Here is a 115,343-nt window from a genome sequence, read left to right as displayed (position 1 = left end):
CGCTCAACAGGGCCTTTACTGGTCGCGGGATCACCGATCTGCTCACAGATTGCAACAGACTCACCAAGCTGAACAAGTTTGGCCAAATAGCCTTCTACGGCATGAAATGGCACACCCGCCATAGGAATAGGCTCTCCTGCAGATGCACCACGTTTAGTCAATGAGATATCAAGCAGTTGAGAGGCTCGCTTAGCATCATCATAGAAGAGCTCGTAGAAATCGCCCATGCGGTAAAACAGCAAAATATCAGGGTTCTCAGCCTTTAGCTTGAGGTATTGCTGCATCATCGGAGTGTGTTTTTGTTCAGCTTTCACAGGTAAGTTCTTTAGTTTATTTCCGGAGCGGCTTAGGATACGTGAATCCCTATCAAGTAAAAAGAGACAAAGGGCATTTTGGCTATGGAAAGAACAACAAAATTAAGCGCAGATTTAGGTGTGTTACTCGAGCAGCATGGACATGTGATGACGACCGCGGAATCCTGCACCGGAGGTGGTGTTGCTGCCGCCATTACTGACATTGCTGGCAGTTCAGGCTGGCTGGATCGTGCATTTGTGACTTACAGCAATGAAGCGAAAATGGAGATGCTCGGTGTTAAGCAAAAGACACTGGAAATGCACGGCGCCGTCAGTGAACCCGTTGTGGTTGAAATGGTTCAAGGAGCGCTTGAGCATTCGAATGCAACGATAGGCGTCTCGATCAGTGGTATTGCCGGACCAGGTGGTGGCAGCGAAGAAAAGCCCGTTGGGACTGTATGTTTTGCATTTGCAGATAATCAACAATGGCTTTTGGTTGAAACCATGCATTTTGACGGTGATCGTGCAGCCGTTCGTGAACAAGCCGTGTTTCATGCACTGACTCGAATCTATCAGCATTTGGATGAGAAAATTTAAAAGTACGTTAGCCCAGACGTGATAAGCTCTGCGGCAAAGTTATACGTAGATCAGCTAAAGTTTTTTCTATACAGGTATAGACACTGTATGAATCAACAGTATAATAACTTTCATTGCTGAGCGATTAACTGCTCAAGAAAAGTTTAATGACTATTCGTCGCCCAAAAAGATGAATAAATCGGAGAAAGTAATGGACGAGAACAAACAGAAAGCGCTCGCCGCTGCGCTAGGTCAAATTGAAAAACAATTCGGTAAAGGCTCAATTATGCGCCTTGGCGATAACCGCGCAATGGACGTAGAAACCATCTCAACGGGTTCTCTTTCTCTTGATATCGCTTTGGGTGCTGGTGGCTTACCGATGGGTCGTATTGTCGAAGTATACGGTCCGGAATCTTCTGGTAAAACGACACTAACTCTTGAGCTTATTGCTGCAGCACAGCGTGAAGGCAAAACTTGTGCGTTTATCGATGCGGAGCACGCTCTGGATCCTGTATACGCGAAGAAGCTTGGCGTAGATATCGATGCACTTTTAGTTTCTCAGCCTGATACGGGTGAGCAAGCGCTAGAAATCTGTGATGCATTAGCGCGCTCTGGTGCTATCGACGTAATGGTTGTTGACTCTGTTGCAGCACTGACTCCAAAAGCAGAAATCGAAGGCGAAATGGGCGACAGCCACATGGGTCTCCAAGCTCGTATGCTTTCTCAAGCGATGCGTAAGCTAACAGGTAACCTGAAGCAGTCTAACTGTATGTGTATCTTCATCAACCAAATCCGTATGAAGATTGGTGTGATGTTCGGTAACCCAGAAACAACAACTGGCGGTAACGCACTTAAATTCTATGCATCGGTTCGTCTTGATATCCGTCGTACTGGCGCAATCAAAGAAGGCGACGAAGTTGTAGGTAACGAAACTCGCATCAAAGTCGTTAAGAACAAGATTGCAGCACCATTTAAAGAAGCAAACACGCAGATCATGTATGGTCAAGGCTTTAACCGCGAAGGTGAGCTGGTAGACTTAGGCGTGAAGCACAAACTGGTTGAAAAAGCAGGTGCTTGGTACAGCTACAATGGCGACAAGATCGGTCAGGGCAAGGCAAATGCTTGTAATTACCTGCGTGAACATACAGAAGTTGCTCAGACTATCGACAAGAAACTTCGTGAGATGCTTTTGTCTCCAGCTGTAGCTGAGGGACCTGAAGCCGGTGAAATGCCAGAGAAGAAAGAAGAAGAGTTTTAACTTCGACTTTAAATAAAAGATATAAAAGCCCTGCGACGCGGGGCTTTGTTGTATTTGCTATATCTAAAGTGCTGAGCAACAAATCTGTACAGGAAAAATAGGTTTAGGATCATCATGTACCAAAAGCGTCAAGCGCCAACTCTTTCAAGTAAAGAAGCTGCGATTCAGTTACTGAGCCGTCGTGACCACGGACAGTACGAGCTATATCAAAAGCTGGCATTGAAAGGGTATGAAGAAGCCGATATCGAAGCCGCGATCAATTTTTGTCTGGATCACAATTATCTTGATGATTTGCGTTATGCCAAAAGCCAGATTCGCCAACATGTCTATAAAGGTCATGGCGAACGCAGGATCCGTCAGGAATTAGCCCAAAAGCGCGTAGCGGAATCGGTTGTCGATGAAGCGATGATGGAAGAGCCACAAGACTGGTTTGAACTGGCAAGAATGGCGGCTGAGAAAAAATTCAAAGGCATAAAAGCCAAAGACCAGAAAGAGTACGCCAAACAGGTGCGTTTTATGCAATATCGTGGATACAGCTTTGACCAAATCAGCTTTGCACTGAGCTTTGACGAACACGATTGAGCGGGATTCTCCAGCATTTTTTTTTGTTTTTCTTCAAAATTATTCCTCTAAGACCTCTTTTCCGTAAGAAAACTAGTCGTAGCTGATTGCTTGATCTACAATACGGCGAAATTCTAACTCGACTATTTTCAGGAAGAGCTGCATGTACATGAGCACTGACGAGGTTCGTAACTCGTTCCTCAAGTTCTTTGAAAGCAAAGGACACCAAATCGTAGAAAGTTCATCGTTAGTACCACATAACGACCCAACCCTGCTGTTCACAAACGCAGGTATGAACCAATTTAAAGATTGCTTCTTAGGCTTGGAAAAACGAGCCTATACTCGAGCGACTACGGCTCAACGTTGTGTACGTGCTGGCGGTAAACATAATGACCTGGAAAACGTAGGTTTCACAGCCCGTCACCATACTTTCTTCGAGATGCTAGGTAACTTCAGCTTTGGTGATTACTTCAAAGAAGACGCGATTTCATTTGCTTGGGAATTTTTGACTCAAGTACTGAAACTGCCTCAAGAGCGCCTGCTGGTTACCATCTACGAAACCGATGATGAAGCATTTGATATCTGGAACCAAAAGGTAGGCGTTCCAGCAGATCGTATCATCCGTATTGGTGATAAAAAAGGTGGTAAGCCATACGAGTCAGATAACTTCTGGCAGATGGGTGACACAGGTCCTTGTGGTCCATGTACTGAAATTTTCTACGATCACGGAGAGCACATCTGGGGTGGTCGCCCTGGCACTCCTGAAGAAGATGGTGACCGTTTCATCGAAATCTGGAACAACGTATTCATGCAGTTCAACCGTCATGCCGACGGTACTATGGAGCCGCTACCAAAACCATCTGTTGATACAGGTATGGGTATTGAGCGTATCTCTGCGATCATGCAAGGCGTTCACTCAAACTACGAAATCGACGTATTCCAAACTCTGATCAAAGCAGCTGCTGAAGTAGTTGGTTACGAAGACCTGTCTAACCAGTCTCTACGTGTTATCGCAGACCATATTCGTTCATGTTCATTCTTGATCGTTGATGGCGTGATGCCTTCAAATGAAGGTCGTGGTTACGTTCTACGCCGTATTATCCGTCGTGCTGTTCGTCATGGTAACAAGCTTGGTGCACAAGGTGTTTTCTTCTACAAACTGGTTGGTGTACTTGCAGAAGTCATGGGTACTGCTGGTGAAGAACTGAAGCGTCAACAAGCGGTTGTAGAGAAAGTACTGCGTATCGAAGAAGAAAACTTCGGTCGTACGCTTGATCGTGGTATGTCGATCCTGAACGAAGCGCTAGATAACCTGGATGGCAAAGAGCTAGACGGTGAAACAGTATTTAAACTTTACGACACCTACGGCTTCCCTGCTGATTTAACTAACGACGTTGCTCGTGAGCGTGAGTTCACTATCGACGAAGAAGGTTTTGAGAAAGCAATGGAAGAGCAGCGTCAACGTGCTCGTGAAGCTGGCCAATTCGGTACAGACTACAACGCGACAATCAAAGTGGACGCGGAAACTGAGTTCTGTGGTTACACAGGCACAAAAGGTTCAAGTTCTGTCGAAGCCATGTTCGTTGAAGGTAACGAAGTTGAATCACTGTCAGCAGGCGATAAAGCAATCATCGTACTTGGTGAAACACCATTCTACGCTGAGTCAGGTGGTCAGTGTGGCGACGCTGGTGAGATTCGCACAGAGTCTGGCGTATTCCGTGTAGAAGACACTCAGAAGCTAGGTAATGCAATTGCGCATTACGGTGTAATGGCTGAAGGCGTTCTGGCGAAAGGTGATGATGTTGCAACAATCGTAGACGCTGAGCGCCGAGCTGCAACTTCACTAAACCACTCTGCAACACACTTACTGCACGAGGCATTACGTCGCGTATTAGGTGAGCACGTGCTACAGAAAGGCTCTCTAGTTCGACCTGAAAACCTACGTTTTGACTTCTCACACCTTGAAGCGGTAACGGCAGCAGAGCTAAAAGAAGTGGAACGTCTGGTTAATGCTCAAATTCGTCGTAACCACTCTATCGAAACCAATATCATGGACATCGAGTCTGCGAAGCAGAAAGGTGCGATGGCGTTGTTCGGTGAGAAATACGACGATGAAGTTCGCGTACTATCGATGGGTGACTTCTCAACAGAGCTATGTGGTGGTATCCACGCATCTAGCACGGGCGACATTGGTTTGTTCAAAATTACGTCGGAAAGCGGTATTGCTGCGGGTATTCGTCGTATTGAAGCGGTAACAGGTGAAGCAGCTCTAGACGTGATCGAAGCTCAAACAGCTAAGTACGAAGAGAAACTGGCAGAATCTGCGCAGAAATCGAAAGCGCTTGAAAAAGAAATTCAAAAGCTGAAAGACAAGATGGCTGCGGCAGAAAGCGCAAACATCATGGGTAAAGCGGTAGAAGTTAACGGTACAAAAGTATTGGTTGCGGCTCTAGAAGGTGCTGACAGCAAAAACCTACGTACTATGGTTGATGATATCAAGAACCAAATGGGTTCTGGTGTTGTACTTCTGGCTAACATCACGGGTGACAAAGTTGGTTTGATCGCTGGTGTAACTAAAGATCTGGTTGGCAAAGTCAAAGCGGGTGATTTAGTTAAAATGGTAGCAGAGCAGGTTGGTGGTAAAGGCGGCGGTCGTCCTGATATGGCGCAAGCTGGCGGTACTGACGTAGCGGCACTTCCAGAAGCAATCAAAACTGTTCAGCCTTGGCTAGAAGAGCGCTTGTAACATGCTATAAATAACAAATATACGCTCAATCAATTTGTTTTGATTGGGCGTAATTTTTTTAAGTTGACCAAGTGGTTTAATGGACCAGAGATTAAGCTGGCCCACTAAGCTGCTTGGTTTTTCTTGTAACTACCACTTATATAAACAGAATGTATGTGGTCCGAATGAGACTTTGGTCTTGGGAAGGTGAAGACTGGTGAAAAAGCCCCTTATCGTGCAAAAGTTTGGCGGAACCTCTGTGGGTTCAATTGAAAGAATCCACCAAGTTGCTGAACACATCATTAAGGCGAAAAATGATGGTAATCAAGTTGTTGTAGTTGTGTCTGCTATGTCAGGCGAAACCAATAGGCTTATGGACCTAGCTAAACAGGTAGATAGCGTTCCTACAGCCCGAGAACTTGATGTTTTGCTCTCTGCTGGTGAGCAAGTGTCGATGGCACTGTTGGCGATGACACTGAACAAAATGGGTCATCCTGCACGCTCACTTACCGGAGCACAGGCGAACATTGTGACTGATAACCAGCACAATGACGCAACGATTAAGCACATTGATACTACGAGAGTGATGGCATTGCTTGAACAAGAGCATGTCGTTATCGTCGCAGGTTTTCAGGGTGTGAATGAAAATGGGGATATCACCACATTAGGTCGAGGAGGCTCAGATACGAGCGCAGTGACACTGGCTGGTGCACTACGTGCTGATGAGTGTCAAATCTTTACCGACGTTGATGGTATTTATACTTGTGACCCACGTGTAGTAAAAACGGCACAAAAAATGGCAGTGATTGACTTTCCTTCAATGGAAGCAATGGCAAGCCGTGGTGCTAAAGTTTTACATTTACCTTCGGTGCAATATGCATGGAAGAACAATGTACCACTACGCGTGCTTTCTACATTCGATGTGAATGAAGGTAGTTTAGTTAAGGGAGAGATTGGCACACAAGCCATCTCTGGTATAGCTATTCAACGAGACCTTGCCATTATTGAAGTAGATAAAGAACATTTGTCCAGTGCTACAAAGCAATGTCAGATGCTAGGTATCGATATCTGGAATGTGATCGAGGAAACAGAACGGACAGGTATCATGATAAAACAAGATGCATGTGCCAAGTTCGATCTGGTGTTCAGCGATAAAATCCGTAATAGTGAAATGGTAAGCCTGTTGACCGCAGTAGGGCTTGAGGCCAATGGATTGGTCGAGCATGCATGCGATTTGCTGGCTGAGCAAGATATTGCGATCAATTTCTGCGCAACGAATGCACTCACTATGATGCTAGTATTATCTCCTGACTGTGTGGATATGGCGGCAAACATTCTTCATGATGCTTACATTACGTCTAGTGAAGCGTTAAGCATTCAGCAAAAACATGCCCTAATAGGGTGATTTCGCTAACAAGGTAGTTTACGAAAATATAACTTTTGTTGGATAATAGCGTGATAGCAAGAAAATTTAGAGATTACTCAAGGAGCATAGAATGCTAATTTTGACTCGTCGCGTAGGCGAAACACTGATGATTGGTGATGAGGTAACTGTAACTGTACTAGGTGTTAAAGGTAACCAAGTGCGCATCGGCGTTAACGCTCCGAAGGAAGTGTCAGTTCACCGCGAAGAAATCTACATGCGCATTCAAGCTGAAAAAGGTAACGGTAACGTTGCTTCAGGCAACTACTAAGTATCATCTGTTTACAGAGCTTAGTTTGAATGAAAAAGGCTAGCCGAAGGGCTGGCCTTTTTAGTTTCTGATAAATGTCATTTTTTCAGAGAAGACTCTCTTTTTTTCATCATAATAGGGTGGTAAAGTTCGTTTAATAGTCACTTTGATTAAATCAGCATCGGTTAAGTGTTTTTTGCGGTTTTTTTCAAAGAAAGTGTTTGACATATTTTCGGTAAAACGTAATATGTGCCTCCGCAAGACGGTGAGGTGGCCGAGAGGCCGAAGGCGCTCCCCTGCTAAGGGAGTATGTGGTTTGTAGCCGCATCGAGGGTTCGAATCCCTCCCTCACCGCCATTCTTGCCTTGTTTGAGTTAGCATCCAAACAAAGAACAAAAGTGCGTCCTTAGCTCAGCTGGATAGAGTACCTGGCTACGAACCAGGCGGTCGGAGGTTCGAATCCTCCAGGACGCGCCATATTCTTTTACATTATTCTTTGATGATGTATTTGAGTATGAATAATGTGGTGAGGTGGCCGAGAGGCCGAAGGCGCTCCCCTGCTAAGGGAGTATGTGGTTTGTAGCCGCATCGAGGGTTCGAATCCCTCCCTCACCGCCATTTATTGACGTAGCAGTCAATTTTTTTTGTTCTAAAACAAAGTAATGTGATTTATTTCACAAAATGTGCGTCCTTAGCTCAGCTGGATAGAGTACCTGGCTACGAACCAGGCGGTCGGAGGTTCGAATCCTCCAGGACGCGCCACTTTCAAATAAGTCTGACTTTTTTGAAAAAGAATTTAGGGTATTGCCCTGATATTGACTAAAGTTGATATCGAAACGTGTGCGTCCTTAGCTCAGCTGGATAGAGTACCTGGCTACGAACCAGGCGGTCGGAGGTTCGAATCCTCCAGGACGCGCCACTTATTGAAGGGTAATGCCCTGATATTGATTTTCTGATTACAGGCATTGATATCGAAAACTGCGCGTCCTTAGCTCAGCTGGATAGAGTACCTGGCTACGAACCAGGCGGTCGGAGGTTCGAATCCTCCAGGACGCGCCACTTATTGAGGGTATTGCCCTGATATTGATTTCCCTGCTTTCAGGCATTGATATCGAAAACTGCGCGTCCTTAGCTCAGCTGGATAGAGTACCTGGCTACGAACCAGGCGGTCGGAGGTTCGAATCCTCCAGGACGCGCCACTTATTGAGGGTAATGCCCTGATATTGAATTCCTGTTTACAGGCATTGATATCGAAAACTGCGCGTCCTTAGCTCAGCTGGATAGAGTACCTGGCTACGAACCAGGCGGTCGGAGGTTCGAATCCTCCAGGACGCGCCACTTATTACAAAGCCTCGCTTATGCGAGGCTTTTTTGTATCTGCCATTTGTGCTCTTTCTCTCAAATAAACTCTCTGTTTGCCGATTTTCAGCTTTTACTGATTTATTCAAAACTTGCTTATCATAGCCAATTTGTTTTGTGGCGAAGGTTTTCACGCTGAAAATGACGTTTTCTCCCTGTTTAACCTCTTTTCCTTCCTCATTTCTTTTGTTGTAAATGCTTTGTTTTTCATATGTTTTTAAAATGTTAAAACTAATTATCTCATTGTTTATTATTGGTTTTTATTGATCTTGCCTATCGTTGTTTTGAAGCCCTAATCGCAGTTTTTATATGTGCTTTGATTTAGTCTGTTTATGAATTGAATTGTCACATTACCTGCATTGTTTGCATACGAACTGTGATCTGGGTAGTGAATGAATAATCATTTGTAGGGTTTACTACCAACCTTCCTTAAACAAAATTGACAAAGTTTAACCAGTCGAGATAATCCATGGGTCGGGATATGACACAATTAACATCCTGCACCTGTCAGGATGACAAAGAAAGGAAGCAACATGACTAATATAGGAAGCCTGCTAGTAGATGCAGCCACTCTCATGATTACTGGGATGGCGGTTGTATTTATTTTCCTCACTATTCTTGTTTATCTCGTTCGGCTCATGTCGAGACTCATACCAGAAGAAGTCCTAGAGCCGATCGCTGCACCTAAAATAAAAAACAATAATCAATCAACCTCTTCAGCTGTTAGTCCACAAGTCGTGGCGGCGATCTCGGCTGCGATTCATAAACATCGCACCTCTGTCGCGAAGTAGCCGAAATAGGATTAAAAAGGAGTTTAAGAGTATGTCTAAACCACTAGCTATTACTGATGTGGTCCTAAGAGACGCCCATCAATCACTGTTTGCTACGCGTATGCGTATCGACGATATGCTGCCTATCGCGGCTGAACTGGACAAGATTGGTTATTGGTCTTTAGAGACGTGGGGTGGGGCAACGTTTGATTCGTGTATTCGATTCCTTGGAGAAGATCCGTGGGAGCGTTTACGAGAGCTGAAAAAAGCGATGCCGAACACACCAATGCAAATGCTACTGCGTGGTCAGAACCTTTTAGGATACCGCCATTATGCTGATGACGTAGTAGAGAAGTTTGTTGAGCGTGCACATGCCAATGGTATGGATGTTTTCCGTATTTTTGATGCGATGAATGATGTGCGAAATTTCCAAAAAGCGGTTAAAGCAACCGTGGATGTTGGCGCTCACGCACAAGGCACGCTGTCTTACACAACCAGCCCAGTACACAACGCTGACACGTGGGTTGATCTGGCAAAACGTCTGGAAGACCTAGGCTGCCATTCTTTATGTATTAAAGACATGTCAGGTCTACTAAAACCTTATGAAGCTGAAGAGTTGATTACTCGTATCAAAGCATCATGTGATGTGCCACTGGCACTGCACTGTCATGCAACTACGGGTCTATCAACGGCTACGGCGATTAAAGCAGTAGAAGCGGGTATCGACATTCTTGATACTGCGATTTCATCAATGAGTAGTACTTACGGCCATACGCCAACAGAAACTGTGGTAGCGATGCTTCAGGGTACAGAGCGTGACACTAACCTGAAACTGGAAGAGATTGAGCCGATTGCTGCTTACTTCCGTGAGGTTCGTAAGAAATACGCGAAGTGGGAAGGTCAATTGAAAGGCGTGGATTCTCGCATTTTGATTGCTCAAGTACCAGGTGGCATGTTAACCAACATGGAAGGCCAGCTTAAAGAGCAGGGCGCTGCCGATCGTCTTGATGAAGTACTAGAAGAGATCCCTCGTGTTCGTGAAGATCTTGGTTTCATTCCATTGGTAACACCAACTTCGCAAATTGTCGGCACTCAGGCTGTTATCAACGTACTGACTGGCGAACGCTACAAGAGCATTACCAAGGAAACTGCGGGTCTGTTGAAGGGCGAATATGGTCAAGCGCCTGCGCCAATCAATGCAGAGCTACAAGCTAAAGTTCTGGAAGGTAAAGAGCCTATCACTTGCCGCCCGGCTGATTTACTAGAGCCAGAAATGGAAGCGCTGACAGTTGAGCTGATGGATAAAGCGAAATCTGAAGGCATCAAGCTGGCAAGTGAAAGAGTTGATGATGTATTAACTTACGCGCTATTCCCTCAAGTTGGCCTTAAGTTCCTGAAAAACCGCGGCAACCCTGAAGCGTTTGAGCCAGCTCCTACCTTAGAATCTGCTAAACCTGCTCCGGCACCAGTTGCTCAAGCATCAGCAGGCGGCGTAGAAACATACAGTGTTCGTGTTGACGGACAAGTTTATGAAGTAGAAGTAGGACCGCAAGGTGAGCTGACGTCGGTAACACCTTCAGCAGCGCCAGCGAAAGCAGTGGCTCCAGCAGCACCAGCTAACACTTCAGCTGAGTCCGTTCCTGCTCCACTTGCGGGCAACATCTTTAAAGTCAATGTACAGCCAGGTGCTGAAGTGGCTGAAGGTGACGTGCTACTGATCTTAGAAGCGATGAAGATGGAAACGGAAGTTCGAGCTGCGCGTGGTGGTATCGTTCAGGAGTTAAATGTGAAAGAAGGTGATGCCGTGACGGTAGGTGCACCTCTTCTTAGCCTGGCGTAAGGGAGTATCATGGACGGATTGATGACCCTATGGTTAGAAACAGGGATCGCTAACTTTGAGTTTGGCCAAATCTGCATGATGCTGGTTGGCTGTACTCTGCTGTTTTTGGCGATTCGAAAGGGTTTTGAACCCCTGCTTCTACTTCCAATTGGTTTTGGTGCGATTTTAGCTAACATTCCTAATGCGGGTTTCACCGAACCGGGTGGTTTGCTGTACTACGTCTACCACATCGGGATTGAGTCGGGTGTATTCCCGCTGTTGATCTTTATGGGCGTTGGCGCAATGACGGACTTTGGCGCGTTGATTGCGAACCCTAAAACGCTTTGGTTAGGTGCTGCGGCGCAGTTTGGTATTTTTGCAACGCTATTTGGTGCGATTTTGCTGAACTATGTACCGGGCATGGAATTCTCCATGGCAGACGCATCGTCAATTGCGATTATCGGTGGTGCTGATGGCCCAACCGCTATTTTCCTGGCAAGTAAACTGTCTCCAGACTTACTCGGCGCGATTGCGGTTGCGGCATATAGCTACATGGCGTTGGTGCCGATTATCCAGCCACCAATCATGAAAGCGTTAACCACGCAGGAAGAGCGTCAGGTAAAAATGGCTCAGTTGCGTCATGTCGGTAAGTGGGAAAAAGTTATTTTCCCGCTAGCTGTACTGTTGATGACCATTCTGTTTTTGCCATCTGCAACACCTCTGGTAGGGATGTTCTGTTTGGGTAACTTGATGCGTGAAGCAGGGGTTGTCGATCGTTTATCGAAGACAGCCCAGAACGAACTTATCAATATCGTGACCATCTTCCTTGGTCTTGGTGTTGGCTCTAAGTTGCAAGCGGATAAGTTCCTAAACTTGGAAACGCTTGGTATTTTGGCTTTGGGCGCGGTTGCTTTCAGTATCGGTACGGCAGCTGGCGTTCTAATGGCGAAGTTACTCAACAAGTTCTCGAAAGAAGACATCAACCCACTTATCGGCGCGGCTGGTGTTTCTGCTGTGCCAATGGCGGCGCGAGTGGTGAACAAAGTGGGCTTGGATGCAAACCCACAAAACTTCTTGTTAATGCACGCTATGGGTCCTAACGTAGCGGGTGTTCTTGGCTCTGCAGTAGCGGCAGGTATTCTGCTTGCACTGGTCGGCTAGTGTGTGGGTAACATACTCGCGCAGTGACTGTGCGGGGGATTAAATTATCCGCTTACAGCCATTAACTTAGCTAAACAAAATGGTTTATAGTCAAAGGGATGCTTCGGCATCCCTTTTTGTCTTTCAAGGAATGGTTTATGGAACACAAACAAATAGTTATCACTGAATTTGGAGAAGCAAGCGTACTTGCGGTTCAACATGCCCCAACACCGTCACCACAGTCAGGTGAAGTGTTAGTTAAGGTTTCTTTTTCTGGCATTAATCCTATTGATGTGAAGACTCGTGCAGGTCTGGGCTGGGCTGCGGCGCAAAACAAAGACAATCTGCCTTGGGTTCCGGGATATGACATTTCAGGCGAAGTCGTATCTTGTGGTGAGCAAACATCCCGCTTTGCTGTTGGAGATAAGGTAGCTGGTTTCATTGGTTTTCCAGTAAGAGGTGGCGGATACAGTCAATATGTATCTGTGCCTGAATCAGAACTGAGCCACGTACCAAGTAATGTTCCTTTGGAATCGGCGGCAGTGCTTCCTCTTGCCGGACAAACCGCGGCTCAGGCACTGGAGAAAGCCAATGTCACAGAAAGCGATCGTGTTTTAGTCCTTGCTGGTGCGGGTGGCGTAGGACACATTGCGGTGCAACTGGCTGTCGCAAGCAAGGCTGAGGTTTTTACAACTTGTAGTGAGCGAAATGTCGATTATCTCACCTCACTTGGTGCCCATGCAGTGAACTATCAATTAGGACCAGTGTCAGAACGTGTTGAAGATATAGATGTTTTAATTGATTTAGTGGGTGGAGATGCGGCTCTGGACGCTCTCAAATGTCTCAAGCCTAATGCTAGGATTGTGACTATTCCTACGATTACTGCTGAGAAGATTTGCGAGCAAGCGAAACAGTTGGGCTTAGAAGCGAACGGTATGTTAGTTGAGCCTAAGCCAGAGCAGCTGGATTCTTTACTGTATATGGCTGATGTAGGTTTACTAAAAACAGAGGTTCAACATGTCTACCCAATGGACGAGGTTGTCGCAGCTCACGAACAAGTGGAGTCTGGGCGCACTCGAGGCAAGGTTTTGCTTGATATGACATGTTAGCAGCATTCAATGCTGGCTTTGAGAGTATCGCGCTTTGGTTTTCTGGGTCAGCATTGTGGGTGCTTTTTATGACAGGTTTTCTCAGTGCTACCTTACTTCCTGGTGGCTCTGAGGCTGGTCTCATAGCGACCCTCTCTCTAAATCAATATTCCGTCTTTTCCATCATCACTGTAGCTACGATTGGTAATACCCTTGGCGGTTTGACCAATTACTGGCTTGGATTATGGATTCCAAATAAAACCCAGGATGAAAAACATGGCCATACCGCGTTAAAGTGGTTATCAAAATATGGTTACTGGGCTTTATTTTTCAGTTGGCTACCTATTGTTGGTGACCCGCTGTGCTTAGCGGCAGGATGGTTAAGGATGAAATTCCTGCCGTGTGTAATGTTAATATTTTTTGGAAAGGCCGCTAGATACAGCCTTCTAGCAGCCATCTATCTCGGATTATTTTAAGGAAAGTACATGAGAATGTTTTGGGTTGGCGCGTGTTCACTGCTCGTGATCACGGGTTGTGCATCACAATCCCCTGTTTCTTCACTGCCAGAGGGGATCACTTTCGTAGAGTCATCACAAGCGGAAGAAGGCAAAGTTAAAATCCCATACCAAAAATACAAGCTTGATAACGGATTGACCGTCATTCTCGCACCAGAAGATTCAGATCCGCTGGTACACGTTGATATGACTTATCATGTTGGCTCTGCTCGTGAAGAAATCGGTAAGTCTGGGTTTGCGCACTTCTTTGAGCACATGATGTTCCAAGGCTCAGAGAACGTAGGTGACCAAGAGCATTTTAAAATCATCACTGAGGCTGGTGGTACACTCAATGGGACAACCAACCGAGACCGCACTAACTACTTTGAAACTGTACCAGCCAATCAGCTAGAAAAAATGCTTTGGCTCGAATCTGATCGTATGGGCTTTTTGCTTGACGCAGTTTCACAGCATAAGTTTGAAATTCAACGCTCTACGGTTAAGAACGAACGTGCTCAACGCTACGATAACCGTCCGTACGGTTTGATCTGGGAACGCATGTCAGAAGCGTTATATCCAGAAGGCCACCCTTACTCATGGCAAACAATCGGTTATGTAGAAGATTTAGATCGCGTTGATGTGAATGATCTGAAAGCCTTTTTCTTGCGATGGTATGGCCCAAATAACGCCACGCTGACGATAGGTGGTGATCTGGATGTTGAAAAGACTCTGGCTTGGGTTAACAAGTACTTTGGCTCTATTCCTCGTGGTCCAGAAGTTGAGAATGCAGCAAAACAACCAGCAACGCTGACCGAAAGCAAATACATTACGCTAGAAGACCGTATTCAGCAGCCAATGGTGATGATCGCGTGGCCAACGACTTACGATGGTGAAGCAAGCCAAGCGTCACTGGATACGTTATCCGAAGTACTTGGTGGCGGAACCAACAGCTTACTTTATCAAGATCTGGTGAAAACACAGAAAGCGGTTGATGCGGGTTCATTCCACGACTGTGCAGAGCTGGCATGTACCTTCTTTGTCTATGCGATGGGAGACTCTGGCGACAAAGGCGATTTATCTAAACTGTATGGCGACGTAATGCAGTCTTTAAATAAATTTGCTGACACGGGTGTAACAGAACAGCGTCTCGAGCAGCTTACCGGTAAGGCTGAAGCCGATGCGATTTTTGCGTTGGAAAGCGTAAAAGGCAAGGTGACACAGTTAGCCTCTAATGAAACTTTCTTTGGCCAGCCTGACTTAATTGAAAAGCAGCTAGAACAAATTCGAGCTGTGACTCCTGACTCTGTTGATAAAGTGTACCGTGATTTTATTCAGGGTAAATCCAAAGTGACCTTAAGTGTGGTTCCAACGGGTAAAACCGATCTTGCTGTCAAACCAGCGACGTTTGTCACGCCTGAGCGTACACTACCTGAATACAAAAAGATCACTGATGATCAGCTTGCTTACCGCCGAGCTACCGATAATTTTGATCGCTCCGTTCAGCCACCAATTGGTGATCCTGTACAAGCCACTATGCCGGACTTATATGATGTGCACTTCGACAACGGCTCTGAACTCTTGGGTGCAGTGAGTAATGAAACGCCTACCGTTATGATGCAATTCAGCCTGCCAGCAGGCACTCGTTTTGTCGAAAAAGGTAAGGAAGGGCTGGCACAGCTAACCGCTTCGATGCTTCAGGAAGGCACAACCAAACGCAGCATGGAAGAGATTCAGGCTGAGCTGGATAAGCTCGGTAGTGTTATTTCTGTCGATGCAACAGGATATACGACCAACATCAGTGTTTCTGCTTTGGAGAAAAACCTAGCGCCAACCTTGAAGATCGTCGAAGAGATGCTGCTATCACCTGCATTCAAACAAGAAGATTTTGAACGCGTGAAACAGCAAGCTCTGGAAGGATTGGTTTATGAGCACCAAAGCCCAAGCTGGATGGCTTCGCAAGCCAGTCGCCAGGTACTTTTCGGTGATTCCATTTTTGCGCGCCCTAAGGATGGTACACAAGCTGGAATGGAAGCTCTGACCCTTAATGATATCCGTGAGTTTTACGCAACACACTACACCCCACAAGGTGCACAGATCACCGTGGTAGGTGATGTGAGTAAACAAGATATCGAGCAACAGTTAGCGTTCTGGGCTAACTGGCAGGATGACGCAGCACCGCTATATGCGCCGCAAAGTATTCCAGCATTGGGTAAGCAAAAAGTTCACCTTGTCGACAAACCAGGAGCACCACAAAGCGTGGTTATGATGGTTCGCCAAGGGGTGCCATACGATGCTACGGGAGAATTCTTCCTGGGTCAGTTGGCTAACTTCAACCTGGCAGGTAACTTTAACAGCCGTATCAACCAAAACCTGCGTGAAGACAAAGGTTACACTTACGGGGCATATGGTTACTTCTCTGGTAATCCGGAAACAGGCTCCGTTGTATTCACCGCACAAGTGCGTGCTGATGCGACCATTGCTTCGATCATGGAAATGAAGAATGAACTGAATGAATTCTCTCAAGCAGGTATGACGGATGATGAATTGACGTTTATGCGCCAGGCGGTAGGACAAAAAGATGCACTGAAATATGAAACTCCAACACAAAAGGCGGAGCTCATCAGTGATATCTTTAAGTACAACCTTGATAAAGACTATCTCCAGCAGCGAAATGCGATTGTGGAAACCGTGGACAAGCAGACGCTTAACACTCTCGCACAGAAGTGGTTTGACCCGAATGACTACCAAATCATTGTGGTTGGCGATGCAAAATCACTTCGTCCTCAATTAGAAAAGTTGGGGAAAGACGTAGAAGAGCTTGAAATCATTCGATAGAGTACACATCTAATAGCGGAGGGCGTGCTCTCCGCTATACATCTAGATAAGTGACTTTTCATGGGTTCTTTATCTAGATGAACTAAATATCAATAACTTAGCTTTCACTTGCTTCGGATGGCAAGTGGCCTGCTCCTAATATAAGCGAACCTCATTTTGACTGATTTTGCTGCGCGACTGGAAAAAGTTGCATCAAACCCGGAAGTATTTAAGCAGTTTGGACGCGGTGTTGAGCGTGAAACGTTACGCTATCGTCAGGATGGACAGCTAGCAACAACACCTCATCCAGAGGGATTGGGCTCAGCGTTCACAAACCAGTGGATTACCACGGACTTTTCAGAGTCGCTACTGGAATTCATTACCCCGGTTTCTCATGATGTTCCGGAGCTAATGGCACAACTCAAAGATATTCATCACTTTACTCAAACTAAAATGGGTGAAGAAAAAATGTGGCCGCTTTCGATGCCATGTTATGTCGCCAGTGAAGATAATATTAATCTGGCACAGTACGGATCGTCTAACGCAGCTCGAATGAAAACGCTCTACCGAGAGGGTTTGAAACGCCGTTATGGCAGCTTAATGCAGATCATTTCGGGTGTTCACTTCAACTTCTCGTTCCCAGAATCGTTTTGGGATGCCCTATATGGTGAGCAGGATGAAGAGGCTCGTCAGGAAACCAAATCCGATGCCTATTTTGCCCTCATTCGTAACTACTATCGTTTTGGTTGGATGATTCCCTACTTCTTTGGTGCTTCGCCTGCGTTGTGTGGTTCGTTTATTCAAGGCCGAGAAACAAGCTTACCGTTCGAGAGCTTGGGTGGAACGTTATTCTTACCGAAATCAACGTCTTTGCGTCTGAGTGACCTTGGTTATACGAATAATGCACAGAGTTCGCTAAAGATTGGCTTCAATAGTATTGACCAGTATCTGGAAGGTTTAAGTGATGCTATTCGTCGTCCGTCAGAAGAGTTCGCAAAAATTGGTGTGAAAGTTGATGGCGAGTACCGTCAGCTCAACTCGAATGTGTTGCAAATAGAAAACGAATTGTACGCGCCAATTCGCCCTAAACGCGTGGCTAAAAGTGGTGAGAAACCATCAGAAGCGTTAAAGCGTGCGGGTGTTGAATATATTGAAGTTCGTTCATTGGACGTGAACCCGTTCAGCCCAGTAGGTATAACGGAAGAGCAAGTTCGCTTCCTCGACCTGTTCCTGACTTGGGCAGCATTGTCAGACTCAGAACCAATGGATAACTGTGAACTGGAGTGTTGGCGTGATAACTGGAACAAGGTCATTGTATCGGGCCGTGAAAAAGGCTTGATGCTTCAGATCGGTTGCCAAGGTGAGCGCTTACCTCTACAAGAGTGGGCTCACCGTGTGTTTGCAGATCTGCGCCAAATTGCTGTGATGATGGATGAAGTGAACGGTGATAATGCTTACCAAGAGGTTTGCGATAAGTTAACTGGCTGGATTGATGAACCTGAATTGACGACTTCTGGTCAATTGCTGGAACTGACCAAGGAGTTGGGCGGCTTAGGTAAAGTAGGTTGTTCACTTGGTATGAAGCATCGTGAAGATAACCTGAATCACGGCTACCAACATTACTCACAAGACGTGATGGAACAGGAAGCGTTAGCATCGGTTGAAAAGCAAAAGCAAGCAGAGCTAAGTGACACGATGTCTTTTGATGACTTCCTGGAAGACTATTTTTCTTATTTAAAACAATAACAGAGTAGTAAGGATTGGGTGGGATTGAATATTAAGCCTCTGGTTGTATCGGTGTTAGGTAGTGTGTTGCTCGCCGGATGTGCGACGGCACCACCACAGCAGCAAGATAATCTATGTGAGATATTCCGCGAAAAATCTGGCTGGTATGATGATGCGAAAGATATGGAAGAAGAGTGGGGTACTCCGATCCATGTCGCAATGGCGATTATCAAGCAAGAGAGCGGATACCGACACGACGCAAAACCACCCAAAGATTATGTGCTGGGCTTTATCCCTTGGGGAAGAGTCAGTAGCGCATATGGCTACGCTCAGGCGCAAGATCCCGCCTGGGACGATTTTCAGGATTCGACCGGGCAAGGTGGCTCGCGTACTAACTTTGATGACGCTATGATGTTTGTCGGTTGGTATACCCACGAAACCCGTCGCCAGCTTGGTATCTCTTTATGGGACCCATATAACCAGTATCTTGCCTATCATGAAGGGAGAGGTGGTTATCAGCGCGGAACCTATAAAAGGAAACCTAGCTTAGTTAAAGTCGCGAGACGTGTAGAACAAACCGCGAAGAATTATGGCTGGCAGCTGAAACAATGTCGTCAGGAACTGGAAGACAACAGCAGCTGGTTCTTTTAACCCTAATAGGGATAACAGAAATCAAACCAATACCGTAAGGTGTTGAGATTACAATCAGGAGAGATGTAATGCCTTTACTCGATAGTTTTACTGTGGATCACACTCGTATGAATGCACCTGCTGTGCGAGTCGCGAAAACCATGCAAACCCCGAAAGGGGACACCATTACTGTCTTCGATTTACGCTTTACTGCACCAAACAAAGATATCCTTTCAGAGAAAGGCATCCATACACTAGAGCACCTTTACGCCGGCTTTATGCGTAGCCATCTAAACGGTGACAGCGTTGAGATCATTGATATTTCGCCAATGGGATGTCGTACTGGCTTCTACATGAGCCTGATCGGTACGCCTTCAGAGCAACAAGTCGCGGATGCTTGGATTGCATCAATGGAAGATGTACTGAAAGTCGAAAGTCAGAACAAAATCCCTGAGCTGAATGAATACCAATGTGGCACTGCGGCAATGCACTCACTGGATGAAGCAAAGCAAATTGCGAAAAACATTCTGGATGCGGGTGTGTCAGTGAATAAAAATGATGAGCTAGCTCTGCCTGAGTCGATGTTAAAAGAATTGCGTATCGACTAAGACCTGAGTTGTCTTATCAAATGATTTAACGAAAAGAGCCTGACAATGTCAGGCTCTTTTTATGTGTCTGTAAACAGATTACTTTTAGTTACTGCCTTTCTTCCGTTTAGGGTAGACGCGAACTAACTTAATTCGGTTCTCTTCAATCTCGACAATTTCCATCGGATGTCCGGAGACTTGCACGCTCAGGTGACTTTCGGGAATGTCTTCTAAGTGCTCTAAGATCAAGCCGTTTAGTGTACGAGGGCCATCAGTCGGCAGATGCCATTTCAGACCTTTATTGATGTCACGAATATTGGTGCTGCCTTCAATCAAGAAGCTGCCATCCCCTTGCGGGCTGATTTCATCAGATAAGCTTGGTGAGATCGAAGTGGTAAACTCACCGATGATCTCTTCCAGGATATCTTCAAGCGTTACCAAGCCAATAATGTCACCATACTCATCAACGATAAGGCCAATGCGCTGTTTATTGCGCTGGAACTTCAACATCTGCACGTTCAGAGGCGTACCTTCGGGAATGTAGTACACTTCGTCAGCCGCACGCAGCAATGTCTCTTTGGTGAACTCGTTCTTTTCAAGCATCAGGCGGTAAGCCTCACGCAAACGCAGCATGCCGACCACTTCATCGATTTGATCGCGGTAAAAAACGATACGGCCATGTGGTGAGTGCGTTAACTGACGAACGATAGACTTCCAGTCGTCGTTGATATCGATACCGGTAATTTCATTACGTGGCACCATAATGTCGTTTACCGTGACGTGCTCAAGATCTAGGATGGACACCAGCATATCTTGGTGGCGACGAGGGATAAGACCGCCGGCTTCATTTACAACCGTGCGCAGCTCTTCTGAACTGAGGTGATCTTCCACAGAGTGATCAGCCTTTACCCCAAGCAGACGAATAAAGCCATTGGTAATGAAGTTTACAAGCAGCACAAGTGGTGAAAGTAACTTCATCAGAATGGTCAACAGAATGCTGCTGGTATAAGACACGCGCTCTGGATACAAAGCGGCAATAGTTTTTGGCGTCACTTCGGCAAACACTAAAACCACCATGGTGAGCGCACCAGTCGCAATCGCCACCCCCATGTCACCGTAGAGGCGCATGCCGATAATAGTCGCAATTGCAGAAGCGAGGATGTTCACAAGGTTATTGCCGATAAGAATAAGACCGATCAGGCGATCCGGACGGTCTAATAATTTTTCGACACGCTTTGCTCCCTTATGCCCATTTTTGGCTAAGTGTTTCAAGCGATAACGGTTCAGTGACATCATCCCTGTTTCTGAACCGGAAAAGTAACCTGATATGACGATAAGACACGCGAGTAGCGCAAATAAGATACCCGTAGATATGTCGTCCAAAACGTTGCTGTTCCTTGTAAGTATTGGGTTATTTTTAAAAGCTATGTATAACTGTTAAGTCATAGATTTACGGTACTGTATTTGATTTAACTTTGAATATAAAGGGCTTGTGGACGCCTTAATTCAAAATGATCTCTTTTACAAAGCGGCTGCCGAAGTAAGCCAGAGTGAGTAATGTGGCTCCCGCAACGGCAAACCAAGTCACTTTTCTTCCGCGCCAACCTTTTTGATAATGGCCCCACAGCAATACTGAATAGACCACCCAAGCAATGAAAGAAAGAATGGCTTTATGCGCTTTTCCTTCCGCGAACATATCTTGAACAAACACGTAGCCAGTAATAAGCGTAGCCGTCAGAAGCAAATTACCAATCAAAATAATTTTAAACAACTGACGTTCAACCATGAGTAATGGCGGTAAATTAGGGTTGATTGCCAGAGACTTTTTGGTTTTCAGTTTGTGGTCCAGCCAAGCGAGTTGCAGCGCATACAACGCACCAATACTCAGAGTGGCATAAGAAAACAGAGCAAAAGAAATATGAATGAGTAGCTTAGGATCGTTTTCTAAATGCTTGATGAAGGTGCTTGGTAAAAAAGCCGCGGCAGATAAGTTGATGGCAGCAAAGCTATAGACAACAGGCAACAGAAACCAAAGCCGGTTCTTTAGCATCGCAACGCTCATCACCAGAGAGATGATGAAACTGATAAGAGAGGCGACATTAAGAATACTAAAGTTCTGACCAGAACCATCGAGGATCAGATCACTCAATAACCACGCATGGAAAACAAGCGCACAGGCAGCGCTGGCAAATACGGTTTTTGCTTTGATGACTGACTGCTGTGAAAGTCCGGGTATGATCGTCGCAATCGCTAATACGTAAAGTATGGCGGCCGCGATGGCAATTACGCTATCCATGAATCCTAAATGTTGTTGTGCACAATAGAGAAATTATACCTTGCATTACTCTTTGCGGCTACGCTCTATGCGACAACAATCGCGATAGATGAGATATTGAAATTAATAAGTTACCCCTCCATATAGAAATAGAGACAATAATAGAGCAGCGGTACGGGTATGACTCAGACCTTGGCTAAGGTATACTCACACTAATTAATCGCCATTTTAGCGAAGAGACAAAGATGTTTGAGAATTTAACGGATCGATTATCCAAAACGCTGAAAAATATCAGTGGCAAAGGTCGTCTGACAGAAGACAACATTAAAGAAACCCTACGTGAAGTGCGAATGGCACTCTTGGAAGCGGACGTTGCGCTTCCTGTTGTTCGTGAATTTGTAAACCGCGTTAAAGAAAAAGCGGTTGGTGTAGAAGTTTCGAAATCTCTGACTCCGGGTCAAGAGTTTATTAAGATCGTTCAAGGCGAACTTGAAGCTGTAATGGGTGAGTCTAACGAAGCTCTGAACCTAGCCGCTCAGCCGCCAGCAGTACTTTTGATGGCAGGTCTACAAGGTGCGGGTAAAACCACATCGGTAGGTAAGCTATCCAAGCTGTTAAAAGAGCGTGATAAGAAGAAAGTACTGGTTGTGTCTGCTGACGTTTACCGTCCTGCGGCGATCAAACAACTAGAAACACTGGCATCAGACATTGGTGTTGATTTCTTCCCGTCCTCACCAGACCAAAAGCCTATTGATATTGCGAACGCAGCAATCGACCACGCGAAGAAGAAATTCTACGACGTTCTGATTGTCGATACCGCTGGTCGTTTGGCGATTGATGAACAGATGATGGGTGAGATTAAAGATCTTCACTCTGCGATTAACCCTGTCGAGACACTGTTTGTTGTTGATGCAATGACAGGTCAGGATGCGGCGAATACCGCTAAAGCCTTTGGGGATGCACTGCCACTTACGGGTGTGATTCTAACCAAAGTTGATGGTGACGCTCGTGGCGGTGCGGCGCTATCGGTTCGTCATATCACGGGTAAACCAATCAAATTCCTAGGTGTTGGTGAGAAAACTGACGCACTAGAACCCTTCCACCCAGACCGCGTAGCATCACGTATTCTTGGCATGGGTGACGTACTGTCTTTGATTGAAGACCTGCAACGTAACGTTGACCAAGAAAAAGCAGAAAAACTGGCGAAAAAGTTCAAAGAGAAGAAAGGCTTCGACTTAGAAGACTTCCGAGAACAGCTAGGCCAAATGCAAAACATGGGCGGCATGATGGGCATGATGGATAAACTTCCAGGCATGTCTCAGCTACCTGACAATGTCAAAGATAAAGTCGATGACAAGATGTTTAAGCAAATGGAAGCGATCATCAGCTCTATGACGATGAAAGAGCGTCAACGCCCAGAAATCATCAAGGGTTCGCGTAAGAAGCGTATTGCTGCAGGTTCCGGTGTGCAGGTTCAGGACGTAAACCGTCTGCTAAAACAGTTCACCCAGATGCAGAAAATGATGAAGAAGATGCAAAAAGGCGGCATGAAAGGCATGATGCGCAACATGCAAGGCATGATGGGTGGCATGGGCGGAGGTGGTGGTTTCAACCCATTTGGTCGATAATCACTCGCTCACACTATAGTTTCAGGGTGTTAGCTACATCACAAACTTTAATTTCAATTTATGTTGGTGAAAAAGTAACTAAATCCCTTGCATTGCTCCGGCATAAGAGTAAAATTCCGGAGCTTTATTTTGGCACGAGCCCCAAATTGTTCATTTATTGAATGGTTCTTGGGGTTAATTTTATTTTTGAGAAAGCAAAGAGGACGACATGGTAACCATTCGTTTGGCACGTCACGGCGCTAAGAAGCGTCCATTTTATCAAATCGTAGTAGCGGACAGCCGCAACGCTGCAACTGGCCGTTTCATCGAGAAAGTTGGTTTCTTTAACCCAACTGCTAAAGGTCAAGAAGAAGGTCTACGTCTAGACCTAGACCGCGTTAACCACTGGGTTGGTCAAGGCGCGTCTGTATCTGACCGCGTTGCTAAGCTAGTTAAAGACGCTCAAAAAGCGGCTTAATTTTTTACTGTTAGAAGTAGAAACTAGTTTATGTCGATGAAAGGTAAAGAAACAATGAGCAACGAAAAGATTGTTGTAGGCAAGTTTGGTGCTACTTACGGCATTCGAGGTTGGCTTAAGGTTTTTTCCTACACAGACAATGCTGAAAGCATTTTCGATTACAGTCCTTGGTACATTAACCAAAAGGGCACATGGGTTGAGTACAAAGTAGAAAGCTGGAAGCGCCATAACAAAGGTATGGTGGCTAAGCTGGAAGGCATGGATGTTCGTGAAGACGCGCATTTAATGACGAACTTTGAAATTGCTATTGACCCTGCGGTACTACCTGAATTGTCAGAAGATGAGTTCTACTGGCGTGAATTGTTTGGGATGCAAGTAGTAACCACTAAAGGTTACGATCTAGGTGTCGTTACTGACATGCTAGAAACTGGCTCAAACGATGTTCTGGTTGTTAAAGCAAATCTTAAAGATGCTTTCGGGCAAAAGGAACGATTAATCCCGTTCCTTGAAGAGCAAGTGATCATTAAAGTTGATCGCGAAGCTCAACGGATCGAAGTTGACTGGGATCCTGGATTCTAATCTCCAAAATTACAGAGCGAGATAAACATGTGGGTTGGCGTTATTAGCCTTTTTCCTGAAATGTTCCGTTCTGTTACTGATTTTGGAGTAACAGGTCAAGCGGTTAAAAAAGGTCTTTTGTCGATTGAGACTTGGAATCCTCGAGATTTCACTCACGACAAACATCGAACTGTCGATGACCGACCTTACGGTGGTGGCCCTGGTATGTTAATGATGGTTCAGCCTTTGCGCGATGCCATTCATACCGCTAAGCAAGCCTCACCGGGTAAGACGAAAGTCATTTACCTCTCTCCTCAAGGTCGCAAACTCGACCAGCAAGGGGTTGAAGAACTGGCAACAAATGAGAATTTACTTCTTATTTGTGGCCGTTATGAAGGGGTAGATGAGCGCATCATTCAATCCGAAGTCGACGAAGAATGGTCGATTGGGGATTTTGTGATGACGGGTGGCGAGATACCAGCCATGACGTTAATTGATTCAGTTTCTCGGTTTATACCGGGAGTGCTGGGTGATTTCTCGTCAGCAGAAGAAGATTCTTTTGCTAATGGTTTGCTAGATTGCCCTCACTATACGCGTCCTGAAGTATTGGATGGCAAAGAAGTACCAGCGGTACTGATGTCAGGTAATCACAAGGACATTCGTCAATGGCGACTCAAGCAGTCGCTGGGCCGAACTTGGCTAAGAAGACCAGAGCTCCTGGAAAACCTAGCTCTGACTGACGAACAGGAACAATTACTTGCCGAGTTTGTTAATGAGCATAAAGCCGTTAACGAACAGAATGCAAAGTAACCTAATTTATTTAGTATCAGTTTATTCTAGGAATTTTAAAATGAGTAACATCATCAAAGCTCTTGAAGAAGAGCAAATGAAATCAGACCTACCTAAATTTGCACCAGGTGACACTGTTGTTGTTCAAGTTAAGGTAAAAGAAGGTGACCGTGAGCGTCTACAGGCTTTCGAAGGCGTTGTAATCGCAATCCGTAACCGTGGTCTACACTCTGCTTTCACTGTACGTAAGATCTCTAACGGTGAAGGTGTTGAGCGTACGTTCCAAACACACTCTCCAATCGTTGATAGCATCGAAGTTAAACGCCGTGGTGCAGTACGTCGTGCCAAGTTGTACTACCTACGTGAGCGTTCTGGTAAGTCTGCTCGTATCAAAGAGAAACTTGCTAAGAAGTAATGCTATAACTAGCGTTCTCATTAAACGGAGTCCTTTTGGGCTCCGTTTTTTTATTTCTGGGTTTAAGCTGGTTGTATTTCACTATAGCTGTGTCGGCGGTACTCATTTACTGGCGTAAACTCCGTTCCTTCTCCTTGCTATAGTAAAATACACCTTCGCTTAATCCTCTGAAACTAAGCCGAATTGCAGATAGAAAGGCGGTAAACCAGTAGAGAAAGAGAACTGCTTTTCGACAGGCAATAAAAAAGTTGACGCTCTCACGCCAACTTCCTCAATCTTTAGAACCTAGAACCTAGAACCTAGAACCTAGAACCTAGAACCTAGAACCTAGAACCTAGAACCTAGAACCTAGAACCTAGAACCTAGAACCTAGAACCTAGTATTGATCTTCTGACCAACCGTCACTGTCTGACATGTCTGGCGCGCCAGCGATGGCATTCTCTTCGTCTGCCCATTCACCAAAATCAATCATCTGGCATTTTTTGCTACAAAATGGTCGGTGAGGGCTTTGCTCTCCCCATTCTACGTCGGCTCCACATTGAGGGCATTGAACGATAGTAATTTTAGACATGGGTTGGTTCTCTGAATTAACAATGTTTCTCGAATAGAGAGGAATAATGAAATAGTAGTTGAGTGAGATTCGGCTAGCTACATACCGCTAATTCAAACTCGACATCTTGAGTGCAAGCTTGACCACTTTCAAACGACATAAACTTAATCGCAAAGCGGTTTTTATGACCTGAAATCATTGGGTAAACGCCGTGCTCCATAGGGATATGAAGTCTCAGAATATTCGCTTCATCAGCATCGCTCTGGAAGAAGCCCGCACGGCCGATTTGAGCTTTAAATTGCCCGGTTTCTCGGGTTAACTTTAGCCATAAGTTCAACGCATCCGAAAGCGGCTTCAAGCTATCCAGCCATTTTTGTGCATCCTGCTTTTTACGATCAAGTGGTAAATGCAGCCAGTAGTGCAAAGCTGGTAAATCAAAACAACAAGAGCCACCAGGCAGATTAAATCGTTGTCTGATCGAGCTTAAGAATCGATCATCTTTAAGTGCCTGACCAAACCTTTCAGCTCGCATTAATTGTTTGTGCACAACATCGATATCATTAAGTAAGGATGTAAGTGCCTCTTGATCGACACCTTCTACATGGAGCCAGTGTCGATAACTCAAACGCTGTTTTTCAAGATCTTTGGCCAGTTCACTTTTCAGTTGTAGTTGCTCGAAAATCTCAACCATATCAAACAACGCACGGAAAAATAGCTGGTACTGATGATTTTCAGCAAAGCCAGAAGCCAAGTGAGCCTGACGCAGCAGAGACTCTACTCTTAGATAAATACGAGTTTTCTCATTTAACGGATGTTCAAATTTGTGCGTGGTCATCGACATAAGCCTTGGTGAGTTTCATTCTAATTTTGCAGATTTTTCTTACACATGGCTAGGTACTTTTCATGCAAATCTGTGATTTGAAGCAAAAGATCTTGGTCATCCGGGTTATTTTTAACCACATCGTCTGCCATATCGAGCCTTTGCTGTCTTGATGCCTGAGATACAAGTATCGCACGGGCTTGTTCTTCGCTGACATTATCACGTTTCATCGTACGAGATATTTGCGTTTCAGGATCGACATCCACCACCAGAACACGGTCACACAAGCTTTCTAGTTGGTTCTCTACCAGTAGCGGCACAACCAAAAGCGCATAATCAGAGGTGACTTGCTGTAAGTCTTCTACCATTTTTTCGCGAATGATCGGGTGCAATAGCTTATTAAGCCAGTCTTTTTCATCTGGGTTCGAAAAAATTTTCTCTCTTAACTTCGCCCGATCGAGCATTTGATCGTCACGAACAATATCGCTACCAAAGTGCTCAATAATTGCTGTCAGTCCCGGTGTTCCGGGTTCGACGACTTCTCTTGCAACAATATCTGCATCAACGATGTCGATTTTAAATTGCTGCTTGAACAGATTCGCCACGGTGGTTTTACCGCTAGCGATACCGCCTGTTAAGCCAATAACCAAAGCCATTTACGCTCCTAGAATTGATGTGAAATACCAATTTAGAATTTGATCACCCCAGAGTAAACTTACCCATCCGGCAATCGCTAAGTAAGGACCGAAAGGGAAGGCCTTTTCGATCCCTTTCTTCTGCAATCGTAGCTGAATTATTCCAAATATGACGCCTACGATGGAAGAAAGCAAAATGATCATTGGTAAAGCTTGCCAACCCAGCCATGCGCCAAGCGCTGCGAGTAGCTTAAAGTCGCCATAGCCCATGCCTTCCTTGCCAGTAAGCAACTTAAAGCCCCAATAAACAGACCAGAGACATAAATAGCCAGCGATTGCACCAATCACGGCATCTTGCAGACTAACAGGACTAACTTCGAACAATGCTAGAGCAATGCCAGCCCAAGTTAATGGCAATGTTAATTGATCGGGCAGCAGCATGGTATCGAGATCGATAAATGTCGCTGTGATCAGAATGAAAGTAAAGAATATTAGCGCAATAGTGAAATAGCTGAATCCAAAATGAAACGCAACGTAGCCGGAGCAGGCTGCCGTCAGTATTTCTACAATTGGGTATCTGGCGCTGATCGGGGCGCTACAGTTGTGGCATTTACCTTTTAGAAGTAGCCAACTGATCACTGGGATGTTATCGCGAATGCGAATCGGAGTACCGCACTGTTGGCAAGAGGAGCGGGGTACGCTTAATGTGAGTACTTCTTTAGGTGATTCAATATTGTATTCAGGAAAAGACTCAGCACATTCACGGCGCCATTCCAGCTCCATGATTTTTGGAAGTCGATAGATAACGACATTGAGAAAACTTCCCACGATCAAACCAAAAACCACGGCGAATACAACGAATAACCATGGGTAGTACTGAAATACTTCCATATTTGTCTCTTGAGCGGTGCATCAAACGGCAAGGTGCTGTTTTAATGATTAATTTACAGCCTCCATTTTAGCCTAATACACTCATTAAGTTAAAGATTGGCAGGTACATTGCTGTCACTAATCCACCAACGACCACACCAAGAAAAACAATAATCAGCGGTTCAAGAATCTTACTTAGGTTATCGACGGTATTATCTACTTCGAATTCATAGATCGTAGCAACTTTATTGAGCATATCGTCAAGCCGCCCGGACTCCTCTCCTATCATCACCATTTGTAGCACTAATTCAGGGAAAACATCGCAGTTACGCATCGCGACATACATTGGCATACCAGCGGCTGTATCACGATAGACCTCTTCTACTGCCAGCTGATAGTGCAGATTTCCTGACGTTTTGGAGGTGGTTTTTAAACTGGTCAGAATAGGAATACCAGCACTGAAGCTGGTGGCCAGGGTTCGGCTAAATTTAGCAATCGCAGCCTTGGACAACACAGCGCCAAGAACGGGAATTCTCAATATGGCTCGATCCATCATCAAGCGAAAAGAATCAGAACGTTTGACCAGTATTCTTGCTGATATAATTAGGCTAAGTGCCCCAAGAGCGATAAATGAACCCCAATTTTGCATCCACGCAGACAAGTCTAGTACTTGTCTGGTGAACCAAGGTAACTCAGCCCCAAACCCAGAAAACATTTTTTCAAACTCGGGGATAACTTGAGTGAGCATGAGATAGGACACTCCGAGCGCAACCAACATAACCATGGCTGGGTAGATCAGGGCCTTGATGACTTTTGCTCTGAGTTCCTCACTTTTTTCACGATAAGTGGCCAGTCGTTCAAACACTTCTGCCAGATTGCCTGACAGTTCTCCGGTTGCGATGAGGTCAGTATAAAGTGCGTCAAAATGTGTGCTGGCCGTGCGCATTGCTTTCGACATCGGTGTACCCGCTTCAACCGCTCGAGTTACGCTCATTAAAATAGACTTCATCTCGGCTTTTTTATGGTTATTGGAAACCAATTTTAAAGCCTGAACGAGTGGGACACCAGTGACCAGCATAGTCGAAATTTGACGAGTAAAAACGGTGATGTCTTTGCCTTTTACCCGATGACTCAGTTTGGTTATAAAAGAAATACTACTTTTTTTCAGTTTTTTGATTTTTATGTGCTGAGCGCTGAGTCGTTCGCGTACTTCCACTTCGCTCATGGCCAGCGTTTGCCCAGAAGTTTTTTTTCCTGAGCTATTAATGCCTTTCCAGCGGAAGTTCTTTAGTTGTGGGGTCGTCGTTTTCATAGGCTAAATGGCTGCTAGTTCAAAGTGAATTTAAAAGTAGAGCACGCGCTGCAGTTCGCTAAAGCTTGTGACGCCTTGCTTAAGCTTTTCAATACCTGACATTTGTAGTGTGCTCATCCCGTTACGGATGGCGAGTTTTTCCAGTTGATGTACCGAGGCTCCTTTAATCAGTGCTTCGGATAGATTTTCATCGAAACGCATCACCTCATAGATGCCAGTTCGTCCCGAATAGCCGTGTGTACAGTGGTTGCAGCCATTTGGGTTGGCTTGATAAATCTGGTCAGTTGCGTTAATGCCAATATGTTGTAATGCGGCGGTAACCTCTTGAGGTTGTTTACAGTGCGGGCAAAGTTTACGGGCTAAGCGCTGGGCAATAATAAGGCTGAGCGACGAGGCGAGGTTGTAGCTTTCAACGCCCATATTCGTTAGGCGGATAACGGTTTCAGCGGCTGAATTTGTGTGGAGTGTCGACAAGACTAAGTGTCCGGTTTGTGAGGCCTTAATCGCGATTTCTGCTGTGTCCAAATCGCGGATTTCTCCCACCATGACCACATCAGGGTCTTGACGCAGGAAAGAGCGCAGTGCCTCCGCGAAACCAAAGCCTATCTTGGGTTGAACCTGAACCTGATTAATTCCGGAGAGGTTAATTTCGACCGGGTCTTCAGCCGTAGAAATATTTATCTCTGGTTTATTGAGTATGCTCAGCCCTGTGTACAACGAGACGGTTTTGCCGCTGCCGGTTGGGCCGGTCATTAAAATCATGCCTTGTGGACGACGCAGAGCATCTAAGTACAGCTGCTTTTGCTGGTCACTGTAGCCTAGTTTATCTATATCCAGAGAAGCTGAACTGCTGTCGAGCAGTCGTAATACGATTTTTTCTCCGAATAGAGTGGGTAAGGTGGACACTCGCATATCAATCGCAGTGTCTTGATTAAGCTTTAACTTGATTCGACCGTCTTGCGGCATGCGCCTTTCAGCAATATCAAGCTTGGACAGAATTTTGATTCGCGCTGATAAGCGTCGACTTAAATGGTTTGGCGGCTGTTGAGTCTCAATCAGAATACCGTCGCAACGGAGGCGAACTCTATACATTTTTTCATAGGGCTCAAAGTGGATATCGGATGCGCCTTTACGTACCGCATCAAGCAAAATTTGGTTGATATAGCGACTAACCGGTGATTGGTCCTGACTTAAGTCTTCGATGTTATCGATTTCATCAGCACCGACGTCAACCAAATTAGCCAATTCTTCTTGGTTGATCTCTTTTAAGCCCGATTTTTCCTGACCTAACGCACGACCGTACAAACGGCGAATCGCAGCATCAAGCTCCGAAAAATCAGCGATAACTAAGTCGACTTGTAATCCGGTAGCAAAGCGAAAATCATCTTCAGCTTGTTGGTTCGTTGGGTCGGCAATGGCGAGAGTTAACGTCGAAGGCGTTCGCTCCAGTGGCAATGCATGATGACTCGTGATCAGTTCACGCAGCCCCAATTTTTGGCACAGGGCGGTGTAATCATAGTGAGATAAGGATTCGCAGGGTAAACCAAAGATTGAATTAAGGTGAGTCGCGAGTTCGCTAGTCGTGAATATACCAGAATTGACTAACGCTTCCGGCATTGAAATACCAGAAGCGTTGACTTGCTCTATTAACGATTCTTCTTGGTATTGATTTAGTAATCCTGACTGGCGGAGAATCGTTGAGAGGTTGGTATACATTAATTTTTAGGACACCAATCTGCGACGTTAGCTGTCTGGCTGGAGCCATTAGTACAAGTAATTACCCAAGTTACCCCGGCAGTTGTTAGGGTTGGGGAAATTTCAATTGTATCACCTGCGACTAGTTTTCCTTTTGTCTGACCTGTATCTACGCTTGCTTTTATTGTCGGTAAAGCATCGGCGCTACCGCCGTCCGCTTTAACTGTAAAGCTACCTAGATCTTGCTGTGAAGGTACTCCACCATTGCCTGAGTTACAGTTTGAACTTCCATTTATAATACAGATTCCTAACGAAGTTTTCATTGCTGAGGAAGCACTTAGCATTTCGCTCGCATGTGCTTTCATAGTGTAGTTTTGATACGCAGGGACAGCAAATGCTGCCAAAATCCCAATAATCGCCACTACAATCATTAATTCAATCAGCGTAAAGCCTTGCTGTTTTTTCTGTTTATTTGACTTCATTTTCTCTTCCTTCTCATGAGATAGATAATGCTGTTGCATTGGCACAAGATTATGGAGAGTAAGAAGTGGTGAAAACTGGCACGCGGCGGGTGATCGAGTCAGATAGATATCTTTAATGCTTAATTACATTTGATATGCAATGAATTGCGATTGATTTGGCTTTTTACGGATAAAAATAAAGGGCCAAAGCGCCCTTTATTTAATGTTTACTTTATAAGTTGTTGAATTTGTTTATTTAATATGGCTTTCATCAATTGGTTATTTGAAGCGCATCGAAAGATCCATCGCTTTCAGGTGCTTGGTTAGCGCGCCGACAGAGATGTAATCTACGCCAGTTTCCGCGTATTCTGCGATAGTATCTAAGGTGATGTTGCCAGAGTTTTCTAATGCTGCGCGACCTGCGTTGATTTCTACTGCTTCACGCATCATCTCTTTGGTAAAGTTATCCAGCATGATGATATCCGCACCGGCTTCAATCGCTTCTTTTAACTCGTCTAAGCTTTCTGTTTCTACTTCGACTGGTTTGCCAGGGTTCAACTCTTTTGCTGTTGTGATCGCTTGAGTGATGCCGCCGCAGGCAATGATGTGGTTTTCTTTAATGAGGTATGCATCGAATACGCCGATACGATGGTTGAAGCCACCGCCACAAGCGACGGCGTATTTTAGAGCGCTGCGCAGACCCGGAATAGTTTTACGCGTATCTAACAGACGGCACTCGGTGTGCGCGATCTTTTCTGCGTAAACGGACGTTGTGGTCGCACAACCAGAAAGCGTCTGAATAAAGTTCATCGCGTTACGCTCGCCAGTAAGCAGGTCACGAGCCGGGCCTGATAAGGTACAAAGTGTCTGGTTTGGTTCAACCTTGTCACCGTCTTGTACATGCCACTCGATAGTCACTTTACCGCCCAGCTGTTTAAATACTTCATCTGCCCAAGCCTGACCGCAGAACACTCCGTGCTCACGAGTGATGATCGTCGCTGTATTAACGGCATCTGCAGGGATAAGAGATGCGGTGATATCGTTGTTGATATCCACTGTGCCGCCGAGGTCCTCTTTTAAGGTATCGGCGACGGAGCGAGTGATCTCCAGAGGAAGTTGTTGTTTCAGGTATTCCAGGCGTTCTTGGCTGTTGTGTGTGTTCTTCATCGCAAATCTAGTCTTGAAAGGGAGATGGCAACGAATGATACTCTCCGGTGTCAATAATTTCAGCAGTTAATTTGCAAACTATAGAGGTTGATATGCGCCCAATTATCGAGAATGGCTGGTTGACGCAAGCAAAGCATGTTCCGTCGCCTTTTTTTGATGCTCGTTCAGATACAAATGATATCTCTCTGCTTGTAGTTCATAACATCAGTTTGCCGCCTGGCCAGTTTGGCGGTCCTTATATAGAGGACTTTTTCTGCGGGAAATTGGACCCGAAAGTACATCCATTTTTTGAAGTAATTCACAAAATGGGGGTTTCGGCTCATTGCTTAATTAAGAGAAATGGCGAGATTGTACAGTTTGTGTCCTTTCTCGATAGAGCATGGCATGCTGGCCAGTCAAGTTTTGCCGGACGAGCTGGATGCAATGACTATTCGATAGGTGTTGAACTGGAAGGGACTGAGTTTGTCGCATACACAGACGAGCAATATCAGTCACTTGCGGGGTTATCTCAAGCGATCATGTCGCAATACCCTAACATTACCCCCCAACGAATTACTGGCCACCAGTACATCGCCCCACTGAGAAAAAGTGACCCTGGCTTAAGTTTTGACTGGGTCAAGTATCGACGACTAATTTGAAATTAAGTTGTGATAAATATGTAAATTATAAAAGCTAGAATCAATAAGGCATGGTTTCAACCATGCCTTTTTGTATACAAAAAATAATTACTTTTGTTGAAAATTAACTACATTTTTGTGTGTACAGCGAGGGAAGTGGCCGATATTTGCCCTGATCTTTTTGTCATTTTATGCTTTTACTTTCAAAATGCTCAGCACGTCATTTCCCCACTTGTTTTGTTATTGTAATTGGTAAGACCAATTTTATTGCTGTTTTAACCGTCAATTGTTATCAGAGTGTTTTTGCCAGGCCCGTTCTATGATTTAGGTCAATTTTTGGCTGGACAGTGACGTTTTAATTATGTTAATTTCTGCACCAACTTAAAATTGGTATTACCAATTACCTGCAAGAGTAGAAGAATAATAAATTATGGCTTATCAAAGGATTCGTCAGCCAAAGCTCTCTGATGTTATTGAACAAGAGTTAGAAAGGTTGATTGTGGAAGGAACATTGTCTCCGGGGCAGCAGTTGCCACCAGAGCGCGAACTGGCAAAACAGTTTGATGTTTCTCGTCCGTCGATCCGTGAGGCAATTCAACGCCTTGAAGCTAAGCGTCTTCTTACTCGCCGTCAGGGTGGTGGCACTTTTGTTAGTGAGAACATCTGGAAAAGTTTTTCCGATCCTCTGCTAAATTTATTGTCTAGTCACTCTGAAACTCAGCTGGATTTACTGGAAACGCGCCACGCGATGGAAGGTATTGCAGCTTACTTTGCAGCCGTTCGTGGTACCGAAGAAGATTTTGCTCGAATTCAAGCCTGTCTTGAACGAATCAGCCAAGCGCAATCCAATGATGACGTTGCAGCTGAATCGGCGGAAGTAATGCAGTTCTTAATTGCTTTAACGGAAGCGGCTCACAACGTAGTACTACTGCATATTGTGCGCAGCCTGGCACCTTTGCTTGAGCAAAATATTCTACAGAATTTTAAATTATTGCATCGCCGCCCTGAGGCGGTCGAGAAAGTAAGTAAACACCGAGCTAACATCGTGGATGCGATCGTATCTGGTCAGCCAGAAAAGGCGCGTGAGATGTCACATTCACACTTAGCTTATATTGAAGAAACATTGTTGGATTTGACCAGAGAAGAGTCTCGTCGTGAACGCTCTTTACGTCGAATGCAACAGGGCAATGACTCTTAAAGACGATTTGCTTGTTTTATAGATCCAACCAACAGAAGGATAGATCGCCATGTCTGATATGAAGCATGACGTAGATGCACTGGAAACTCAAGAATGGCTACAAGCACTTGAGTCAGTTGTACGTGAAGAAGGCGTAGAGCGTGCTCAGTTCCTACTTGAGCAAGTTCTAGATAAAGCACGTCTAGACGGTGTTGACATGCCAACTGGAATCACCACGAACTACATCAACACGATTCCAGCAGATCAAGAACCAGCTTACCCAGGTGACACAACACTTGAGCGTCGTATTCGTTCCATCATTCGCTGGAACGCAATCATGATCGTTCTACGTGCATCGAAGAAAGACCTAGAACTAGGCGGCCACATGGCGTCTTTCCAGTCTTCTGCTGCATTCTACGAAACATGTTTCAACCATTTCTTCCGTGCTCCAAACGAGAAGGATGGTGGCGACCTAGTTTACTACCAAGGTCACATTTCTCCAGGTATCTACTCTCGTGCATTCGTTGAAGGCCGTCTAACTGAAGAGCAGCTAGACAACTTCCGTCAAGAAGTAGATGGTAAAGGTATCCCGTCATACCCACACCCTAAACTAATGCCTGAATTCTGGCAGTTCCCAACCGTATCTATGGGTCTAGGTCCGATCTCTGCGATCTACCAAGCTCGTTTCCTTAAGTACCTTGAAGGCCGAGGCATGAAAGATACTTCTGAGCAGCGCGTTTACGCGTTCCTAGGTGACGGTGAGATGGATGAGCCAGAATCACGTGGTGCTATCTCTTTCGCTGCGCGTGAGAAGCTAGACAACCTATGTTTCCTAATCAACTGCAACCTTCAGCGTCTAGACGGCCCTGTAATGGGTAACGGTAAGATCATTCAAGAACTTGAAGGTCTGTTCAAAGGTGCTGGCTGGAACGTAGTTAAAGTAATCTGGGGTAACAACTGGGATTCTCTACTAGCTAAAGATACAACTGGTAAGCTTCTACAGCTTATGAACGAAACAATCGATGGCGATTACCAAACGTTCAAAGCGAAAGACGGTGCATACGTACGTGAGCACTTCTTCGGTAAGTACCCAGAAACAGCTGCACTAGTTGCTGACATGACTGATGATGAAATCTTCGCACTTAAACGTGGTGGTCACGAGTCTTCTAAGCTATACGCTGCATACAAAAACGCGGCAGACACTAAAGGCCGTCCAACGGTTATCCTAGCTAAGACTGTTAAAGGTTACGGCATGGGTGAAGCGGCTGAAGGTAAGAACATCGCGCACCAAGTTAAGAAGATGGACATGACTCACGTTCTACACCTACGTGATCGTCTAGGTCTACAAGATCTTCTAACTGACGAAGCAGTGAAAGAGCTTCCGTACCTGAAACTTGAAGAAGGTTCAAAAGAGTACGAATACCTACACGCTCGTCGTAAAGCGCTACACGGTTACACGCCTCAGCGTCTACCGAACTTCACTCAAGAACTGATCGTTCCTGAACTAGAAGAATTCAAGCCTCTACTAGAAGAGCAGAAGCGTGACATCTCTTCTACTATGGCATTCGTACGTTCACTGAACGTTCTGCTTAAGAACAAGAACATTGGTAAGAACATCGTTCCTATCATTGCTGACGAAGCACGTACATTCGGTATGGAAGGTCTATTCCGTCAAATCGGTATTTACAACCCGCACGGCCAGACTTACACACCAGAAGACCGTGGCGTTGTTTCTTACTACAAAGAAGCGACTTCAGGTCAGGTTCTACAAGAAGGTATCAACGAGCTAGGTGCTATGTCTTCATGGGTTGCAGCAGCAACTTCATACTCGACAAACGACCTACCAATGATTCCGTTCTACATCTACTACTCAATGTTCGGCTTCCAACGTGTTGGCGACATGGCGTGGATGGCTGGTGACCAACAAGCACGTGGTTTCCTACTAGGTGCAACTGCTGGTCGTACTACACTGAACGGTGAAGGTCTGCAGCACGAAGATGGTCACTCGCACATCATGGCGGGTACAGTTCCTAACTGTATCTCTTACGATCCGACATTCGCTTACGAAGTAGCGGTAATCATGCAAGACGGTATCCGTCGCATGTACGGTGAGCAAGAGAACGTGTTCTACTACCTAACGCTAATGAACGAGAACTACGCAATGCCAGCAATGCCAGAAGGCGCTGAAGAAGGCATTCGTAAGGGTATCTACAAGCTAGAAACTTACACTGGTTCTAAAGGTAAAGTTCAGCTAATGAGCTCTGGTACTATCATGAACGAAGTACGTAAAGCAGCTCAAATCCTTAGCGATGAGTACGGTGTTGCATCTGACGTTTACTCTGTAACGTCATTCAACGAAGTAACTCGCGACGGTCAAGCGGCAGAGCGTTACAACATGCTACACCCAGAAGCGGAAGCGCAAGTACCATACATCCAAACAGTAATGGGTACTGAGCCAGCTATCGCAGCAACTGACTACATGAAGAACTACGCAGAGCAGGTTCGTGCATTCATCCCTGCTGAATCTTTCAAAGTTCTTGGTACTGATGGCTTCGGTCGCTCAGACAGCCGTGAAAACCTACGTCGTCACTTCGAAGTGAACGCAGGTTACGTAGTAGTAGCAGCGCTAACTGAACTAGCGAAACGTGGCGAAGTTGAGAAATCTGTAATTGCTGAAGCAATTAAGAAATTCGACATCGACACTGAAAAAACAAACCCGCTATACGCTTAATTAAGAAGGTAGATAAGAAATGGCAATCGAAATTAATGTACCAGACATCGGTGCGGATGAGGTTGAAGTTACTGAGATTCTTGTAAGCGTTGGCGACAAGGTTGAAGAAGAGCAGTCTCTGATCACTGTTGAAGGCGATAAAGCTTCTATGGAAGTTCCTGCTTCTCAAGCGGGTATCGTTAAAGAAATCAAAGTTGCAGAAGGCGACAAGGTTTCTACTGGTTCTCTAATCATGATTTTCGAAGCCGAGGGTGCAGCTGAAGCTGCACCTGCTCCTGCGGCGGAAGCAGCTCCAGCAGCAGCTCCAGCTCCAGCAGCAGCGGCAGAACTGAAAGAAGTTCACGTACCAGATATCGGTGGTGACGAAGTTGAAGTTACTGAAATCATGGTAGCAATCGGCGACAGCATCGAAGAAGAGCAATCTTTGATCACTGTAGAAGGCGACAAAGCTTCTATGGAAGTTCCTGCACCATTTGCAGGTACGCTTAAAGAGATCAAAGTAGCAGCAGGCGATAAAGTATCGACTGGCTCTCTAATCATGGTATTCGAAGTAGCAGGTTCAGGTGCTCCAGCAGCAGCTCCTGCGGCAGTAGAAGCACCAGCGGCAGCAGCTCCAGCAGCAGCTCCAGCAGCATCTGCGGCAAAAGAAGTTAACGTTCCAGATATCGGTGGCGACGAAGTAGAAGTTACTGAAATCATGGTTGCAGTTGGCGATACAGTGGAAGAAGAGCAATCTCTAATCACTGTAGAAGGCGACAAAGCTTCTATGGAAGTTCCTGCACCATTCGCTGGTACTGTTAAAGAAATCAAGATTGCAGCTGGCGACAAAGTGTCTACTGGCTCACTAATCATGGTATTCGAAGTGGCGGGCGCAGCTCCAGCTCCTGCAGCGGCTCCAGCTCAAGCGGCAGCACCTGCAGCAGCGGCTCCTAAAGCAGAAGCTCCAGCGGCGGCAGCTCCAGCAGCGACAGGCGATTTCAAAGAGAACGACGAGTACGCTCACGCGTCTCCAGTTGTTCGTCGTCTAGCTCGTGAGTTCGGCGTAAACCTTTCTAAGGTTAAAGGTTCTGGTCGTAAGAGCCGTATCCTGAAAGAAGACGTTCAGAACTACGTGAAAGAAGCGCTTAAGCGTCTTGAGTCTGGTGCTGCAGCATCTGGCAAAGGCGACGGTGCAGCTCTTGGTCTACTACCATGGCCAAAAGTGGACTTCAGCAAGTTCGGTGAGACAGAAGTTCAGCCTCTATCTCGCATTAAGAAGATCTCTGGTGCTAACCTACACCGTAACTGGGTAATGATCCCGCACGTTACACAGTGGGATAACGCAGACATCACGGCTCTTGAAGCATTCCGTAAAGAGCAAAACGCGATTGAAGCGAAGAAAGACACTGGCATGAAGATCACTCCACTAGTGTTCATCATGAAAGCAGTTGCTAAAGCACTTGAAGCGTTCCCTGCGTTCAACTCTTCTCTATCAGAAGACGGTGAGAGCCTAATCCTGAAGAAATACGTGAACGTTGGTATCGCGGTAGATACGCCAAACGGTCTGGTTGTCCCTGTATTTAAAGACGTGAACAAGAAAGGCATCTACGAGCTATCTGAAGAGCTAATGGCTGTTTCTAAGAAAGCTCGTGCTGGTAAGCTAACTGCGGCTGACATGCAAGGTGGCTGTTTCACTATCTCTAGCCTTGGCGGCATCGGCGGTACTGCGTTTACTCCAATCGTGAACGCGCCAGAAGTGGGTATCCTAGGTGTATCTAAGTCAGAGATGAAACCGGTATGGAACGGTAAAGAGTTCGAACCGCGTCTACAACTTCCACTGTCTCTATCATACGACCACCGTGTGATCGATGGTGCGGAAGGTGCGCGTTTCATCACTTACCTAAACTCATGTCTATCTGACATTCGTCGTCTAGTTCTTTAATAGAAGTTAGATGTATGAGAGGCGGCAATTTAGCCGCCTCTGCTAATAATAATTACTGAACAATTTGGTTATCGCCCTTATTCACTATGGGGTTTTCACAATCGAATTGTTGTCTAGCTCACAGGCTAAATTGATTTACTTTTCACGCCATTAACATCTCTGTAAACTGTTAGCGGTCTGAAAGTCACTGTTTAAAAAATCTTACTTAAACAAAAAGAATCAAAAATCACTCAGCCTGTTAGGGATAATGACTACAAGAGGTCAAAATGAGCAAAGAAATTAAAGCCCAAGTTGTTGTACTTGGTTCTGGTCCTGCTGGTTACTCTGCAGCATTCCGTTGTGCGGATTTAGGTCTTGAAACTGTACTAGTTGAACGTTACAGCACTCTTGGCGGTGTGTGTCTGAACGTGGGTTGTATCCCATCTAAAGCACTTCTTCACGTTTCTAAAGTCATTGAAGAAGCAAAAGCAATGGCTGATCACGGCGTTGTATTTGGCGAACCGCAAACTGACATCAACAAAATCCGCATCTGGAAAGAAAAAGTTGTTAACCAACTTACTGGCGGCTTAGGTGGCATGGCTAAGATGCGTAACGTAACTGTTGTTAACGGTTACGGTAAGTTTACTGGTCCTAACTCTATCCTTGTAGAAGGTGAAGGCGAGTCAACTGTTGTTAACTTCGACAACGCAATCGTTGCTGCTGGTTCTCGTCCAATCAAACTGCCATTTATCCCGCATGAAGACCCACGTATTTGGGATTCTACTGACGCTCTTGAACTAAAAGAAGTGCCAGAAAAACTACTTATCATGGGTGGTGGTATCATCGGTCTGGAAATGGGTACGGTTTACCACTCTCTAGGTTCTAAAGTTGAAGTTGTTGAGATGTTTGATCAGGTAATCCCTGCAGCAGACAAAGATATCGTTAAGGTTTACACCAAGCGTATCAAAGACAAGTTCAAGCTAATGCTAGAAACGAAAGTAACAGCAGTTGAAGCGAAAGAAGACGGTATCTACGTTTCAATGGAAGGCAAGAAAGCACCTGCTGAAGCAGAGCGCTATGATGCGGTTCTTGTTGCTATCGGTCGTGTACCAAACGGCAAACTGATCGACGGTGAAAAAGCAGGTCTAGAAATCGACGAGCGCGGCTTCATCAACGTTGATAAGCAAATGCGTACTAACGTTCCTCACATCTTCGCGATCGGTGATATCGTTGGTCAACCAATGCTTGCTCACAAAGGTGTGCATGAAGGTCACGTAGCTGCTGAAGTTATCTCTGGTAAGAAGCACTACTTTGACCCTAAAGTTATCCCTTCAATCGCGTACACTGAGCCAGAAGTGGCTTGGGTTGGTAAGACTGAGAAAGAAGCGAAAGACGAAGGTATCAAGTACGAAGTGGCAACATTCCCATGGGCTGCATCAGGTCGTGCAATCGCATCTGACTGTTCAGACGGTATGACTAAGCTAATCTTCGACAAAGAAACTCACCGCGTAATCGGTGGTGCTATCGTTGGTACTAACGGTGGTGAACTACTTGGCGAAATCGGTCTTGCGATCGAGATGGGTTGTGATGCAGAAGATATCGCTCTGACTATCCACGCTCACCCAACTCTACACGAGTCTGTTGGTCTAGCTGCTGAAGTATTTGAAGGTTCTATCACTGACCTTCCAAACAAAAAAGCAGTTAAGAAGAAGTAAGTTTCTTTACTGATTAAATAATAAAAGCCGCTGAACATTCAGCGGTTTTTTTGTTTTTAAAAGCTAAGTTTCAAATACAAAAAAGCCTGGCAGAAGCCAGGCTTTATGAGTTTTGGTGTAGACCTTACTGATTGCGATCGTAAATACAAAGCATATCAAGGTATGAACTTACGAGGTTTTTCAGCTCATCTTCACCCTTAAAACGGTTTGCTTGTACAAACAGTGAGTAGCAAATGCCGTGGAACAAGTTAGTCAAATGTTCTGGTTGATGCGTGTTACAGATTTCACCACGCTCAATTGCTTTGATAAACATGTTCTGTACCAACATCTGGTTGGTGCGGTTGGTTGACACGAATAGTGGCCAAACTTCGTCGCGTGTCGATGCGCTCCACTCAAACCATACTTTCAGCCAGTGGCAATCTTGATTGACTAGCTCAATCATTGCGCTGGTGATATTCGCAATATTGTCACGAGCGTGTAGGTCTAAATCGATGTTATCTGAAAGGAAGTTCGAGAACTGACGTACAACGTGGTTCAGCACTTCATCAACGAGATCTTCGCGAGTTGGGAAGTAGTTAAAAACGGTAGCAACAGAAACCTGCGCGATTTCAGCGATATCCGCATGACCACCACGGCCAATACCGCGACGCGCAAATACTTCCAACGCGATTTCCATCAATTGTTGTTTACGCTTAATAGGGGAAAGCCTAGTACGGGCTCTCTTTGCAATTGAGTCCATTATATTTACCTTGCCATTTTCGTTGAATGGGGGGAAATCCCCCTAATTGATTATTTTAATAATTGCTTAAAGCAAGTGATGAGTGTAATGGTGCATATACTCAAGGTCAACATTTGTTGTGTAATTTGTAGACAGTAATGTCCTGATTGTTGATGCTTTTCGTCATAATCTGGCGAAAATACGGTTACGCTCTCAAGAAAATCGGAAAAGGCTTGTGGCTTTCAACACAATGAACGTGGTGATACACTACGCGCCGTAAGATTAGGTGATCGTTTGCGCGCGATTGACCTTAACCCACCAAATAAATTGAGCAGAGTATGAAACATACAGTAGAAGTCATGATTTCTGAGGAAGTCGTTCAGGATCGAGTTCGTGAAATAGGCAAGCAAATTACTGAGCGTTACCAAGGTAGCGAAGATCTGGTTTTGGTTGGCTTATTGCGTGGTTCATTTGTTTTTATGGCCGACTTAGCCCGTGCCATTGACCTGACTCATCAAGTCGATTTCATGACGGCTTCAAGCTACGGCAATACGATGGAGAGCTCACGTGATGTTCGTATCCTGAAAGATCTGGATGACGATATCAAAGGCAAAGATGTGTTGCTTGTTGAAGACATTATCGATACCGGTAATACGCTGAACAAGATTCGTGAGATCCTGTCGCTGCGTGAGCCAAAATCTATCGCAATCTGTACCTTGTTGGATAAACCATCTCGCCGTGAAGTGAACGTGCCAGTTGACTGGATTGGCTTTGAAATTCCGGATGAGTTTGTGGTTGGTGTAGGTATTGATTACGCTCAGAAATACCGTCACTTACCATTTATCGGTAAAGTTGTGCCTCAAGAATAAGCACAGGTCCATTATCGGATTATAAAAAATCAGATAGAAAAAACGCCCATTTCGAAATGGGCGTTTTTTGTTTAATCAACTTGTCGTATTAACGACACAGCAGCTTGTTCTCGGAGTTTAAAATCGTCGACAAGGCTGTTTTGTACGACTCTTCAACGGTTTCTTTAGAGTTAGAGCGAATACCCAGATACTCTAAACGGCCGTCTTCAATACCATAAACAAAGCCGTGAATCTCAACGTCTTGTCCACGCTCCCATGCATTTTGCATGATGGTTGAATTACCCAAGTTATAAACTTGTTCGGCAACGTTAAGTTCACCTAGTTTATCGGCACGATCTTCCAGAGGCATTTGATCCAGATAGGTGCGATGTTTGAAGTAAATATCACGAATGTGCAATAACCAGTTATTGATCAAACCGAGTTGCGGATTATCAATTGCAGCGTTAACACCGCCACAACCGTAGTGACCACATACGATAATGTGTTTTACTTTGAGAACGTCAACGGCATATTGAACAACAGAAAGGCAGTTTAGGTCTGTGTGGATGACTTGGTTTGCAACATTACGGTGAACAAATAACTCTCCTGAGTAAAGGCCGGTTAATCGTTCTGCTGGTACGCGGCTGTCTGAACAACCAATCCAAAGAAAATCGGGTTTCTGGCCCTCTGCGAGCTTAGCGAAATATTCAGGGCGATCAGACTTAATCTCTTCTGACCATTTTGAATTATTCTCAAATAATTGTTTAATTTCCGGCATCTTGCAAATAACTTCCCTTAAATGACAAAAGCACTGATAGCTCTGCTGTTCAAATATAGCAAGCGATCAGAATTTCAACTATACACAATGTTACAATTTCGATCCCGTTAAATATTCGTCAGACAGGACTCATCTGACGTGTTCTTACCAATAAATTCGTACAATTGAGCTCGTTTATTTATCTCCCTTCAAAGCCCATGAAATAGTTATGGTTTAAGGGAGAATGTCACTGGTTACAGTGATGAGTTTGGTTTGATATTAATGCAAGGGAATTAAGTGTTGTTCGGGAATCGATTTGAGGATATCAATTTCAAAGGGGACATCTTTGGTGGTGTCACTACGGCAATTATCTCGCTACCTTTGGCTTTAGCATTTGGTGTCGCTTCAGGAGCTGGCGCAGAAGCTGGCTTATGGGGTGCGATCATGGTGGGTTTGTTTGCTTCTCTGTTTGGTGGTTCTAATACGCTGATATCAGAACCGACCGGGCCGATGACCGTCATTATGACCGCTGTATTGACGAGCATGATGGTGAAATATCCGGAAACAGGCATGGCGATGACGTTTACTGTCGTCATGATGGCAGGTGCATTTCAGATTTTGCTAGGGACACTTAAGCTGGGTAAATACGTTACCTTAATGCCTTATAGTGTGATTTCCGGCTTTATGTCAGGCATTGGTGTCATACTGATTATCCTGCAATTATCTCCTCTGCTGGGACATGCGGCGCCTTCAGGTGGGGTGCTAGGGACACTATCCGCATTACCAGAGACTATTTCTAACCTGAAGTTTAGTGAGCTGTTTTTAGGCTTGCTGACGCTGGGTATTCTGTTTTTCTTCCCGAAACAATATCGCAAGTATGTCCCTGCTCAGCTGGTGGCACTGGTTGCTGTAACATTATTGTCGGTGATGCTGTTTGATACGGATGACATTCGCCGGATTGGTGAAATCCCGGCAGGTCTGCCTTCGTTGGTGGCACCACACATTAATCCAGACATGTTTGTTGAGATGGTTATCGATGCGCTGGTCCTGGGTACCCTTGGCTGCATCGATACACTACTGACGGCGGTTATCGGTGACTCGCTTACGCGTAAAGAACATGATTCTGATAAAGAACTGCGTGGTCAGGGCTTAGCAAATATGATTTCCGGATTGTTTGGTGCGCTACCGGGTGCGGGGGCGACGATGGGAACCGTGACCAACATTCAGGTTGGTGCGCGCTCACCGTTATCTGGTGTGGTACGTGCGCTGATGCTGGCATTAGTTGTATTGGTTGCGGGCGGGCTGACCGAGCCAATTCCAATGGCGGTACTGGCTGGTATTGCGGTGTATGTCGGATTTAATATTCTCGACTGGAGCTTTATTCAACGTGCTCACAAGGTCAGTTTTTCGGGTATGGCGGTGATGTACGGGGTGATGCTACTGACCGTATTCGTCGATTTGATTGTTGCCGTTGGGCTTGGGGTGTTTATCTCCAACATCATTATTATCGAACGCCTGAGCCGTGAGCAGGCGCGCCAAGTTAAAGCCATTAGTGATGCTGATGAAGATGATGTGCCTCTAACAGACAGTGAAAGAGGGCTATTGGATCGAGCCAACGGCACGGTTCTGTTCTTCTACCTTTCTGGGCCAATGATCTTTAGCGTATCAAAAGCGATTTCTCGTCAGCACTCAAGTATTGCCGATTATGAAGTGATGATCCTGGATCTCACAGATGTACCAATGATTGATGTGACCGTGGGGTTAGCACTGGAAAACGCGATAAAAGATGCGCTGGATGCGAATTGTGAAGTGTATCTGTTGTGCCCAAATCAACGTACGCGTGAACAACTAGAAAAGTTCCACGTGATCGATCTGGTTCCGGCTGCCAACATTTATCGATTCCGCTATGAAGCTTTGAACGCCGCAGTTGCCCATGTTGAGGAAGCACAATACCAACGCATTACTGCGTAATTCACCCAGTTTCTATTTTCAGCTCTGCCAAGCCTTTTGGCAGAGCTCGTTATCTCACTGCCTGTTCCAGACACACTTTTCCCTCTGTTATCGACTCTCCAAGGCTCAGAAAACCATAGATTTACTGTGGATAAAACGTCCAAGTTTATCGAAAGGTTTAATTGTAATCATCGTTATTCAACGATAAACTAAAAATCCTTCACTGCAATACCAAAAGATGTTTCTGGGGCATCGGCTCTTAATCGTTCAAATACTCTCACTTGGTATCAGCAATCACGAATTACAACAGACGGCAATCAACTACGCTATGTACGCATTAGAAATCGAACAGCTACGTAAAACGTACGCAGGCGGCTTTGAGGCGTTAAAAGGCATCAGTCTACAAGTTAAACAAGGTGACTTTTACGCGCTTCTCGGCCCAAACGGGGCAGGGAAATCAACCACAATCGGTATTATCGCTTCGCTTGTCAACAAAACTTCTGGAACCACCAAAGTTTTTGGTTATGACATCGATACTGACCTTGAATTAGCGAAACAAAATTTAGGTCTGGTTCCTCAGGAGTTCAACTTCAACCAATTTGAATCGGTTGAGCAAATCGTTATTCAACAAGCAGGGTATTACGGCGTACCAAAAGCGGTTGCAAAAGAGCGTGCACAGAAGTACCTGACTCAACTTGACCTTTGGGACAAACGATCAGAGGCTGCTCGAAATCTATCAGGTGGTATGAAGCGTCGACTCATGATAGCCCGAGCGCTAATGCATGAACCAAAATTACTGATTCTGGATGAGCCAACCGCTGGCGTGGATATTGAATTGCGCCGTTCAATGTGGGAATTCCTTAAAAAGATTAACGCTCAAGGTATCACGATTATTCTTACCACTCACTATCTTGAAGAAGCGGAAATGCTTTGTCGCAACATCGGTATTATTAATCGTGGAGAGCTGATTGAGAACACCACTATGAAAGGCTTGTTGTCTAAACTGCAAGTCGAGACGTTTGTCCTGGACGTTGAGAATGAAAGCTGTCTTCAGCCTCTTGATGGCGTCATTTCTCAAACATTAAGAGAAGGCTCTCTAGAAATTGAGCTTGAGAAGTCGGAAGGCTTGAACCATGTGTTTACTCAGTTAACTGAGCAAGGCGTAAGAGTACTGTCGATGCGTAATAAGGCTAACCGCTTGGAAGAGTTGTTTGTCCGTATTGTTCGCGAGCAGAGTTAAGGAAACGGTATGTATCATATTTATTGGACAGCTTTTGTCAGTTTGCTGGGTAAAGAGATCAATCGCTTTACGCGTATTTGGGTACAAACCTTAGTTCCGCCTGTGATTACCATGTGCTTATATTTCATCATCTTTGGTAATCTTATTGGTTCGCGTATTGGTCAGATGAACGGATTTAGCTATATGGAATACATTGTTCCTGGCTTAATCATGATGTCGGTCATTACCAACTCATACTCAAACGTCGCTTCGTCATTTTTCAGTGCAAAAATGCAGAAAAATATTGAAGAATTGCTTGTGGCTCCGGTGCCTAACTATGTCATTATCGCGGGTTATGTCATGGGGGGAGTTACCCGAGGCTTGTTGGTTGGCACCTTTGTCACTTTCGTCTCGCTATTCTTTGTTGATTTGAATGTGGATCATTGGGGAATTATATTCCTGACCGTATTTATGACTTCGGTTGTTTTTGCGTTAGGTGGATTAATCAACGCTGTGTTTGCTAAGACGTTTGATGATATTTCTATTGTCCCTACGTTTGTCCTGACGCCATTAACCTACTTAGGTGGGGTTTTCTATTCGATCAGTCTGTTACCAGAGTTTTGGCAGGGCGTGTCAAAAATCAATCCGATCGTATATATGGTCAACGCTTTCCGTTATGGATTTTTAGGCGTATCGGATGTGGGCATCGTGACATCGTTTAGTGTACTAGGGGTTTTTGTTGTATTGCTGTATGCAGTGGCGCATTACTTAGTAACCAAAGGTAAAGGCTTACGCACCTAGACTTTACCAATGAAGTGACAACAAAAAAGGTCGACTCGAAGTCGACCTTTTGTTTTTACTTTTGCTTGCTAGGCATCATTTGACTTGCCATCGCTTGATTCTGAATTATCTTTAGCTTCAATAACCATATCGACGGTTTGATTGTCGATCAGACGAACATTACCTAAAAATGCTGACATCAGAATAACGGCTTTTGCTGTGTCTGCCGTGATCACATCTAAGGTGCGAGCATCACGGATAAATATTTCATCCGGATGTAACCCTGCCGCTCTGAGCTGATCACTTGCATCTTCAATGATTGAAGCATAGTCATCACGCCCGCCACGCATTGCACTGCTAATCCAACGCATAGTACGTGCAAGCACTGGTGCACGCTGACGTTGATCAAGCGTAAGTAGACCATTGCGAGAGCTCATCGCAAGCCCGTCCATTTCACGAACGGTCGGTACGCCTACGATTTCAATATCCATTGCCAGGTCATCAACCATCTTGCGAATAACAGCAAGTTGCTGGAAGTCTTTTTCGCCAAAACAAGCCAGATCTGGTTGGACAATATTAAATAACTTATTGACGATAGTCGTCACGCCGCGGAAGTGACCCGGACGAGAGGCACCTTCTAAAGTAGTCGAAAGACCAGGTACATCGACAAAAGTCTGCTTATCTAACCCTTCTGGGTAGATGATCTCCGGTGTTGGAGTGAACACTAGCTCAACCCCTTCAGCGGAGAGCTTGCTGAGGTCTTCATCCAATGTTCGCGGGTAGTTACTTAAATCGTCGGCACGTTCAAACTGCATCGGGTTAACAAAGATGCTTACGACAACCACATCAGCGTATTCGCGAGCTTTACGAACAAGTGTTAAATGACCGTCATGAAGATTGCCCATGGTTGGGACAAACGCGATTTTACGTCCTTCACGCTTATAGGTTTTTACCTGTTCACGAACCGCTGAAATTTCCGCAAAAGTTTGCATTCACTTATCCTCTAAGCAATGGTATGTGCATCGTCTGGGAATACACCGTTTGCAACATCTTCCATGTATTTTGCAACGGCTTTGCGCATATCACCTGTTTCTGCAAGAAAGTTTTTGGAGAATTTAGGCATGTAGTTGGCAGAAATACCAAACATATCATGCATGACAAGAATTTGACCGTCAGTCGCACTACCTGCACCGATACCGATGACTGGTACGTCAAGCAACTGAGTGATGCGTTCTGCTAAAGCTGCAGGAACACATTCTAGTAGGATAATTTGAGCACCCGCTTCTTGAAGCGCCAGTGCGTCTTTGACCATGCGATCGGCGTTTTCCTGCTCGCGACCTTGTACTTTATAGCCACCAAAGATGTTTACAGACTGAGGCGTCAGACCTAGGTGAGCACAGACAGGAACCGCACGTTCAGTAAGCATTTTAACGGTATCAACTAACCAATCACCGCCTTCGATCTTCACCATGTTTGCGCCAGCACGCATGATTTTTGCTGCATTTTCGCAGGCTTGCTCTGGCGTTGCGTAGCTCATGAATGGCATATCAGACATCAGCAAACAGTTTGGGCTACCAGCACGAACGCAGCGAGTGTGGTATACGATATCTTCTACGGTGACTGGTAGCGTATCGTTTTCGCCTTGAAGCACCATGCCTAGTGAGTCACCCACTAGTAGAACTGGCATTTCCTGGCTTTCAAAAAGTTGGGCAAAACTTGCATCGTAAGCTGTTGAAGTAGCAAATTTACGACCTTCTTGTTTGCACTTAATAAGGTCGTTAATGGTCATTTTTTTCATTGTTTTATCCTTACTAGGAGTTGGCTATGACTGCCAAATATTGAGGCCGTTTCTATCTACTTGATTCAGTAGTGAAGAGACCTCGGTCCCATCAGGGAGTTGTAAACTTGGTGCAATTTCCGCAAGAGGGTAGAGCACGAACTCGCGCTCTTTCATTCCGTAGTGAGGAATGGTCAGTCTTTCGGAATTAATCACCTCATTGCCATAAAGTACAATGTCGAGATCCAATGTTCTTGGCCCCCAACGTTCATCTTTACGGACACGCCCTTGCTCTTGCTCGATCGCTTGGGTGCAATCAAGCAGTTGCAAAGGCGTCAAATTGGTTTGAATCGCCACGACCGCATTAATGTAATCCGGCTGATTTTGTGGCCCCATAGGCGTGCTGCTGTAAAGCTGTGAAGCTTTCACAAATTTTGATTCAGGCAGTGTTTTTAGCGCTTCGATCGCTTGTTTAGCTTGGCTGACAGGATCAGCCAAGTTGCTGCCTACCGCAATGTACGCTGTGATCATGACTTCGGCTTACTCTTTTTCTTGCGATAGGTTTTACGGCGACGCTGGCCTTTCGGCGCTTGGTCGTCGAGATCACCAGCCATTGCCTGGCGCATTTCTCGGCCTGCATTTTGGAAAGTTTCCCACCACTTGGCAAGCTTCTCTGTCTCTCCGCCTTCAATTTCGCCACGCATTTCAAGAAAGTCGTAACCCGCGCGGAACTTGTTTAATTCCATAAGGCGTGAGGCACGCTTACCATTGCGTCGTGGCAGGCGTAATTGCAGTTGCCAAATCTCGCGAATAGTCGCAGTGTGACGTCGTGGGATCGCAATTGTGCGAACCTGCTCATCAAGAATGATGTTACTGGCTTCCATGATGGCATCGTAATAACCAAGATGGCGCTCTTCCATCAGTTTCTCGGCTACGGCACACAGTGGATACCACAGCATCGCTGCGAACATAAATGCTGGGTTGATGCGTTTACCTTCTTCGATTCGCATGTCAGTGGAATCGAGGACCAGATCCAGCATCTGTTCGGTATGAGATGAGTAATCTTCAGTGAAGTGCTCAGAAATCGTCGGGAAAAGCTGTTGGAATAAGTTGTATTCGCGCAGCAGGTGGTAGGTTTCTAAACCTTGACCAGACTGTAACAGCTTTAAAGATTCTTCGAAAAGACGTGCAGATGGGATATCACGCAATAGCGTCGACATTTCTTCGATTGGCGCTGCGGTGTCTTCTTCAATATCAAAGTCGAGCTTAACGGCGAAACGAATCGCACGCAGCATGCGTACCGGATCTTCACGGTAGCGAGTTTCTGGATCACCGATCAGACGAATCAGACGATCTTCTAAGTCCTCGATACCACGAGCATAATCGTGAATCGAGTAATCCGCGATGTTGTAGTACATCGAGTTGATCGTGAAATCGCGACGTTCAGCATCTTCATCGATGGTGCCGTACACGTTGTCGCGTAACAGCATGCCTTCTTTTGATTGCTGAGAAATACTTTTGTTTTTCTGTTCTTGATGGTGACCACGGAAGGTCGCGACTTCAATGATGTCTCGGCCAAACATGATGTGAGCCAAGCGGAAACGACGCCCAATCAAGCGGCAGTTTCTGAATAGCTGTTTTATTTGCTCTGGTGTTGCATTGGTCGCAATATCAAAGTCTTTTGGTCTCTGTCCAAGCAGTAAATCTCGAACCCCGCCACCCACAAGAAAAGCATCGAAACCAGCACCATTGAGGCGGTACAGTACCTTCAGTGCATTGTCACTGATCTGCTTACGCGAAATGTTGTGCTCTTCACGAGTTATTACATTGAGAGCGAGCTCTGGGATTGTGGCAGGTTCGCTTGGTGTATAGTCGTTTGTATTCATGTGCATCTGGCAATAACTGGGTTTAATCCAATTTTGCTTTGGTTAGTTTTGGTGCCCTCGGGCAGATTTGCGGCTAATGATAGCACTACACAGCGCCATTTGAGAATCATGCTGTGATTTCGATCTCTGTTGGTAGCTGTTCTAACTGCCAGTTTTCGCTGCCCCAGCGAAGGATATTCGTAATATCTGAGGCGCGTATTTCTTCTGGTATATCAAAGCCTAAAAACGTCATCGCTTTTAGTAGTGCTGGCTTCGGATTGTCAATATCAATAGCCGTCGCGTGATTTTGTTTCGACAGTTTATTGCCGTTGTCATCTATCGCCAATGGTAAGTGCAAGTAACTGACTTCAGATTGTCCCAGAATTTGGTACAAGCTGATTTGGCGCCCAGTCGGTTCGATTAAATCTGCGCCACGAACAACTTCAGTGACCCCTTGGTCGATATCATCCAATACTACCGCAAGATTATAAGCAAATAAGCCATCTCGACGTTTAATAATGAAATCTTCATTAACCAGTTGTTCTGGAATCTGAATAGTTCCATGTTTCAGGTCGAAAAAACTGGCGATAGGTTTGGTCATTTTTAGGCGTATTGCGCCTTCTTTCAAGTTTTTATCTCGGCAAGTGCCCGGATAAAATCCACCATGCTGCTTAATTTGCTTGCGTGTACACTGGCAATAATACGCGTCACCATTTTCTAGCCAAGTATCTATTTGAGCCTGGTAGAGATGATGACGCTGACTCTGGTAAACCACCTCGCCATCCCAATGCAATTGGTAAGCTTGCAGTGCTTCCAGAATGGCTTGTGTTGCGCCGGGCATTTCCCTTGGAGGATCGAGGTCTTCTATGCGAACTAACCATGATCCATGGTTAGCTTTTGCCTGAAAATAACTGCCAAGGGCGGCTACCAGTGAGCCAAAATGCAGTGGCCCTGAAGGAGATGGGGCGAATCGGCCAACATAGCTTGTCATGTGTGTGGATCTCGAACAGATAAGCCAAAACAAAAAGGGAGCCAGAGCTCCCTTCCATAATCAAAATGCGTGGTGATTAGCCTTGCATCTGCTTTTCTTTGATTTCTGCAAGTGTTTTACAGTCGATACAAAGATCGGCAGTTGGGCGTGCTTCAAGACGGCGAATGCCGATCTCTACGCCACAAGACTCACAAAAGCCGAAGTCATCTTCTTCGATTTTGTCTAACGTCTTTTCAATCTTCTTGATCAAACGGCGCTCACGATCACGATTACGCAGTTCTAGGCTGAACTCTTCCTCTTGAGAGGCGCGGTCCACTGGATCAGGGAAGTTTGCTGCTTCATCCTGCATATGGTGAACAGTACGGTCCACTTCAGATCTTAGCTGATCACGCCAAGCCGTTAGGATTTTCGTAAAGTGTTCAACCTGCTCTGGTGACATGTATTCTTCACCAGGCTTTTCCTGATATGGCTCCACGCCTGCAATGGCTAGGATGCCAATCGTTTTTTTCTTTGATTCTGGCATACAGCATCTCCTACTTACACCTAGTCAACTGCTTCGCAGTCTATTTAAGGCGGGTATCTATAGCAAAAAGAGGCGGTGCAGGCAAATACTGATTTGCAATCTTATCGTCAATGTGAAGATAACATCATTTTTTCTCTAAATTGATGAAATCAACAGCGGAAATTAGCGATATGTCAGTACTGCTTAGTTCAGCTTTATAGCAGAGAACTTCGACTCCAGCGTCTTGTGCTTGTTTGAGTAATTGTGAATATTTTGCGTCTATATGGTGTGCCGCAGATACTTTTTCAATACCCGAATGTAAAACAGTAAATAAAAGTATGGCTCTACTTCCATTTTGTGCCATTTCTGTGAGCTCTCTCAGGTGCTTTTGTCCTCGAGTAGTGACTGCATCGGGGAAGTATCCTTGCCCATCCGAGTGAGTTTCATCAAGAAGAGTGACGCTTTTCACTTCTATATAACACTTTGGTTTATCACTTGCGCTGAGCAAGATATCAATTCGGCTATTTTCATTGCCATATTTCACTTCAGTTTGAAGTGTGTCATAACCGCAAAGTTCTGAAATGACGTTATTTTCAATCGCCTCAACCGCTAATTGGTTGGCTCGCGCGGTATTGATACAAATACGATGGCCGAGTTCGGTTTCACTGAGCTCCCAGCTATTAGGGTATTTACGCTTGGGGTTATCGGATGTTGAGTACCAAACTTTATTACCAGGTGTGGCACAGCCGGTCATTGCGCCTGTGTTGGCACAATGGATGGTGCGAATTTCACCGTTATCAAGCTCAATATCGGCAAGGAAGCGTTTATAGCGTTTAAGTAGAGTCGCTGACTCTAAAGCGGGTTCGAAATGCATTTTGCTTATTTAGACAGGAATGTTTTTATGTACAATGTTGCCATCATTACACCATAAGGTATTTCCTTTGTCACAATTGCCGATTGAAGCCGTGATGCCTCAGTTACTTGCCGCGGTCAAAAACCAACATCAGGTCATCCTTAAAGCTGCGCCAGGTGCAGGTAAGTCGACTTACTTTCCTCTCCAACTAATTAAGCACAAATTGGTGACTGGCAAAATTATTATGCTGGAACCAAGACGACTGGCAGCCCGCAATATTGCTCGTTATTTGTCTGAACAATTAGGAGAGCAAGTGGGGCAAAGTGTCGGGTATCGTGTTCGCGGTGAGACAAAGGTAAGCGCTGCAACGCAATTGGAGATCGTGACGGAAGGGATCATGACGCGCATGATCCAAAATGACCCTGAACTGGATGGTGTCGATCTACTGATTTTCGATGAATTTCATGAGCGCAGTATTCATGCGGATACGGCGTTGGCATTCAGTTTAGAAGTTCAGGAAGCGCTGCGCGATGATCTTAAGCTGGTGGTGATGTCGGCAACGCTCGATCAAGATGCTTTGCAAGCGTTGCTACCCGAAGCGAGTTTTATTGAATCAGAAGGGCGCAGTTTTGATGTTGAAACGCGCTACGCACCGCTCGCCGTTAATGATCATCTTCCCGTTGTCATGGCCAAAACGATTGAGAGTTTGATCAATAAAGAGTCCGGCTCTTTACTGGCTTTTCTACCTGGCGTTGCTGCAATCAAACAGGTTGAAGAATGCTTATCGCATTTGCCAGCGGAAGTTGAAGTGTGCCCACTATACGGCCAGCTCAGCTTTGCTGAGCAGCAAAAAGCGATCTCTCCGGCGGTAAAAGGGAAACGTAAAGTCGTGCTGGCAACAAACATCGCGGAAACGTCCCTGACTATTGAAGGGATTCGCCTTGTTGTTGATTCTGGTTTAGAGCGTATCGCACGTTTTGATCTCAAGAATGGTCTCACCCGTCTGGAGCAGGTTCGTATTGCCCAGTCTTCGGCGATACAGAGGCTGGGGCGAGCTGGTCGAATTGAAGAGGGGATTTGTGTTCGCCTCTATTCTGAAAGTCAGTTCAAACAGCAACCGACGGTACCGCAGCCTGAAATTCTGCATTCTGATCTGGCGAGTTTGGTTATGGAGCTGGCTTTCTGGGGCGCGAGTGATATTCAGGACCTAAAATGGCTCAATATCCCCTCTCAAGCCGCTTTGAGTCAGGCGAAGCAACTGTTAGTTTCACTTGGGCTTTTAACTGAACAAGGTCAATTGACGGCGGATGGCAGACAGGCTCATGAGCTTGGTGTGGAACCTCGCGCGGCTGCAATGTTGATAAAATCTTCGCAGCACAATGAGAAGATGTTAAATACTGCGCTTGCAGCGGTCGCCCTTATAGAAGAGCCAGAAAGAAACGTCACCAATATTGCCCATAGCTTGCATCGCTGGGTAACAGGAACACATCCGAAAAGGTCGTTGTTGCTTAAACGCGCGCAATCTTTGTCTCACAAGCTGGATGGTGCCTTTTCTGTTGCTGATGTTGATGAGAGTGCGTTACCTCTGGTATTGAGCCTGGCGTTTCCGGATCGTATTGCTCAGCAACGCAGTAATCAATATGGTCGCTTCACGCTATCGAATGGTCACGGTGCGGAATGTCGCCCCGACGATACCTTAGGCGCCAGCGAGTATTTAGTTGCGGTTGATCTTATGCGTTCACATTCCAATTCGAGTCAAATTCATTTGGCGTGTGAATTGGACGTCAACTTACTGCAAACTACGTTTAAGTCGCTATTTTCCTCTGAAGAACTGGTGGATTGGGACGAAAAAAGAGGACGTTTAATCGCGCAGCGGCAACAAAAACTCGGTCAATTGGTGATAGAGCGTGAGTCGTTGCCAAGTCCGGGCAAAGAAAAAATGACACAAGCTTTACTCACTTATGTCCGCCGTCAGGGATTGAGCAGTCTAAACTGGACACCGGCATCGGAAAGCTTGCTTGAGCGCATTCGCTGCGCAATAGACTGGCTTCCAGAGCAACCTTGGCCAAGTTTTGATAACGAGAGTTTGCTTGAATCACTGGAAGAGTGGCTAGAGCCGTACATGGCGTCCGTATCGTCAGTAAAAGATCTGAATAAGGTTAATTTGACGGAAGCTTTGAATGCGCGTTTAGGCTGGCCCTTAAATCAGAATATTGATGAGTGGCTACCTGAGCACTATCAGCTACCGACAGGCACAAAGAAACGCATTCGATATCAATACGGTCATGAGCCTGTGTTATCAGTCAGAATGCAGGAAGTATTTGGCGAAAGCACATCGCCGACTGTTGCTTTAGGGCGCAAACCTTTAGTGCTGGAGTTACTTTCTCCGGCGCAGCGTCCATTGCAAGTGACCACCGACCTCGCTGCGTTCTGGAAAGGCAGTTATAAAGACGTACAGAAAGAGATGAAAGGGCGCTACCCAAAACACGTTTGGCCAGATGATCCTGCCAGCCATGTAGCGACAACGAAAACAAAAAGACAATTGAATAATGACTAACACTAAAAAGCCAAGCACAAAAAAAGCGCCTGCGAAGAAAAAAACAGCAGCGAAAAGTACGGCAACACGTAACAAACGTAGCCCGGGTAAAAAGCCGGACAATGGCAAACGTTCGTGGTTGAAAACGTTGTGGTCGTTCGGCTGGAAAGCGGGTGTTGCGCTGGCTGCGGTATTGTTATTCGTCGGGATCTATTTAGATAGCGTGGTCAAAGAGCGCTTTGATGGTCAGCTATTTGAACTGCCAACCGTTGTTTACGCGCGTATTCTGAATTTGAGCCCGGGTGAGAATATCACCATCAAAGAGCTGCGCAATGAACTGGATGTACTCAACTATCGAAAGGTGAGCACGCCTCGTTATCCTGGCGAATACTCTTCGTCTTCTACCCGCATTGAATTAATTCGTCGTCCATTTGAGTTCGCTGATGGCCCGGAGCCAGATCGTCACGTGATGCTGCATTTCTCTGACGGTGGTTTACAGCGCATTCAGTCTTTGGAATCCAGAGGGGATCTTGGCTATCTGCGTCTTGAACCTAAAATGCTGGGTATGTTGGAGAAAGATCAGGACGAGCAACGACTGTTTTTACGTCGAGACCAGTTCCCGGAAATTTTGGTTGATGCGCTACTGGCTACCGAAGACCGAAACTTTTATCAACATGACGGTGTTTCTCCGCTGGCCATCGGGCGTGCGCTCGTTGCGAATATCAAGGCAGGCCGCACGGTCCAGGGCGGCAGTACACTGACTCAGCAGTTGGCGAAAAACTTATTTCTTACCCGCGACAAGACATTATGGCGTAAGCTACGTGAAGCCTACATCGCGTTGATTCTGGATTATCGCTACAGCAAAGATCGTATTCTGGAAGCGTACTTAAACGAAGTGTATTTAGGGCAAAGTGGCGGTGAAGCGATCCATGGCTTTGGTTTGGCCTCGCGTTACTACTTTGGCCAGCCGATCAGTGAGCTACGCGTCGATCAACTTGCCATGTTAGTCGGTATGGTCAAAGGGCCGTCTTATTACAACCCTATTCGCTATCCAGAGCGAACCAAAGATCGCCGTGACCTGGTATTGCGTCTGTTGATGCAACAAAATCTACTGACGGCACAAGAGTATGATCAGGCAGCCAGTCGTCCGCTTGATACGCAAAGCAATCCTCGTATTGCCAGCCGTCAGCCTGCGTACTTCCAGCAATTGAACATCGAGCTGAAAGAAAAAGTCGGTGAACGTTTTAAGGCGGAAACAGGATTAAGAGTCTTCACCTCACTTGATCCGGTATCGCAAAGCAAAATGGAAAAAGCCATCGCGAAAAAGATCCCAGAGCTGGCAAAGCGAGGCGGTAAAGATCTCGAAGCTGCAGCGGTGGCAGTTGACCGCCACAGTGGAGAAATCCGCGCAATGGTTGGCGGTAAGCGAGCGGGTTATGATGGATTTAACCGAGCGCTGAATGCGAGCCGTCCTATTGGTTCTTTGGTGAAGCCTGCGATTTACCTGACTGCACTGGAGCAACCGGAAAAATACAATTTGGGAACAACGCTGCATGACACGCCACTAAGTCTCAAAGGCAGTGAAGGCACGGTTTGGACACCGCGTAATTACGATCGTAAATATCGTGGCGATGTGCCACTGTACCTTGCGTTAGCGAAGTCGCTTAATGTACCAACAGTGCGTTTGGGTATGGAGCTAGGTATTCCTGAAGTGACGAATACGTTAGAGCGCTTAGGCGTAAGCAAAAATGAAATCCGCCCAGTGCCTTCCATGTTCCTTGGCGCGTTTTCATTGACGCCACTTGAGGTGGCTCAGATGTACCAGACTCTGACAAACTCTGGCAAACGAGCAAGGTTAACAGCACTTCGCTCAGTCATTGATATGGAAGGAAATGTTCTATACCAATCACTTCCTCGCTCGTCTCGTGAGGTTGATGAGCAGGCGGCCTGGCTCACCACTTACGCGATGAAACAAGGCGTTGCTCAGGGAACAGGGCGCTATTTGCAGAATCAATTTTCTTGGGCTGCATTGGCTGGTAAAACAGGTACTAGTAATGATACCCGCGACAGTTGGTTTGTGGGCGTGGACGGTCGAGAAGTTACCACTATCTGGCTGGGACGTGATGATAACAAACCAACTAATCTAACCGGCGCGAGTGGTGCTTTACGTGTGTATGCCGAATATTTGTCTCAGCGTATTCCTGAACGTTTAGCATTACCTTGGCCACGAGAAGTAACAACTTTGGGCTTCAAACAAAAAGCCGAAGGTGGGTTGGAAATGAACTGTCGTAGCGAATATAAACTTCCGGTTTGGGATAAAACAGGTCAGGTAAAGCAGCAGTGTGAGAAAAAATCCAACTGGATTAATGATTTATTTAATTGGTAGTGTCGCTAAACTGCAAGTGGAAACTTGTTTCACTGGTCAATTCTTAGTACATATTAGTGCGTATAATCTGGGAGCATTGGCTGACCAATGCAGCCAATGCGCTTCCTGTGACCAGAGATTCGATAAAGGAAAAATGAATGTTCAAAAAGTTGTCATGTAGCCCGTTAACTCGCCATTTTGCGCTTTGGGTAAGCTTCTTTTTGATCGCTGCGCCTTCGGTTGGCCGGGCTCAGGAAGAGACTTCCGCATCGCGCCCTAAAATCGCAGTGGTTCTCGCTGGTGGTGGTGCAAAAGGTGCCGCCCATATAGGCGTGTTGAAAGCTCTGGAAGAGATGCACATTCCGGTCGATATCATAACCGGAACGAGCATGGGCGCGTACGTTGGTGGCTTGTATGCCACTGGTATGAGCGCCGATGAGATTGAGAGCTTTATTTACACCGTGGATTGGAACGGCGGTTATCGAGACCGTGTAGACCGAAGCCAGCGCCGGGTTCGTGATAAAGAGTATGAAGACCGTTATCAGATTTACACCGACCTTGGCCTGAGATTGACTGAGGTTAGGGCGCCAACTGGTGTCGTGCTAGGGCAAAACATGCTGCGCATTCTGCGTGAAAGCACGGGTAATTTGGGGCGTTTTGATTCCTTTGATGAACTCGCCATTCCGTATCGCTCTGTCGCAACGGACATCTTAGAGCTTGAAGAAGTCGTCATTGGTAATGGCTACTTGGTGGATGCGATGATGGCGAGTATGTCTGTGCCAGGCGCGCTCCCACCTTATCAGTTAAATGGTCACATGCTGGTCGATGGCGGCGTAGTAAATAACATGCCGGTTGATGTGGCTCGTGCAATGGGCGCGGACGTTGTTATCGCCGTAGATATCAGTACCGACTACAAAACCAAAGAAGACTTTACCGGGCTGTTTACCGTAGCTGACCAACTTTCCAACTATCTTGTGCGCCGCAGTACTCAAGAGCAAGTCGAAGCACTCCAAGAGCAAGACATTTACATTCGTCCGAATGTTGGTCAAATGGAAACCGTTGAGTTCGATAAAATGCCTTCGGCGTTTCAGTCGGGGTATGAAATCACTAAGACGTTGGCACCGAAATTAGAAGGCTTGAGTCTATCCAGTGCGGATTACCAACGTTACATCGACAATAAACAAGAAGCGCGGAAAACCTTAGTCCATGGTGATGAACGTGTGGTTGATGAGGTCGTGATCATCAATAACACGCACTACAGCGATGTACTGTTGACCAACCGTTTGCATTTGGAGACAGGGCGAAAAATCCCCACGCAAGAAATAGAAAAAGCGGTTGAAAACCTATACGCGCTTGATCGCTTTGAGCTGATTACTTATCAGTTTGAGGAAGACGAAGGCGTCACACAACTGGTGTTTAACGTTAACGAAAAATCGTGGGGCCCTAATTACCTCAACTTTCGATTTTTCCTCGAAGATGATTTTGATACTGACAGCCAGTATGGCATCGGCTTATCAACCAATTTCACCAATCTAAATTCTCATGGTGCAGAGCTGGCATTTAATGTCGAAATGGGGACGGATAAGCTGATTGAAGCTGAACTGTACTCGCCAGTTATGTCCAGCCAGCAGCTTTTCGTATCCGGAAGACTAACCTACAGTAATGAAAGCCGAAACTTACCGCTGAGTGACTTCCAAAACCCGGACATTGGCGCAGTGGACGACTTCCTGCCTGTGTCGTACAGCGATTTTACATCAGAGCTTTCTATTGGCCTTCAACCCACGTTATGGCAAGAGTTACGATTGGGCGCACGATACTCAACCGGCAGTATTGAACTTTCCACTTTGGCATCGGCAGGTAATCTGGATTTTGACCGACTTGGCGCATTTGCAAGTTATCGTTTAGACACGCTCGATGACTTCGCTTTTCCTACTCGTGGCCTGTTGGTTGATTTGGAGTATTTCGTTTCTCATGACAAAAGTCCGGAAGGTGATAACTTCTTGGAATCCGAGTCTTCGGTCGAAGATACGGTGTATGAAATTTCCGCCCGATTTAAAGGTGCAGTGAGTCATCAGCGTCATACTTTAGTCGGACATGCTGAATACAGCTTTGTTGAGAGCAAAAACTCCACCATCCCACTCGATCCGCGAGAGTTAGGGGGCTTTTTAAACCTTTCGGGCATTCCGAGAAATAGCCTGATTGGGCAGGACTTATTCTTTAGCAGTCTGGTCTACCGCTATAAATGGTTCGATAATGACTTCGGATTGTTCGAAGCTCCGGTATATATAGGCGCTTCATTGGAGTATGGTGGAGTATGGTCTGACAACGATCTCCATTTAGATGAAGCACCGCTGTATAATGCGGGTTCAGTATTCTTTGGCGTCGATTCCCCAATCGGGCCTATAATGTTGGCTTACGGTCGTACAGAGCAGAACTTGGAGGCAGTGTATTTGATCGTAGGAACCTCGTTTAATTAATCGGGACAAGAAGGCATAACCTAAGCATATTTGTTCAAAATTAGCAGAACTTTAGTCGTAAGTTGCTATGTTGGTCAAAATGATGAGATTTTAATTGAAGGTTAAATTTGCTATTCTTTGGCCCACAGTTTGGCCTCTACGGCGCTGTTTCTCAATCATAATTGAATGAAAACAAGGGCAATGGAGAGCCAAGTTTCCAAGGATGTTCACTCCTTTACTTTAAAAATAGTAATAATAAAGGAGGAACCGCAATGAGAGGAAAAAGTCGTGCTTGAAGCCTACCGTAAACACGTCGAAGAGCGTGCTGCCGAAGGAGTTGTACCTAAACCACTAGACGCTGAGCAAGTAGCTGGCCTTGTGGAACTTCTGAAAAATCCCCCTGAAGGTGAAGAAGAAGTCCTTCTTGACCTACTAGAGAACCGTATCCCACCAGGTGTTGATGAAGCCGCTTATGTTAAAGCTGGTTTTCTGACCGCAGTAGCAAAAGGTGAGGTATCTTCTCCGCTAGTAAGCCGTGAAAAAGCGGCACAGTTGCTAGGTACTATGCAAGGTGGTTACAACATCGAACCTCTAGTAGACCTACTAGACGACGATGCTCTGGCACCAATCGCTGCAAAAGCGCTATCTCACACTCTGCTTATGTTCGATGCTTTCTACGATGTAGAAGAGAAAGCGAAAGCAGGCAACGCGCATGCACAGCAAGTTCTACAATCTTGGGCTGACGCGGAATGGTTCCAGTCTAAGCCTGCGCTACAAGAAAAAATCACTCTTACTGTATTCAAGGTTACTGGTGAAACAAACACTGATGACCTGTCTCCAGCACCAGATGCTTGGTCTCGCCCAGATATCCCAGTTCACGCGTTAGCAATGCTGAAAAACGAGCGTGAAGGCATCAACCCTGACCAACCTGGTAGTATCGGTCCGATCAAACAGATCGAAGAACTGCAAGAAAAAGGTCATCAACTGGTTTACGTTGGTGACGTAGTAGGTACGGGTTCTTCTCGTAAATCTGCAACTAACTCAGTGCTTTGGTTCATGGGCGATGATATCCCTAACGTTCCAAACAAGCGTGCTGGTGGTTACGTACTTGGTGGTAAGATCGCACCTATCTTCTTTAACACAATGGAAGACGCGGGCGCACTACCAATCGAAGTTGACGTATCGAAACTGAACATGGGCGACGTTATCGACGTTTACCCATTCGAAGGTAAAGTTTGTAACCACGAAACTGGCGAAACACTGGCTGAATTTAAGCTGAAAACAGACGTGCTTATCGACGAAGTACGTGCTGGCGGTCGTATTCCACTGATCATCGGTCGTGGTCTGACTGACAAAGCTCGCCAATCTCTAGGTCTAGCGCCTGCAGATTTCTTCCGCAAACCAGGTGACGTTGCTGATACAGGCAAAGGTTACTCGCTTGCACAGAAGATGGTTGGTAAAGCATGTGGCGTAGAAGGTGTTCGTCCGGGCACTTACTGTGAGCCTAAGATGACTACGGTTGGTTCTCAGGATACAACGGGTCCTATGACTCGTGATGAGCTTAAAGACCTTGCGTGTCTTGGCTTCTCTGCTGACCTAGTAATGCAGTCTTTCTGTCACACCTCTGCGTACCCTAAACCAGTTGACGTAAACACGCACCACACACTTCCTGATTTCATCATGAACCGTGGCGGCGTTTCTCTGCGTCCGGGTGATGGTGTTATCCACTCATGGCTAAACCGTATGCTTCTGCCTGATACAGTAGGTACAGGTGGTGACTCGCATACTCGTTTCCCACTAGGTATCTCTTTCCCAGCAGGTTCTGGTCTGGTTGCATTCGCAGCGGCAACAGGTGTTATGCCACTGGATATGCCAGAGTCAATCCTGGTTCGCTTCAAAGGTGAAATGCAGCCTGGTATCACGCTACGTGATCTAGTACATGCAATCCCTTACTACGGCATCAAGCAAGGTCTGTTGACGGTAGAGAAAGCAGGTAAGATCAACGAATTCTCTGGCCGCGTTCTAGAAATCGAGGGTGTTGAGCACCTAACGGTTGAGCAAGCGTTTGAACTTTCAGATGCGTCTGCAGAGCGTTCAGCAGCAGGTTGTACCGTTAAGCTATCTCAAGAGTCTATCGAAGAGTACCTAAACTCGAACATCACTATGCTTAAGTGGATGATCTCTGAAGGTTACGGCGACCGTCGTACTATCGAGCGTCGTATCACTGCAATGCAAGAGTGGTTGGATAATCCAGAGCTAATGGAAGCGGATGCGGATGCGGAATACGCGCACGTAATCGAAATCGACCTGGCAGAAATCAACGAGCCAATCCTATGTGCTCCTAACGATCCAGATGATGCTCGTCTACTTTCTGAAGTTCAAGGTACACAAATCGACGAAGTATTCATCGGTTCATGTATGACTAACATCGGTCACTTCCGCGCTGCAGGTAAACTGCTTGAGCAATGGGGTGGTCAGCTAGATACGCGTCTATGGGTGGCTCCGCCAACTAAGATGGACCGCGATCAGCTAACAGAAGAAGGTTACTACGGTATATACGGCCGTGCTGGTGTTCGTATCGAAACTCCGGGATGTTCACTATGTATGGGTAACCAGGCTCGCGTAGCAGACAAAGCAACAGTAATGTCTACTTCAACGCGTAACTTCCCGAACCGTCTGGGTACTGGTGCAAATGTTTACTTGTCTTCAGCTGAGCTAGCAGCAGTTGGCGCAATTCTAGGCCGAATTCCAACTAAGGAAGAGTACCTGGAGTACGCAGCGAAGATCAACGCAACAGCAGCGGATACTTACCGCTACCTGAACTTCCATAAGATGGATCAGTACACTAAGAAAGCGGATACGGTTATCTTCCAAGAGCCAGCATAAGCTTTATAGGTGAAATACAAAAACCGCAGACAGTGTCTGCGGTTTTTTTGTTTAGCGACTTAGGGAAATCTATCTTTTAAAGCTTTAACTGCAACATCGCTGCGACATTACGTGCGGTTAGTTCAATGTTCTGTGCTGCTTCAGCGAATGCTGTTGGCAGGTCTACCGAGCGGTTTACAATCGAAAAAACTGCATCAATACCATGCTCATGAACGACGCCACAATCATGAGATAAACTGCCCGCGATACCGATCACTGGCACAAAATGTTTATTGGCCACACGAGCAACACCAATAGGCGTTTTGCCATGAATGGTTTGACTGTCAATACGACCTTCACCCGTGATGACAAGATCTGCACCTTCGACGATTTCGTCCAGATTAACCGCATCCATTACGATCTCAATTCCAGGGCGCAGTTCCGCATTAAGCAGGCCCATTAGTGCCGCGCCTAAACCTCCCGCAGCGCCAGCGCCTGGACGTGTGAGAACATCTTGGCCTAGTTGCGCTTTGATTACGCTTGCGTAGTGTGCGAGGTTTCGATCGAGCTGCTCAACCATGTCAGGCGTCGCGCCTTTTTGCGGACCAAACACTTGTGATGCACCTTGAGGCCCGCACAGAGGATTGTCTACATCACACGCTACCTCCAAGCGCACTTGTGCAAGTCGGGGATCGAGACCTCGCATATTGATACGGTGAAGTTTGGAAAGCTCGCCACCACCAAAGCCAAGTGGTTCATGATTCTCGTCCAGAAGGCGAATACCTAGTGCTTGCGCCATGCCTAACCCCCCATCATTAGTCGCGCTGCCGCCAATACCGACGATGATGTGCTCGACACCTTTATCTAGCACCGCTTTAATCAGCTCACCAGTACCAAACGTTGTGGTAATCATTGGGTTACGTTTATTTGGATCGACCAAGTGCAAACCAGATGCGGCCGCCATTTCGATGATCGCTGTTTTGCCATCTCCCAGTAGTCCATAGAAGCCAGAAACAGGTTCGCCAAGTGGGCCTGTTACTGAGTGCTCAACTATTTCGCCACCAGTGGCATCAACAAGAGATTGAACGGTGCCTTCACCGCCATCAGCCATTGGCAGTTTGATGTACTCTGCATTTGGCAGGACGTGTTTAAACCCTTGCTCGATAGAGATTGCAACTTCCATCGCGCTTAGACTTTCTTTATAAGAATCCGGAGCAATAACAATTTTCATAGTGATACCTAAACGCCTTAAACAAATAAACCAAACACACCAAACATCATGGTAGAGACAAACGCGATCATCAGACCAACCGCTGACTCATAAGGGATGAGCTTAAGACGCTCGCGGATATCCATGTTGAGTGCACCACCTGTTGCGTGGAAGAAGCTACCATGAGGCATGTGATCAAGGACGGTTGCACCAGAGTGAATCATTGCTGCGCCTGCCAGTGCAGGAACACCAAGCTCAAGAATCGTGTGGCTAAATACGCTCGCTGCTACTGCTGTACCAGCGGTTGTCGAAGCGGTAGCCAATGACATCATTGCACCAGAAATTGGAGCAAGTAAGTATGATGGCAGACCTGAAGCAGTGAGGACTTCAATCAGGCCTCCTTTAAGACCAGAGTTAGCGATGATGCCTGCGAGTGTACCGGTACCCAATAGCATGACAGCGACAGGAGCCATACGGGTTAGACCTGATACGGCAAAGTGGTTGGTGTCGTTAAAACGACCCATGACAGCAGTGCCGATCAGGCCACCAAGAGGCAAAGCGATAAGAGGGTCAACGTTAATACCAGCGATTGGGCGCAGTGCCAGTAGCGCGATAGCCACAAGTGGAGCGACGATGGCAGCGCCAAAGGTTGGTAATTTCTTGCGGTCAACAGAAACCACTTCGCTTGCTTGTACCATGCTTCCTTTATTGCTTAGACGCTTAGCTAAAAAGTAAGCGAGCGCAAGACCAAACAGGCCAGGGACAACGCCAGCAAGCATTACGGAAGTCAGCGGTACGTCAAAGGCATCAGCGGCTGCGATGGCATTTGGATTTGGTGACATTACGTTACCGGCTTTACCACCGCCAACCATTGCCAATAGTATCGCAGTTTTAGAAATGCAAGCACGCTGGGCAATAGCTAAAGCAATGGGAGAAACCGTAATAACGGCAACATCAACGAATACACCAACTGAGGTTAAAATGAGAGTCGCTAGCGCCAGCGCAAGTAGTGCACGAGTTTCGCCTACTTTTTTGACAATCGTTTCTGCGATAGAAGTTGCCGCGCCAGATTCTATCAGCACACCAGCTAATACGCCGGCAGCCAGAATACGAAGTACCGCTGTCACGATACCTTGAGCCCCACCAATCATCAGAGAAACGGTGTCCGTCAGTGAGACACCACCAACAACGCCACCAATTAAGGCACCGATGATCATGCCGTACGCTGGTGGGACTTTCTTTAGAATTAGAGATATCGCCACAATTAATGCGGCCAAGGCTCCAAGAGTAGAGACTTCAATCATTTTATATTACCCAAGCTAGTGATTTAGTCTGGCCAATATAAAAGGCACGATTCAGTCAGTCTTTGGACGATGAAACAATCTTTCTTTTAAAAAACAACTCAATTACTGTGCGTCTGCATATTTTTCGTTTTTCAAGTGGCTAAACGAAGACCCAAGATATAGTTGAATTATCGAATCTAAACTGTTGATATCTAAAGATGTTATTTGGGAGATCTTATCAAGGCGATAGCGCAGAGTATTACGGTGAATATGAAGAGTGCAACAGGTTTGATGTGCATCGCAATTTTGTTCGAAATACACCTTGAGCGTCTTTATGAGAGTGCCTTTGGAATCACTCAGTTGCAGCAATTGATAAGGCTGACATAATTGCTGTAGTTGCCAGGGTTCATTTTTTACCGAGCTGAGTAGTACCGGAATGCGATAGTCCTGACAGAAGAAAACTTGCCCAGGCTGGTTTTGCGTCAACTCCATGGTGCGTTTGGCCGTTTGATAAGACTGGGCTAAACCTTGCAGAGAAGGGAAGTAATCGCCCAGCGTAATCCGGATTTTAAACTTACCTTGCGTTTTTACCCGGCGTAACAATTGGTTTGCGCTCTTGATTTCGTTCTCTTTCGACCAACCGTTTACCGTTAACGTGATAGGTTTGAGCACGACGACTTCAAGCTCTGATACGGAAATGATTCCGACTAAGTTATCGCGCTCTGGGTACTCGAGCAGGTGTACCAGCTGCTGCAAGTGCTCCAGCAGCATTGGCTTATTATTACTCGGTATGACTTTGACTACCGCAGCAATTCTTGGTTGAGACAGATCGAGATCAAGACGCTCTGCGATCGAGGTCAGTTGATTATCATTTAAAGTTGAACCTTGTATGAGCTGAAGAACAAGTTCTTCCCGGTGGCGTTTGTTCCATTCAATTTGTGACATCAGAGCGGCTTGTTCGATGATCAACTCTGCGGTCATTTTCACCAGCTCACCATAATGGTGAACCTCCTCTGGTGCACCGGATATACCAATAGCCCCGATTACCTGATTGCGATAGATAATTGGCAGATTAATTCCGGGTTTGACGCCTTTGAGGTTATTAACCGCGGCCTGATTGATCTCGACAATGCGTCGCTCATTGATTGCGAGAACAGCACCTTCATGTTTTTGTTGTAAGCGAGTACTGTCACCTGAGCCAATAATACGCCCCTTTTCATCCATGACGTTGACTGAATGAGAGATGATTGTCATTGTTCGCTCAACGATTTGTCGGGCAATGTTTTCGTTTAACTGCATACTCGTTTTATAAACCCAGCTCTAGTGGTGGTTTAGCGAGGCATATTAACTGATAATAAAGAGCATAAGTATTGATTTGACTTATATTATTGTCAGTTAAGATAAATGAAGGAAATAGGATGGACTACGAATTTAAGAAAAACACCTTAGATGGTAGTTACTATTGTCACTGCTCAATGGAGCACGAAATTATCGGGCGTTGGTTACAAGAAGAAATTGGTAAGGAACGCCATCATATCGCAGAAGTAGATGCGCTTATTTCTTCGGCTATCAGTAAACCAACTCAAGAGTATTCGCTTTTGGGAAGAGAAATCAGTTTGATGATTTGTGGTGATGAAGTAACGGTACAAGATAATGCATTGCTGCATCATTATGAACAAGACAAAGACAGCGAGTTCGAATTGTACGACTGTGAAAGCACCGCTAGCTGTGGTCTCGAAGACTTTATGACTCTTATAGAGCAATGGAAAGAGTTTTTGAACATTTAATGCACAATTTTGGGTAATCAATTGTAGCTTGCTTTATATTTGGGAAAGAGGTGCACTGTTATGGTGCGCCTTTTTTTGTTTGTATTGTAACCAATAGCCTTTAATTCCTTTAAATCAATAACTTAAAAACTTGGCACGTAGATTGGATTATTAGAAGTGTTTCAGGATGAATGCTTCGGAGAGAATTTAATGAAAATAATCAATGCCATTATAAAGCCATTTAAGTTAGACGATGTACGTGAAGCGTTGGCTGACGTAGGCATCGAAGGTATGACGGTATCAGAGGTTAAAGGTTTTGGTCGCCAAAAAGGTCACACAGAGTTGTACCGCGGCGCGGAGTACCAAGTGGACTTTCTACCAAAAGTAAAAATAGAAATCGCAACTCATGCAGATAATGTCGATCGTGTGGTAGAAGCCATCACAAAAGCGGCGCAAACAGGAAAAATTGGTGACGGTAAAATTTTTGTATACGACCTGAATCAAGCTGTTCGCATCCGTACCGGTGAAATGGACGCAGAAGCACTTTAAAAGTATTCAAGGGATTGGAGACACTATTATGGAATTAGCAACAACAGTAACAGAGTTACGTTACGCACTAGACACTTTTTTCTTCCTCATTTCCGGTGCATTGGTCATGTGGATGGCAGCGGGCTTTGCCATGCTTGAAGCAGGCCTCGTTCGTTCTAAAAACACAACAGAAATTTTGACTAAAAACTTTTGTCTGTACGCGATTGCTTGTACGACTTACTTAGTCGTTGGTTACAACATCATGTACGTTGATAACGGCGAAGGTGGTTGGTTACCATCACTAGGTGCCCTTATTGGTTCTCAAGGTGAAGGTGCAGACCATTCACTAGAATCAGACTTTTTCTTCCAGGTAGTATTTGTTGCGACAGCGATGTCTGTAGTTTCAGGTGCAGTTGCTGAGCGTATGAAGCTATGGTCATTCCTGATCTTCTCTGCAATCTTGACTGCATTCATCTACCCAATGGAAGGCTACTGGACTTGGGGCGGCGGTTTCCTATCAGAAGCGGGCTTTAGTGACTTTGCTGGCTCAGGTATTGTACACATGGCAGGTGCTTCTGCTGCACTAGCTGGTGTTCTGCTACTGGGCGCTCGTAAAGGTAAATACGGTAAAAATGGTGAAATCCACCCAATCCCAGGTTCAAATATGCCTCTAGCAACGCTAGGTACATTCATCCTATGGTTTGGCTGGTTTGGTTTTAACGGTGGTTCTCAGCTAATGGTCTCTGACTTCGAGAACGCAACCGCGGTTGGTCAAATTTTCCTAAATACGAACGCAGCAGCGGCAGCGGGTTCTATTGCAGCATTGTTTGTATGTAAGACAACTTGGGGCAAAGCTGACCTAACTATGATCCTAAACGGTGCATTGGCTGGGCTGGTTGCAATCACAGCGGATCCACTATCACCATCACCACTTTACGCAGTTGCAATCGGCGCAGTAGCAGGTGCAATCGTAGTATTCAGCATCATTGGTCTTGATAAACTTAAAATTGATGATCCAGTTGGCGCGATTTCAGTACACGGTGTATGTGGTTTCTTCGGCCTAATGGTTGTTCCTCTAAGCAACGGTGACGCGACATTCGGTGCTCAGCTTCTAGGTGCAGCAGTTATCTTTGCTTGGGTATTCGGTGCAAGTTTGGTTGTTTGGGCAATCTTGAAAGCAACAGTAGGCATCCGTGTAAGCGAAGAAGAAGAGATGGAAGGCATGGACATGCACGACTGTGGTGTAGGTGCATATCCAGAGTTCGTCACAGCGAAATAAAATTTACCATGTAGCATATTGTTACACTTCACATAATGAAAAACCTGCCACTATTGGCAGGTTTTTTGTATCGATCATTGTTTTACTATTGAAGATAAATATAATAACGCAACTGATAAACGTTATCATTACGAATACTTAAAGGATTGATCCATGAAAAAAGTGCTAACTCTTTCTGCTTTAGCTTGTGCAACACTTGCTCCAACAGCCATGGCTGCTGAAGAAGTAAACGTATACTCATACCGTCAGCCGTTCTTGGTTGAGCCTATGTTTAATGAGTTCACAAAAGAGACAGGCATCAAAGTAAACGTTAAGTTTGCTAAGACAGGTATTGCAGAAAAGCTGGTTCAAGAAGGTGAATACAGCCCAGCTGACGTGCTTCTAACTGTTGATATCGCACGTCTAGCAGAGCTAACCCAGAAAGGTGTAGTTCAGCCAGTGGATAGTCCAGTTCTAGAGAAGAACATCCCAGCTCAATACCAAGATTCAGCAAACGAGTGGTTTGCTCTGACGACTCGTACTCGCAGCGTATACTCTTCTCGTGACCGTGTAGGTAAACTAGGTAAAGACTTCACTTACGCTGACCTGGCTAAGCCAGAATTTAAAGGCAAGATCTGTACTCGTAGCGGTAAGCACCCATACAACGTATCTCTCGTTTCTTCTATGATCGCTCACCAGGGTGAAGCGGCGACAAAAGAATGGCTAGAAGGCGTGAAAGCTAACCTTGCTCGTAAACCTCAAGGTAATGACCGTGGCCAAGTTAAAGCGATCAAAGAAGGTCTATGTGACGTTTCTCTGGGTAACAGCTACTACTTAGGCAAGATGGTTAACGACAAAGAGCAGAAAGCTTGGGCTGATTCTGTATACATCAACTTCCCTAACCAAGAAACGACTGGTACTCACGTAAATATCTCTGGTATGGCGATGGCTAAGTACGCGCCGAACAAAGAAAACGCACTTAAGCTTATGGAGTTCCTAGCGGGCGACAAAGCTCAAAGCATGTACGCAGAAGTGAACTTTGAATACCCAGTGAAAGCTGACGTTAAGCCTTCTGAGCTAGTAGCATCTTGGGGTGAATTTAAAGCAGATACTCTTTCTCTAGATGAGATTGCTGATCACCACGAAGCTGCGATCAAGCTACTAGACGAAGTTAAGTTCGATCTTTAATCGTTCGCTTGATATCAGTCGGTGAGAAGTTGAACCACCGATGATAAATTTACAGCCTCAAGTCGCTCTTTTATCAGGGCTACTTGAGGTTGTTTGTTTATAAGGGTATAACTAGCCCTAATTAATTAAAAGGATATGAGATGTATTTGCAGGTGCATTTATCTCTCACTCAGCCTGGCTGTAATTAGGCAATGAAAGAAAAGAATTATATATGGAAAACCAGTAGCGGAGCGTTGGCTTTGCTACTGGTTTTACCGATCTTAGCGATCTTCTACACCGCAGTTGGTGATACGGATGAGCTGTTTGCGCACCTTATGGCGACAGTTATGCCTACCTATATCTATAACACTATTACGCTAACCATAGGTGTGATGGTGTTGTCTCTCGTCTTTGGTATTCCGTGTGCCTGGTTTATGGCGATGTGTAAGCTGCCTACCGAAAAATGGCTGCAGTGGGCACTGGTTTTACCGTTAGCGATGCCGGGATACATCATCGGGTATATTTTTACCGATTGGTTCGATTTTGCCGGTCCGATACAAATCTTTTTACGCGATATAACCGGATGGGGCCCCAAAGAGTACTGGTTCCCGGATATTCGTACTTTGTCCGGAGCAACGTTTGTGCTGGCCCTGGTTTTGTATCCATACATTTATCTGCTCTGTCGAGCTGCATTCATGGAACAAAACGTGTCACTGTTGCAAAGTGCGCGTCTTCTTAAATGCTCACCATGGGAAAGCTTCAGGCGTATTTCTCTTCCTTTGGCTCGTCCTTCAATGGCTGTCGGCTTATCACTGGTTGCAATGGAGACCATCGGCGACTTCGGCACTGTCAGCTACTTTGCCGTTAATACGTTAACAACCGCGGTATACGATACTTGGCTTGGGTACTCTAATCTTAATGCTGCGGCCAAAATTTCCGCCATCATGCTGGTGATCGTCGTGCTGCTATTAAGTACAGAGCGTTACAGCCGAAGAAAGCAGAAACTATTCCAAAGCCAGTTTAACAGCCACGAAGATTTTCGTTATGAATTGACGGGCTGGAAAAAATGGGCAGCACTGATTTGGTGTTGGGGACTGGTTTTAATCGCATTTATCCTGCCGCTAATGCAGTTGGTTGATTACTCAATTACTTACTTTGCGCAAAGTTGGACGCCACAATTCCGTGAGTATGCCTGGAATAGTCTGGTTGTGTCGGTTATCGCGGCAATCATTGGTGTTGTTGTTGCTCTTGTGGTGAATTTTACTTACCGAGTCAATGGCAAGAGGACAACGCTTACCTTTATACGCTTATCCTCAATGGGGTATGCGGTGCCCGGTACGGTACTCGCGATTGGTGTGATGGTGGCCGTTTTATTTATGGATCACCGCATCAATGATGTTGCCAAAGCAATGGAGTGGGGCAGACCTGGGCTAATATTTTCAGGTTCAATGTTTGCAATTATTTTTGCCATGGTTGTGCGTTTCTCCGCCGTTGCCATTGGTAGTATCGAAAGTAACTTAAACAAAATCTCCCCGTCCTTGGACATGGCATCACGTACCATGGGTTGCACACCGAATTCCATGTTATGGCGTGTTCACTTTCCGCTGGTTAAGCGTGGCGCACTTATCGCTGCTCTGTTAGTTTTTATCGAGTCGATGAAAGAGCTCAATGCGGCTCTTCTTTTGCGCCCGTTCAACTTTGAAACACTGGCAACCTACGTTTATAACTTTGCTTCGGACGAGCACTTAGAGTTGGCAGCTTTACCGGCTGTGTTGTTGGTTTTTGTTGGGTTGATCCCACTTGTTGTCGTTAACCGTTCACTGGAGCAAAATCACTAATGAGCTGCGCATTATCAATTAAAAACCTGACCTGCCACTACGATGACCAAACGGTTTTAGAGTCATTATCTCTTGAGGTTGAGCAAGGCCAGATTGTGTGTCTGTTGGGTGCTAGTGGCTGTGGTAAAACGACATTACTAAAAGCGGTAGCGGGATTGCTGCCTTTGTCTTCTGGCCAAATGAGTCTCAACAGCTTGATTATTGATGATGGTGAGAATTGGTTACCGCCAGAACAGCGCAATATTGGTATGATCTTTCAAGACTATGCGTTATTTCCGCACCTTACTGTGGCTGAGAATATCGCTTTTGGTCTGAAGAATGAAACGGCCCAACAGAAGCTTTTGAAAGTGGAAGAGATGTTGGGATTGGTTCACTTAAAAGGCTATGGGGATCGCTATCCTCATCAGCTGTCAGGTGGTCAGCAGCAACGTGTGGCTATTGCCCGTTCTTTAGCTTACAAACCTGATTTGCTGTTATTGGATGAGCCGTTTTCCAACATTGATACTCAAGTGCGTCACGAGCTGATTCGCGAGATCCGTAAAATTTTTAAGCAGCAAGGTGTAACTGCGATTTTCGTGACTCACAGTCGAGAGGAGGCTTTTGCCTTTTCTGACAAGATGGCCGTGATGAACAATGGCATTATTGAGCAGTATGGAACAGCTTCAGAGTTGTACTACCAGCCTTCGAGCAAATTTGTCGCTGATTTCCTGGGCGGTGGTAGCTATCTGGCTGCAACCAGAGTGTCACATGGCGAGTTTGAGACGCATCTGGGTGTGATAGAAGCAAGTGCTCAACAGGACATTCAATTGCAGGAAGAATGTGCGTTACTACTTCGTCCCCAACATGTTCAGGTTCAGGCCGATGAAGAAAGCGCCGTGAAAGTGCTGGAGCAACACTTTATGGGTGATCACTGCCGCTATGTGATTGATGTGAACGGAGACAGATTGCTGGCTACTTCGGTTCAAGCTTTGAATGTGGGCGACAGTGTTGCAGTAAAAATCGATACTCAGGGTGTATTGGCGTTTGCTTAACGTTTGTATTCCAGAAATAAAAAGGCCCGGCGGTGATGCCGGGCAAGTGTTCCTCTACTTGCGACTTAAGTGACTGCCAGCAACTTGAAGCCAGACAAGTTCAGCTTAAAGAGACAAGAAATCTTTAAACTGTTGAAGAACACGTTCCGCAGTATCTTTATCTTCCATCTCGGCAAATATACGCAATAGTGGCTCAGTACCAGAGAAGCGAGCAATAATCCATCCACCGTTCTTAAAGTAGACTTTTGCGCCGTCTTCGTAGCTGACTTTTTCGATTTCAAATTCAAACTCAGGTAATTGTTTATCAACATAAATCTTGTTGAATAGCGCTTCTTTTTGCCCAGGTTTGAACTTGCAATCACCTTCAGCCATATAGGCATAGCCATATTTACTGTAGATTTCATCTAATAGCTCGGATAGCTTCTTACCGGTAACGGAAATCATTTCTACTAACAAGCTGGAAGCAAACACCCCATCTTTGCCTTTTATATGGCCACGAATAGTTAAACCACCTGAACTTTCCCCGCCGATCAACGAGTCATCTGCTTCCATTTGAGAGCTGATGTGCTTAAAACCTACTGGTACCTCAAAGCACTTTTCACCGTGATCTTGTGCGATTTTATCGAGCAGGTGAGTGGTTGCGATGTTACGTACTACTGAGCCTTTCCAGCCTTTGTATTCCAGTAAGTAGTAATACAATAAGATCAGCACTTCGTTGGGATGAATGAAATTCCCTTTTTCATCGATAATGCCCAAACGGTCAGCATCACCATCAGTGCCGATACCAATGTCGTAACCTTGTTCCTCGACTAAGTGCATCAAACGGTAAAGCGTTGCTGCACTTGGTGATGGCATTAAGCCACCAAAATCTGGGTTTTTACCATCGTTGATGACATCCACGTCACAACGACCATTGATCAACACGGTCTGTAGCGCATTCTTCGCCACACCAAACATAGGATCGACAAGCACACGGAGATTGGCTTTTTTGATCGCTTCTATATCGATAAAGTTGATGATTGAATCCACGAATTCGTTCATCGGGTTAATGACTTCAATTAAGTGATCATCGATAGCCTGTTCAAAGTCGACGCTTTTCACATCGCTTGCTGTGAGCGTGGCGATTTGATCTTCAATCTTCTGGGTGATGATTTCATCCGCGTCGCGACCGCCTTCGATAAAGACTTTAATCCCGTTGTAATCGGCAGGGTTATGCGAAGCCGTGATACATGCTGAGTAAGCGCAGTTCATTTCCTTCGCTTTGAACATAACAATCGGCGTTGGGACAAACTTATCGATGAAGCTCACGACAATGCCATTTGCTGCCAATACCTCAGCAAACCAGCGGCCTGCTTTGTCAGAAAGAAAGCGGCGATCATAGCCAATCACAAAGCCGCGTTCCGCGACAGATTCTGCATTGGTGATGTTTGCGACTGCTTGAGCAACCAAGCGTACATTCTCTTTAGTGAATTCTTCACCAATGAATGCGCGCCAGCCACCTGTACCAAATTTGATCATGATTCGATCCTCAATAAGAACGGTAACGTGCCGTGCCTTATTTATTTGCTAGCGAACCGGTGTACCCAGTAAGAGCCAAGTACACCGGAAAAATTAAAAGGGGAACGTTTCCCCAAAGCGAATTAACCTAGGGTAACGATCACTTCGTTTACTGAGCCTTCAGGTTGCACTGGTACTGATGTTCCATTCACAGCTTCACCGTTCAGAGTGATTGACTTCACGCCTTTGCTTACCGTGTCAGGGTTTACCACTTTAATGTTGTACGTCGCTCCAAGCCATTGGCGCGTCACTTCAAAACCTGGCCAGTTGGTTGGAATGCATGGGTCGATAGTTAATCCATCAAAACCAGTACGAACACCGAGAATGAAGTTTGTGACCGCAAAATAAGCCCAGCCAGAGGTACCCGTTAGCCAAGGGTGGTTAGCACGACCGTGATCCTGATGATCGCGTCCCATGATGAACTGAACGTATGAGTAAGGTTCTGCAATGCGTTTTTCGATGATGTCGTTTTGGTTGTATGGGTTGAGTGCATCGTAGAACTTCATTGCACGGTCACCGCGACCGAGTTTCGCTTCTGCTACCCACGCCCAAGGGTTTGGGTGTGAGAAAATAGCGCCGTTTTCTTTCACGCCTTGGTATACGCGTGTCACGAATCCAATATCGTCGTTTGGTGTTGCGAATGATGGCGAGTTCAGGTGCAAGCCGTATTCAGAGAACAGGTTCTCGTCTACCGCGTCCATTGCCTTTTCGCCACGTTCTTGAGATACCGCACCAGACAAAACCGCTAGTGTGTTTGACTCAAGGTGTACGCGGCCTTCTTTTTGCTGCGCAGTACCGATCTTGTCACCGTTTTTCGTTAGACCACGGATGTACCAACCGCCTTCGTCGTCCCAAAGGTGGGTTTCACATGCTTCGCGAACGTTGGCTGCCATCTCTGTATATTTCTCAACGTCGGCGTCTTTGCCTAGGAATTTTGCCAGGTCGATGAATTCTTGTAGTGCCCAGAAGTGTAGGAAAGACACCATTGATGATTCACCACCACCTAGGTTGAGACAGTCGTTCCAGTCTGCGCGTAGTCCTTTACAGATCCCTGTCTGGCCCACGTATTCAGCAGAGAAGTCTAACGCTGCTTTCATGTGCTCATAAACCGATGCATCGCCGCCATCTGCGTAAGGGATCACTTCATCAAAGAAGCTGTGCTCGCCTGTTTCCATCACATATTTACAGATGGTTGGCACTAACCATAGATGGTCATCAGAACAGGTGTCCTCAATGCCGTGAATCTTGTCTTCGTCAGACGGAGTCGGAACCACAGTTGGTGACTTAGATGGTTTCACATCCGCTTTCTCTGGATCGAACCAATCAGGATCAAACAGGTGTAGACCGTAACCTGCTTTAACTTGGCCACGCAGAAGATCAACAATGCGTTTGCGTGTCATTTGTGGGTTTGCATGAGGCACCGAAATCGCATCTTGTGCCGTATCACGGTAGCCAAGGCCCGTACGACCGCCAACTTCGATGAAAGAAGCAAAACGAGACCAAACCACACACGTCTCTGCTTGGTATAGCGTCCAAGCGTTGATCATGGTATCCAGACCTTCGTTTGGTGATTTTACTTGGAATTTGCCACAGCGCTCATCCCAGTGTGCTTTGATGCCAGCAAACGCGTTATCTACTTCTGCTAGGTCTTGGTATTTAGTGCGCAGACGCTCACCATTGCCTTTACCGATACCTAGGATGTAAGCGAAGCGAACTTCTTCACCTGGTTGGATAGTAAATTGCTTATGCAGGGAACCACAGTGGTTGTAACAGGTTTGTGCGGTGTTAAAGCACTTGCCTTGTTCTACCGCAAGTGGGTTTGCTTCGTCACGGTATAGCCCCAGGAAGCTGTCACGCTGGCCGTCGTAAGAGTCAGGATCAAATGTAGAAGCTAAGTAGTAGAAGCCTTCAACATCGTTCGTGTTGTAGTACAGGTCGTATTCAATAACGCCTTGTTTGTATTCCGTTCCTGCAGAATACAAAGACATTTGATGGTTTTGATTGTCTGACTGAATGTGACTGAAAGAGAACTCAACAAATGAGAAAGCACTGATGGTGCGTGGTTTGTCAGAGGTGTTCTTGATGACCACGTCCCAAATTTCGGCATCTTCACCTTTTGGTACGAATAGCGTTTTCGTTGCAGTAATGCCGCTGTATTCACACTTAAATTTAGAGTATGACAAACCGTGGCGAACTTCGTAGCTCGCTTCATCAAGGCTTTTTGCTACAGGTTGCCAAGAAATAGACCAGTAATCACCCGTTTCGTCATCTCTCAGGTAAACATAGTGTCCCGGGCGATCAAAGGTCGCATTGGGACGGAACTTGGTTACACGGTTGTATTCTGGTGAGTTGTAGAATGAGTAGCCACCTGCATTGTGTGAAATAACCGTACAGAACTTTTCAGTACCCAGATAGTTAGTCCAAGGAGCAGGTACATCTGGACGGGTAATGACATATTCACGATTTTCGTTATCGAAATAGCCGTATTTCATTTGTGTCGTTCCTTTTTACAAAGCTGCTTGAGCAGCCAAAAATTAAAATTCTTTAAAGCGCGCTGTCGTCGCGTATGTTTACGTTACTTCCACGGTTGGCGGTAATTCACTCCCTGCAGATCGAGCAGTGGAAGGTGTCCCTTCAAACGTGATAGGTAATCAGTCCAGTTGCGGTGCTGCTTATCGGTCCAGCATGCTTCCGCTAATGCCGTCAGGCGGGGAAATATCATGTAGTCCATACGCGGTTGGTTATTGATGATTTCGCACCAAAGTGCAGCCTGAATGCCCCGAATACGTTTTCTAACCGGATCGTCGTCTGCCACTTGTGCTAACGGCTCCTAGCTATACGCTGTCTCCAGTGGAATCGGGTTTGCCCAATCCACTCCAGGTTCTTCTGGCGCGTAGTCTTGAGTCATATCCAAGTAGGTGGTTTGGGCGGGTTGCAGCACCACATCGAAGCCTTGGCGAGCACAATTGAGAGCCGCTTCTTCACTTAGCCATGAGTAGATAACGGTATCTTTACTAACCTTGTTGCCATGCTGAGCTTCTTCCCATCCCAGCATTCGTTTACCAAGCCCGCGAAGTTTGTCTTCCGCATGACGCAAGAAGTGACCTTGCAGTTCTTTGTAGTCGCTATAGCCTTGTTGCTCCATCAACGCCTGACAGGCTGGGCTTTGCGACCAGACACCATGTGGTACTTCATCGGCCCCAATGTGGATATATGGTGCAGGGAATAAAGCGACAACTTCTTCCAGTACTTTGTCGATAAATTCGTAACTGCCCGGTAGCGCTGGGTTAATCACGTTATCGTTGTAGTGCTGAATACTGCGATATTCGGTGGTGTCTTCTGCCTCTACAAGCATGTGAGGTAGTGATTTAATGGCGGCGCGACAGTGGCCTGGTACGTCAATTTCAGGGATGACGGTAATACTGCGCCGCGCCGCATAGGCAACCACTTCTTTTATTTCTTCTTGGGTATAAAACCCGCCATAACGCTGAGACAAATGTGTATATTGCGGTTCAATGGACTCATCTAACCCGCGCCATGCCCCAATATTTGTCAGCTCTGGCAGGGATTTAATCTCGATTCGCCAGCCTTCATCGTCAGTAAGATGCCAGTGGAAGGTATTAAACTTGTAGTGTGCCAGTTGGTTGATAAGACGTTTCACTTGCTCTACGGAATGGAAGTGTCGTGCACAATCGAGCATCATTCCGCGATATTTGAAACGAGGTCTGTCTTTAATTGAGCAACAGACCACTTCCATAGAAGTATCTTCCCCATTTCTTCTGATAAGTTGGAGCAGGGTCGCACTAGCATGGGTGAATCCAGACTTTGAACCAGCCTCGATTTTTATCGATTCTTCGGTCACTTTGAGCCTATACGCACCTTTATCTAGAGTTGGATTACTTTTAAAGATAACCTGACTGTTATTAGACGCAGTAAGCTCAAACTGGTGAATACGTTTTAGTTCATCGAGCAACCAATCTTTTGCTGAATTGGCTAAATCGGAGTAAGTACTGATTCCAACACGGTTGTGAAGAGAAAAATAACTCTCGTGAACTTCAATATGGTTTGGCTTAGGTAATAAAGGCTGAGCGTGAATCAAACTCGGTGGAATGTCACTACGCTCGCGGTATGGCGAAGCCAGCACGATAGGTGTTACGTCAACCTCGGCTCGCTGGGTATTACCATTGACGACAAAATCAACCAGAGCTTCATTTAGCCCGTCTGAATAATAGCGAAATGGATTTGAACCAATACTGAACTCACAATAGAAATTGTGATTAGCCGCCAGTACCATACTTTCTGGTTTGAGAGTACAGAAGCTCCCAACTTGGTTAAGTACACCGTTAGATACGCTGTCAGGTAAAATGAAGCGATCAAAAGCAAACGTCAGGTGCCAATCATGAAGATCTTGGTCACTTAAGTTATGAAAAGTTAGTCCAAAGCGACAATTTTGCTTTAGCTCAGATAGGACGACGAGGTCAACGCGATATTCCATATCTACTCCTGTTCTACCGATAGCGAGTAAAGGTTATGTTCAGGCTTGCCAGCAAACATAAGGGCTCCTTCAATCGCATCAAATTGAGGTTCTACAATCCACTTTTGAACGGGCGGAGATAGCCAGTGGAGAATGCGTTCAGCAATGCTTCCCATTAAACAAATACGGGGCGCTCCACGCTTGTTAAGTGCCATGAGAAACGTTTCTATATCTGCAGCGGTTTGTTTTAACATTTCAATGGCGAGCGTATCGCCTTGTTGTGCATGCTGGAAAATAGCTGGAGAAAACTGCCCGTAATCACGAGGTAATGCTTGTTTTGACCAAGCAACCACGTTATCTACGTCATTTTTGAAGTGTGCCATGACGTGCTGGGAGAGCGGGGTTTTCTCTCGGATACCATCTTCTGCCAATAAAACCTGCTGAATTAGGCGCAGCCCCATGACAGCACCACTACCTTGGTCTGAAATCGGAAACTCTCGGCCTCCGACAACATGTTGTTGCAATCCTTTGAGGTAGATGCCGCAAGATCCAGTTCCTGCAATCATGATCGCGCCGTCTTGGCCGTTATGTGCGCCGATGCAAGCTCCGTAGGCATCTGTGTTTAATGTCATGCTGGCGAAAGGATGAGCGAGAGACATAAAAGCATTCCAAGAAGCTTTGTGTTCAGCCCCTGCGAGTGCTAACCCAACATGCATAGACGAAAAGTCTTGCTCAGATAACCCGCCTTGCTTAGCTGCCAACGAAATTGCCTCAATGATAGAAGTCATCGCCACTTCAGCACCAAGCATGATGTTGGCGCTGCCAGTTTTTGCTTCACCAAGAAAATTACCCTGGACGTCTTTAATGCGAGCGCGGCAAGAAGTACCGCCACCATCAATACCGACAAAATAGAACGCCATGGTATTACTCCTTAACGTCTACTGATAGGTGGTGAGCTTGGCTCATGATCGCGAGTAAGTACCACGCACCATGTGGGATCCATTGCTCTCCCCAACGCCAGTTTTGTAGGATGTCGTCCTTTTGTGCTGGTGGGTTAAAGGCGATGTCATTCTCGTCTTCAAAGCCACCAGTGATGCCATTACAGATGCCGCCTTTAGCGTTAAAGAACCCATATTGTGGAAGGTAGTCTGGGTTGTTTCGGCCATGGCCATCGAGCATGCACATGTCGTATGGATTTAAGCCAACGATCCAGTTAAGCGCATCTTGTCCAAGACGTATCAGCTGTTGTTGTGTCTCATGTGATTCGATATAAGGCTGAGCGAGGTAAGACATTGATGCTAGTGAACCCAAGCGAGCATTCTCACCTTGCCACCAATAGCCAGATTCATTGTTGTGGGCAACAAAGAAGGCATCACGTTTCGATTCTTCAACGCCTTTGACATATTGACGAGGGTAGCCAAATGGATTGGTGACACGATTGGTGAGCTCTAATTCAAATTCGCATGCCTGGTTGACCGTCTGTTTTATGGACGCAGCCAACTCGGAGTCGTCTTCGATAGATAGGTATTCACAAAGAGCAATCACTGGTAATCCAGCTTCCGCTGCATGGAAGTAAGGGCGGCTACCATCTTGATTGGCTGACCAAAAATGCTTGAATTTATCATCACTCATTTGGCGGTCTGCCAGGCGTGAAGCCCACAGACGGCTTTCGTCCAAGTAACGGCTTTCTTTGGTTGTTTTGAACAGTTCAACACTGGCAAGTAGGGCACAGTACTCGTCTATGATGTTCTCTTCGCCATCATTGAGATATTGCTTGTTATGCTCTTTTAGGTGCCAGTAGCCATTCTCTGCGGTATTTAAATATTGCTGTTGATTGAACTCACCATGAACGGCTAAACGCGATGCAGCAGCAAGCGCCGCTATCGCGACTCCGCCACCTTGTCGGAAGCCAGCTTGATAATCATCGAACTTGTGACCAAGTTGCGTTTCGAACGCACAGATCTCACGTTGGGCGGTATCTTTGCTCCATTTATCAAATACCGTCATGTAAAAGAAACCTTTCTCGTTTTGCATGCGAACAAGGAAGTCTGCACCATACAACGCTTCTTCAATAAGACGTGTGCGCGTGAAGACCGCGATATTGTCGTTAGCCTGAAATAAAGAAAATCCTTTTAGCATGTTCCAAACCACCATAGGGGTTTGTTGAGGATTAAGGTAGTTTGCGTACGAAAGGTGACTTAGATATTTGCTTACATCACCAGACGCATCGTACCAACCGCCATGAACATCGGTTGTCTGTTCGGAATTTAATAGCGCAGCCTGACGATCGGCATGATCGAAAATTCCACCGCAACGCTGAGATTTAAAGTAGTGGATCACATCGGACAGAGTGCGATCCAAAAGAAGTTGTTCAGCAATTTCTAGCTGAGAAGAACAGTCGTTATCAAAGCGAAGATAATAGTGGCCTGGGATCTCAAAGGACGAAAAATCGATAAGATAAAAATACCCCTGATGCCAATTCGCTACTTTCCCTTGCTCTTGTACCGAAAAGGTAGCAACGATTTGCTCGCTTTTGGCACAGACCAGTGTGGCAGTATCAGAAGACAAGTGTGATTGTTCTGTCTGTATTACCGCTTTTTTCGGCCCCAGACGCTCATAACCAATTTGGTTAGTCAGTAGCAGCATTTAATGTCTCCGCGAAACAAAAACAATTGGAAATGGGCCAGTGTTCTCTGGCCCTAGTTATGCTTAGTTCTCAAATAGGTAACAACGGACAAAGTGGTTTTCAGATAGTTGGGTAACGCCTGGTAGTTGTTGGCGACACTTATCTGTTGCGTGTACACAGCGCCCCGCAAATGGGCAACCGACAGACTCCGGAGTCCAGAGAGGGATCTCTCCTTTGTTTCCTTTCAGTTTCTCGTGAATGGATTTAGATGGATCGGGTACTGCAGAAACCAACAATTGAGTGTATGGGTGTTGAGGATCATGAATGATTTCCTCTGTGTCTCCCCATTCCACCATGTGTCCGACGTACATGACTGCCAAATCTTCCGCGATGTAGCGCGCCGTTGCGATATCGTGAGTGATGTAAAGCAGAGACATTTGTTTCTCGAACTTCATCTCTTCCATCAGGTTTAGAACACCTGCTCGAATCGAGACGTCCAGCATTGACGTAGGTTCGTCTGCTAATACGACTTCTGCACCAACTGCAATGTTACGCGCTAGGTTTACACGCTGACGCTGACCACCAGAAAGCTGGTGAGGGAACTTTTGCGCGGTCTCTTTAGGCGGAATAAGGCCTACTTGTTCCAGCAAGTCATACACGCGTTCTTCCAGCTCTTTCTTGTTGCCCGGTGACACTTTTTTATGGATAAGCAGTGGCCGTGCAATATGGTGGAAAATGTTGTGCGTTGGGTTTAGTGAGCCAAACGGGTCTTGCCAGACCATTTGCACTCCTTCTCGGTAAGACATTAGATCTTGTCTTGATTGAATATCTTGAATATCACGTCCTTTGTATTCAATGATGCCTTCCGAAGGGGCGTACATTTTCGCGATCATTTTTGCGGTTGTAGATTTACCTGAGCCAGATTCACCTACAACAGACAAGCCGCGGCTTTTATACATTTTGAATGATACGTCGTTGATCGCGCGCATCTTGGACTGCTTGATAGAATTGCTATTTAGCGGGAAGTCTTTAACGACATTTTTACCCTCAATCAGCAACTCGCCGAGTTGTTTGCTCATAATTCTCTCCAGTGTAATTTTGTTCGTAGCTAACGTGATTTCGGGACCTTAAACCTTAGCCTGAGCAATGGTTTCGCCATACAAATGGCAGTTTGAGAAACGACTTGGCTCTATCTGACGCAATTGAGTCGGTATTTTCGTGCATGCTTCGTGAACACGGTCACAGCGAGCCTGAAAACGACAGCCTTGCGGAATTTCAAGCAAGTTCAAAGGGTTTCCCGGGATACCCGTTAGTTTGGTCTTTGGACCTGTTAGTGGAGGGAAAGAGCTACCCAAACCTTTTGTGTATGGGTGGTAAGGACTTTCCAAAATTTGCTTTGAAGGTGCGACTTCAATAAGTTCACCTGAATACATAATTCCGATGCGATCGGAAAACTCAACCATCAACGATAAGTCGTGAGTGATAAACAGAATTGAGAAGCCAAACTCTTCTTTAAGCGCATAAATTTTTTGCAATATTTCACGTTGAACCACAACATCGAGAGCGGTTGTTGGTTCATCCATGATGATCATTTTTGGATTCAGAGCCAAAGCGATCGCAATCACCAAGCGCTGACGCATGCCACCAGAAAACTGGTGAGGGTAGTCACTAAGTCGGCTAGGGTGAATATCGACAATTTCCAGTAAACCTTCTGCGCGTTTCTTGGCTTGCTCGCGAGTCATGTTGGTATGACGCATGATTACATCGCAGAACTGTTCTTCCATGGTTAGGACAGGGTTCAGGGCGTTCATCGCGCTTTGGAATACCATTGACATCTCACTCCAACGGAATGATTGCATACGGCTATCACTGTATTGAAGGATGTCTTCACCATTGAAGATAACTTCCCCTCCAGTGATGAACGCTGGCGGCTTATGGAGACGCATTAGCGAGAAAGCAACGGTTGATTTACCACAGCCAGATTCTCCCGCCAGACCAAAAACTTCGCCTGGTGCAATGTCAAAGCTGACGTTATTACAGGCGCGGACATCGCCCGCATCTGTAATGTAATCTACGCATAGGTTACGGATAGAAATTAGTGGTGCAGTCATGATTATTTATCTCCGCTCCATAGTGCATTTTGTGGTGCCAATTCAGGCTCACGTTCTTTCTTGTCTTTTGCTGCTAGCTTCTTCCAGCGTTTCATACCTTTATGAGAACGAAGTTGAGGGTTAGCAATCTCATCAACGGCAAAGTTCAGTAGAGCCAGGCCAGTCACCAGTACTGTCAGTGCAATACAAGGTGCTAATACTTCCCACCATGCGCCGATCAGCATTGCTGAAGAGGTTTGAACGTTGTAAAGCATGATGCCCCAGCTGATGGTGTTTGCATCGCCTAGTCCCAAGAATGAGATAACGGCTTCTGTGTTGATGGCCAGCATGACTGAACCGATAAAGCTTGCACCTACGATAGGAATTAGGTTTGGCAAAATCTCAACAAAGATGATTCGGAATGAAGACTCGCCAAGAACTTCTGCTGCTTTAACGAACTCTTTTTCACGCAGAGCCATAGTTTGTGAACGGACAACACGTGCGCCCCATGCCCAGGATGTACCTGCGATAATTAAGGCGATGGTGAGTGGACCTGCTTCACCGATAAATGCGGCAAGTACGAACAGCAATGGATACTGAGGAATAACCAGCATGATGTTCATGGCAGCACTTAAAATGTCATCCACTTTACCGCCGAAGTAACCTGCTGAGATACCAATGACCGTCGCTAGGAAACACACGATGATACCGGCACCGAAACCCACACCTAGTGATACGCGAGCACCGTAAGCTACTTGTGACCAGATATCGCGGCCCATACGGCTGGTGCCTAATACATGGTCAGCCTTTTTCGACATGATCAGTGTTCGACGGTCATCTGCCAGATTTTGGGCAACCCAGCCATCAGGATTACTTTGTGCCTGCTTTACTACAAACCCCGGATATTCATGAGGGTTGCCTGTGCGTTTGTCTGGCGCATGTTTGGTAATGAGAGGCGCAGCCACCGCGATAAAAATGAAGATGGTAACGATGGCAAGGCCAATACGTGCAAATGAGTTACCTAAAATAAGTTTAAAGAGTTCTTTCATGATTATTTGCCTCCGGTACGTAAGCGAGGATCTAGAATCATGTACAGCATGTCAGCCATCAGGTTGAAGCAAAGCATGAACATCGTCATGATAATTAACTGACCTTGAAGTACTTGGTAGTCACGTGCGTGGATCGCATTTAATAGGACGGTGCCTAAGCCTGGATAGTTGAAGATCATTTCGATGATTAGCTGACCACCAATCGCCATACCCAAAGACATTGAAAGTGCAGTGACACTTGGAAGTAACGCGTTACGCGCTGCGTAATTGAATACCACACGGTTTTCACTAAGACCCTTACCTTTAGCCATTGTGATGTAGTCTTCAGCTAACAGGTTAATCATGTTATTACGCATGTTGACGAGGAAGCCGCCAATTTGAACGATGGTCGCACAGAACAGAGGAAGTATTGCGTGGTATCCGACGTTCTTAATGAAATCCCAGCTTGTCCAATCCGGAATGGTACCCGGAGTGTACGCGTAACCAGATGGGAACCACTTCAAGCCAATTGAAAAGGTAAATAGTGCTATCATTGCGATAACCATTTGCGGAATAGCTTGAATAATAAGAGTACCTGGCGTGACGAACGCATCGTATTTGCTACCACGTTTCCATGCCGCAAAAATACCTAGTACTGATGCGATAGAAAACGAAAGTACAACTGCAGTACCGGCTAAGAAAAGTGACCAACCAAAGGCACTACCAAGCAAAGAGTTGACTGAAAGTGGGTAGAACTGAATTGAAGTCCCTAGTTCCCAGCTCAGAATGTTTTTGATGTATGACAGGTACTGGATATAAATAGGGCCATCCACAAATCCCATCAGCTCCTTCATAGCTGCGATTCGTTCTGGCGTAACCTGTACTGAAGCGTTGGCAAACATCATGGTAACTGGGTCACCAGGCATTGCTCTAGGAATGATAAAGTTTAACGTCGCTGCAACTAAGAGCGCGACAAGATAGAACGACAAACGTCTTAAAAAATAACCCATAACTTACACCTTACTCACCCAGATATTTTTTTCTGTTTCTGGTTACAGGTCGCTCCTAGCGAAATTTAGAGCGAGAAATCCCCTGACGACGAGCGCCATAAATTGGTTCCGTGATGAGGGGATTTTTTATAGGCGGCATACAGGTGTATGCCGCTAGAAATGAACTTCTACTTATTTAACTGGTTTTAGGTCCAGTACGTGCAGTAGACGCTCTGGGATACCAGCCCAAATGTTTGGACGGCCCTTAGGATTTTCTTCGTTCCACCAACCAGTGAAGCGCTTCGTGTTGTATTGGTACATGTAAGCGCCAGACAACACAGGAATAGTTACTTGATCTTCTGCGATGATTTTTTGGATACCGTGCGCGATTTCTAGCTGTTCTTGCTTATCAGCCGTTTTGTAGAAGCTGTTAAGTAGTTTGTCTAGTTCTTCGTTTTTGTAGAAGTGCATCGCGAAACGAGGCATACCGTCGCCAGACTGTAGCTTTGAGTTGTAACCGCTATCCCAGTACAAGTGTGGATCGGCACCGTGGAAGTAGTTTGTGTATGCTACGTCATAAGTACCTTCAAGCATTGCTTGGTTGTACACCGAGAAGTCTGGTGTACGAGCACGTGCTTTGATACCAACTTCTGCTAGCTGCTCAACTGCCAGTTGTACTGTGTTGTTAAAGTCTGTCCAGCCATTTGGAGATTGAATTAGAAGCTCAAAAGACTTACCTGATGGTGTGTCTACAAAGCCATCTTTGTTTACATCTTTAAAGCCAGCTTTAGCTAGAAGTTCTTTAGCACCTTCAACATTATACGTGTTGTAGCCTTTGTATTTGTTGTGCGTAGCTTCGTCAGACCAAGCTTCGAATGCGTAGCCTAGACCTGAAGCGAAGTCATTCACCGTACCACCACCGTAGAAAGCGATATCAATGATAGTTTGACGGTCAAGTGCCATAGAGAACGCACGACGGAAGTCGACGTTGGTCAGTGCTTCGCTTTTCGCAGCATCTGGGTTTTTGAAGTTCACCACGAACGCTTGCGTACCTGATGGCGGGTACCAGTAGTGGTGGCTAGGGCTGGCTGCTGCGTATGTGCGGTCGATGTCTGGTACGAAAGAAGAAGTCCAGTCCATTTCACTGTTTACGATTTTCCCTAGGAATTGGTCGTTGTTCGCGATTTGTGGTACGCGTAAACAGTCAACATCTAAGTTATCCGCATCCCAGTAGTTCGGGTTTTGACACTGGATGTAAAGCTGAGGAGTGAAAGTATCAATGACAGTAAATGGACCTGAACCTACAGGGTTTTCATTTGTGAATGTTGATGGATCTTTCACTTTGCTCCATACGTGCTCAGGTACTACAGGTACTTTAACAATTTCGTAAGGAACGTTTGAGTTTGCTTCTGTTAGACGGAATTTAACTTGGTAGTCATTAACTTTTTCTACGCCAGTGATCCAAGAGTTGATGCCTGATTGGTCTAGCTCAGGTTTCTCTTTTACCAGATTGAAAGAGTAAACCACGTCATCAGCAGTAAACGCCTGACCATCAGACCACTTCACGCCCTTACGAATATCGAAAGTCACGCTCATCAGGTCGTCAGCCATTTGGAAGTTTTCTGCTAAACGAAATACAGGAGTGTTACCGTGCATTTCGTTGAAAACAACAAGAGGCTCGTAAATAAAGTCAGTTGTTGTGTGCAGGTTGGTTGCACCCAAGAAAGGGTTAAAGTTACGAACAAAGGTTGTCAACTCTTTAGGGTGGATAGTCAGTTCACTGCGTTCAGCCGCAGTTGCTACCGATGCAAAACCTGTAGTAGCTGTAGCAATAATTGCTGTTGCTAGTGCTGTTTTTTTAATATTGGCAAGCATAGCTGTTCCTTACTGTTTGCTTCATTTCACTATATGGAATTGAATGTCATCAATTGATAAACACTCGCCATGACCCACCTCTAGTGTTATTGCAACTTAAGCTTTCACCTTCATCACATGTAGAGTGGCCTGTAGGTCTTCGGCAGGAGTAAGAAAACACCTTATCCTTAAAATAATCAAACCCGCATCCCGTTAAAAACGTCAAAAAAGGTGGATATCACGTTATAAACGTTACTTTGTTTGCTTTTGAACCAAATCTGGCTAAAAATCAAACCTTGATATGCGTCGCAGTTTATATCCTTAATAGTAATGCGTGTTAGTGATTACTTACTTGTTGCGCTTTATTATAAATGGCATTTATTTAATGAAGTGCGTTAGGAGATCTCGATCACGCACGCTTTTCATGTTAATTCATAAGGTGAAATTTAATCTGCCGTTCTGTTGTGATTGACTTCGCAATCTGTGTCATTAGTTTATAAACTTATGCTTTAAATGATGGAATTTTCACCTTTTGTCATTTTGTGTATTGGTGAATATTATGCTTTTTTTACTAAGTAAATAAAGAGAGTTGTAATGATCATTACTGTGAAATAAGACCATATGAATATGGTCCAAAACACCGAGGTCATGTCTGGATAATAGCGTCTGAAATAGCTAAATTGAGCCCCTGCCTACTGAGCTTTACTCTGTTGGGTGAAGGGTATGACGGTTTTGCTGGTGGGATAGGTGGCAAGCCCTTTTAGTCCGGTTTATATTCACTTAGAAATAAGCGATTGAACGCCGGAACAGAAGTAGCCCAGATATAAAAAGCCCCCAACAATTGGTGTTCAATTGTTGGGGGCTGTTCAAATGAAGTGCGGTAGTAGATAACACCGCTAGCTGGTAAGTAACCTTTGCAGCTTGTCACGCTGCGCTTCAATATAAGCACGCTCCGGACTTTGTTCTTTACAGTGCTCAAGGATGAACTCGATAGAGCTTAAAACCGTTCTCCAGCGTGGAGTTTTAGGTAAGGTTTCAATGCGCATGTATTTATCTAGAGTACGGGTTTGTAGCGTACTTCTATCAAGGTAAACGCGCCAAAGACCACTTTGCTCGGCAAAGGTAAACTTACTTTCTCCAGTGACAGACTCCCAGTATTCCAAAGCATGTGTCATCGCTTCGACCAGTACTTCACGCATAACTTCCTGTTTGTCTTTTTTATTGCCTAATGCTTTGTCTGCCAGTCGAGTGAATTCGCCTCCAAGCTCTTTAAGCTTCTGTAGCTGTTCTTTGTCGCCGTCAAAGGCATAGCGAGAAAGTACCTCCACTGCCGTTTCCAGGTTGTGAATGCGCGCTGTATTTGCGCCTCCACCGACATTAAATATGTACATAACGTCTAGGCCGGAACCTTCTGGAAGCTTAAGGATGTCCGCTTCAATATTTTGGCGAATGTCCTCGATATAAATATCAATTTTCCCGCAATAATGTGGCTGCTTAACGGTCAGAAATTTTGGAGCAATCAGCTCATCGGCAGACGAACGTTTAATTTGCTCTAAGCTACGTTTAAACAGCTTACATGCGGCTTCGTTGGCAAAACGAACACGTTGATCTTCGCGCAAGCAAATAATCGCCTCAGGAGCGGACTCAAGCTGCTCTAGCAGACGCCCCTGAGTTTCAAGCAAGCTCGCTTCTACTTCAGCTCGTTGACGAAGTTCCGACTCAAGTACTTTATTCTCAATATGACGCATCTCTGCTTTACTTGCGGTCAAATGAGCTCTAATTCTGGCTGCAAGCTCTTGTTTGTTAAAAGGCTTCGACAAATAATCGTTTGCTCCGGCTTCAAAGCCTCTAACTCGGTCCTCAGTTTGACTTAAGGCGGTTAGCATAATGATTGGCAGCTCAGCATGATCAAAGGTTTGACGCAATTCATTACATACTTGATAGCCACTCATTCCTGGCATCATGATATCGAGCAGCAGAAGTTCCGGCTTTTCTTGCTCGACAAGAGCAAGTGTTTCAGGGCCATCTGAAACGGTTCTTACACGATAGCCTTCTAAGCGTAAAAAGCTTTCAAGTACTCGTAGGTTGACTGGTTCATCGTCTGCTACATAAAGTAGCGGACCATCTGGGTTTTCTGGTAGCGATAGGTCTTCTGTGTTCTCAAGGTTAACTTCTGGAGCCTGGAAGTGCCCACAGGTTGCCTGCGTCTGTGTTGCTAGGATCTCTTCTTCACTGGCGAGAGGCAGAGTGAAGCTGAATGTGGTCCCTACCATAGGTTGGCTGCTGACATATAAGGAGCCACCCATTAGCTCAATCAACTGGCGGCTAATTGATAAACCTAACCCCGCACCTTGACGATAGCGACTTTCATCCTGTCCTGCCTGAATTAAAGGCTCAAAGATGTGCTCAAGGTGCTCAGCAGGAATACCTTGTCCGGTGTCGACCACTTGAACGCGAACTAAATCGTCTACGACTCCTGCAGAAATAACGATCTTACCTTCAGAGGTGTACTTAATTGCGTTTCCTATCAGATTGTAAAGCACCTGTTCAAGTCGTTGTGGGTCCGCTGAGACTGCTTTGAGATCATTAGGTACTTGATTGATGATTCGAATAGTCTTGTTTCCAAGTAAATGACTCGACAATTCCAGCACCAATCGGGTTGAACTTGCCAGGTTAACAGCCGACTTCTGGATGTCCATGCTACCGTATCGCATTTTATGGTAATCCAGTAAGTCGTCGACCAGGTTAGCCAAACGTTGGCCACTTTTAATAATTATATCGAGCTGATACTTCTGGTTTGCCGGAATTGTACCGTTGGCTCCGGATATCAAGGTTTCTGCAATACCGACCATGCCGTGCAAAGGCGTACGCAGTTCATGAGAGGTCGTTGCCAGAAACTCATCTTTTAGCTTGTCTGCCAGTTGCAGCTCGTCATTTTGTTTTTGAATTAAGCGGATGTTGCTTTCCAGCTCTTCATTTTGCTTCTTGATCGTCTGAATTTTTTCACGAATGGAACGTTGCATGCGCTCAAAACTGATGGCTAAGCGACCAATTTCGTCTTTTCTAACGGTATCAAATGTGTTTTCGTCCAGATCGCCTGCTGATACTCGCTCTGCCGCCCAGGTTAATTTAAGCAGTGGCGAGGTGATGAAATTCGATAAATAGTGCGAGGCAATTACAACCAGTATGATCGCCGTAAGCATCGCAATGACGAAGAGTTTTTCCAGCTGGTGAATGCGAGAAAAGGCGTCTTTTTCTGGTAACTGCACGACCAACGCCCAATTAACACCACGGGTTTTAACTGGCGCATAGGCGGCGATAATGGCTTCATCGAGCCCGTTTGTATAAGTACCTACGCTCGTTTGACCTGAAAGTGCCTGAGTGATGACCTCCATACTGTTTTGGATATCATCTAGCTTGGTGTTAATGGTTCGAGGTTGTTGATCTCCTCCGACTAATAGCGTCTCAATCGATGACTCGCGGTTTTTGTCTGCGACTAGCTTTGTGATGCCGTTATTTGGCAATCGGAACATGGCATAGCTATGGAGATATCCTTGTTGAACGATAGGAGCGCCAAGCCACGCGACTTGCTTGCCATTTTCAAGTTCAAAGTCAGAGATAAGGATTGGAGTGTAGTCTTCGTTTACTTTACGGCGCTCGCTGACATCATTGGCCAAGCGCTGAAACGCTCTACCTAGCGCAGCATCTTTATAGCGGCCAGTGAGAAGATTAGTGCCGTAATTGTCGTCTTTTTTGATTGAGTAAGTAACGTTACCGTTGATATCGACTAAAAGTATGTCATTGAAGTCAGAGCGTTTTAGAAGTTCTGAATAAGCCCAATGATAGCGCTTGTGTAACAGGCGATAACGCTCGCTCCCGACAAAGTTAGATGACTCCGGCAAGATTGACGTTTTTGTCTGATCGCCACTGCCTTCAATATAACGTTGCTGTGCATTTTGACGTGACTCTTCAATGTCGTTTCCTAAGCGACTGAACGCATTGACTAAACCATAAAAGCGTCCACCGCTGGCATAAGCTAACTCCGAACGGACAAAGCCCATTACTTCGGTTTCGCGTGCTTCAAAATAGTCAATAATTTGCTGCTGTTTGGTATCTCGTACAGACAGCAGGTGCGACGTGCTCTGTTCTTGCAGATCTTGACTGTGTGACTGCAGGAAAAAAAGCGCGGTAATGGTTAGAGGCGTAAGGCTGAGGACAAGAAACGCAGTCATCAGCGTACTTTGTAGACGCTTAAACTTCTGTTTTTTGTAGAATTTGAACATGGATAAGATTGCAACTCATAAAGGGCAGCAAAAAGTTTACTTATTGCTACCAAGGTTCTCGTTAAAAACGGATAAGACGTTAAATTCGATAGAAATAACAAAATTAACGAGTTTTTTTTCTTTGACAAGAAAGTTGATTGCAAAGCGTGCAGAGTCACGCAGTTTTTTTATGTTTGATGAGTTTTTAGCGGAAAATCGCGCAGGTTGTCGCCTGCGCGGAGGAGAGTTAAGACTTTTTAGCGTAATAAATTGAGAATTTTTTCGTCTTATTTAGCGTCTCGCAATTATTGAAAGCGCTTTCAATAATTGGCGGATACTTCAAGAAACTGTTTGCCACGATAATCATTTCCCCTTGTCTTTGAAGGTATCGTGGCGCATCACCAAGTAAGCTTTCTGCAGCATTGTAATTTGTATCGAGGCCACTATGAAAAGGCGGATTACTGATGATAAATCGGTAGTCGTTTGCCGTATCTGAATAAATGTCAGAAGCAAACACTTTACCTTCTAATTCATTAGCTTGCAGTGTTGCTTGGCTGGAGGTAATTGCATAGGCGTTGATATCGCACATTTCAATTTCTATTTCAGGGTTGGCTTTCGCCATAAATGCGCCAAGCACGCCAGCACCGCAACCAAAATCGAGAACTTTACCGGACAATGGCGGTAAGGTTTCCAATAACAGCTGGCTACCTAAGTCGAATTCACCATGGCTGAATACCCCAGGTAGGCTTTTCACTAGCAGTGATTGGTTGCCTAAGCTGATAGTGTAGGACTTAAACCAGTCGATCTGATTAAATGGCGCTGGTTCGTTTACGCATTGACCCCAGTAAAAAGAGCAGCGACGGGCGGAATCGTATTTGTTGATTGGGCCGTAGTCTTTGAACATTTTTTCGATACTTTTTACACCAGAGCGGGTTTCTCCAACGACCACGATTTCAGTATCGACACCAAGTTTCGCCATGAGCATTGCCAGTAAGTATTCGGCTTCTGCTTTAGCTTTGGGCCAGTAAAGTAACACCATGTCTGCTTGGGTATCGACGTTATACTCTGAACCAAAGTGGCTTTTGATCTTGTCAGATGTACGAATTTGACGGTAATAGCTGTAGTTAGAAGTAAAAACTTCAACAGACTCACAGTAGGAGGCCAGCTCAAGAGGGAATAGGTCTTCAACTTCACCGGCGACTAAAACATGCTTTCCATTGAAGTATTCCAGCTGGCGTTGCGCTATTTGACTTGGAGCGATATAAGCAGACATAAATTTTGTTCGTCAGAAATAATTAGGGCCAGATTTTCTCACAATCTGGCCCAAGCTTGAAGTCATTAACGAGTAACTAGCTGTTGTCTTGATCGTTGAGGAAGTCTTTAAATTCCTCTTCATAGATATTAAATAGCACCATAGTGATGGCAAAAATCAGTGGGCCATAAATCAGGCCGATGAGTCCAAACAATTGCAGACCACCCAATAGTGAGAAGAAAATCATTAAGGTGTTCATGCCAGAACTGCCTTGCATCAGCAGTGGGCGCAATAAATTATCAATTGAGCCAACAATAACCACACTCCACGCCGTTAGGAAGATAGCCCAAGTAGTATCACCTGTTAGGAAAAGGTACCCCGCCGCTGGTATCCAGATTAAAGCGGTACCTACAACTGGAATGAACGAGGCAAAGCCCATCATAGTACCCCAGAATAGTCCCGGGAAACCGGCGAGCCACATGCCAATCCCACCAGCCATACCTTGTGCTATTGCGGTAAGAAATGATCCCATTACTGCTGACTTTGATACCTGCTCAATTTCGGTCAGAATTTTGTCTTCCTGACTACGTGAGAGGGGAAGTATATGCCGAATGGCGGATATTATTTTGTCGTGATCGCGCAACAAAAAGAACAGGACAAACAGCATAAGGAAGAAGTCCATTAAGAAGTTTGTCGCATCACCAAGTATTTTTGCGCTGATGGTGACTAAGTTTGAACCAAATGATGTGGCGAACTGGGCAATTTTTTCCGCAATGGCTTTTGGCTCTACTTTATCGAATGGTAAGTACTCATTCACCAACGCTAAAGCCTTGACAACTAAAGGGTGCTGGAAAATATCCTGAATTCCGCCATTCGTTACCCACTTATAAGTATTTTGTGAAAATAATGAGCCTTGCTGAACGATAGCAGCAAAAACAAACAGAAGCGGAATCACAATAATAAAGGTCAGAACCACACAAGAGAGTAAAGAAGCCATGTTCCTATGCTTTGGTATCTTTTGCTCAAACCATTCGTGTATAGGGAACATGAGTAATGAAATGATGAATGCCATTACGATCGAGTTGATGTAAGGTTCGACTAATAAGTAGCAAGCAAAAGCAGCGGCGAGCAGAGCGACCATTAGAACGCGATGACTCGACGTGATTTTCACATTGTTTGGCATAAGATAAGTCCAAATTACGGATGATATTTACGGTTTCTAGCTTATAACGCGGGCTGTGAACCTTTATTACGGTATGTGCTCGCGGTCTTATAATACCGTGCAATTAGAGCCTAGTAGCATACCTTGTTATAATGACGACAAATCAGTCGGTTATCAATCAGGAGATGTAAAATGGGTTGTTGTAATGGTGACAAGTCGTGTCAAAATGAGAAAAAAACCAGCCGCACTCCGTGGTTAGGTATTGTGGTTGGTATACTCGTTGTCTTAGTTATTTTGAATTGGCAGTAAAAAAGGACCATGAAGGTCCTTTTGAGATTTGTCGTTACTGCCTTTGCTGAATTATTGTGCTTCAGCAGCCAGCGTTGCAAAACAGCGGTCTGCTGCTTCTAGTGTGGCATCGATTTCTTTTGAACCGTGAGCGAGAGATGTAAAGCTTGCTTCAAATGCTGAAGGTGCAAGGTAAACGCCGTGATCAAGCATAAGGTGGAAGAATCGTTTAAAGCGTTCAACGTCGCACTTTGTCACGTCTTCGTAGCAAGTTACGCTATCTTGATCGGTGAAGAAGAAGCCGAACATGCCACCCACTTGGTTTACCACCAACGGAATACCATGTTTTTCCGCCAGAGATTTAAAGCCATCTGCTAGCTGCTTCGTTTTTGAAGCCAGACGTTTTTCATTGCCTTCTTCTTTTAGAAGACTCAAACAAGCAAAACCTGCTGCCATCGCTACTGGGTTACCAGATAGAGTACCTGCTTGATATACAGGACCTGTTGGTGCGACATATTGCATTACTTCTTTACGACCACCGAAAGCACCAACTGGCATACCGCCACCGATCACTTTACCTAATGTTGTTAGGTCTGGTTTGATGTTGTAGTGTGCCTGAGCGCCGCCAAGTGCAACACGGAAGCCTGTCATTACTTCATCAAAAATCAGTAGAGCACCTTCTTGATCACAGATTTCACGCAGTCCTTCATGGAAGCCTTCTACTGGCGGAATACAGTTCATGTTGCCAGCTACAGGCTCAACGATGATACAAGCAATTTCACCTTTGTTTGCAGCAAATAGCTCGCGAACTGAATCCAGATCGTTGAATGTTGCAGTTAGTGTATGTTTAGCAAAATCTGCTGGAACACCCGGAGAGCTTGGTTGGCCTAGAGTCAACGCGCCAGAGCCTGCTTTTACTAGCAAGCTATCAGCGTGACCATGGTAACAACCTTCGAATTTCATGATCTTGTCGCGGCCAGTGAAACCACGAGCAAGGCGAATCGCACTCATGGTTGCTTCGGTACCAGAGCTAACCATACGGAGTTGTTCCATTGACGGTACAAGTTCAGAAACCAGTTCTGCCATTGAAATTTCTAGCTCTGTAGGCGCACCAAAGCTAAGGCCGCGTTGTGCAGCGTCGATCACGGCTTCACGAATTACAGCGTGGTTGTGACCAAGGATCATTGGCCCCCAAGAACCGACGTAATCAATATACGCCTTACCATCGGCATCAAAAATCAGAGCACCGTCTGCTCGTTCGATAAATAGCGGAGAACCGCCTACGCCGTTGAATGCACGAACAGGTGAGTTTACACCGCCTGGAATGGTTTTCTGGGCTTTGTCATACAGTTCTGATGATTTGGTCATGGGGTTATCCTCTTTTGATTGCTCGGACCAAGTGGTGCGCATTGTACCTAGCTATAATCAACTTAGAAACGTTTTGCTTAATTTATGTGTTGTTTCGCAATGTAATTTTAACTATCCGATATAAAGAATCGGCGGTGAATACTTGAACGAGTTGGTCAGGTATTAGATAATCGTATCCAATAAGCACAAATTTGACGTCTTGCTTCAGGCTCGACGCATTACACGAGTGAGAGAGGTTTTTCGTGAGCGAAGTAAACGTACCATTATCTTTTTCCGATGCTGCAGCATCTCGCGTTAAAGCGCTGATTGCAGAAGAAGAAAACCCAGCATTGAAACTGCGCGTATACATCACTGGTGGTGGCTGTAGCGGTTTCCAATACGGTTTTACTTTCGATGAGAACGTAAATGATGGTGATACAACCATCGTAAATAGTGGTGTAACACTGGTTGTTGACCCAATGAGCTTGCAATATCTTATTGGCGGCATCGTGGATTACACTGAGGGGTTAGAGGGAGCACGCTTCTTCGTAAATAACCCGAATGCAACGACCACTTGTGGTTGTGGTGCATCATTTAGCGTTTAATATCCCGTATAAGTTATTCATAAGGCTGCATTTTTGCAGCCTTTGTTTTATGTATTGATGAATTTCCTGAAATTGCGACGTAGTTAAGAATCCAAGCCGCTATTATTTTCTTTTTAGAAGGTTAATTCGTATCATAAATTATTCGACTAAGATTGATTTGTATATTGAATTAATTCTCGCAACATTACTTATTGCAAGAGATTATTATGGCTAGCTTCCCCTTTACGCGATTTTTCGCTAAACGACCTTATATCGTGTCGTTGCTCATTATTTTAGTAATGTCAGCTTGGTTAGGACTTGGTTCACTTCAAGCCGACGATGTGTCACCACAGCGTGCATCGCAAGATATTCCTCTGGCAAAAGTCTCCTACCAAACATTTACCGCACAAAATACCTATAAAACGATCGAGTTGTACGGCCGTACCGCACCAGACAGACAAGCTAATTTAGGTGCGGAGATTGCCGGTAAGATCATTGCGCTTAAGGTTGAAAAAGGGGAGTCGGTTAAGCAAGGACAAGTGATAGCGCAAATTGATAAAGGCGATCTCGATATCCAATTGGAGCGCGCGCATGCACTACTCAAAGTCCGTGAAAAGGAGTTCAACGCGGCAAAATCTTTAAAAAATAAAGGACTACAAGGGGAGGTCGCATTCAGTAATGCAGAAGCTTCTTTAGTAGAGGCTCGAGCGCAAGTCACTAACGCTAAGATTGCGTTGAGAAATACCAATGTAATCGCACCGTTTAGCGGTATTCTCGATCATCTATTTATCGAAGTGGGTGATTTTGTCGGTGTTGGCGATCCGGTTGCGACGATTATAGATCTCACTCACTTGGTGATTGAGGCGGACGTCAGTGAGCGCCATATTCAGGACTTGTCATTAAATCAGCCTGCAAAAGTTAAGTTTATTTCTGGTGACACGGTTGAAGGCACGGTGAGTTATGTTTCACGGGTGTCCTCACCAGCGACTAACACCTTCCCAATTGAAATCCGACTACCAAATCCTCAACAGTTGATTCCTGCAGGGATAAGCACCGAGGTTGATTTAAACCTCAAACAACAATTAGCGATCAAGTTAACTCCAGCGATGCTGGCACTTGATGAAGCCGGTATTTTAGGTGTCAAAGTACTAGAAAATAAAAAAGTAAAATTTATCCCCATTCAATTGGTTAAAGCCGAACAAGATGGTGTTTGGCTGACAGGGCTGGGGGATAGAGTCGACATTATCACCACAGGTCAGGGTTTTGTACGTGACGGTGATGACGTGATTGCCGTTAAGCAAGAATTGTAAGTGGGGTTGATATGTTACGTTTGATCGACGCCGCTTTATCACGCGCACGAACGATGATGGTACTGCTGGTCTTTGTTCTGATTTCTGGCGTGCTTACCTATCTGACGATTCCGAAAGAATCGAGCCCTGATATCACCATTCCAATTATCTATGTTTCTGTTAGCCACCAAGGTATCTCACCTACCGATGCAGAACGCTTGCTCGTGCGTCCGATAGAGCAGGAGTTGCGTTCTATCGAAGGGGTTAAAGATATGACCGCAACCGCATCTGAAGGGCATGCGTCGGTAGTGCTGGAGTTTAGCGTTGGCGTAGACCTTGATCGAGCCATGGCAGAAGTGCGTGATGCGGTTGACTTGGCAAAGCCTAAATTGCCCGCCGATAGTGATGAGCCTACCGTCAATGAAGTCACTTTAGCGTCTGAAGAAGCCGCTTTATCGGTGGTGCTTTACGGAACCGTTCCGGAAAGAACCATTGTACATCTTGCGCGCCAATTAAGAGACAAGCTGGAGAGCTACAGACAGATCCTGGAAGTGGATATCGCGGGTGACCGAGAAGACATCGTTGAGATCATCGTCGATCCGTTGTTGATGGAAAGTTATGGTCTGGATCAGGCGAGTATCTATAACTTGATCGCGTTAAATAACCGTGTGGTGGCGGCGGGGTTTGTTGATACTGGTTACGGCCGATTTTCGGTCAAAGTACCGTCGGTGTTTGAGACGCTAAAAGATGTGCTTGAGTTGCCAGTTAAAGTCGATGGTAAACAAGTCATCACCTTTGGTGATGTGGCGACGGTAAGGCGTGCATTCCGTGATCCGGAAAGCTATGCACGTTTGGATGGTAAGTCCGCGATTGTGCTCGATGTTAAAAAGCGTGCGGGCGAAAACATCATCGAGACCGTAGATCTAATCAAAGCGGTGATGGCCGAAGCTCAAAATCAAGAGCAATGGCCGGATAACCTGCTGGTGAAATACACGAGAGACCAGTCAGATGATGTCAAGATGATGCTCAACGACCTACAGAACAACATCTTGTCGGCGATCATCTTAGTCGTAATTGTGATTATTGCGATTCTCGGTGTTCGCACAGCGCTACTGGTCGGTATTTCGATTCCTGGTTCATTCCTCACAGGCTTGCTGGTGCTCTCCGTGTTTGGCCTGACAGTGAACATTATCGTCTTGTTCTCGCTGATAATGGCGGTCGGTATGCTGGTCGATGGGGCGATAGTGGTCACCGAGTTTGCCGATCGTCGCATGCAGGAAGGAGCGCCGCGTAAAGAAGCGTATCGAGACGCTGCAAAGCGCATGGCTTGGCCGATCACGGCTTCGACAGCGACGACGTTGGCAGCCTTTGCTCCGCTATTGTTCTGGCCGGATGTTACTGGCGAGTTTATGAAGTATCTTCCGCTGACATTGATCGCGACGTTGGCCGCTTCGTTGGCGATGGCACTGTTATTCGTACCTGTGCTCGGTAGCCTTATCGGTAAACCTCAAAACGTCTCGCCTATCCAACACGAGAAAATGCTGGCTCTGCATGAAGGCGATTATGACAAAGCTACGGGTATTACTAAGCTGTATTACCAGACGCTGAATGTTGCGTTGCGTCACCCGTTAAAGATCTTGCTGAGTGCTATCTTACTCTCGGTCGGCGTTGGTTTTACTTACGTTAAAGCGGGATTAGGTGCAGAGTTTTTCCCTGAAGTAGACCCACCATTTTTTACGGTTAAAGTGCGCTCGTACGGTGATTTATCTATCGATGAGAAAGACCAAATCATGCGCGATGTTGAATCGGTGATGTTGGGGCATGATGAGTTTGAAAGTGTTTACACCAAAACAGGTGGCGATGATGAGATTGGTTTAATCCAGATCACGCCTGTGGATTGGCAGTATCGTCGTAAGGTGAAAGCCATTATCGATGAACTGAAACAAACCACAGACCAGTATGCTGGGGTGGAAATTGAGTACAAGTTTCCAGAGGCGGGGCCACCAACTGAGCACGACTTGGTTATTGAAATGTCTGGTTCAACGCTCAGTGGCTTAGACGAAGGCGCGAAAATCGTTCGTCATTGGGCGGATGCTTACCCTGCATTTACCAATATCAGTGATAACTCAAGCAAAGACGGTATTGACTGGCAGATCGATATTCGCCGTGATGATGCCGCTCGCTTCTTAGCAGATGCGACATTAGTTGGTAACACAGTGCAGTTTGTTACCAACGGCTTAAAGTTGGGAGATTATCTGCCGGATGACTCTTCTGAGGAAGTCGATATATTAGTGCGCTACCCAGAGGATAAGCGTGATATTGGCCGCTTTGATCAGTTGCGGGTCAAAACCGCTGCTGGACTGGTTCCGATCACCAATTTCGCCAGCATTATTCCTGAACATAAACAGGATACGATCCGTCGTGTCGATGGGCATAGAGTGATCAGCGTGTTTGCAGACATTAGAGAAGGTTACAACCTGACGCTTGAGCTGCCTAAAGTTGAAGAAGCGCTCAAAGAGTTAACCTTGCCTGAGGGAGTCGAGTTTAAAATCCGAGGTCAGAACGAAGAGCAGGAAAATTCCTCTGCTTTCTTACTCAACGCATTTATCGTGGCGCTGGTTGGTATGGCTCTGATCTTAATTACTCAGTTCAACAGTTTCTACCAAGCGTTTCTTATTCTGAGTGCGGTATTGTTTTCTACGGTTGGCGTTTTTGCGGGCTTGTTGATATTCCAGAAACCTTTCGGTGTGATTATGTCGGGTATCGGCGTGATTGCATTAGCGGGTATTGTAGTGAATAACAACATCGTCTTAATTGATACGTACAATCAGCTGCGCAAACGAGGGTTGGATAAGCGTGATGCAATCCTAAGAACAGGTGTGCAGCGTCTGCGCCCGGTATTACTGACAACGATCACGACGATTCTTGGCCTGCTGCCAATGGTGCTGGAGATGAACATCGATTTGATTAATCAGAAAATCGAATTCGGTGCGCCAAGCACCCAGTGGTGGTCTCAGTTAGCAACCGCTGTTTCAGGTGGGCTTGCTTTTGCTACATTGCTGACGCTGGTGTTAACTCCCTGTCTGCTTATGCTAGGCAAAGAGCATTCTTCTGATGAGATGATTGGATCAGAAAAAGAGGTGATATAAATCGCCTCTTTCCCTGTTCGAGCCGCTTACTTCATGGTTAGAAGCTCGCTGTATCGGTCGAGCTTAGCCATGTTGATTTTCGCATTCGCTAAGAAGGTTTGTCTTGCTTGCCCAGTTAACGATTTTGATTGAGGTAAATTAACCGTGCGTGGGTTTTTGTGCACGCCGTTAACCAGGAACTCATAGTGTAGGTGAGGGCCGGTCACTCGGCCTGTACCACCTAACGTACCAATGGTTTGGCCCTGCTTAACACGCTGACCGGTTTTAACGGTACGTTTGGTTAGGTGCAAATACTTGGTAATGTAGGTATTACTGTGTTTGATGAACACGTAGTTACCATTAAATTTGTTGTATGACGATTTTTGCACCACACCATCACCTGCGGCCCAAATTGGCGTACCCACTGGAGCTGCATAGTCTGTGCCTCGGTGAGGACGAACTTTACCCGTGACAGGGTGCAGACGGCGAGGGTTGAAGTTTGAGCTTACACGACGGAAGTCCAATGGTGCGCGTAAAAACGCTTTCTTCATTGCTCGACCATTTTCATCGTAATACTTACCTGATTTTTCATCCAGAATCGCAGTGAAGGTATCTCCCTGGTTTTTGAACACGGCCGCGATGATTTTACCGCGTCCAATCACTTCCCCTTCGACAACCTCTTCCTGATACAGGACTCTGAACGTGTCGTTCTTACGAATATCTAATGCAAAGTCGATATCCCAGCCGAAAATTCCCGCTAACTCCATAATTTGGTTAGCGTTTAAGCCTGAAGAAATGCCTGCATTCCAGAAGTTAGATTTGATGGTTGCTTCGGCAAAGTTGTATTGATAATCGACCTCTTTTTTGTCGATTTCAGAGACGTATTTGCCATCTTGTAGCTTGATTCGGAAGGTTTCGAATGCGCTCAAGGTACGTCGTAATTGAACTAAGTTATTGTTTTCATCAAAGCCGAATTGCAGCCTGTCGCCAGGTCGGAGACGGGTTAGCTGCTGTTCCACTTCTTTATCTGAGGAAACCAGCTCATGCAGAATGCGCGCTGATAGACCGACACGGCTAAAGAGAATGGCCGCACTTTCACCATTTTTAACTTTGTAGGTCTCCCAGCGTAAAACCGAGGAAGTAGACGATGTCCCGTTTAATGTCGTCAATTCCATAGAAATTGGCACAGGATAATATTGCCCCACTTTTAAGCGGCTTTGCTGAGGGTTAAGTTCTTGCGGATCGGGTAAAAAGAATAGTGCGAAGATGATTAGCGCACTAAAAAAACCGATCAATACTTTGTGCAAGAGTGGAAGTCGGACAAAAATCGAATGCATGACGTACTTGTTTGCTAAATTAAACATAAAAAATGACAACTACCTAGTCTAACGTGTTTCAAAATGCATCGCTATTCAAGTAATATGTCCAGCTATTATATTTTGCCAAATCTGTGGGAGTGAACAAGAATGGCGAGCATTGAAGCTGCACTAGCCGAGATTAAGCGCGGTGTTGAAGAGCTGATTCCAGAAGAAGAGCTGATCGCAAAACTAAAAGAAGGTCGTCCTCTACGTATTAAGTTGGGCGCGGATCCAACGGCACCTGACATCCACCTGGGCCATACGGTTATTTTCAATAAGCTTCGCTTGTTCCAAGAGTTAGGCCATGAAGTGACGTTCCTGATTGGTGACTTTACTGCAATGGTTGGTGACCCGACAGGTAAAAACTCAACTCGTCCACCACTTAGCCGTGAAGACGTACTGCGTAACGCAGAAACGTACAAAGAGCAGGTGTTTAAGATTCTAGACCCAGCAAAAACTAAGATCCAATTTAACTCAGAGTGGCTTTCTGAACTTGGTGCTGAAGGCATGATTCGCCTGGCGGCTAACCAAACCGTTGCTCGAATGTTAGAACGCGATGATTTCAAAAAGCGTTACACAGGCGGCCAGCCAATCGCTATTCACGAGTTCATGTACCCATTACTGCAAGGTTGGGACTCAGTGGCAATGGAAACCGATGTTGAGCTTGGCGGTACCGACCAGAAGTTCAACTTGCTAATGGGTCGTGAGCTACAAAAATCTCACGGTCAGAAGCCTCAGGTTGTACTAATGATGCCTCTTCTTGTTGGTCTGGACGGCGAGAAGAAGATGTCTAAGTCTGCGAACAACTACATTGGTATCAGCGAAGCACCAAGCGAAATGTTCGGTAAGATCATGTCGATCTCTGATGATTTGATGTGGAGTTACTACGAACTTCTGTCGTTCCGTCCGCTGGAAGAGGTTGCTCAGTTTAAGGCTGATGTTGAAGCTGGTAAGAACCCTCGCGACATCAAAGTACTGCTTGCGAAAGAAATCATTGCACGTTTCCACAGTGAAGCTGACGCTGATGCGGCGGAGCAAGAGTTTGTTAACCGCTTTGCTAAAAACCAAATCCCTGATGAAATGCCAGAATTTGAGTTCGAAGCAGGTCGTCCGGTAAGCAACCTACTGAAAGAAGCGGGTTTATGCCCATCATCTTCAGACGCGATGCGCATGGTTAAACAGGGCGCGGCTAAGATTGACGGTGAGAAAGTGGCAGACAGCAAATTCACACCAGAAGCAGGCACTTACGTATTCCAAGTTGGTAAACGTAAATTCGCTCGTATTACAATTCAGTAATTATTAACTGAGCAAAATGAAAGCGCCGAATAGGGCGCTTTTTTTGTTTAAAACAAACGCAAAATATTAACAAAGCCAGACTGTAAAAAGTGAGTAACTTTGCTACCATACGCTCGCTGCTAACAATGGCAGCGTTATCGGAGATTTACATGAACAATACCGACCATCCTCCCAGTTGTTGGGTGAGTAAGATTAAGGGAGCGAAATAACCCGCTTCGGTATTGGCGATCTCCGCCTTACCTGAGTGGTGAGGCATCTTTTCAAGTTTCTTCTTATTATTTCCTTCATAAATTCTGAATAGACTGTGCGATTGTGAGCGTGATTGCGCGTATCCTAATTTACCTGTTTCGGTAAAGGATGAGCTGAGTCATTTTTGCATGCGTAGTTGATGGTCGTTACCAATGCCAATCGGGAGATTCGCCATGACGGTAATGAACAACACTTTTATTGAAACAACACCAAACTTCTCTGCAGTCGAAATTGGTGCGGCTCGCAATGCGTTTTTGCAGTACGAGCGAGATAAGCAACTGCAGTTACTCTCTATCATGCCTATTGATGAGGCGGTGGGGATTTTACAACACTGTTCCGTTGCTTATGTGAACAGCCTTATTGCTCAGTTAGAGCAAGCGGGGCATGACAAGCGTGCTCGTCATTATGCGCACCAATTGGGTTTGCATATTTCTGAAGTGGATACGCCAGATGGTTATTTGTCTGCTGGCGTATTTGAGCATGTGAAGCAACGTATTGGCTGGATAATTGCGCTTGCTTTACTCGGTATCGTATCGGGATTGATCATCGCTCAATATGAAGATACGTTGAGCCAACTGGTTTTACTTGCAGTCTATATGCCTGTTATTGCTGCTGCTGGCGGCAATACTGGCACACAGGCCGCAACCTTGGTTATTCGGGCTCTCGCAACAGGAGAGCTGAAAAAACGCCAGTGGTTAGCGGTACTTTGGAAAGAAAGCCGAGTCGCGTTATGTCTCGCTTTAGCTATCGCTATCGTGATGGTCGGCCGAATTCTGCTGTTTAGCGGCGGACAACCTAATGGCGGATTTGATTTGGTAGACATAGCATTAGCGATCGCTGTGGCTCTGTTTATCCAAGTAACAATTTCTACCACGCTTGGTGGTCTACTGCCTATCATAGCGCGAGCATGCAATTTGGACCCAGCCGTGTTGGTGAGCCCCGTGCTTGCTTCAATCGTCGATATTTCAGGGATGTGGATTTACTTCACGGTAGTGAACTACTTCTTAGGCATCGCCTGACTAAAGTTCACAACATCGCTATAAAATAACTTTTCAAAGCTAGTAATAGGGGCGACAGCAGGCTTGCTTCCGTCCCTTTTTTCTGGGAAGTAATCAGAGACAAACTGAACAAAGATAGTATTCGGCTTGCCGTTTTTATCTAGCCCATATCCCGCCATATTGTAAGTCCCATATAACGAACCACTTTTGGCGATCAGTTGTCCTTTAATCGGTGCATTACGCATGCTTTGTCGATACTGAAGCGTACCCGACTCCCCTGACTTTGGCATAATTGCAATAAGGTTGAGCTGTTTCTCATTCTTCCAGATGTAGCGCAGTATCTCTGCCATTTTGGTTGCGGATATTCGATTGTTTCTCGAAAGCCCAGACCCATCTTCCAGGCGTGCTTGTCGAATGTCGACCCCCGTATTCGCGAAGATGATTTGTTTTATGGCTTCTGTGCCATTGACGAAACTGCCGGGTTGAACAAAAAATTTCGCGCCAAGTGTTTTAGTCAGCGTATCGGCGATCAGATTGTCTGAGCGTTTTAGCATCTGATCCAGTAAAACAGACAATGGCTGAGACTGATGCAGTGCGAATAGTTTACGCTGTTTCTTAGGGGCGGAACCTACCTTTATTCTGCCTTTAAGTTCAATATTGAGTTGGGCAAGCAACGTTGCGATCTTTTTGCTGGTATACATTTCAGGGTCTTGGACCGCGAACTTTAGAGGCAACGGCTTTTCTCTCGCGACGAGACAGCCATTTAACTCATAACGATTGTCAGGGTTGGGCAGAAGGTCTAAATCACAGTGACGACTTTTCTGAACGGCCCTTGTTACCGTTTCTACAGAGCTTTTTACATGGATTGGTTGATGTTCGGGAACAAACACCCGAGTTCCACCATCTTTTTGTGTGTAAATGGATGCTTGTACACAATTTTTATTTAGTGTGATGGCGGACGCTGGAGCACTATAACACACACCAAGAATATCCCATGGCCATCCGACGGCGCGGTTATAACCAGTAAACACGCTGTTATCGAGCCACAAGTCACCTTCAATACGTTTTAAGCCATTCTTTTTCGCGAGGGTTAGAAGGTCTTTTAAATCTTTGGTTTGTAACGTTGGATCGCCAACAAAGGTGATCACTGCATCTGATTTAGAGGCTTCTAGTTTAGTACGAAATCTAAAGCTATCACCCAGTTCCAACTTGGCTGCTAAAGCGGTCACTATCTTGAGCGTGCTGGCTGGTGGAAATAGCTGCTCGGTAGGGTGAATACCAGAAAGCTCTGCATTATCAGTGAGTTTTTCAGCAACCAGACTAATCCGTGCGCCTTCAGGTAGCACCTCTTGATGTGGGTATGCTTGTGTGGCTAACGGACATAGCAGTGAAAGGAAAAATAGGGACCAACGTAAACGCATAGAGACACTTTCTGACGTGAGTTATGTAGTTGAGTATATCCAAGTTCCCCCAAGATGCTAGGTGAAGGAGAAATGGTTTTCTCATCAATTATTAATGAGACAATAATAAGGAAATGAAGGGCACGGTTTGTTAACTGACGATAAAAAAATGCCCGCAAGATGCGGGCATTGAGGATTCAAGTCTAAGACTGGAATTAGAAGTCGTAACGTAGACCTAGGGCTAGCTCGTCTTCTGCGTCGATCTTAGTTGCTGTTGTTTTAGTACCAGTAGAACCAAACTTGTCGCCAGAGTCGATTAGGTTAAAGTTGTATGAAACGTAACCGCGGAAGTTAGGCTTGAAGTAGTACGACGCGTCAAGAGCGATGTTGTCTGCAGAAGTTTCGTCATTTGTCTCTGCGTTGTTGTACGATGTTGTGAACACAGTTTGACCAACAGTGTAAGCACCTGCTAGTTCGTAACCTGTGTAGTCAACCGTACCTGCAAAATCGTCAGTCATCTTCTCACCGTCTGTGAATACACCTGCGAAGTATAGATCGCCCATAGTGTAAGATGCTGCAAGCATGTACTCGTTAGCTTCGTCTTGATCTGCGTAACCAGCACCTAGCTCAAGGCCAGTGTTTGCTACTGCGTAGATTGCAGATAGAGAGTAACCGTCTTGGTCGTTGTCTGAGAAGTCACCGTTAGCGTTTTCTACACGGTCTGCGAAGCGGTAGCTTGCTTTAACGCTTAGGTTCTCGAATTGACCTTTGTAAGACATCATGTTGTCTGCACGGTCAGCCACTGCTAGTTTGTCAGCTGCTGAGTTACCGTGGTAAGCCATGATATCTGTGAAATCTGTGATAACGCCTAGCGCACCTTCGTTTTTACCGTAAGAGAACTCACCCCAAGCGCCGCCTAGACCAGCGTATGCAAGACGAGTGTCTAGAGAGTCTTCACCGCTGATGTCTTTGCCATCTTCGTCAAAGTCAGCAGTAGTAAACTCACCTTCCCAGAAGCCAACGCCGTATAGGTTGTCACTTACTTGCTGTTTGCCAAGGAAGTTTAGACGGATGCGAGAGTTGTCTTGAGCGTCGCCGTCTTTCATAGATAGACGTGCTTCAGCGCGGCCACCCATTTCTAGAGAAGTGCCATCTTGGTTGTAAAGTTCCGCTGCGTTTACGCCAGTTGCCATTGCTGCTGCAGATACAGAAAGAGCAATTAGAGTCTTTTTCATCTTATTTGTCCTAGTTAGCTGTCCATAATTCATTGTTGTATGGGGGAGAGGTTCTCTCTCAGAAGCTATTGGTCTCAAAGAAGTACCTAGTACACGAAGACATCGCGCTGGTAAGTCTTTGATTGAACAACTTGCTGGACACGTTTTACCGCTAAAGTTTCATGGTGAGTTAGTAAAATGATATAAATTTGGATAGTGAACACTGTTCGATTGATTTGAGTTTTTCTTTATGTATATGATATTTAAATGATTTTTATTTTTATCTGATTGTTGAGAGTTGATTAGATTTTATGTTTTTTGAGGTTTTTTCTTTAGTGAACTGTGTTGTTTTTCAATAAATTGCAATAATAATTAAACTAAAGAGTGACGAGCATCATTATGCGCGGGTTGCATAGCGACACTCGATATCGAATTAGGGTGATTTCGCCCCTGAGTTTGTTTAAACTAGATAAAACACATCTTCAAACGCACTACCCAGTCAACAGACAGGGTAGGGTTTTTTTGTCCAAAATAGACTTGGGCATGAGGTTATATAATGGAAAAAGTTCCAATGACACTACGTGGCGAACAGATGCTACGTGAAGAATTAGATCGTCTACTTAAGCTACGTCCTCAAATCTCAGCAGCGATTGCAGAAGCTCGTGAGCTAGGCGATTTAAAAGAGAATGCTGAATACCACGCCGCTCGTGAAGAGCAGGGTATTTGTGAAGCGCAGATCCGCGATATCGAATACAAGCTGTCTGTCGCACAGGTTATTGATGTCACCAAGATGGAAAACACAGGTAAAGTGATTTTTGGTACAACTGTGACTTTGATTGATGTCGATACTGACGAAGAAAAAACCTACCAAATTGTTGGCGATGATGAAGCTGACATCAAAGCGGGTCGTATTTCTGTTAGCTCCCCAATTGCTCGTGGCTTGATTGGCAAAATGGAAGGTGACGAGGTGGTTATCGAAACCCCGGGTGGCGCAAAAGATTTTGAAATTGACCGAGTTGAGTATCTGTAATTACAAAGCATCACTCTGTCTATAAACATAAAAAGGTCGCCATTGGCGACCTTTTCTTCAGCAACGTAAGTAGTGATTACTTACGAGGGATTTCGATTTTACGCTCTTCAGATTGACGGTACAGTACAAGTACTTTACCGATAGTCTGAACTTTTTCTGCGCCCGTCTCACGTACGATAGCGTCGATGATTAGCTGTTTTGTCTCACGATCTTCTGAAGCAACTTTTACTTTGATCAGTTCGTGATGGTTTAGAGCGATTTCAATTTCTGCTAGCACGGCTTCTGTAAGTCCATTTGCGCCCATTAGCACAACAGGTTTTAAACTGTGAGCCAGGCCTTTTAGGTGCTGCTTTTGTTTGGTGCTTAGGTTCATTACGCGGCCAATTTTCTTTAAAATAAGGGTTGAAAAAAGCTATTTTAACGCCATCTATTGCTGAAGACTATAATTTATTGAGTAATAGGTTGCGCCTATTAAAACAATAGCTCCTATTTGTGCCTTGTTAGGATTAAAATGAGTAAACAAAAACATTCGGCGAGTTCTGGTCGTTGGTTGAAAGAACACTTTGATGATAAATACGCGAACGAAGCTCGTAAAAAAGGTTACCGTTCACGTGCTTATTTCAAAATTGATGAAATACAAACCAAAGATAAGCTGTTAAAACCAGGTATGACTGTGGTCGATTTGGGTGCAGCTCCAGGTGGTTGGTCCCAGTATGCTGCTAAAATAGTAGGAGATAGTGGACAAATTATTGCGTGTGATTTGTTACCAATGGATCCGATTGCTGGTGTAAGCTTTTTACAAGGTGACTTTCGTGATGATGCGGTATTAGACGCTTTGTTAGAAAGAATCCAGCCATCGATGGTAGATGTAGTAATGTCTGATATGGCACCTAACATTGCGGGCAATAACTCGGTCGATCAACCTAGAGCTATGTATTTAGTTGAATTGGCCTTAGATATGTGTCGACAAGTTCTAGCGCCTAATGGTAGCTTTGTTGTTAAAGTTTTCCAGGGTGAAGGCTTCGATCAGTACGTGAAAGAAGTCCGAGACATGTTTAAAGTCGTAAAAGTCAGAAAACCAGACTCATCGCGAGCTCGCTCTCGAGAGGTCTTTGTAGTAGCCACTGGTTACAAAGGTTAACCATTTTGCTCTACTAAGAGCGTGTTAACACTATGGCTACAGTTAATGAACTGTAGTACCCTACCTTTAATTACAATTAGTTATCGAGAGGCTTACACCTTGAGTGACATGGCAAAAAATTTAATTCTGTGGCTTGTTATCGCTGTCGTATTGATGTCGGTATTCCAGAGCTTTGGCCCTGGAGAAAGTAATGGCAGAACCGTGGATTACACCACGTTTGTACAGGAAGTTGGCCAAGGCCAGATTCAAGAAGCAACTTTTAAAGACGGTGAGATTAGCTTTGTTCGTCGTGGCGGTGGTGCCAAAATGGTCACTTACATGCCAGTGTATGACCAAAAGCTTCTTGATGATCTAATTAACCAAAACGTGAAAGTGCAAGGTACGCCTCCTGAAGAGCAAAGCTTGCTAGGCACTATCTTTATTTCTTGGTTCCCAATGATTTTACTGATTGGTGTATGGATTTTCTTCATGCGTCAAATGCAAGGTGGCGGCGGCAAAGGCGCCATGTCTTTCGGTAAGAGCAAAGCTCGAATGATGAGCGAAGAACAGATCAAAACCACGTTTGCAGATGTTGCAGGCTGTGATGAAGCGAAAGAAGATGTAAAAGAACTGGTTGATTACCTGCGTGATCCAAGCCGTTTCCAGAAGCTGGGTGGTAAGATCCCAACTGGTGTTTTGATGGTTGGTCCTCCAGGTACTGGTAAAACGTTGCTTGCTAAAGCGATTGCTGGTGAAGCGAAAGTACCATTCTTTACAATTTCAGGTTCCGATTTCGTAGAAATGTTTGTTGGTGTTGGTGCATCTCGTGTGCGTGACATGTTCGAACAAGCGAAGAAAGCAGCGCCTTGTATTATCTTCATTGATGAGATTGATGCGGTAGGTCGTCAGCGTGGTGCTGGTGTAGGTGGTGGTCACGATGAACGTGAACAGACACTGAACCAAATGCTAGTTGAAATGGATGGTTTTGAAGGCAACGAAGGTATTATCGTTATCGCTGCGACTAACCGTCCAGACGTTCTTGACCCTGCATTGCTACGTCCTGGTCGTTTTGACCGTCAAGTAGTCGTAGGTCTACCAGACGTACGTGGTCGTGAGCAAATTCTTAAAGTTCACATGCGTAAAGTGCCTCTAGCGGGTGATGTAGAGCCTTCTCTAATTGCACGTGGTACACCAGGTTTCTCTGGTGCTGACTTAGCAAACCTAGTTAACGAAGCGGCGCTATTTGCTGCTCGTGGCAACAAACGCAACGTATCTATGGTTGAGTTTGAGCTAGCGAAAGACAAAATCATGATGGGTGCAGAACGTCGCTCTATGGTTATGTCGGAAGAGACAAAAGCGTCAACAGCCTACCACGAAGCAGGTCACGCGATTGTTGGTCGTTTAGTTCCTGAGCATGATCCGGTTTATAAGGTATCGATTATTCCTCGTGGTCGTGCACTAGGTGTGACAATGTACCTGCCAGAGCAAGACCGTGTAAGTATGTCTCGCCAGCATCTAGAATCGATGATTTCTAGCTTGTACGGCGGCCGTCTTGCGGAAGAGTTGATTTACGGTGCGGATAAAGTATCAACAGGTGCTTCTAACGACATCGAACGTGCAACAGATATTGCTCGTAAAATGGTAACGCAATGGGGCTTCTCGGAAAAACTTGGTCCTCTACTGTATGCAGAAGATGAAGGTGAAGTGTTCCTAGGCCGTAGCGTAACTCAGACAAAACACATGTCTGATGACACTGCTAAGCTAATCGATGACGAAGTTCGCCAAATTATCGATCGCAACTACGACCGAGCGAAAAAGATTTTGCAAGAAAACATGGATATCATGCATGCAATGAAAGACGCGCTAATGAAGTATGAAACCATTGACGCGCACCAAATCGACGACCTAATGGAACGTAAGGCTGAGATTCGTGAACCTGCTGGCTGGGGGGATAACCCTTCAAACAAACCTCAGGTTGATGACAAACCGCAAGCTGCGCCTGCAGCAAAAGAGGAAGAGAAAAAGGCTGATGCAGATAATGATGCAGAGCAGTCTACTTCCCAAGAAGCGGCTTCAGCTGACGCACCAGAAAAGAAAGATTCTGAATAACTATTGTTGATATTGATAAACCCCGAGTTCGCTCGGGGTTTTTGTATTTATTATGATTATTAAAGTAAAAAACAAATCTCTGGACCTTTCTCGTCCACACGTAATGGCCATTCTCAACGTCACGCCAGATTCCTTCTCTGATGGAGGCAAGTTCAATTCTCTAGATTTAGCGCTTGCACGCGTTGAGAAAATGATAAAAGCAGGCGTCAGCATTATTGATGTTGGCGGTGAATCGACCCGACCGGGAGCTCCGGAAGTCACGTTGGAAGATGAACTGGAGCGCGTTATTCCAGTCGTTAGAGCTATCAGAGCGCACTACCCCGACGTGTGGATATCAGTTGATACCAGTAAAGCTGAAGTGATTCGTCAGTCTGTTGAAGCTGGTGCGGATCTTATCAATGACATTCGTTCTTTGACTGAGCCTGGTGCATTGGAAGTGGCTGCAAAAGCGAATGTACCGGTGTGCATCATGCATATGAAAGGCCAGCCTAAAACCATGCAACAGAACCCGCAATATGATGATCTCATGCAGGAAGTGGAGCAGTTCCTGGTGGAGCGAATGGCAGTGTGCGAAGCCGCAGGTATCGCGCGAGAAAATATCATTCTCGATCTTGGTTTTGGCTTTGGCAAAACCATAGAACACAATTATCATATGCTGGCTCATCTTGAGAAGTTTCATAAATTTGGCTTGCCAATCTTGGCAGGCTTGTCTCGTAAATCGATGATTTTTAAACTGTTGGATAAGCCTGCGGCAGAGTGCACAAACGCTAGTGTTGTTTGTGCCACGATTGCAGCGATGAAAGGTGCACAGATCATTCGAGTACACGACTTTGAAGAAACGCTTGAAGCGATGAAAGTTGTTGAGATGACGAAGAACAATATTTAAAAAATAACAAAGGAAAGTTTATGTCTGATAAAAGACGTTACTTTGGTACAGACGGTGTGCGTGGCAAAGTTGGACAATATCCAATTACTCCCGATTTCGTACTGAAACTTGGCTGGGCGGCAGGTCGCGTATTAGCGAAGCGAGGCACAAAAAAAGTAATTATCGGTAAAGATACTCGCATATCTGGCTACATGCTGGAATCTGCACTAGAAGCGGGTTTGGCTGCGGCTGGTCTTAAAGCGACCTTTACCGGACCAATGCCAACTCCAGCGGTTGCCTATTTAACACAAACATTCCGAGCAGAAGCTGGGATTGTAATCTCGGCATCTCATAACCCTTACTACGATAACGGCATCAAGTTTTTCTCTTCTGAAGGCACTAAATTGCCAGATGATATTGAACTTGCTATCGAAGCGGAATTGGACAAAGAGATTGAATGTGTCGAATCGGCTGAGCTGGGTAAAGCAACACGCCTAAACGATGCAGCGGGTCGTTACATTGAGTTTTGTAAAAGTACTTTTCCTTCAACACTAAGCTTAGCGAGCCTTAAAATTGTGGTTGACTGTGCACACGGCGCAACTTACCACATCGCTCCAAATGTCTTTAAAGAGCTGGGTGCTGAAGTGATTGCGATGGGCGTTGAGCCTAATGGTACCAATATCAACGATCAAGTTGGTGCGACTGACGTACGTGCACTTCAAAAACGTGTGGTAGAAGAGCAAGCTCACCTTGGCCTTGCCTTTGATGGTGACGGCGACCGAATCATCATGGTTGATCACTTGGGTAATAAAGTCGATGGCGACCAGATTGCCTACATCATCGCAAGAGATGCGCTACGTCGCGGTGAACTAAAAGGTGGTGTTGTTGGTACTCTGATGACTAACTTAGGCATGGAAAATGGCCTGAAGCAGTTAGGTATTCCATTTGTTCGTGCTGCGGTAGGCGATCGCTACGTGATGGAACAGTTGCTAGCTAAAGGCTGGAAGATCGGTGCTGAAAACTCAGGCCACGTTATCTTGTTAGACAAAGTCACCACCGGTGATGCTATTGTTGCTGCATTACAAGTTCTTGCTTCGATTGTCGGCAGTGACATGTCGTTACACGATCTTTCTCAAGGCATGACGTTGTACCCGCAAGTGCTGGAAAACGTTCGTTTCTCTGGCGATGCTAACCCATTAGAAGCAAAAGCAGTACTGGATTCTGTTGCCGAAGTGGAAGCTGAACTTGGCGATAAAGGTCGAGTATTGCTGCGTAAATCAGGTACTGAGCCTCTTATCCGTGTCATGGTAGAAGGCGAAGATGCAGAACTTGTCCAGAGCTCAGCGCTTAAAATTGCTGACGCGGTAAAAGCAAGTTTTTAATCATTGCTTTAACCGATAGCATATAAAGAAAAGGGCGTTTTTTGCCCTTTTTTTGAGCGTTCGGCTCAATGGCTTTGTTTTTTTACTAATTTCCCCTTGTCAGCGTTAATGGCTTTCGCTAGTATTGCACCGCCTCCCGTTAGGAGGTCGCTAGCCTTGTTCATTTAATAAGATTCATTATTTTTGGGCGGCGCTGGCTCAACAATTTGGAACATAGGTGGAAAAAATGTTTACAGTTCTACTTGTGATTTACCTGTTGGCGGCGCTTGGTGTGATTGGCCTTGTGTTGATTCAACAAGGTAAAGGCGCAGATATGGGAGCCTCGTTCGGTGCTGGTGCTTCAAACACAGTGTTTGGTGCTAGCGGCTCAGGTAATTTCTTAACCCGAACAACTGCTATTTTAGCAACCGTATTTTTTGTCATTAGCTTGCTACTTGGTCGTATGTCTACGCACAAGACTGAGTCACAATGGGTAGACCCAACGTTAGGTCAGCCAGTTGTTGAACAAGTTAAGGACGCAGCGAGTGAAGTTCCAGCACCAGCTG

Annotated in this window: 91 protein-coding genes, 8 tRNA genes and 1 pseudogene (2 of these 100 only partly in view); 59 read left to right on the top strand and 41 right to left on the bottom strand. The window is 45.6% G+C overall.

Translation table 11 applies throughout. The features are described from left to right. Positions 1-314, bottom strand: partial view of a DNA mismatch repair protein MutS gene (gene mutS, locus VEJY3_RS13220; protein ID WP_014232976.1) — the 5' end (the start) only. It extends 2,248 nt beyond the left edge of the window; the window shows 314 of its 2,562 coding nt (coding positions 1-314); the start codon lies at positions 312-314; the stop codon falls past the left edge of the window. An 84-nt stretch (positions 315-398) separates the two neighbouring features. Here mutS and pncC point away from each other — a divergent pair, with 84 nt between their 5' ends. From pncC to luxS, 23 genes are all read left to right on the top strand, one after another. Beyond that, positions 399-890, top strand: a complete 492-nt coding sequence (gene pncC / locus VEJY3_RS13215; RefSeq protein WP_014232975.1) for a nicotinamide-nucleotide amidase — start codon at positions 399-401, stop codon at positions 888-890. A gap of 190 nt (positions 891-1,080) precedes the next feature. Beyond that, the gene (recA, locus tag VEJY3_RS13210; RefSeq protein WP_014232974.1) at positions 1,081-2,127 is read left to right on the top strand and encodes a recombinase RecA; all 1,047 of its coding nucleotides are present in this window, start codon (positions 1,081-1,083) and stop codon (positions 2,125-2,127) included. Positions 2,128-2,241: 114 nt separating this feature from the next. Next, positions 2,242-2,709 carry a recombination regulator RecX gene (recX, locus tag VEJY3_RS13205; RefSeq protein WP_014232973.1) on the top strand — a complete coding sequence of 156 codons (468 nt, stop codon included), beginning with the start codon at positions 2,242-2,244 and terminating at the stop codon, positions 2,707-2,709. Positions 2,710-2,851: 142 nt separating this feature from the next. Continuing rightward, on the top strand, positions 2,852-5,434 hold the full coding sequence (gene alaS, locus VEJY3_RS13200) for an alanine--tRNA ligase (RefSeq protein ID WP_014232972.1): 2,583 nt from the start codon (positions 2,852-2,854) through the stop codon (positions 5,432-5,434). A 196-nt stretch (positions 5,435-5,630) separates the two neighbouring features. Next, positions 5,631-6,818, top strand: a complete 1,188-nt coding sequence (locus tag VEJY3_RS13195; RefSeq protein WP_014232971.1) for an aspartate kinase — start codon at positions 5,631-5,633, stop codon at positions 6,816-6,818. A 91-nt stretch (positions 6,819-6,909) separates the two neighbouring features. After that, complete coding sequence (csrA, locus tag VEJY3_RS13190; RefSeq protein WP_004415691.1) at positions 6,910-7,107, top strand: carbon storage regulator CsrA; 198 nt, start codon at positions 6,910-6,912, stop codon at positions 7,105-7,107. A 243-nt stretch (positions 7,108-7,350) separates the two neighbouring features. Continuing rightward, positions 7,351-7,443: transfer RNA gene (locus VEJY3_RS13185), tRNA-Ser, on the top strand. A gap of 43 nt (positions 7,444-7,486) precedes the next feature. Then, positions 7,487-7,563: transfer RNA gene (locus VEJY3_RS13180), tRNA-Arg, on the top strand. Between the two features lie 48 nt (positions 7,564-7,611). Continuing rightward, positions 7,612-7,704 (top strand) — tRNA-Ser (locus VEJY3_RS13175). Positions 7,705-7,771: 67 nt separating this feature from the next. Then, positions 7,772-7,848, top strand: a tRNA-Arg gene (locus tag VEJY3_RS13170). 80 nt (positions 7,849-7,928) lie between these two features. Beyond that, positions 7,929-8,005: transfer RNA gene (locus tag VEJY3_RS13165), tRNA-Arg, on the top strand. Positions 8,006-8,068: 63 nt separating this feature from the next. Beyond that, positions 8,069-8,145: transfer RNA gene (locus VEJY3_RS13160), tRNA-Arg, on the top strand. A 63-nt stretch (positions 8,146-8,208) separates the two neighbouring features. After that, positions 8,209-8,285, top strand: a tRNA-Arg gene (locus tag VEJY3_RS13155). 62 nt (positions 8,286-8,347) lie between these two features. Continuing rightward, positions 8,348-8,424, top strand: a tRNA-Arg gene (locus VEJY3_RS13150). 554 nt (positions 8,425-8,978) lie between these two features. Next, positions 8,979-9,236: an oxaloacetate decarboxylase subunit gamma gene (locus VEJY3_RS13145; protein WP_014232970.1), complete on the top strand. Its 258-nt coding sequence runs from the start codon at positions 8,979-8,981 to the stop codon at positions 9,234-9,236. Between the two features lie 31 nt (positions 9,237-9,267). After that, positions 9,268-11,055: a sodium-extruding oxaloacetate decarboxylase subunit alpha gene (gene oadA / locus VEJY3_RS13140; RefSeq protein ID WP_014232969.1), complete on the top strand. Its 1,788-nt coding sequence runs from the start codon at positions 9,268-9,270 to the stop codon at positions 11,053-11,055. Between the two features lie 9 nt (positions 11,056-11,064). After that, complete coding sequence (locus VEJY3_RS13135; protein ID WP_014232968.1) at positions 11,065-12,195, top strand: sodium ion-translocating decarboxylase subunit beta; 1,131 nt, start codon at positions 11,065-11,067, stop codon at positions 12,193-12,195. Between the two features lie 137 nt (positions 12,196-12,332). Then, the gene (locus tag VEJY3_RS13130) at positions 12,333-13,283 is read left to right on the top strand and encodes an NADP-dependent oxidoreductase (RefSeq protein WP_014232967.1); all 951 of its coding nucleotides are present in this window, start codon (positions 12,333-12,335) and stop codon (positions 13,281-13,283) included. After that, complete coding sequence (locus VEJY3_RS13125) at positions 13,277-13,738, top strand: YqaA family protein (protein WP_014232966.1); 462 nt, start codon at positions 13,277-13,279, stop codon at positions 13,736-13,738. Before VEJY3_RS13130 ends, VEJY3_RS13125 begins: the two co-directional genes overlap by 7 nt. A 9-nt stretch (positions 13,739-13,747) precedes the next feature. Further along, a complete protein-coding gene (locus VEJY3_RS13120; protein ID WP_041170267.1) occupies positions 13,748-16,591 on the top strand; it encodes a pitrilysin family protein in 2,844 nt (947 codons plus the stop codon). 156 nt (positions 16,592-16,747) lie between these two features. Beyond that, complete coding sequence (gene gshA / locus VEJY3_RS13115; RefSeq protein ID WP_014232964.1) at positions 16,748-18,316, top strand: glutamate--cysteine ligase; 1,569 nt, start codon at positions 16,748-16,750, stop codon at positions 18,314-18,316. Positions 18,317-18,340: 24 nt separating this feature from the next. Continuing rightward, entirely contained in the window at positions 18,341-18,946 is a 606-nt protein-coding gene (locus VEJY3_RS13110; protein WP_014232963.1) for a hypothetical protein, read from the top strand. Positions 18,947-19,014: 68 nt separating this feature from the next. Further along, complete coding sequence (luxS, locus tag VEJY3_RS13105) at positions 19,015-19,533, top strand: S-ribosylhomocysteine lyase (RefSeq protein WP_014232962.1); 519 nt, start codon at positions 19,015-19,017, stop codon at positions 19,531-19,533. An 84-nt stretch (positions 19,534-19,617) separates the two neighbouring features. Here the strand turns inward: luxS and VEJY3_RS13100 are convergent, their stop codons facing one another. Together VEJY3_RS13100 and VEJY3_RS13095 are read right to left on the bottom strand one after the other, a co-directional pair. Next, positions 19,618-20,895 (bottom strand): HlyC/CorC family transporter, encoded by a 1,278-nt coding sequence (locus VEJY3_RS13100; protein ID WP_014232961.1) that lies wholly within the window; start codon positions 20,893-20,895, stop codon positions 19,618-19,620. A 118-nt stretch (positions 20,896-21,013) separates the two neighbouring features. Continuing rightward, the gene (locus VEJY3_RS13095; protein WP_014232960.1) at positions 21,014-21,808 is read right to left on the bottom strand and encodes an inner membrane protein YpjD; all 795 of its coding nucleotides are present in this window, start codon (positions 21,806-21,808) and stop codon (positions 21,014-21,016) included. A 224-nt stretch (positions 21,809-22,032) separates the two neighbouring features. On the opposite strand from VEJY3_RS13095, the gene ffh reads away from it, so the two are divergent. From ffh to rplS, 5 genes are all read left to right on the top strand, one after another. Next, complete coding sequence (ffh, locus tag VEJY3_RS13090; RefSeq protein WP_014232959.1) at positions 22,033-23,415, top strand: signal recognition particle protein; 1,383 nt, start codon at positions 22,033-22,035, stop codon at positions 23,413-23,415. 208 nt (positions 23,416-23,623) lie between these two features. Then, positions 23,624-23,872 carry a 30S ribosomal protein S16 gene (gene rpsP / locus VEJY3_RS13085; RefSeq protein ID WP_005379962.1) on the top strand — a complete coding sequence of 83 codons (249 nt, stop codon included), beginning with the start codon at positions 23,624-23,626 and terminating at the stop codon, positions 23,870-23,872. 30 nt (positions 23,873-23,902) lie between these two features. After that, complete coding sequence (gene rimM / locus VEJY3_RS13080; RefSeq protein ID WP_014232958.1) at positions 23,903-24,451, top strand: ribosome maturation factor RimM; 549 nt, start codon at positions 23,903-23,905, stop codon at positions 24,449-24,451. A 27-nt stretch (positions 24,452-24,478) separates the two neighbouring features. Continuing rightward, positions 24,479-25,240 carry a tRNA (guanosine(37)-N1)-methyltransferase TrmD gene (trmD, locus tag VEJY3_RS13075; protein ID WP_014232957.1) on the top strand — a complete coding sequence of 254 codons (762 nt, stop codon included), beginning with the start codon at positions 24,479-24,481 and terminating at the stop codon, positions 25,238-25,240. A 40-nt stretch (positions 25,241-25,280) separates the two neighbouring features. Next, positions 25,281-25,634, top strand: coding sequence for a 50S ribosomal protein L19 (gene rplS / locus VEJY3_RS13070; protein ID WP_005379971.1), 354 nt, complete (start codon positions 25,281-25,283; stop codon positions 25,632-25,634). 376 nt (positions 25,635-26,010) lie between these two features. On the opposite strand, the gene yacG is transcribed toward rplS, so the two are convergent. From yacG to nadC, 8 genes are all read right to left on the bottom strand, one after another. Next, complete coding sequence (gene yacG, locus VEJY3_RS13065; protein ID WP_014232956.1) at positions 26,011-26,205, bottom strand: DNA gyrase inhibitor YacG; 195 nt, start codon at positions 26,203-26,205, stop codon at positions 26,011-26,013. Between the two features lie 73 nt (positions 26,206-26,278). Then, positions 26,279-27,019 (bottom strand): cell division protein ZapD, encoded by a 741-nt coding sequence (gene zapD, locus VEJY3_RS13060; RefSeq protein ID WP_014232955.1) that lies wholly within the window; start codon positions 27,017-27,019, stop codon positions 26,279-26,281. A 26-nt stretch (positions 27,020-27,045) separates the two neighbouring features. Next, positions 27,046-27,660, bottom strand: coding sequence for a dephospho-CoA kinase (gene coaE / locus VEJY3_RS13055; RefSeq protein WP_014232954.1), 615 nt, complete (start codon positions 27,658-27,660; stop codon positions 27,046-27,048). Further along, positions 27,661-28,530 (bottom strand): A24 family peptidase, encoded by an 870-nt coding sequence (locus VEJY3_RS13050; protein WP_014232953.1) that lies wholly within the window; start codon positions 28,528-28,530, stop codon positions 27,661-27,663. 67 nt (positions 28,531-28,597) lie between these two features. Then, positions 28,598-29,821, bottom strand: a complete 1,224-nt coding sequence (locus VEJY3_RS13045) for a type II secretion system F family protein (protein ID WP_014232952.1) — start codon at positions 29,819-29,821, stop codon at positions 28,598-28,600. A gap of 30 nt (positions 29,822-29,851) precedes the next feature. Continuing rightward, positions 29,852-31,537: a type IV-A pilus assembly ATPase PilB gene (pilB, locus tag VEJY3_RS13040; protein ID WP_014232951.1), complete on the bottom strand. Its 1,686-nt coding sequence runs from the start codon at positions 31,535-31,537 to the stop codon at positions 29,852-29,854. After that, a complete protein-coding gene (locus tag VEJY3_RS13035) occupies positions 31,537-31,998 on the bottom strand; it encodes a prepilin-type N-terminal cleavage/methylation domain-containing protein (protein WP_014232950.1) in 462 nt (153 codons plus the stop codon). Before VEJY3_RS13035 ends, pilB begins: the two co-directional genes overlap by 1 nt. 258 nt (positions 31,999-32,256) lie before the next feature. Next, complete coding sequence (nadC, locus tag VEJY3_RS13030) at positions 32,257-33,144, bottom strand: carboxylating nicotinate-nucleotide diphosphorylase (RefSeq protein WP_014232949.1); 888 nt, start codon at positions 33,142-33,144, stop codon at positions 32,257-32,259. Positions 33,145-33,236: 92 nt separating this feature from the next. Here nadC and ampD point away from each other — a divergent pair, with 92 nt between their 5' ends. The 5 genes from ampD to lpdA all read left to right on the top strand — a co-directional run bounded on the left by ampD (position 33,237) and on the right by lpdA (position 41,284). Continuing rightward, complete coding sequence (gene ampD / locus VEJY3_RS13025; protein ID WP_014232948.1) at positions 33,237-33,782, top strand: 1,6-anhydro-N-acetylmuramyl-L-alanine amidase AmpD; 546 nt, start codon at positions 33,237-33,239, stop codon at positions 33,780-33,782. Positions 33,783-34,191: 409 nt separating this feature from the next. Then, complete coding sequence (gene pdhR, locus VEJY3_RS13020) at positions 34,192-34,959, top strand: pyruvate dehydrogenase complex transcriptional repressor PdhR (RefSeq protein ID WP_014232947.1); 768 nt, start codon at positions 34,192-34,194, stop codon at positions 34,957-34,959. Positions 34,960-35,008: 49 nt separating this feature from the next. Further along, on the top strand, positions 35,009-37,669 hold the full coding sequence (gene aceE / locus VEJY3_RS13015) for a pyruvate dehydrogenase (acetyl-transferring), homodimeric type (RefSeq protein WP_014232946.1): 2,661 nt from the start codon (positions 35,009-35,011) through the stop codon (positions 37,667-37,669). Positions 37,670-37,688: 19 nt separating this feature from the next. Beyond that, positions 37,689-39,590 (top strand): pyruvate dehydrogenase complex dihydrolipoyllysine-residue acetyltransferase, encoded by a 1,902-nt coding sequence (aceF, locus tag VEJY3_RS13010; protein WP_014232945.1) that lies wholly within the window; start codon positions 37,689-37,691, stop codon positions 39,588-39,590. 266 nt (positions 39,591-39,856) lie between these two features. Continuing rightward, positions 39,857-41,284 carry a dihydrolipoyl dehydrogenase gene (gene lpdA / locus VEJY3_RS13005; RefSeq protein WP_014232944.1) on the top strand — a complete coding sequence of 476 codons (1,428 nt, stop codon included), beginning with the start codon at positions 39,857-39,859 and terminating at the stop codon, positions 41,282-41,284. Positions 41,285-41,408: 124 nt separating this feature from the next. Here the strand turns inward: lpdA and VEJY3_RS13000 are convergent, their stop codons facing one another. Then, entirely contained in the window at positions 41,409-42,023 is a 615-nt protein-coding gene (locus VEJY3_RS13000) for a LuxR/HapR/OpaR family quorum-sensing transcriptional regulator (protein ID WP_014232943.1), read from the bottom strand. Between the two features lie 317 nt (positions 42,024-42,340). On the opposite strand from VEJY3_RS13000, the gene hpt reads away from it, so the two are divergent. Then, entirely contained in the window at positions 42,341-42,871 is a 531-nt protein-coding gene (gene hpt / locus VEJY3_RS12995) for a hypoxanthine phosphoribosyltransferase (RefSeq protein ID WP_014232942.1), read from the top strand. An 88-nt stretch (positions 42,872-42,959) separates the two neighbouring features. Here the strand turns inward: hpt and can are convergent, their stop codons facing one another. Then, positions 42,960-43,628: a carbonate dehydratase gene (gene can, locus VEJY3_RS12990; protein ID WP_014232941.1), complete on the bottom strand. Its 669-nt coding sequence runs from the start codon at positions 43,626-43,628 to the stop codon at positions 42,960-42,962. Positions 43,629-43,907: 279 nt separating this feature from the next. Here can and VEJY3_RS12985 point away from each other — a divergent pair, with 279 nt between their 5' ends. The 3 genes from VEJY3_RS12985 to VEJY3_RS12975 all read left to right on the top strand — a co-directional run bounded on the left by VEJY3_RS12985 (position 43,908) and on the right by VEJY3_RS12975 (position 47,577). Beyond that, positions 43,908-45,578 (top strand): SulP family inorganic anion transporter, encoded by a 1,671-nt coding sequence (locus tag VEJY3_RS12985; protein WP_014232940.1) that lies wholly within the window; start codon positions 43,908-43,910, stop codon positions 45,576-45,578. 307 nt (positions 45,579-45,885) lie between these two features. After that, complete coding sequence (locus tag VEJY3_RS12980) at positions 45,886-46,797, top strand: ABC transporter ATP-binding protein (protein WP_014232939.1); 912 nt, start codon at positions 45,886-45,888, stop codon at positions 46,795-46,797. 9 nt (positions 46,798-46,806) lie between these two features. Next, the gene (locus VEJY3_RS12975) at positions 46,807-47,577 is read left to right on the top strand and encodes an ABC transporter permease (RefSeq protein ID WP_014232938.1); all 771 of its coding nucleotides are present in this window, start codon (positions 46,807-46,809) and stop codon (positions 47,575-47,577) included. A 68-nt stretch (positions 47,578-47,645) separates the two neighbouring features. On the opposite strand, the gene panC is transcribed toward VEJY3_RS12975, so the two are convergent. The 7 genes from panC to sfsA all read right to left on the bottom strand — a co-directional run bounded on the left by panC (position 47,646) and on the right by sfsA (position 53,565). Further along, positions 47,646-48,548 carry a pantoate--beta-alanine ligase gene (panC, locus tag VEJY3_RS12970; protein ID WP_014232937.1) on the bottom strand — a complete coding sequence of 301 codons (903 nt, stop codon included), beginning with the start codon at positions 48,546-48,548 and terminating at the stop codon, positions 47,646-47,648. Positions 48,549-48,559: 11 nt separating this feature from the next. Continuing rightward, positions 48,560-49,354, bottom strand: a complete 795-nt coding sequence (panB, locus tag VEJY3_RS12965) for a 3-methyl-2-oxobutanoate hydroxymethyltransferase (protein WP_014232936.1) — start codon at positions 49,352-49,354, stop codon at positions 48,560-48,562. A gap of 24 nt (positions 49,355-49,378) precedes the next feature. After that, complete coding sequence (gene folK, locus VEJY3_RS12960; RefSeq protein WP_014232935.1) at positions 49,379-49,864, bottom strand: 2-amino-4-hydroxy-6-hydroxymethyldihydropteridine diphosphokinase; 486 nt, start codon at positions 49,862-49,864, stop codon at positions 49,379-49,381. Next, positions 49,861-51,225 carry a polynucleotide adenylyltransferase PcnB gene (gene pcnB / locus VEJY3_RS12955; protein ID WP_014232934.1) on the bottom strand — a complete coding sequence of 455 codons (1,365 nt, stop codon included), beginning with the start codon at positions 51,223-51,225 and terminating at the stop codon, positions 49,861-49,863. Before pcnB ends, folK begins: the two co-directional genes overlap by 4 nt. Before the next feature lie 100 nt (positions 51,226-51,325). Next, positions 51,326-52,189 (bottom strand): tRNA glutamyl-Q(34) synthetase GluQRS, encoded by an 864-nt coding sequence (gene gluQRS / locus VEJY3_RS12950; RefSeq protein ID WP_014232933.1) that lies wholly within the window; start codon positions 52,187-52,189, stop codon positions 51,326-51,328. A gap of 76 nt (positions 52,190-52,265) precedes the next feature. Then, positions 52,266-52,712, bottom strand: a complete 447-nt coding sequence (gene dksA / locus VEJY3_RS12945) for an RNA polymerase-binding protein DksA (RefSeq protein ID WP_014232932.1) — start codon at positions 52,710-52,712, stop codon at positions 52,266-52,268. A gap of 124 nt (positions 52,713-52,836) precedes the next feature. Beyond that, on the bottom strand, positions 52,837-53,565 hold the full coding sequence (gene sfsA, locus VEJY3_RS12940; RefSeq protein ID WP_014232931.1) for a DNA/RNA nuclease SfsA: 729 nt from the start codon (positions 53,563-53,565) through the stop codon (positions 52,837-52,839). A 67-nt stretch (positions 53,566-53,632) separates the two neighbouring features. On the opposite strand from sfsA, the gene hrpB reads away from it, so the two are divergent. From hrpB to acnB, 4 genes are all read left to right on the top strand, one after another. Continuing rightward, positions 53,633-56,101, top strand: a complete 2,469-nt coding sequence (hrpB, locus tag VEJY3_RS12935) for an ATP-dependent helicase HrpB (protein ID WP_014232930.1) — start codon at positions 53,633-53,635, stop codon at positions 56,099-56,101. After that, positions 56,094-58,466 (top strand): penicillin-binding protein 1B, encoded by a 2,373-nt coding sequence (gene mrcB, locus VEJY3_RS12930; protein WP_014232929.1) that lies wholly within the window; start codon positions 56,094-56,096, stop codon positions 58,464-58,466. Before hrpB ends, mrcB begins: the two co-directional genes overlap by 8 nt. A gap of 137 nt (positions 58,467-58,603) precedes the next feature. After that, the gene (locus VEJY3_RS12925) at positions 58,604-60,922 is read left to right on the top strand and encodes a patatin-like phospholipase family protein (RefSeq protein WP_014232928.1); all 2,319 of its coding nucleotides are present in this window, start codon (positions 58,604-58,606) and stop codon (positions 60,920-60,922) included. 267 nt (positions 60,923-61,189) lie between these two features. Next, positions 61,190-63,787, top strand: a complete 2,598-nt coding sequence (acnB, locus tag VEJY3_RS12920) for a bifunctional aconitate hydratase 2/2-methylisocitrate dehydratase (protein WP_014232927.1) — start codon at positions 61,190-61,192, stop codon at positions 63,785-63,787. Positions 63,788-63,863: 76 nt separating this feature from the next. Here acnB and VEJY3_RS12915 read toward each other — a convergent pair whose 3' ends face one another. From VEJY3_RS12915 to VEJY3_RS12905, 3 genes are all read right to left on the bottom strand, one after another. Further along, positions 63,864-64,997: a glycerate kinase gene (locus VEJY3_RS12915; protein WP_014232926.1), complete on the bottom strand. Its 1,134-nt coding sequence runs from the start codon at positions 64,995-64,997 to the stop codon at positions 63,864-63,866. Between the two features lie 17 nt (positions 64,998-65,014). Next, on the bottom strand, positions 65,015-66,280 hold the full coding sequence (locus tag VEJY3_RS12910) for a GntP family permease (RefSeq protein WP_014232925.1): 1,266 nt from the start codon (positions 66,278-66,280) through the stop codon (positions 65,015-65,017). A 102-nt stretch (positions 66,281-66,382) separates the two neighbouring features. Then, positions 66,383-67,558, bottom strand: a complete 1,176-nt coding sequence (locus tag VEJY3_RS12905) for a sugar diacid recognition domain-containing protein (RefSeq protein ID WP_014232924.1) — start codon at positions 67,556-67,558, stop codon at positions 66,383-66,385. Positions 67,559-67,677: 119 nt separating this feature from the next. On the opposite strand from VEJY3_RS12905, the gene VEJY3_RS12900 reads away from it, so the two are divergent. The 6 genes from VEJY3_RS12900 (at position 67,678) to VEJY3_RS12875 (ending at position 73,847) form a co-directional block, all read left to right on the top strand. Next, on the top strand, positions 67,678-68,046 hold the full coding sequence (locus tag VEJY3_RS12900) for a YacL family protein (protein WP_014232923.1): 369 nt from the start codon (positions 67,678-67,680) through the stop codon (positions 68,044-68,046). Positions 68,047-68,235: 189 nt separating this feature from the next. After that, a complete protein-coding gene (locus tag VEJY3_RS12895; RefSeq protein WP_005386570.1) occupies positions 68,236-68,574 on the top strand; it encodes a P-II family nitrogen regulator in 339 nt (112 codons plus the stop codon). A gap of 28 nt (positions 68,575-68,602) precedes the next feature. Beyond that, positions 68,603-69,832 carry an ammonium transporter gene (locus VEJY3_RS12890; RefSeq protein WP_014232922.1) on the top strand — a complete coding sequence of 410 codons (1,230 nt, stop codon included), beginning with the start codon at positions 68,603-68,605 and terminating at the stop codon, positions 69,830-69,832. A 153-nt stretch (positions 69,833-69,985) separates the two neighbouring features. Next, complete coding sequence (locus VEJY3_RS12885; protein ID WP_014232921.1) at positions 69,986-70,999, top strand: Fe(3+) ABC transporter substrate-binding protein; 1,014 nt, start codon at positions 69,986-69,988, stop codon at positions 70,997-70,999. A 191-nt stretch (positions 71,000-71,190) separates the two neighbouring features. After that, positions 71,191-72,816 (top strand): iron ABC transporter permease, encoded by a 1,626-nt coding sequence (locus VEJY3_RS12880; RefSeq protein WP_014232920.1) that lies wholly within the window; start codon positions 71,191-71,193, stop codon positions 72,814-72,816. Next, entirely contained in the window at positions 72,816-73,847 is a 1,032-nt protein-coding gene (locus VEJY3_RS12875; RefSeq protein WP_014232919.1) for an ABC transporter ATP-binding protein, read from the top strand. The genes VEJY3_RS12880 and VEJY3_RS12875 overlap by 1 nt, the downstream gene beginning before the upstream one ends. A 105-nt stretch (positions 73,848-73,952) precedes the next feature. On the opposite strand, the gene VEJY3_RS12870 is transcribed toward VEJY3_RS12875, so the two are convergent. From VEJY3_RS12870 to VEJY3_RS12820, 11 genes and pseudogenes are all read right to left on the bottom strand, one after another. Continuing rightward, a complete protein-coding gene (locus tag VEJY3_RS12870) occupies positions 73,953-75,365 on the bottom strand; it encodes a phosphoglucomutase/phosphomannomutase family protein (protein WP_014232918.1) in 1,413 nt (470 codons plus the stop codon). Positions 75,366-75,487: 122 nt separating this feature from the next. Further along, positions 75,488-77,896 carry a GH36-type glycosyl hydrolase domain-containing protein gene (locus tag VEJY3_RS12865; protein ID WP_014232917.1) on the bottom strand — a complete coding sequence of 803 codons (2,409 nt, stop codon included), beginning with the start codon at positions 77,894-77,896 and terminating at the stop codon, positions 75,488-75,490. Positions 77,897-77,979: 83 nt separating this feature from the next. Continuing rightward, positions 77,980-79,899: pseudogene (locus VEJY3_RS12860) on the bottom strand (beta-N-acetylhexosaminidase). A gap of 2 nt (positions 79,900-79,901) precedes the next feature. Then, complete coding sequence (locus tag VEJY3_RS12855; RefSeq protein ID WP_014232915.1) at positions 79,902-80,798, bottom strand: N-acetylglucosamine kinase; 897 nt, start codon at positions 80,796-80,798, stop codon at positions 79,902-79,904. Between the two features lie 4 nt (positions 80,799-80,802). Next, entirely contained in the window at positions 80,803-82,524 is a 1,722-nt protein-coding gene (locus VEJY3_RS12850) for a glycoside hydrolase family 9 protein (protein WP_014232914.1), read from the bottom strand. Between the two features lie 63 nt (positions 82,525-82,587). Beyond that, on the bottom strand, positions 82,588-83,583 hold the full coding sequence (locus VEJY3_RS12845; RefSeq protein WP_014232913.1) for an ABC transporter ATP-binding protein: 996 nt from the start codon (positions 83,581-83,583) through the stop codon (positions 82,588-82,590). 48 nt (positions 83,584-83,631) lie between these two features. Further along, positions 83,632-84,615 carry an ABC transporter ATP-binding protein gene (locus tag VEJY3_RS12840; RefSeq protein WP_014232912.1) on the bottom strand — a complete coding sequence of 328 codons (984 nt, stop codon included), beginning with the start codon at positions 84,613-84,615 and terminating at the stop codon, positions 83,632-83,634. A 2-nt stretch (positions 84,616-84,617) separates the two neighbouring features. After that, complete coding sequence (locus tag VEJY3_RS12835; protein ID WP_014232911.1) at positions 84,618-85,643, bottom strand: ABC transporter permease; 1,026 nt, start codon at positions 85,641-85,643, stop codon at positions 84,618-84,620. Positions 85,644-85,645: 2 nt separating this feature from the next. Then, positions 85,646-86,632 (bottom strand): ABC transporter permease, encoded by a 987-nt coding sequence (locus VEJY3_RS12830; protein ID WP_014232910.1) that lies wholly within the window; start codon positions 86,630-86,632, stop codon positions 85,646-85,648. 171 nt (positions 86,633-86,803) lie between these two features. After that, positions 86,804-88,486: an ABC transporter substrate-binding protein gene (locus VEJY3_RS12825; protein WP_014232909.1), complete on the bottom strand. Its 1,683-nt coding sequence runs from the start codon at positions 88,484-88,486 to the stop codon at positions 86,804-86,806. Positions 88,487-89,361: 875 nt separating this feature from the next. Continuing rightward, positions 89,362-92,748, bottom strand: coding sequence for a response regulator (locus VEJY3_RS12820; protein WP_014232908.1), 3,387 nt, complete (start codon positions 92,746-92,748; stop codon positions 89,362-89,364). On the opposite strand from VEJY3_RS12820, the gene VEJY3_RS24835 reads away from it, so the two are divergent. Further along, positions 92,747-93,001, top strand: a complete 255-nt coding sequence (locus VEJY3_RS24835; RefSeq protein ID WP_231113027.1) for a hypothetical protein — start codon at positions 92,747-92,749, stop codon at positions 92,999-93,001. The two genes, VEJY3_RS12820 and VEJY3_RS24835, sit on opposite strands and share 2 nt — an antisense overlap. Here VEJY3_RS24835 and rsmC read toward each other — a convergent pair. From rsmC to hemL, 3 genes are all read right to left on the bottom strand, one after another. Beyond that, positions 92,975-94,000, bottom strand: a complete 1,026-nt coding sequence (gene rsmC / locus VEJY3_RS12815) for a 16S rRNA (guanine(1207)-N(2))-methyltransferase RsmC (protein ID WP_014232907.1) — start codon at positions 93,998-94,000, stop codon at positions 92,975-92,977. The two genes, VEJY3_RS24835 and rsmC, sit on opposite strands and share 27 nt — an antisense overlap. Before the next feature lie 76 nt (positions 94,001-94,076). Continuing rightward, complete coding sequence (locus VEJY3_RS12810; RefSeq protein WP_014232906.1) at positions 94,077-95,162, bottom strand: AI-2E family transporter; 1,086 nt, start codon at positions 95,160-95,162, stop codon at positions 94,077-94,079. 339 nt (positions 95,163-95,501) lie between these two features. Further along, the gene (hemL, locus tag VEJY3_RS12805) at positions 95,502-96,797 is read right to left on the bottom strand and encodes a glutamate-1-semialdehyde 2,1-aminomutase (protein WP_014232904.1); all 1,296 of its coding nucleotides are present in this window, start codon (positions 96,795-96,797) and stop codon (positions 95,502-95,504) included. A 242-nt stretch (positions 96,798-97,039) separates the two neighbouring features. Here hemL and erpA point away from each other — a divergent pair, with 242 nt between their 5' ends. From erpA to VEJY3_RS12790, 3 genes are all read left to right on the top strand, one after another. Continuing rightward, on the top strand, positions 97,040-97,381 hold the full coding sequence (gene erpA, locus VEJY3_RS12800; protein WP_014232903.1) for an iron-sulfur cluster insertion protein ErpA: 342 nt from the start codon (positions 97,040-97,042) through the stop codon (positions 97,379-97,381). A 206-nt stretch (positions 97,382-97,587) separates the two neighbouring features. Then, positions 97,588-98,670: an efflux RND transporter periplasmic adaptor subunit gene (locus VEJY3_RS12795; protein ID WP_014232902.1), complete on the top strand. Its 1,083-nt coding sequence runs from the start codon at positions 97,588-97,590 to the stop codon at positions 98,668-98,670. Between the two features lie 11 nt (positions 98,671-98,681). After that, complete coding sequence (locus tag VEJY3_RS12790) at positions 98,682-101,798, top strand: efflux RND transporter permease subunit (RefSeq protein ID WP_014232901.1); 3,117 nt, start codon at positions 98,682-98,684, stop codon at positions 101,796-101,798. Positions 101,799-101,824: 26 nt separating this feature from the next. Here the strand turns inward: VEJY3_RS12790 and VEJY3_RS12785 are convergent, their stop codons facing one another. Then, positions 101,825-103,114, bottom strand: a complete 1,290-nt coding sequence (locus VEJY3_RS12785) for a peptidoglycan DD-metalloendopeptidase family protein (protein WP_014232900.1) — start codon at positions 103,112-103,114, stop codon at positions 101,825-101,827. Between the two features lie 129 nt (positions 103,115-103,243). Here VEJY3_RS12785 and tyrS point away from each other — a divergent pair, with 129 nt between their 5' ends. Together tyrS and VEJY3_RS12775 are read left to right on the top strand one after the other, a co-directional pair. Next, positions 103,244-104,431, top strand: coding sequence for a tyrosine--tRNA ligase (tyrS, locus tag VEJY3_RS12780; protein WP_014232899.1), 1,188 nt, complete (start codon positions 103,244-103,246; stop codon positions 104,429-104,431). 422 nt (positions 104,432-104,853) lie between these two features. Then, complete coding sequence (locus VEJY3_RS12775) at positions 104,854-105,699, top strand: magnesium transporter (protein WP_014232897.1); 846 nt, start codon at positions 104,854-104,856, stop codon at positions 105,697-105,699. Here VEJY3_RS12775 and dacB read toward each other — a convergent pair. Next, positions 105,678-107,099 (bottom strand): serine-type D-Ala-D-Ala carboxypeptidase, encoded by a 1,422-nt coding sequence (dacB, locus tag VEJY3_RS12770; protein ID WP_014232896.1) that lies wholly within the window; start codon positions 107,097-107,099, stop codon positions 105,678-105,680. The two genes, VEJY3_RS12775 and dacB, sit on opposite strands and share 22 nt — an antisense overlap. Positions 107,100-107,293: 194 nt before the next feature. Further along, positions 107,294-108,313, bottom strand: a complete 1,020-nt coding sequence (locus VEJY3_RS12765; protein WP_014232895.1) for a porin — start codon at positions 108,311-108,313, stop codon at positions 107,294-107,296. A 535-nt stretch (positions 108,314-108,848) separates the two neighbouring features. Here VEJY3_RS12765 and greA point away from each other — a divergent pair. Beyond that, a complete protein-coding gene (gene greA / locus VEJY3_RS12760; RefSeq protein WP_014232894.1) occupies positions 108,849-109,322 on the top strand; it encodes a transcription elongation factor GreA in 474 nt (157 codons plus the stop codon). A gap of 76 nt (positions 109,323-109,398) precedes the next feature. On the opposite strand, the gene yhbY is transcribed toward greA, so the two are convergent. Further along, on the bottom strand, positions 109,399-109,695 hold the full coding sequence (gene yhbY / locus VEJY3_RS12755) for a ribosome assembly RNA-binding protein YhbY (protein ID WP_005380066.1): 297 nt from the start codon (positions 109,693-109,695) through the stop codon (positions 109,399-109,401). Between the two features lie 138 nt (positions 109,696-109,833). Here yhbY and rlmE point away from each other — a divergent pair, with 138 nt between their 5' ends. From rlmE to secG, 5 genes are all read left to right on the top strand, one after another. Beyond that, the gene (gene rlmE / locus VEJY3_RS12750; RefSeq protein WP_014232893.1) at positions 109,834-110,463 is read left to right on the top strand and encodes a 23S rRNA (uridine(2552)-2'-O)-methyltransferase RlmE; all 630 of its coding nucleotides are present in this window, start codon (positions 109,834-109,836) and stop codon (positions 110,461-110,463) included. Between the two features lie 108 nt (positions 110,464-110,571). Further along, complete coding sequence (ftsH, locus tag VEJY3_RS12745; RefSeq protein WP_041170266.1) at positions 110,572-112,551, top strand: ATP-dependent zinc metalloprotease FtsH; 1,980 nt, start codon at positions 110,572-110,574, stop codon at positions 112,549-112,551. A gap of 52 nt (positions 112,552-112,603) precedes the next feature. Continuing rightward, positions 112,604-113,437: a dihydropteroate synthase gene (gene folP / locus VEJY3_RS12740; RefSeq protein ID WP_014232891.1), complete on the top strand. Its 834-nt coding sequence runs from the start codon at positions 112,604-112,606 to the stop codon at positions 113,435-113,437. Positions 113,438-113,457: 20 nt separating this feature from the next. Then, the gene (gene glmM / locus VEJY3_RS12735) at positions 113,458-114,798 is read left to right on the top strand and encodes a phosphoglucosamine mutase (protein ID WP_014232890.1); all 1,341 of its coding nucleotides are present in this window, start codon (positions 113,458-113,460) and stop codon (positions 114,796-114,798) included. Between the two features lie 226 nt (positions 114,799-115,024). Beyond that, positions 115,025-115,343, top strand: partial view of a preprotein translocase subunit SecG gene (gene secG / locus VEJY3_RS12730; RefSeq protein WP_014232888.1) — the 5' portion only. The gene runs 20 nt beyond the window's last position; 319 of the gene's 339 nt are visible here — the first part of the coding sequence; its start codon is at positions 115,025-115,027; its stop codon lies beyond the right edge, outside the window.

Origin of the sequence: Vibrio sp. EJY3 (assembly GCF_000241385.1) — a bacterium.
GTDB classification, from domain to species: Bacteria; Pseudomonadota; Gammaproteobacteria; order Enterobacterales; family Vibrionaceae; genus Vibrio; species Vibrio natriegens.
Note: the sequence above shows the minus strand (reverse complement) of the source record. Positions and strands in the feature narration are given on the sequence as shown.

What these genes read in the sequence shown, in the direction of transcription:
- rsmC (WP_014232907.1), bottom strand. Translation starts at nt 94,000, where the DNA reads ATGTCTGCTTATATCGCTCCAAGTCAAATAGCGCAACGCCAGCTGGAA.
- ampD (WP_014232948.1), top strand. Translation starts at nt 33,237, where the DNA reads ATGCGCCCAATTATCGAGAATGGCTGGTTGACGCAAGCAAAGCATGTT.
- VEJY3_RS13045 (WP_014232952.1), bottom strand. Translation starts at nt 29,821, where the DNA reads ATGAAAACGACGACCCCACAACTAAAGAACTTCCGCTGGAAAGGCATT.
- pncC (WP_014232975.1), top strand. Translation starts at nt 399, where the DNA reads ATGGAAAGAACAACAAAATTAAGCGCAGATTTAGGTGTGTTACTCGAG.
- csrA (WP_004415691.1), top strand. Translation starts at nt 6,910, where the DNA reads ATGCTAATTTTGACTCGTCGCGTAGGCGAAACACTGATGATTGGTGAT.
- VEJY3_RS12875 (WP_014232919.1), top strand. Translation starts at nt 72,816, where the DNA reads ATGAGCTGCGCATTATCAATTAAAAACCTGACCTGCCACTACGATGAC.
- VEJY3_RS12980 (WP_014232939.1), top strand. Translation starts at nt 45,886, where the DNA reads ATGTACGCATTAGAAATCGAACAGCTACGTAAAACGTACGCAGGCGGC.
- panB (WP_014232936.1), bottom strand. Translation starts at nt 49,354, where the DNA reads ATGAAAAAAATGACCATTAACGACCTTATTAAGTGCAAACAAGAAGGT.
- sfsA (WP_014232931.1), bottom strand. Translation starts at nt 53,565, where the DNA reads ATGCATTTCGAACCCGCTTTAGAGTCAGCGACTCTACTTAAACGCTAT.
- VEJY3_RS13120 (WP_041170267.1), top strand. Translation starts at nt 13,748, where the DNA reads ATGAGAATGTTTTGGGTTGGCGCGTGTTCACTGCTCGTGATCACGGGT.
- VEJY3_RS13130 (WP_014232967.1), top strand. Translation starts at nt 12,333, where the DNA reads ATGGAACACAAACAAATAGTTATCACTGAATTTGGAGAAGCAAGCGTA.
- VEJY3_RS24835 (WP_231113027.1), top strand. Translation starts at nt 92,747, where the DNA reads ATGGATAAGATTGCAACTCATAAAGGGCAGCAAAAAGTTTACTTATTG.
- pcnB (WP_014232934.1), bottom strand. Translation starts at nt 51,225, where the DNA reads ATGCACATGAATACAAACGACTATACACCAAGCGAACCTGCCACAATC.
- rpsP (WP_005379962.1), top strand. Translation starts at nt 23,624, where the DNA reads ATGGTAACCATTCGTTTGGCACGTCACGGCGCTAAGAAGCGTCCATTT.
- VEJY3_RS12870 (WP_014232918.1), bottom strand. Translation starts at nt 75,365, where the DNA reads ATGATCAAATTTGGTACAGGTGGCTGGCGCGCATTCATTGGTGAAGAA.
- rlmE (WP_014232893.1), top strand. Translation starts at nt 109,834, where the DNA reads ATGAGTAAACAAAAACATTCGGCGAGTTCTGGTCGTTGGTTGAAAGAA.
- VEJY3_RS12795 (WP_014232902.1), top strand. Translation starts at nt 97,588, where the DNA reads ATGGCTAGCTTCCCCTTTACGCGATTTTTCGCTAAACGACCTTATATC.
- ffh (WP_014232959.1), top strand. Translation starts at nt 22,033, where the DNA reads ATGTTTGAGAATTTAACGGATCGATTATCCAAAACGCTGAAAAATATC.
- recX (WP_014232973.1), top strand. Translation starts at nt 2,242, where the DNA reads ATGTACCAAAAGCGTCAAGCGCCAACTCTTTCAAGTAAAGAAGCTGCG.
- VEJY3_RS12925 (WP_014232928.1), top strand. Translation starts at nt 58,604, where the DNA reads ATGTTCAAAAAGTTGTCATGTAGCCCGTTAACTCGCCATTTTGCGCTT.
- VEJY3_RS12905 (WP_014232924.1), bottom strand. Translation starts at nt 67,558, where the DNA reads ATGCAGTTAAACGAAAACATTGCCCGACAAATCGTTGAGCGAACAATG.
- VEJY3_RS12765 (WP_014232895.1), bottom strand. Translation starts at nt 108,313, where the DNA reads ATGAAAAAGACTCTAATTGCTCTTTCTGTATCTGCAGCAGCAATGGCA.
- VEJY3_RS12785 (WP_014232900.1), bottom strand. Translation starts at nt 103,114, where the DNA reads ATGCATTCGATTTTTGTCCGACTTCCACTCTTGCACAAAGTATTGATC.
- greA (WP_014232894.1), top strand. Translation starts at nt 108,849, where the DNA reads ATGGAAAAAGTTCCAATGACACTACGTGGCGAACAGATGCTACGTGAA.
- aceF (WP_014232945.1), top strand. Translation starts at nt 37,689, where the DNA reads ATGGCAATCGAAATTAATGTACCAGACATCGGTGCGGATGAGGTTGAA.
- rplS (WP_005379971.1), top strand. Translation starts at nt 25,281, where the DNA reads ATGAGTAACATCATCAAAGCTCTTGAAGAAGAGCAAATGAAATCAGAC.
- hemL (WP_014232904.1), bottom strand. Translation starts at nt 96,797, where the DNA reads ATGACCAAATCATCAGAACTGTATGACAAAGCCCAGAAAACCATTCCA.
- VEJY3_RS12845 (WP_014232913.1), bottom strand. Translation starts at nt 83,583, where the DNA reads ATGAGCAAACAACTCGGCGAGTTGCTGATTGAGGGTAAAAATGTCGTT.
- lpdA (WP_014232944.1), top strand. Translation starts at nt 39,857, where the DNA reads ATGAGCAAAGAAATTAAAGCCCAAGTTGTTGTACTTGGTTCTGGTCCT.
- dksA (WP_014232932.1), bottom strand. Translation starts at nt 52,712, where the DNA reads ATGCCAGAATCAAAGAAAAAAACGATTGGCATCCTAGCCATTGCAGGC.
- nadC (WP_014232949.1), bottom strand. Translation starts at nt 33,144, where the DNA reads ATGAAGAACACACACAACAGCCAAGAACGCCTGGAATACCTGAAACAA.
- VEJY3_RS12880 (WP_014232920.1), top strand. Translation starts at nt 71,191, where the DNA reads ATGAAAGAAAAGAATTATATATGGAAAACCAGTAGCGGAGCGTTGGCT.
- pilB (WP_014232951.1), bottom strand. Translation starts at nt 31,537, where the DNA reads ATGTATACCAACCTCTCAACGATTCTCCGCCAGTCAGGATTACTAAAT.
- tyrS (WP_014232899.1), top strand. Translation starts at nt 103,244, where the DNA reads ATGGCGAGCATTGAAGCTGCACTAGCCGAGATTAAGCGCGGTGTTGAA.
- VEJY3_RS12910 (WP_014232925.1), bottom strand. Translation starts at nt 66,280, where the DNA reads ATGATTGAAGTCTCTACTCTTGGAGCCTTGGCCGCATTAATTGTGGCG.
- VEJY3_RS12915 (WP_014232926.1), bottom strand. Translation starts at nt 64,997, where the DNA reads ATGAAAATTGTTATTGCTCCGGATTCTTATAAAGAAAGTCTAAGCGCG.
- VEJY3_RS12855 (WP_014232915.1), bottom strand. Translation starts at nt 80,798, where the DNA reads ATGGCGTTCTATTTTGTCGGTATTGATGGTGGCGGTACTTCTTGCCGC.
- can (WP_014232941.1), bottom strand. Translation starts at nt 43,628, where the DNA reads ATGCCGGAAATTAAACAATTATTTGAGAATAATTCAAAATGGTCAGAA.
- VEJY3_RS12900 (WP_014232923.1), top strand. Translation starts at nt 67,678, where the DNA reads ATGGACTACGAATTTAAGAAAAACACCTTAGATGGTAGTTACTATTGT.
- VEJY3_RS13125 (WP_014232966.1), top strand. Translation starts at nt 13,277, where the DNA reads ATGTTAGCAGCATTCAATGCTGGCTTTGAGAGTATCGCGCTTTGGTTT.
- dacB (WP_014232896.1), bottom strand. Translation starts at nt 107,099, where the DNA reads ATGCGTTTACGTTGGTCCCTATTTTTCCTTTCACTGCTATGTCCGTTA.
- pdhR (WP_014232947.1), top strand. Translation starts at nt 34,192, where the DNA reads ATGGCTTATCAAAGGATTCGTCAGCCAAAGCTCTCTGATGTTATTGAA.
- gluQRS (WP_014232933.1), bottom strand. Translation starts at nt 52,189, where the DNA reads ATGACAAGCTATGTTGGCCGATTCGCCCCATCTCCTTCAGGGCCACTG.
- glmM (WP_014232890.1), top strand. Translation starts at nt 113,458, where the DNA reads ATGTCTGATAAAAGACGTTACTTTGGTACAGACGGTGTGCGTGGCAAA.
- VEJY3_RS12885 (WP_014232921.1), top strand. Translation starts at nt 69,986, where the DNA reads ATGAAAAAAGTGCTAACTCTTTCTGCTTTAGCTTGTGCAACACTTGCT.
- VEJY3_RS12820 (WP_014232908.1), bottom strand. Translation starts at nt 92,748, where the DNA reads ATGTTCAAATTCTACAAAAAACAGAAGTTTAAGCGTCTACAAAGTACG.
- VEJY3_RS13145 (WP_014232970.1), top strand. Translation starts at nt 8,979, where the DNA reads ATGACTAATATAGGAAGCCTGCTAGTAGATGCAGCCACTCTCATGATT.
- VEJY3_RS12865 (WP_014232917.1), bottom strand. Translation starts at nt 77,896, where the DNA reads ATGAAATACGGCTATTTCGATAACGAAAATCGTGAATATGTCATTACC.
- VEJY3_RS12775 (WP_014232897.1), top strand. Translation starts at nt 104,854, where the DNA reads ATGACGGTAATGAACAACACTTTTATTGAAACAACACCAAACTTCTCT.
- VEJY3_RS13035 (WP_014232950.1), bottom strand. Translation starts at nt 31,998, where the DNA reads ATGAAGTCAAATAAACAGAAAAAACAGCAAGGCTTTACGCTGATTGAA.
- VEJY3_RS12810 (WP_014232906.1), bottom strand. Translation starts at nt 95,162, where the DNA reads ATGCCAAACAATGTGAAAATCACGTCGAGTCATCGCGTTCTAATGGTC.
- VEJY3_RS12975 (WP_014232938.1), top strand. Translation starts at nt 46,807, where the DNA reads ATGTATCATATTTATTGGACAGCTTTTGTCAGTTTGCTGGGTAAAGAG.
- luxS (WP_014232962.1), top strand. Translation starts at nt 19,015, where the DNA reads ATGCCTTTACTCGATAGTTTTACTGTGGATCACACTCGTATGAATGCA.
- rimM (WP_014232958.1), top strand. Translation starts at nt 23,903, where the DNA reads ATGTCGATGAAAGGTAAAGAAACAATGAGCAACGAAAAGATTGTTGTA.
- panC (WP_014232937.1), bottom strand. Translation starts at nt 48,548, where the DNA reads ATGCAAACTTTTGCGGAAATTTCAGCGGTTCGTGAACAGGTAAAAACC.
- VEJY3_RS12830 (WP_014232910.1), bottom strand. Translation starts at nt 86,632, where the DNA reads ATGGGTTATTTTTTAAGACGTTTGTCGTTCTATCTTGTCGCGCTCTTA.
- VEJY3_RS12840 (WP_014232912.1), bottom strand. Translation starts at nt 84,615, where the DNA reads ATGACTGCACCACTAATTTCTATCCGTAACCTATGCGTAGATTACATT.
- folK (WP_014232935.1), bottom strand. Translation starts at nt 49,864, where the DNA reads ATGATCACAGCGTACATTGCGGTAGGCAGCAACTTGGCTGATCCTGTC.
- VEJY3_RS12790 (WP_014232901.1), top strand. Translation starts at nt 98,682, where the DNA reads ATGTTACGTTTGATCGACGCCGCTTTATCACGCGCACGAACGATGATG.
- alaS (WP_014232972.1), top strand. Translation starts at nt 2,852, where the DNA reads ATGTACATGAGCACTGACGAGGTTCGTAACTCGTTCCTCAAGTTCTTT.
- zapD (WP_014232955.1), bottom strand. Translation starts at nt 27,019, where the DNA reads ATGACCACGCACAAATTTGAACATCCGTTAAATGAGAAAACTCGTATT.
- recA (WP_014232974.1), top strand. Translation starts at nt 1,081, where the DNA reads ATGGACGAGAACAAACAGAAAGCGCTCGCCGCTGCGCTAGGTCAAATT.
- trmD (WP_014232957.1), top strand. Translation starts at nt 24,479, where the DNA reads ATGTGGGTTGGCGTTATTAGCCTTTTTCCTGAAATGTTCCGTTCTGTT.
- VEJY3_RS13050 (WP_014232953.1), bottom strand. Translation starts at nt 28,530, where the DNA reads ATGGAAGTATTTCAGTACTACCCATGGTTATTCGTTGTATTCGCCGTG.
- oadA (WP_014232969.1), top strand. Translation starts at nt 9,268, where the DNA reads ATGTCTAAACCACTAGCTATTACTGATGTGGTCCTAAGAGACGCCCAT.
- ftsH (WP_041170266.1), top strand. Translation starts at nt 110,572, where the DNA reads ATGGCAAAAAATTTAATTCTGTGGCTTGTTATCGCTGTCGTATTGATG.
- VEJY3_RS12825 (WP_014232909.1), bottom strand. Translation starts at nt 88,486, where the DNA reads ATGCTTGCCAATATTAAAAAAACAGCACTAGCAACAGCAATTATTGCT.
- VEJY3_RS12850 (WP_014232914.1), bottom strand. Translation starts at nt 82,524, where the DNA reads ATGCTGCTACTGACTAACCAAATTGGTTATGAGCGTCTGGGGCCGAAA.
- VEJY3_RS13000 (WP_014232943.1), bottom strand. Translation starts at nt 42,023, where the DNA reads ATGGACTCAATTGCAAAGAGAGCCCGTACTAGGCTTTCCCCTATTAAG.
- VEJY3_RS12890 (WP_014232922.1), top strand. Translation starts at nt 68,603, where the DNA reads ATGGAATTAGCAACAACAGTAACAGAGTTACGTTACGCACTAGACACT.
- mrcB (WP_014232929.1), top strand. Translation starts at nt 56,094, where the DNA reads ATGACTAACACTAAAAAGCCAAGCACAAAAAAAGCGCCTGCGAAGAAA.
- VEJY3_RS13135 (WP_014232968.1), top strand. Translation starts at nt 11,065, where the DNA reads ATGGACGGATTGATGACCCTATGGTTAGAAACAGGGATCGCTAACTTT.
- yacG (WP_014232956.1), bottom strand. Translation starts at nt 26,205, where the DNA reads ATGTCTAAAATTACTATCGTTCAATGCCCTCAATGTGGAGCCGACGTA.
- folP (WP_014232891.1), top strand. Translation starts at nt 112,604, where the DNA reads ATGATTATTAAAGTAAAAAACAAATCTCTGGACCTTTCTCGTCCACAC.
- aceE (WP_014232946.1), top strand. Translation starts at nt 35,009, where the DNA reads ATGTCTGATATGAAGCATGACGTAGATGCACTGGAAACTCAAGAATGG.
- yhbY (WP_005380066.1), bottom strand. Translation starts at nt 109,695, where the DNA reads ATGAACCTAAGCACCAAACAAAAGCAGCACCTAAAAGGCCTGGCTCAC.
- VEJY3_RS12835 (WP_014232911.1), bottom strand. Translation starts at nt 85,643, where the DNA reads ATGAAAGAACTCTTTAAACTTATTTTAGGTAACTCATTTGCACGTATT.
- VEJY3_RS13095 (WP_014232960.1), bottom strand. Translation starts at nt 21,808, where the DNA reads ATGGATAGCGTAATTGCCATCGCGGCCGCCATACTTTACGTATTAGCG.
- VEJY3_RS12895 (WP_005386570.1), top strand. Translation starts at nt 68,236, where the DNA reads ATGAAAATAATCAATGCCATTATAAAGCCATTTAAGTTAGACGATGTA.
- hpt (WP_014232942.1), top strand. Translation starts at nt 42,341, where the DNA reads ATGAAACATACAGTAGAAGTCATGATTTCTGAGGAAGTCGTTCAGGAT.
- coaE (WP_014232954.1), bottom strand. Translation starts at nt 27,660, where the DNA reads ATGGCTTTGGTTATTGGCTTAACAGGCGGTATCGCTAGCGGTAAAACC.